The following is a 115,343-nucleotide window of genomic DNA, read 5'->3' on the forward strand; positions in this document are numbered from 1 at the left end:
TTTGACGGCGCTTTTTATCGACTGCGCTCTGATGGAACAGCCACACCAGTAACCGATCAAGATTATTCACCATTCTGCTCTCTAGCATTTTTTGAAACGGACATCGTTCATCGAATTGATGCACCGATGACGTCCAAAGAGCTAGAGGAAGAAATCGACCGAATCTTACCGAGCAAGAATGTCTTTTATGCGATCCGCATCGATGGGTCATTCAAAAAGGTTCAAACCCGTACGGTTGAAAAACAGGAAAAACCTTACGTTCCGATGGTGGAAGCAGTCAAGTCACAGCCTATTTTCGATTTTGAAAATATTCGCGGAACGATTGCAGGCTTCCGTACACCACAGTACGCACATGGCATTGCGGTAAGCGGATATCATCTCCACTTTATTGATGATGATCGAAGCGTAGGCGGGCATGTATTTGATTACACTGTGGATCAAGTGACCATCCGAATTTCCCAAAAACGTCACATGAATTTACACCTTCCAAATACGCAGGAGTTCTTCCAAGCAGACATTGATCGTGCTGACCTTGCACAGCAAATTGCCAGTGCGGAAAGCAGCCCAGAAAAATAAAATGAACACACCCCGGTGATACTGGGGTGTTTTTTTATGCAAAAAGATATATTATCTTCTTTTATTATTTCATTTCGTTACTCAATTAAAAATCAAACATTCTATTCGTAATAAAATATGATAGAATATCAACAGAAGAAAGGTGGTTATACGGTGGCACATGAATATCGCATTCCAAACTTAACATTAGATGAAAGAGATAAACAAATTCTTTCCTTATTACACGAGGACGGGCGTATGTCCTACACGGATCTAGGGAAACAAGTCGGCCTTTCCCGTGTTGCTGTACAAGCCCGTATTCAGCAACTCATTGAAGCAGGTGTCATTGAACGATTCACCGCTGTCATTAATCCAGCAAAGATCGGCATTCATGTCTCTGTCTTTTTTAACGTAGAGGTTGAGCCGAAATGTTTAGAAACAGTCGCCCTTCAGCTTGAGCAGGAAACAGCCGTCACAAGCCTTTATCATATGACAGGACCAAGCAAGCTGCATATGCATGGCATTTTTCAAAATGAACAGGAAATGGAGACGTTCCTGACAAAGAAGCTGTACCCGCTTGAAGGCGTCGTCAGTGTTGACTGTCAAATGCTCATTAAACGATACAAAAGCCGAATGGGCATGAAATTGTAGATAGGAGTTGAACCACTTGCAATCATATCTTGAACTCATGATCGCCATGGTGCGAACCGGTATTCTGGGATTTGGCGGAGGACCTTCTGTCATCCCGCTCATTCGCCATGAAGCGGTTGTCAAATACAAATGGATCAATGATGACGAATTTGGAGAAACACTCGCCATCGCCAACGCATTACCCGGACCGATTGCTACGAAAATGTCGGCATACCTCGGCTATCGATTAAAAGGTGTATCTGGCGCCATTGTTGCAACTGCTGCACATATTTTACCGACATGTCTCGCTATGGTGGCACTTGTTACACTTGTCAGCGTCTTAAGCTCTTCAGTCATCATTCAAAATATGATCGGTGCTGTGACACCAGTGATTGCCGTTCTGTTAGGAATCATGGCATATGAATTTGGACAAAAAGCGTTGAAGGGCTTCGGCATGATCTTCGGAATCGTCCTATTCCTATTGGCATTTGTCGGTCTTCAAGTACTCTCGATTCATCCAGGAATCATTGTCATCATCTTTTTATGTTATGGTGCCTTTCATTTCAAACTGAAAGATCGCTGGACTCGAACAAATAAAGAGAAAGGAGTGTCTTCGTGATGCTGATTCTCTTTTTATTCTGGGCATTCTTCTTATCCAATCTGTTAGGGTATGGCGGAGGACCTGCCTCCATTCCGCTCAATTATGAAGAAATCGTCAATCATTTTCATTGGATGACGAACGAAGGGTTCTCCAATATGCTCGCATTAGCCAACGCACTTCCAGGTCCAATCGCTACGAAAATTGCGGCTTATGTAGGCTATGATGTCATGGGATGGCCAGGCTTTATCGTTGCACTGCTTGCCACGGTCCTGCCGTCTGCTATCGGATTGATCTTACTGCTAAAACTCATTGACCGTTTTCGCCAATCTTCTGTCGTCAAAGGCATGACTTTATCTGTGCAGCCTGTCATTGCGATGATGATGCTTTTATTAACATGGGAAATTGGCGGAGATGCCGTGAAAGCCATTGGCTGGACGCAATCACTCTCCATTGCCGCCATTTCATTTTTCTTTATGACCAAATTCAAATTGCACCCTGCCTTTCTGATTGTGGCTGCATTTTTATATGGCGGATTCATTCTTCCGCATTAATGCAAAAACCGATAACACGTGAAGTTATCGGTTTTTCTCATTACATATAAATAGGAGAGACAGACCTGCGCCCAATAGAATGATACTCGACACCAGCTACTTCTGCCGCTTCAAGCGTATGACAATTCCGACCATCAAAAATGATCGGCTGCCTCATGAAATCTTTATAAGCTGAAAGTGGAAAGGACTGAATATCCGCCCACTCAGTTAATATACAGACAGCATCAGCATCCTTGATCGCCTCTTCAATCGTTTGAGCAAAAAGGACTTGATCAGGCAGTTCTTGAGCTGCATTGCGAGCGGCAGCAGGATCATAGGCTACAATCTCCGCTCCTAATTGATGGAGCTGATGAGCGATCGGGATTGACGGCGCCTCTCTCATATCATCTGTATTCGGCTTAAAGGAAAGGCCAAGAAGAGCCATTCTCTTCCCTTCCAAGTTTTCTCCCATCCGCTCCTTCACACTTCGAATAAAACTTGCTCGCTGCTCATTGTTGACTTTGATGACAGCCTTCAATAGCTCAAAATCATGGGACACACGCCCTGCAATTTGGACAAGGGCATTTGTATCCTTCGGAAAACAGGAACCTCCGTAACCAATGCCTGCCCTAAGAAACGAAGCACCAATCCGCTGATCGAGTCCCATCCCCTCTGCAACTCTCTCAACATCAGCTCCCGTTTTTCCACAAATCGAAGCAATTTCATTCATGAAGCTGATTTTTGTGGCAAGAAATGCATTTGATGCGTATTTGATCATCTCTGCGCTTTTCCGATCTGTTCTCACGAATGGAATGTGGAAATCCGCATACATAGACTCTAGCTGATCTAATCCGTTCTTTGTTTCGGCTCCAATCACCAGCCGATCCGCTCGTAGCGTATCTGAGATGGCAGACCCTTCTCGTAAAAATTCTGGATTCGATGCGATAGATAATGGCTCCTTACGACCTAACACGTGATGAATCAAATGATCAATTTGATCGCCCGTTCCGACAGGCACTGTACTTTTCACGACAAGCACTGCGCCTGGCTTTGCTTGTAAGCCCATCTCCTTTGCCGCTTGAAAGACATACTGCAAATCAGCTTGACCGTCTGCCTGCTGCGGGGTACCGACAGCAATCATTAACACGTCAGCCTGCGAATAGGCTGACGCTCCATTAATATGAAAACGAATGCGTCCTTGCTCCATATTCCGTTTGAGCAGTTCTTTTAATCCCGGCTCGTACATCGGAGGATTCCCTTGCTTCAGCTGCATGACCTTCCGCCGGTCAATATCCATACATGTCACATCATGTCCCGCCTCTGCTAAACACACCCCTGTGACAAGCCCTACATACCCACAGCCTGCAATCGCAACCTTCATGACACATCAGCTCCCCATACTCCTTATGCTTGTAATGTCATCGTATGCCGGGGATTTTCGTTCCATTCATAAAAGCATACAAAAACCCCCTGCTGAGAGAGCAGGGGGCTACTTTTATGAAACAAGGCCATTTCGAATATGAGCAATCAGATTTTCAAGCATTTCTTTTGTTGTGACATCATTGGAATTTTCACCAATATCATGAGCGTACATCAAAATCTTTAAAAACTCTTCTTGATTTAAACCCTTATTATCCATGTCTGTATCCTTTCGATTCCACTAATTTCATTATTATATGCTGTATGGTTGGTTTATGCAATACTCTAATACATCATTCGACAGCTTTTGAAATTTATGACCATTTTCATGAAAAACTTTTTTATAAATCATCATTGAGCTATAATAAAAGAATTGGAATCTTTTACTTGGTTAGGAGCGGGTCAAATGCTTCACAACATCAACGAAGAAGAAATCAAACAAACAGCCGAACAGATCAAAGAACTTCTTCCTTCAACAGATGAAAACAAGCAACTCATCAAAAAAGCATTGATTACTTATAGACAGGACAGCGTATATCGGCTCAAGCAAGAGTCTGATACCGAATGGTCAGCTTATGTACATGATGTCGTGGCAGCAAGAGTCCACCTTCATGTGCTGTTTCCAGTGAGAAGCAGCTGCTCATGTCCAGCTGATGGACTATGTAAACACATCCTCGCTGTCTTCTTTTCGCTATACGCTCAAGTAGAGAGTGTGACCGGCTTTACAGAAAATTGGTCAGAGAAGGATGAATTACAGCGCAGCAAAGAACTCATTCGCCAGCACTTCCAAGTGAAGCGCCCAGATGAACAATCACTTCAGAGCTGGCTGAATTTTTTCCAGGAGGAATTTCACCTCTGGCTGAAACGGACACCGAAGCACCAGCAAACGCCACAGCATTTGTATTACGGCTATTTATCGATCCTAAAAAAACACGCACCCACTTCACCTGAATTCAAGAGTTTGTATGCGATTCATACGTCCATCGATGTGTGGTTAAGGCTCCATGAGCTAATCGATCTCGGCCGTCTTGATGCCGAAAAAGACTTTTATTCGATGAATCCATATGTAGAACAGCTCATGAACACCATTTTTGATTCAGTGGATCATTTGAGGACATACGCCCTTTCCTTTTCCCTCGATCCGTTTCTTGAAAACACACCAACTGCCGTTCGGACACTTCTTCAAATCAGCGGACCTTTCCAGCATGAACGAGTTGCGGTCTTTATGGAGATGTGGGGAACTATATTAAATAGAGGGAAATGGGTCAAAAAAGAAACAGAATTACTCAAGAGCGCCCAACAGCAGGAGCAAACGGTTGAGCGCACCATTGGGCTCATGCATATGGATTATTTGCTAAAAGAAGACGAAAGACTCTTCCAGCAATTAAAATTGCTCAATGCAGATATGCTGCCGAATGTGCTCAATTGGCTTAAGGATCTCACAAACCGCAAGGACTGGAAGCGTCTCAAACTTTGGTATCAAGAGATCACATATGTATTAGAAGAATATTGCCAGCTTGACCTATCTTATAGAGAACTGCGTGGAGCCGTCAGCGATTTCTTCTTTTATTTAGACGCGTACTTTAAACAGACGAAAGATCATTTCTTGTATGAACGCTATCTCCAAATCTGTATGCCTTATGCATTTACTGAATATAGTCAGCTCTTATATTCACAAGAACGCTATGCAGAATGGATTGAAATACACAGCCTCGTCGGTTTCTCCATCAGTGAATTGGAGAAAGAACTGATCAAACAGATTGCAAAGGAAGAGCCTGAAGCACTCATTCCTTCGTACCACCGGGAAATCTCACTGCTTCTCGATCAAAAGAATCGAAGTGCTTACCGGGAATCTGTGAAAATGCTCAAAAAACTGCGTACGCTTTATCATAAAACGAAAAAAAACGCGGTGTGGGAAAGATATGTACAGCAGCTGCAAGATTCAACAAAACGGCTGCGTGCGTTCCAAGAGGAAATGAAGAAAGGAAAATTAATTGATGACACGCCATAAACAAATTGTCATTCATGCAGAACAAACCGAAGATTTCTCTTTCACCATTTCAGCGCAAGCAGAGGACGGACAGCCTGTACCGCTAAATGAAATGAAGAGGCAGCTTTTCCAATGGCACGAATCATCTTTTTACGGAACATTCTTAGAAGATGTGAGCTTTATTGGCACACCTGCCTTCCTGTTAAGTCCTTGGATGACCGTTGAATTGCTAGGGAAAAATTCATTCAATACTTTCAGCCATGTGACGTTAACGGATGAAACAGAGCCGCTTATGAAAACAGCCTCAACCATTTACGAATTCATCGAGGATGAAGATTTTGTCCCAGATTTCGAGGCATGGACAAAAGGCATGCTTCGCTTTAAAGACAAAGAAGGCCTGTTAGATGGCTACACAGCTGATTGGTTCTCCTTTGCCGTACAGGATTACATTCAATATGATGATGCCTTGCAGCACAAATGGAACCGAATGACTGCTCAATCGCCTGCTCTTTCCTCCTTCCAGGGACATTTTTTAGATGAACAGGATTTCTTGGAAACGATCGGCTGGATCGATGATGAGACGCCTTTCACTGTCGGCTTGCGTTTAAATGAGCCTGATTTCGACGGGGATGATTGGAAAATTGAATTGTTTTTGCGTGATAAGAAAAACAGTGATCTGCATTTCTTTGAAGGCATCCGTTCTTTAAAAAAATCATGGCGTCCGTTTCAAGAAAAAATCACCAGAGAGCTGGAGCGGTTCGGTCAGATTGTCCCTTGGCTCTCATTTACATCTGGTACCACCCTCATGTCAGAAGAAGAAGCGTGGCTCTTCCTATCTGAAGCGAGTGAAACACTTGTGAACATGGGGATTGAGATCCTGCTCCCATCGTGGTGGCAGATCGTCAAAGAAAGCACCATGATGCTAAAAGCACGGATTTCCTCCACACCACGAGGCGAATCGCACGTTGGAATGGATGCCCTTATGGACTTTAATTGGCGCTTTGCCACAAACGGGATTGAGCTGACAGAAGATGAGTTCAACGAGCTTGTTCAAAGTAAACGTCGTCTTGTCAACATTCGTGGACAATGGATTAAAATCGATCCGACCTTTATCCAGCAAATGAAGAAATGGATGGAGCGCGCTGAGAACGAAGGACTTCATATGTCGGATATTTTATCACGTGAACTCGCAGACCAAGAGGCCTCCTCTGAGTCGATTCCTGAGCTGCTAGACAGTTCGGCCTTTGCCCATATTCAATTTGAACTTTCGTCTCAACTACGAGGACTTGTTCATCAGTTAAATGATACACAAGAGCTGCCATCCTATGAGATGAGTGAGTCCTTTAAGGGCACACTGCGCCCGTATCAGCAGCACGGTGTCAACTGGCTTCTGTTCTTAAGGTCTCATGGATTCGGGGCTTGTTTAGCAGATGATATGGGACTTGGAAAAACGATTCAAATGATCGCTTATTTCACCTATTTGAAGGAGCATCAACAAGACGCCGCTCCATCTCTCATCATTGCACCGACTTCCGTATTAGGGAACTGGCAAAGAGAGCTTGAAACATTCGCACCACATTTGAATGTCGCTCTGCATTATGGACCGTCACGTCCACAAGGTGAGAACTTTACAAAAGCGTACGAATCAACAGATATCGTCCTCACTTCGTATGGTCTCTCACATTCTGACCGTGATGAATTAACAGCAGCCAAATGGAATACCATTTGCTTAGATGAAGCCCAGAACATTAAAAATGCACATACGAAACAATCGAGAGCCATTAGGCAATTAAAAGGACAGCACCACATTGCCCTCAGCGGGACACCGATGGAGAACCGCTTGACAGAGCTTTGGTCTATTTTCGACTTCGTGAACAAAGGATATCTCGGCAGCCTGACCAGTTTTCATAAAAAGTTCGTCCTTCCGATTGAAAAAGACCGTGAAGAAAAAAGAATCCAACAGCTGCAGCAGCTGATCAAGCCATTCTTATTAAGACGAACAAAACAAGATGAAGAAGTCGCACTCAATCTGCCAGAGAAACTAGAAGAAAAAGAATTCATCCCGTTATCCGCAGAGCAGGCATCTTTATATGAACAGCTGGTCAAAGATACATTCGAACATATGGCCTCATTAACAGGGATGCAGCGGAAAGCCATCATTTTAAGTATGCTTGGCAGACTCAAACAAATTTGCGATCACCCTGCTCTTTATTTAAAAGAGAGCGGAACAGATGTGAAATTGTTGAAGCGTTCATTAAAAATGGATAAATTAGCAGAGCTGTTAAAAGCCATACACGAACAAGGAGAAAGCTGTCTCATTTTTACGCAGTATATTGAAATGGGCAACATGATCAAACAGCTCGCCGAAAAGATGTTTGGAGAACCAGTTCAATTTTTAAATGGGAGCTTATCAAAACATGATCGGGACAAAATGGTGGAACGCTTCCAGAAAAAAGAGTTCAACATCTTAATTCTTTCTTTAAAAGCAGGAGGAACCGGACTAAACTTAACCGCCGCCAATCATGTCATTCACTACGATAGATGGTGGAATCCTGCTGTAGAAAACCAAGCAACAGACCGTGCTTACCGCATCGGGCAAAAGCGGTTTGTTCACGTCCATAAGATGATCACAACCGGCACGATAGAGGAAAAAATTGATCAAATGCTCGAAACAAAACAAACGTTAAATGATCAAATTATCCAAAGTGAAAGCTGGATTACAGAGCTGTCAACGAACGAACTAGAAGATTTATTCACGTTAAGTGCAGCCGCTCAATCTTCGTAATGACAGCAAAAAGAGGACTTTTCTCAAACTTGATGAAAAGTCCTCTTTTTTTAATCTCAGCTAAAGGAATGCTTAAATTTGCAGCTTTTTCAATGCAGATTTCACATTCATATACGTATTCAACTCGCGGAAGTCCTCTCTCATTTCTCCCATTTTCATCGCAAGATTTGGTTTAATACCTGTCACGATCAGTTCAGTGCCAGTCATTAAAATCAAATCATTCAGCTTAAAGATCGCATCCGCCACAAATGAATCCACTTCTAATAGACCAGACAGATCCACAATAAAGTAATCGTCTTTGGATTGAGAGATATAAGTGGAGACTGTTGAGATGATTTTATCAAACCTTGGCGCTGTTAACGTACCAATGATCGGCAGGACAGAAATACCATCCTTCACCGGAACAATCGGGACAGAAATATTCAATACTTCATCAATGGATTGCTCAAGAAGCTCTTGCTGTTCCATCTCTTTCGTAACATCCTTTTGCAGACCAACGAAATAAAGGCGTTTCCCTTCATTTTCATCAATCCATAGAGGCGCCACACTTAACTCGTTCCAAAACATTTGACCAGATTTTTTATAGTTTTTCAACTGTACAGTGACAGCCTCTCTGTTTTCAATGGCTGCCCTAATTTGTTTGAGAGCAATCTGTTCAGTTTCATCTCCTTGAAGGAAACGACAGTTCTTTCCTATTACTTCGGTTTCTTGATAGCCTGTCATATCTAAAAAGCCCTTGTTCACATATATTAAAGGATTATCAGGTAAAGACGGGTCCGTCACCGTCAGGCCAACCTGAGTATAGTCTAAGGCTTCCTTGATTAAATGCAGATTGTCGGACTTATAAGATTCCAGCGCCATTCGTTTACTCTCCTTAACTTCCTTACAAGCGGGTTATATTCATAATTAAATTATATGATGTTCCATAGCGGGTGTAAATAGAAGTAGTTCTGAATTCCTCTTTTGTAGAATGCGCTTCATCCTATGTCATTTATACAAATACATACGATTCAATTATTTCAAAAGATGTTGAATCATATGTGCCACACCATGTTCATCATTTGTTAACGTGACGTGATCAGCTAATTCTTTTATATCCTTTCTCGCATTCCCCATTGCAATTCCAACCCCAGCTGCCCGAATCATTGATTCATCATTTAAACTGTCTCCTACAGCCGCTGTTCGGCTTAATGGAATACCGAGCTTTTCTGCCAGCCTGGTTAACGCCTGCCCTTTCGACGCTTCCTTTGCTCCAATTTCAAAGTTATGATCAGCCGAACTAACCAATGTTAATTCAGAATCATGTCCAAACGCATCCCATCCGGCTTTCAATCTGTCTTGAAAAAATGAGAAACCTAAGATGTTATAAAACGAAAGATTCTGATCCTCACGAAACAATTCTTGATATGTATCAATATAAGCAAAACCAGACTGGCTGTATTGAACTTCAGCCGCTTGCTCAAGAACACGCTGATCCGTTTCTGGATTTGCACTCTTTAAGCGGTCCATTTCTATCGCCAGAAGCTCCCTGCCGCGGTTTGGTGTGTAAATGGCTTCATTCGTAAACACTTCATAGTAATAATCACGCTCCTCAAGCCATGATAAGATGTGTTTTGCTTTTTCTTCTTCTAGAACAGCCGAATGATATACCTGACCTTCTGGATCATGAATCACAGCTCCATTAGCACTGATGACCCACGTATTCATCCCAAGCTGATCAAAAATAGATTTCACATCAAAATACGCTCTTCCTGTTGAAACGACAACCTCAATCCCACTCGCCGCTGCTTCCTTTAACGCCTGCTCGTTTTCCTGACTCACTTTGTGCTCACTGTTCAATAAAGTTCCGTCTAAATCCGTTGCGATTAATTGAATGTTTGTCATCGGTCTCTCCTTTTTTGCCTGCATTTTCAGTTGACCTTCCGTTTATCAAATCCATCATCATTATGAAATGAGTATCCACTATTTGCAAGGGATGATCGGCTTATCAATGAATATAAGAGTACCCGGTCACGCTACATGACCGGATACGCACAAGGGGATTCACAGGGGACACATGACTGATACAAAGAAACCTTGGTTCTACTATTACGCAGTGAATATGTGTACAAGGCAAAGTCTATCAGCTATAGCTAGAGGAGGGCCGCGAGATGCTAGACCTTTGCCTTTTGCCTCCTTTCCTTTCAGCTAACCCTAGTCTACTGAGAAATAGCACAAGAGACAAAAAACGAAAATGACAAAATCGTTCTTCAAATTCTTAATTTCCTCAATCATTTTTACTTTTTATCGCTTGCGTATAAAACATCATCTTATTTTGTTTGACGAAATACTTATTTTTCATAAATTGATAAAAAACATCTGAATGAATCCAATTACTAGAAGGCATGTGAATATAGTCAGACCCGTCCCACGCAAACCAATAAAAACAAAGCCTTCCATCATGAATTGACAATTGAAATTCGAAACAGTCCATTTGATCGTCTGTCACGTATTGAAAAGTGAGGGACTCCCCTTCTTCCATATACACATCACAAAATGAGAGAATGTCTCCCCATGTATAGATCCTCACATTGCTTTCCTTTTCCTCACCAATATGTATGTTTCGAAGTTGATAGGACTCCATAAAACATCTCCTTTCACTTATATGCAGCTAGTTCTGAGTAGGCAGCGGTTTCATTTATACAGATGTTGTATGCTATAATGATACTTACGAATAATGAACGCTTGTGAGGTGATAAATATGAAAACCTTTAGGCTGATTGATTTAAAAATCGAACTTGATCCAAAGCAAGATAAAATGTCCAGCATTCCCCTTCGTGACGGCTTAATCATTAATAAAGAAGATGGCGAAAATCACTGGATGATCGAGGCACTGATTCCAAAGAAGCATAGACAAGTGTTTGAGGTGCTCTTTCAGCAGCATACAGAAGTAAAGATTCTCGTGACGATTACAAAAGAAAACAACCGCCCTGTTCATCTATCGGTCCAAGTCAAAAACATCGTTGCCTTAGAAGAAAACATATCTGTATTACTCGACGGTAAAATGATCACAAATCGTTACAGAACAGAAACCGAAGAAGTATTAAAAGACCTCGTCAAAGAGGGGCTATCAGGAGAAAAACTGCTGGATGCTTTTAAACAGAACACATAAAAAAAGAGCGGGATGAGCCGCTCTTAGATGGTTGACAAAGGGCTAAAATGAACTTTATTTTAGCCCTTTTTCTTCCTTTTCAGCGTGATAGAAAACCTTTGAAGTCTAGGAAGGGCGAGCACCGGAGCAGAGCGAATTTAATATTCGTGAGCACCGGAGCACAGCCCTGACAAAGAATGCGAGGGTTTGTCTACACGCTGAGAGCGGGATGAGCCGCTCTTTTTCTATTGCACATCTTTCGATTGGCTTTGATTTTTCAATAAATCTCTAATTTCGGTTAACAACACTTCCGTTTGATCTGGCGTTTCAACCACTTCTTCTTCTTCTTCCTCTACCTTTTTCCGTTTTAATTTATTTAAATAACGAATAAAGATAAAAATGGAAAAGGAGATAATCAAGAAGTCGACCACTGTTTGAATGAAACTTCCATACAAAATTTGAGCAGAACCGATTTTAATAGACAATCCACTAAAATCATGCCCCCCAACAATAATACCAACAAGCGGCATAATTAAATCATTCACAAGAGAAGTGACAATTTTGCCAAATGCTCCCCCGATGATGACACCGACAGCAAGGTCAATCACATTCCCCTTGACGGCAAACTCTCTAAATTCTTTCAGCATTCTTTATCACCTTCATCTTTTTTTGTCTAATATGACGTTTTTTTGTCAAAAAAGCAAGTCCTCATCCGCTCTTGCTGAATGTTTCCATATAAAAAACGGTTCATACAAGATGAACCGTCAGACACATTACGATACTTTCGGACCGATAGAAAATGTCAGTTCTGCTTCACATGCCACTTCGCCATCTACTGTTGCAACTGCTTTTCCTTTGGCAACTGGACCGCGAAGACGTGTGACTTCAACCTCTAAACGTAGCTGATCGCCTGGCTTGACCTGTCTTTTGAATCGACAGCTGTCAATCCCTGCAAACAAACCAATTTTCCCTTTGTTCTCTTCTTTACCTAACATGATGACCCCAAAAACTTGAGCAAGCGCTTCTACAATAAGCACACCCGGCATGACGGGGTATCCTGGGAAATGGCCATTAAAAAATTCTTCATTTACTGTGACATTTTTGATTCCAACCGCTCTTTTCTCACCATCAACTTCTAAAATACGGTCAACCAATAAAAATGGATAACGGTGTGGAATAATGTCTTGAATTTGCTGAGCATCAAGCATGTCTTGATCTCTCCTTCTTTTCTATATCGCTAATCTTCATTTGATTCCTATTGAAGTATATTATGAATGCAGTCATTTTTCAATGTTCAGCCAACATTTATGGTAAAAAATAGAATCTATCATTACCTATTGTCATGAAATATAATCCACTCTACACTCATCGTTTTTTCACAAATATGGTAATATATATTACATCATTGATTGAATAAGAGGGTAAAAATGAATTTTATAAGCGATAAATCCATTAAAAAACTTCTCCATTCGTGGTATACAATGCTAAAACATCGACATTTTTCGAAGGCTGAAGAGATCAAAACGTCCTTAACCAAATATAAACGTAGATTGTCAAAGAAACAGGAGCTTCATTTACATTATCAGCTTATGCTTTTTCGGCACCAGCTCTGGATGAACCAAACAGAAGACTTAGAAAAACTGAAACATGAACTCATGCTCCACAAAGATCAAATGAATGATCAACTGCAATATTATTTTTATTTTTTTCTCGGTTTATACGAATCTTTAAAGAGCGATCAAAATGATGCCATTCATTATCTTGAAAAAGCAGAAGAAAAACTGCCCCTGCTAGACGATGAGCTAGAGGAAGCGGAGTTTCATTTCCGTACAAGTGGTGTTTATTATAACAACCGCTATTCACTGTTATCCATTCGACATGTTGAAAAAGCCATGGATATCTTTGCAAAGCACGGGGATATCCACAGCATTTATCGGTGCAAAATTGTGCTCGCCCTTAACTTTAGTGATCAAAAAAAATATGAAGAAGCAGAAGCTATTTTGATTGAAATTATCGAATACGTGAAAATGATTGATGACCAAGAACTGCTTGGTATCGTGTATTATGACGCTGGTTTTATCAAGTCGAGACAGAATCGTCATAAGGAAGCACTAGAATACTTTAAAAAAGCGCTTCGGCTCCCAGCATACCGGAAATCTGCCCACTCCTATGTATCGTGTCTCTATGAAACTGTGCGTTCCTGCTTTAAAGAGGATTTAACTGATGAAGGAATGAAGTATATTCAAAAAGGGCTAAAAGAAGCCGTTGATGCCCAATTTGATCTATTAAGAATCAAGTTCCAAATTTTATTCCTTCTCTACAGCCAAACGCCCAAGGCAGATGAACAGATTGCTACACTCGTCACATGTCTTGAACGAAAAGAAGCCTGGATTGATCTTGAAGATCTGCTTGCAGATGTCTCAGATTTTTATAAAAAAAAGGGCGACTTTGAGCGAGCCGCCTTTTTTATCATGAGAGGCTGACATCCGCCTGCTCATTATCGAATAGTATTAATGAGTCCTAGCATTTGATCGCCCATCGTAATGGTTCTTGAGTTCATCTGATACGAACGCTGTGTTGTCATGAGGTCTGTTAATTCTTTAGACATGTCTACATTCGACGTTTCAAGTGCACCTTGCTGAAGTTGAATGGCCTGACGGTTTGCCCCATTCAGTGCCGTTAAAGCGCCTTGATAGTTGCCGTCGACTGAGAACAAATTTTCTCCTTCAGAGATGAGTGCTGAAGAATTATTCACTTGAACAACCCCAAGATTCACCTGCTGATTCGGTTGATTGCCTCGAGAAATAGCTGTAAGCCGGCCATTTTTATCGATAGAAATATCACGGAAATTCGCATTTAAGACAATCTCATTCCCGTTTTCGTCAAGAATCGGATGGCCTTCGCTTGTCACCAGCTGGACTTGATTCCGATTATTTCCTGGCTGTAAATAAAGAGAGCCATCTCTTGTATACCGGATGTTACCGCCAGCATTGACCTGCAAATACTGAGATGGCGCACCAAATGCAACATCAAGGTCACGGCCTGTTTCTTTAATAGACCCTTGCAATGAGTTAATGGATGCATTGACCATCGTTCCAGTTCCAAGCCTTAAACCAGCAGGTGTCAGACGACTGTTTGCCACCTGCTCATTTTTTTCATCTACCTGATTAAACTGTTGTCTGACCAGCTCTGAAAAACGGGTGTTTTTCGCACGATACCCTGTTGTTTCACTGTTTGCGATGTTATTACTAATGATATCAAGCTGCTTTTGCACCTCGTTCATTGACACAGCTGCATTGATCATCGTTCTAAGCATGAGAATCCTCCTCTCTCTTCATTTTTTCATTAATACACTCTTCCGATTTCGTTCACTGCTTTTTCTAAACTCTTATCATATGCCTGAACCACTTTTTGGTTTGTTTCAAATGCGCGGTAGGCTGTTGTCATTTCTGTATATGATTTCGTCACATCAACGTTCGACAGCTCTGATACACCTTGGCTTAATGTATAGGACATTTGACCGTTATTGACCGCACTTGGAAGAGGCTGATTATCAGCTGTACGGTATAAATCATTTCCTTCACGCGCAAGGTTTCTTGTATCCATTGCAACACGTACATCAATTTGTCCAAGATTTTGTCCGTTTTCACTCACGGTTCCATCTGCGTTCACTTTGAAATTCTCACTTTGAACGGTAATCGGCTGACCCGTCACGGAAAGAAGGGCACGTCCATTGATCGTCAACTGATTTTGATCATTCAATGTAATGGAACTGCTTTTCGTATAACGAACGCCTTCTGGTGTATTCACAGCATAAAAAAGCGCTGACTTTTGATTTGTCTCCGGGTTGATGGGTACATTATTTTCTACTAATGCGATATCCGTTGTTTGATCCGTTGTTTTTAATGTTCCTTGTGTAAATTGAGGAATCAATTCCTGCATGTATGTTCCCGTATTAATTCCGCCAATCGCCGTTTGCTGAGGGATACTAAAGCCTTTGCCTGAAGATGTTTGGAAACGTCCTGATTCCATTCGGCTTAGCAGCATTTCTGGAAATGCGCGCATGGCCCCTTCATCTGCTTTATAGCCTGGAGTATTCGCATTTGCGATATTATTTGAAAGCATTTCTGTCCGCCGCTCTTGAGCGATCATGGCAGATGTTGCGGTGTATAGTCCTTTTAACACGTGCTCACCTCATTCAAATTCTTTCACATGACCTAAAATCATCAGTACACAATCTTCTATGAAATATATCGGCATATTGGCAGGCTTCTTTAATAAAAATCCCCCATTCTTTCTAAAAAGAATGAGGGAAATCATTAGCTGAGTTTACGCTTTGGCAGCTTGTCCATATTATCAAGCATCACGCCAGTACCAACTGCTACACAATCCATTGGATTTTCTGCAACGAAAACTGGTACTTTCAGCTCTTCTGCAAGCAATTGATCAAGCCCGTTTAGAAGCGCTCCGCCACCAGTAATGATGACGCCGCGGTCAATGATATCAGCTGATAATTCAGGTGGTGTTCTTTCAAGAACTTGTTTCGCAGCCTGAACAATGGCAGATACAGATTCACGTAATGCTTCTTCTACTTCTTTGCTTGTGACGGTAATCGTTCTTGGTAATCCTGTCACCATGTCTCGTCCACGAATCGAGATCTCTTCGTGACGTGCGTCTGGGAATACCGTTGCAACTTGGATCTTAATGTCCTCTGCAGTTCGCTCACCGATCAACAGCTTGTACTCTTTTTTAATGTAGTTTAGAATTTCCAGGTCAAATTTGTCTCCAGCCATTTTAATAGAAGAGGCGGTTACAATGTCACCCATCGAGATGACAGCGATATCTGTCGTTCCGCCTCCAATATCTACGACCATGTTTCCACTTGGCTGAAAAATATCCATACCAGCACCAATTGCTGCTACTTTTGGCTCTTCTTCAAGAAATACATGCTTACCGCCGCTTTTTTCAGCAGCTTCTTTGATTGCCTTCTGCTCAACAGATGTAATGTTTGTCGGGCAGCAGATGAGCATACGCGGCTTAGAGAACAGCCCTTTCACATTCAATTTGTTAATAAAATGCTTGAGCATCGCTTCAGTTACTTCAAAATCAGCAATTACGCCATCTTTTAATGGACGAATCGCAACAATATTCCCAGGCGTACGTCCAACCATACGTCTCGCTTCTTCTCCAACAGCTAATACTTTCCCGCTGTTTTTATCAAGAGCGACAACAGATGGTTCATTTAACACAATTCCTTTTCCTTTGACATGAATCAGTACATTTGCAGTACCAAGATCAATTCCAATATCCCTAGCAAACATCTATATATATCCTCCTTGAAAATCTGTTTCCATAGCAAATACCACATTCTGCCCTAATTATATATTCTATCATAATTTGCAGAAAAAAAGATATTTCTTTACAAAAGTCTTTACAAAATTTGTGGTTAGAAACTACCGATAAGAGGAAGATATATATATCATGTTTATGAACAAAGAACTAAAGCTTACTGTTTTACAGGCTCACCTTCTAAAATTTCTTCTTTTTTATACTTTAACTTTGTGGCTTCTCCCCCTCGCAGGTGGCGGATTGATTTATGATAATCCAGTATCTCCTTCACTTCGTTAGCCAGATCTGGATTAATTTCTGGCAGTCTTTCTGTTAGATCCTTGTGTACAGTACTTTTAGAGACTCCAAATTCTTTCGCAATTACACGAACGGTTTTCTTTGTCTCCACGATATACTTTCCTATCTTGATTGTTCGCTCTTTGATGTAATCGTGCACACCACTCGACCTCCCTAAAATGGATGTGAGAAGTGTGAAATGAGATCCGTATCAATATTATCCATTTTCAGCGGCGCTTGTTCGTCTTAATTTCTCATCCATTAGGTAGTAAATGCCAAACACGATCCCTCACCTCAAACACTCTCTTTGTCAGGTTTGTAACAGTGTATTAGCATTGCATAGGGAATATGCTAAAAATGAAGATGGGACAAGGGATTTATCAGAAAAGACAAAACAAAAAATCATTTCGAGTAGCGAAAATTTTCACTTTACAAGCATCGGTGTAACACGTAAAATAGGAAAGGTGAATTTATTTACCTAGATAAATAATGAATAAAGGTGAGCCTATGGATACGTTAAACAGAGAGTGTTTACATCAAATACATCAAAGCGCGCGGCTGCTGTCTAAAAAAGCGAACGAAGCGCTTGCTGCTTATGACTTGTACATGTCCCAGTGGACTGTACTTTTTTGTTTGGATACATTCGGTCCTAAAACGCAAAAAGACATTTGGACCTATTTGAACGTCGAAGCACCGACGATTACAAGAACCGTGACGCGTCTAGAAGCAAACGGCTGGGTGAAACGAGTCCAAGGAAAAGACAAACGTGAGAATCTCATCGTCATGACAGACGATGCAAAAGCAAAGTTTCAAAAAATCAAACAGACGATGGAACAATTTGAAGAAGAATGTCTTTCAGATTTTACCTACGAAGAAAAACAACTCCTCCATACACTTTTACACAAATTATCAACTGAATAGGAAGTGACATACACCATGAACGAACGCATTTGGACAAAAGACTTTATCATGATTGTCCTGGTGAATTTATTTACATTCACCTCTTTTTATGCCCTTTTGACACTACTCCCCATTTACACAATGGATGAATTAAATGGAACAGAATCACAGGGCGGCCTCCTTGTGACGGTCTTCTTATTATCAGCAATTGTGACAAGACCATTTTCAGGGGCCATTATTGAGAAATTCGGCAAGAAACGCATGGCGATTTTTTCTTCAACGGCTTTTGCCCTGCTCACTTATTTATACATTCCAATTGATCAATTCCAAACACTTCTCATGCTGCGTTTCGTGCAAGGAATCTTCTTCAGCATTTTGACAACCGTAGCAAGTGCCATTGCAGCTGATATGATTCCGAAACATAAACGAGGAGAAGGTCTTGGATACTTTGTGATGTCAATGAACCTCGCTGTGGTTATCGGTCCGTTTATCGCACTGAATCAAGTCGGAAAAGTAGGGTTCCATTCTTTATTTCTTCTCTTTTCGATCATCGTCTCTATCGGTGCAGCTTTCACGATGCTGATTAGACAGCCAGAGCCTGAAAACGGCGGAAGTGTCATCTTTCGATTCACTTTTTCTCACCTGTTTGAAAAAGGTGCTTTAAAAACGGCAGCAGTTGGAATCATTATCTCCTTCTGTTACTCGCCGATCATTTCATTTATTTCAGTCTATGCCAATTCCCTGAACCTAATGGGTGCAAGCAGTTATTTCTTCATTGTTTTTGCAGCTGCGATGCTTGGATCACGTCCATTTACAGGCAGACTGTTTGACCGAGTCGGGCCTCATATTGTGATCTATCCATCGATTGCTCTCTTTGCGATTGGTTTATGGATGCTGACCGCTACCCAAACAGCCACCATGCTTCTTTTATCCGGCGCTGTCATCGGTCTTGGCTACGGCTCTTTGGTGCCATGTCTACAAACACTTGCGATACAGCACTCACCAGCACACCGTACAGGCTACGCCACAGCAACTTTCTTTACCCTATATGATACGGGGATTGCCGCTGGATCCTTTGTCTTCGGACTGCTTGTCAGCTTCACAGATTTTTCAAATGTATATCTCATTGCTGGCGTTGTCGTGTTACTCAGCATGGGCGTTTTTTATTGGAGCGAACGAAAACCGCAAGAAGCAAAAGCACAAAAGGTTTCCCTATCAGAATAGGATACTGTTTTAAACTTCACTGAAAACATGCTAAAATATAGGATATTTCAAATGAACAGATAGGTCTTTTGAAAAATAGTTGGCGTTAAGCGAAAGTATAGGTGATGTTTTGAATTACGAATTGTTTAAAGTCATACACGGGATGGCTCATCATTCTGAGTTTTTAGATCAGGCCATGATTTTCATTACGAAAAAGGCCATTCTCGTATATGCCCTCGTCTTATTGATTTGCTGGTTTTTAGGTAATCACAAATTTAAGAAGCATGTCTTCTTTTCTGGTGTAACAGGCATCGTGGCACTCATCGTCAATTTTGCCATTACGCTGTTTTATTATGAAGAGCGGCCGTTTGTGGCGCACAAAGTCGACACACTCATCCCGCACTCAGCAGACGCTTCCTTCCCAAGTGACCACACAACAGGTGCACTGGCTCTTTCACTAGCCATTCGATCCCGTAATAAAAAACTCGGCAATATTTTGCTTGTTTTTGGATTACTGACAGGGTTCTCCCGCATCTGGGTCGGTCATCATTATCCATTTGATGTATTAGGCAGCTTGATCGTATCGATTGTGGTTGTCTTTATCATGAATAAATTATGGAAGTTCTTTGACTCTCCAATTGACCGTATCGTGACATTTTACGAGAACATTGTGGGCAAAATTTTCAGAAGGAAGCAAAAGGACCAAGGATCAGACCTGTCCAACTCTTAAGCGGCTTGCGATAAAGTATGGAAGACCTCTCTTCTACTTTATCCCAGCCGTTTTTTCATTGTTTGTTTTCCGCTGACCATACTCGAAAAATAAAGGCTGACGCTAATGCCGACAAGGGAAATCATGATCAATGTCCAGCCTAATTGTTCAAAATGAGAACCTGCAATTTCCTCACCAAACAGCATGCCAAGCACGGCAGATGATAGAATGGAACCAAGGTACCTGCATGTTTGAAAAAGCCCAGAGGTCGTGCCAATCATTTGTTGAGGGCTCGCTTTTAACATCGCAGCTTGAAGCGCAACATTTCCAATCCCGTAACTGAGTCCAAGCAAAGCAAGAACCAGTCCTTTCCCCCAGAATGGCGCAGGAATAAAAAAGAAAGTCATTGCGGAAGCGCCGGCCAGCATCAGCACAGCACTTGCCAAAACAGGATGCCGTTCATCGCCGCGATCTACCCACTTGCCAGTCAGCGGCGATACCAAAATGCTCATGCCAGACATGCAAAGCATAAAGAGACCTGTCATCTCCACACGCCAGCCCAATTCATCCTGAAAATAACTTGGCAAGCCAAAAAAGAGACAATAGAAGAAAATATTCAAAATGATAAATTGCACATACACAAGCGAAAGCCGTTTCTCCTGCCTGAACATCCGAATTTGGATAAATGGCTCATCCACCTGATATTCCCACCATATAAAAACACCCGCACTCACAAGACAGAGAATGCCCTGTACATACTGAATACCATCAGATAGTGATAATAAAAAAGAAAGCAAAAGGACAATACAAACTGTAAATAGCAACATCCCTGGCAAATCAAGCTTTCGGACAGTGTCTCCGATACGCAATTTTTTCTTCTTCTCCTTAGGAAACAAGGAAAGGCCTAGAAAAAAACTGATCAATATGAATGGCAGATTCACTAAAAAGATCGCCGGCCAGCTGCCGATCGTCATCAAAAACCCGCCAAGTGTCGGCCCGAGTGCTGTCATCGCTGAAGCAAAGATGGACAATACCGCTAAAGCAGAAGCTTGTCGTTCCTTCACATGATCCCGAATCAGTCCAACACCTGAAGGATAGATCGCACTGCTTCCAATCGCCTGAAGAAGCCGGATCACAATCAGCACCGCAAAAGTCGGGGCAAACGGCGCACAAATGGCTGAGACTGCCACTAGAACTAGTCCAAATAAAAATAAGGTTCTCCGGCTCATCACATGATCTCCAATTCGTCCACTCACCGGCTGCGTGACCGCGCTGGCCAAATAAAAGGTTGAAATGAGCCAAGATACCGTCGTAAACGACAAACCGAACTCATGCTGAATTTGATGCAAGGCTAAAGAAATCATTGAGGAATTCAGTGGATTTAACATCGTGCCAAAAGCAATCGCCGTTAAAAAGACTTTTCGGTTGTCTTTCCATTTGATCATACACCCGCCCCCTTCTTTTGACATACACGTTCTTTGTCTATCTCCTCGTTATTATGAGATTCATTTCCCTTTTTTACCCTGATCAATTCAAGTTCTCTCTCCGAAAAGCAAGACATACATTTTAAAAAGGGCAAGTGTTGGAAAAGCGCATATAAAATTGAGAATATGAGGAACAAATGGTAAGATGCTACACATGTTGAAAAGCCTACTTTCTCCTTATACGGAGAACGGCTGAAAAGGAGGAGAAGCTTATTATTAAAAAAAGACGGTTTTGGGTCCCAGCCCTTTTCTCGGTTGCAGTATTACTTCTGTCTTCGTGCGGTTCAAATGAAACAAATGGGAACGGAGATAAACGTAATTCTACAGCGAAAGGGTCGCCGATTTTGGAGGATGGGAAATTTATTTTTGCAGCATCAGGTGAATTCCACCCATTCAGTTACATGGATGGAAACCAGATGTCCGGCTTTGATATTGATGTCGGCAATGCGATTAGCGACAAGATGGGCCTAGAGCCTGTACAGAAAAAATATAAATTCGCAGGCATCGTCGAAGGCGTCAAAGCAGGTAAATTTGATGCGGCCGTTGCAAGTCATACCATCAACGAGGAACGAAAAAAACACGTCCTTTTTTCTCAACCGTATTACTACTCCGGTCCGCAAATCTTCTCAAGACCCGGCGCAGACATTCACAGTGCAGATGACTTAAAAAACAAAGAAATCGCTGTCTCTAAAGGTTCGTCTTATGCGGATATTGCCAAAGAACATAGCGGTCAGGAACCGAAATATTACGACAGTGATGTTGTCGCTTTAGAAGCACTAGCCAATGGCAAACACGATGCGGTCGTCACTGATTTTGCCACAGGTGCAGAAGCCATGAAGAAAAAACTAAAAATTGAAGCACAAGAAAGACTCGGGCAAAGTGAGCAAGCAATTGCTGTCTCTAAAGACAATAAAGAGCTCATAAAAGAAATCAACGATGCGATTGATGCACTCAAAAAAGACGGATCATTAAGACAAATTAGCGAAAAGTATTTTGACGAAGATATTACCGTCAAACAGGATTAAAACCACGATTGTGCGCCTTTCTCCAGGCGCACTTTCTTCAAATGGAGATGATTGTTTTGCCTACCTTATCACATTTTTTTCAAACGCTGATTGATTCTAGAGGCGTTTTCTTAGAAGGAATGCTGCTCACCTTACAACTCACTGTCATCAGTATTTTCATCGGCATGTTCATCGGGCTTTTCTTTGCCTTACTAAAAATATCCCGCGTGGCCGTTTTCGGTTATATCGCAAATGCCTATATCTTCCTTGTACGCGGGACACCACTCATTGTGCAGATTTTTATCCTGTATTTTGGGCTTACAGAATTAAATATACCCGACTTTTGGGCAGCCTCTATTGCGCTTGCCTTCCATAACGGTGCCTATATAGCAGAAATATTCAGAGGGGCGATTCAATCAATCGATCAAGGTCAAAAAGAAGCAGGACGTTCTCTTGGCATGGGGCGATTTCTAACCATGAGACGTATCATTCTCCCGCAAGCGATGCGGCGCGCCCTCCCCCCTCTTGGCAATCAGTTTATTATCGGCTTAAAAGATTCATCACTTGCTGCCTTCATCAGCGTCAATGAACTCTTTAACATAGCCACCACTCAAGGCTCCAACAGTTTTGACAACATGACGTACTTACTTGTCGTGGCTGTCTATTACTTAGTTCTTGTCCTGCTGTTAACATTCGCTGTGCAAACCGTTGAGAAGAAACTATCAGTCAGTGATCATTAGGAGGAGAAGCATGACAGAATCAAAAGAGATCATTCGTGTTGAAAAACTGAATAAACACTTTGGAGAGCTGCATGTCTTAAAAGATATCGACCTCACTGTATATGAAAATGATGTCGTCGTCTTAATTGGTGCAAGCGGCTCTGGGAAAAGCACCTTACTCCGTTGTATGAATTTTTTAGAAATAAAAAATGACGGTCAGATCATCATTGATGGCAGTCCCGTTCATCCAAAACGAGATCAATTAAACGAAATGAGGCAGAAAATAGGCATGGTGTTTCAGCATTTTAATCTCTTCCCGCACAAAACCGTGCTTGAAAACATCATCGAAGCACCGGTCATGGTGAAAAAAACAAAGAAAGCACAAGCGATAACTGAAGCCAATGTCTTATTAGAGAAAGTCGGACTAGCGGATAAAGCAAAAGTGTACCCTTCAAAGCTATCAGGCGGTCAGAAACAGCGCGTTGCCATCGCACGAGCTCTCGCCATGAAGCCCGATGTCATGTTATTTGACGAGCCCACTTCTGCGCTGGACCCAGAGCTTGTAGGAGAAGTGCTGCAAACCATGAAAAGTCTTGCCAAAGAAGGCATGACAATGGTCATCGTCACTCATGAAATGGGCTTCGCAAAAGAAGTAGCTGACCGAGTTGTTTATATGCATGAAGGACGAATTGTCGAACAAGGTACCCCATCAGAATTATTTGATTCTCCTCAAGAGGAGCGAACCAAATTGTTTCTCAGTTCGATTTTATAGGTCAAACGCCCTTTATTTTCGTCGTTCATACACGTTTATTCTCATTTTTTACGAACTTTTCATCCATTTATATTGATAATGACCAAAAAACCATGTTAGATAAACTTACACGAATATGTTATATATGACTTTTCTCTCTATAATGAAGAATTAAGAAATCTATTAATTCTGAATGATTCGGGGGAATGCAGCATGCAAATGGGTGATACAGTATTTATGTTCTTCTGCACACTACTCGTGTGGTTAATGACACCGGGTTTAGCCTTATTCTATGGAGGACTTGTGAGAAGTAAAAACGTGTTAAGTACGACAATGCACAGCTTAACCTCACTAGCCATTGTCTCTATCGTCTGGATCGTGTTTGGCTATTCACTGGCCTTTGCGCCAGGCAATGCATGGATCGGAGGCTTTGACTGGGTTGGACTAAAAGGCGTTGGCTTTGAACCTGGTTCATATAGTGACACGATTCCACATTCATTGTTCATGATGTTCCAAATGACCTTTGCTGTCCTCACAACAGCCATTATCTCTGGTGCCTTCGCTGAACGTATTCGTTACTCAGCGGTGGTCGTGTTTACGCTTCTTTGGGTCACATTTGTATACGCTCCAGTCGCACACTGGGTATGGGGTGGCGGCTGGATTGGCGAAATGGGAGCACTTGACTTCGCCGGTGGAAACGTCGTCCACATATCATCCGGTGTGGCTGGTCTAGTCGTAGCCATTGTTCTCGGGAAGCGAAAAGAAGCGGCAAGCTCTTCTCCGCATAACTTGATCTACACACTTCTTGGCGGAGCTGTGATTTGGTTTGGCTGGTTTGGGTTTAACGTAGGAAGTGCCCTCACATTAGATAGTGTCGCCATGTATGCCTTCATTAACACCAATACAGCAGCTGCTGCAGGAATCATCGGCTGGCTGTTAGTCGAATGGATGATCAACAAAAAACCAACGATGCTAGGTGCAATCTCTGGAGCCATTGCTGGCCTAGTAGCGATTACACCTGCCGCAGGTTTTGTCACACCATTTGCTTCAATTATCATCGGAATCATCGGCGGAATCGTTTGTTTCTGGGGCGTCTATTCACTTAAAGCCAAGTTCGGCTATGATGATGCACTGGATGCATTCGGTCTGCACGGAATCGGCGGTACGTGGGGAGGCATTGCTACAGGCCTTTTCGCCACTACATCTGTCAATGATGGCGGAGCCAACGGCTTATTTTACGGCGATCCAAGCTTACTTTGGAAACAAGTTGTCGCCATCGTGGCCACATACGTCTTTGTTGCAGTTGTCACATACGTGATCATCAAAGTCGTCAACATCTTCTTCAAGATTCGCGCAACTGAAGAAGAAGAATCAGTCGGTCTTGATTTAACGATGCACGGCGAAAAAGCATATCAAGATTAAAGAAAAAGGGGTGTCTCTATGAGCAAAATGTATAAAGTGGAGATTGTCACACGTCCAGCTAATTTTGAAACATTAAAGGTGGAGCTTGGAAAGATTGGTGTCACCTCGATTACCTTTTCCAATGTGCACGGCTGCGGATTACAAAAGGGACATACGGAACTATACCGTGGCGTCAAAAAGGAAAGCAATGTGTACGAACGTTTAAAGATTGAAATCGTCTTAAGCAAAGTACCTGTTGAACAGGTCGTGGAAACGGCTCAAAAGGTACTTCGTACAGGAGAACCAGGGGATGGGAAGATTTTTATATATGAGATAGAAAATACAATCAACATTCGGACAGGTGAAGAAGGACCTGCCGCCTTATAATCCATCCTCCGCCGAGTGCGGGGGATTTTTTAAGACAGAAAAAAACCTCTGCATATTCATATACACAGAGGCTGCAAGGTATTAAGATTGTTTTGTTTCTTCTGACTGACTGCGGTCTTTAGAGGAATCAGAAGACTTTTCTTGATCAGAGGATTTCCCCTTCTCATCAGACTTATCTTCAGATTTTTCTTCAGCCGGCTCTTTTGCCTTATCGTCAGCAGCAGGTTCCTTCATTTTTTCATCAACCTTTGGCTGAGCAGGTTCTTTTGCTTCTTCCGTCACTTCTTGCGCTGCTTTTTCAATGGAAGAAACAGGCTTATCAATGAAGCTAAGTGGATTAAGCGCTAAACCTTCCATACGAATTTCAAAGTGAACATGGTTGCCGCTTTCAGCACCATATAGATTCTTACCAGAAGCACCGATGACATCATTCTGCTTTACTTCATCGCCTTCTTTTACACTCACTTGAGACAACGATTGATAAACAGTAGACAATCCATCTTCATGTTCAATTTCAACAACGTGACCGAGAACTGGATCTTTTTTCGCCTGAACGACTGTTCCACTAAGAGCAGCTGTGACATCAAACACTTTGCCATCTTTATCTGCAAGATCAATACCTTTGCTTAAGGTATAGGTGTTATTATAGTTTACAAGTGCTGCTTCTTTTTCTTTTTGATCAGCATCTGCTTCATAGAACTTTTTCACGACAGAAACATTCTCAGAATTCTGGACCGGCATAGCGACATTTTCAATTGGCTTTCCAACTTCAACGGCATCATCACGCTGTTCTTGTCCTGTTTGATTTCCATCAGATAGTTGGTCTTTCACATCTTTCGATACAGCTTGATACCAAAGAACGGCTGTTAACACGACCGCTGCGCTGACCAAGTAAATAGCAGGGAATACCCAGCGCTTACGGAAAAATTGCTGAACTTTTGTGATTTTGGAAGTACGTTTCTTTTCTTCCTCTCTCATTTTTCATCACCTCAGCAACATTCTGAACACTTTTCAAAAAATATATACACACGAAATCATTTTTCTTTTTATTTTGCGCAATCGCATCAATAATATGTATGATGAATGAAAAAAGATGGGGGTACATATAGTGAAAACTTTCAACCGCATGGCAACAGAAGATGACCTCAAAGAGATCGTCGATATCTACAATTCAACGATTGCTTCAAGAGAAGTAACGGCCGATACAGAACCTGTTACAGTAGAAGACCGCCGTCAGTGGTTTTTGAATCATTCGGAGAAACGTCCTCTCTATGTGAAAACAGATGAGGAAGGAAATATCTACGGTTGGCTCAGTTTTGAAACGTTTTACGGCAGACCTGCATACAACGGTACTGTTGAAATGAGTATTTATTTGAACCAAAACTATCGAGGAAAAGGTTTAGGGTCACTGTTCTTACAAGAGGCGCTCGAATTGGCACCCTCATTAGGCATCCGAACGTTACTTGCCTTTATTTTCGGCCACAACGAAGCCAGCATCAAATTATTTAAGAAGCACGGCTTTGAGACTTGGGGACATTTGCCACGCATCGCAGAAATGGACGGCAATCGGTACGACTTAGATATTTTAGGAAAAGAATTATAAACTGAGCGTCTTTGAAGAAAGAGACGCTTTAGATTGTTGACAAAGGGCTAAATTGAACTTTAATTTAGTCCTTTGTCTTCTTTTCAGATTGATAGTTCGAAAATCATTTAATTATCATAAAAAGTAAATAAATGATGAAAAAAAATCAATTGATCAACATTCACTCTTCCTAAAGTACTACATGCTCCAGTATGATAAAGAATGAGTACATAAAGGAGTGAACACAATTGCAACAAACTGAGAAAATCATTCAATCTCTTCATTCAATAACAAAGTGGGGAAAGGTTGGGAGCATCTTTCTCTATATTTCAGGTGGTCTATCCATCCTCAGTGGGTTTTGGCTTGTTCTTCCTGCTGCCATTGGCGTTTTTCTGATTATGATGGGAATTCATGTCCAAAAATCCGTGAAAGCAGCTGAACAATTGATTCAAGCGCCTGATACTTCTTACGAAGAATTATTGGAACAATATGCCAAGATGATGAAAATGCAAACACTGTTTGCGATTTCAAGTATCGCCACAGTTATTCTCTCATTCATCGCGATCGTTTTGATGTTTATACTAGGCGGACTAGCCTTTCTCCAAGAACTCCCTACCGATGTCCAACAGTACGAAGATTATTACGAAGAAGAACTTGGTGACTTTTATTAATAGAAAGGGGTATCAATGAAATACGATACCCCTTTTTTATTTGAGTTGGCATAGACTTGATACTAAACTTGACAATCAGCCTTTATCATTTTAAAATACAAATCGTAATCATTACGAAATAAAGGAGGATTATAGCAATTATGCGCGTGAAAATCACCTTAGCCTGTACTGAAACAGGTGACAGAAACTATATCACTACAAAAAATAAACGAACGAACCCAGACCGATTGGAGTTAAAAAAATATTCTCCACGATTAAAGAAATACACCCTTCATCGGGAAACAAAATAATTTTTAAGATTTAAATCGTAATCATTACTATATAAGTGAGGCGGCATACAAAATGAGCATGTTCAAAAGGACTAAAACAAATGGATAAAAGAATACCTGTCACAGTTCTAAGCGGCTTTTTAGGAGCTGGAAAAACCACGATATTAAATCATGTTCTTCAGAATCGTAAAGGGCTAAAAGTAGCTGTTATTGTCAATGACATGAGTGAAATAAACATTGATGCGGAATTAGTTAAGCAAGGCGGCGAACTCTCTCGATCAGATGAGAAACTGGTTGAACTATCTAATGGTTGTATTTGTTGCACATTGAGAGAAGATTTATTAATTGAAGTAGAACGCCTTTGTAAGGCTGGGAATATCGATTATATTGTCATTGAATCTACAGGTATTAGTGAACCAATTCCTGTCGCTCAAACTTTCTCTTACATTGATGAAGAAATGGGCATAGATTTGACACGTTTTTGCAGATTAGACACGATGGTAACGGTGGTAGATGCAAACCGTTTCTGGACAGATTTCCAGTCAGGAGAAAGTTTATTGGATCGTAAAGAAGCAGTTTCAGATGATGATGAACGAGAGATTTCCGATTTACTTATTGATCAAATCGAATTTTGTGATGTGCTCATTATCAATAAATGTGATCTTGTATCAGCATCAGAACTAGATCGGCTTGAGCACGTATTAACTAAACTTCAACCAGAAGCAACCATTATTAGAACCTCTAAAGGTAACGTACAGCCTAGTGATATTTTGAATACTGGTTTATTCGATTTTGAAAAATCTAGTGCTTCTGCGGGCTGGATCAAAGAAATCAATGCTGGACACTCTCAGCATACGCCTGAAACAGAAGAATACCAAATCTCATCTTTTGTTTATGAAAGAAGGCTTCCTTTTCATACTGGCAGACTGAATGCATGGTTAGATCAAATGCCAGAGCAAATCGTTCGAGCGAAAGGATTTACATGGCTAGCGACACATCATGATTTAACCATTTTAATTTCACAAGCCGGAAAATCTGTGGCAATTGAACCAATCGCATACTGGATTGCTGCCTTGCCTGAGCAAGAACGATCACGGATCTTAAATCAGGAACCAGACATTCTAGATGAGTGGGATGCAGAGTTTGGTGATCGACATACAAAACTTGTCTTTATCGGTGTAGATTTACCTAAAGCAGATATTATTCGTACACTAGATCAATGCTTACTTACACCTGAAGAATTTGATCAAGATTGGACAACGTTTGAAGACCCCTTTCAATGGAACATACACACTTAAACCAGGAGGGTTTTAAATGGCAAAGAAATCAAAAATAGCAAAAGAAAAAAAGCGGCAGCAGCTCGTTTTGAAATATGCACAATTAAGGAAAGAGCTAAAAGAAAAAGGTGACTATGAAGCTTTGCAGAAACTACCTAGAGACTCTTCACCCACTCGCTTAAAAAACCGCTGTGAACTAACTGGTCGTCCTAGAGGTTACTTGAGAAAATTTAAAATGTCTCGAATTGCTTTTCGTGAGCTTGCCTATAAAGGACAGATTCCAGGAGTGAAAAAATCGAGTTGGTAAAGATTGATTTGATCTTAGCATAGTTCCTGTCAATGTAAAGCAGAACAAAATGAATAAAAATCTCTTTTTCATCCTTACTCCGTCAATTTTGAGGTACAAAATAGCATTTTAAAAAACAGCAGAATCTCTGCTGTTTTTTTATGGGACCGAGCTTATAGGAAAGATTGTCCTGATGTTAAAAGAAGATTTTCAACATTGATTATAGCATTTTCTCTTCTTTTCAAAAATCGATGATCATGATACTTTGTTGTCATTACCCGCCGATGTAGGACATCTCAACTTTTTTCTGATCTTTCTTTTGCTCTCTCTCAGCTGAATATTGATCCTGTCTGTTTGACCAAAGTTCCTTCAATATGTTCACTAGGTATTCATCATTTTCTGAATTACGGATGAATCGTCTCAGATCAAAACCCGATGATGCAAAAAGACAGGTGAATAATTCGCCACGTGCAGATAGTCTAGCTCTATTACACGATCCACAAAAAGCATCTGAAACGGAAGAAATAATGCCAATCTCTCCTGACCCATCCTCATAAAAATAACGCTTGGCTACTTCCCCTTGATATCGAGGAGGTTCTGGTTTGATAGGGTATTTTGAATGAATTAGCTCCATAATCTCTTTTTTCGTCAATACATGCTTGAGGTTCCATTTGTTCGTATTGCCAACATCCATGAATTCAATAAATCGTAGAATGTGTCCTTCTTTTTTAAAATAGGCTGCCATTGGTAAGATATCTTGATCATTCACACCTTTTTGGACAACCATATTGATCTTAATAGCAAGTCCAGCTTTTTTTGCAGCCTCTATCCCATCAAATACTTTTTGGATAGAAATGTGTCTTCCATTCATCTGCTTAAAACGATCTGGATTTAAAGAATCTAAACTAATGGTGACTCTATTCAGACCTGCTTTCTTTAGCTTATCTGCGTACAAAGGTAACAGCGTTCCATTGGTTGTCATCGCGATGTCTTCAATACCTGGAATTTTTGCGAGTTTTTCTATCAAAACGGGCAAATCTTTACGCATTAAAGGTTCACCGCCTGTAATACGTAATTTCACCACACCTAATTCCTTTGCAAAAAGCGCAGCAAGTCGTTCAATTTCCTCGAAGCTAAGCAGCTCTTCTTTATCTAAAAAAGGATAATCTGGTCCAAAGATTTCAGCAGGCATACAGTACGTACATCTAAAATTACAGCGATCTGTTACGGATATTCTTAAATCGCGCAATGGTCGATGTCTTTTATCCAAAATACTGACCATACTTAGCCTCCTATTCTGTAATACGCTGATGATGAGTATAGATATTAAAAGATTCTCCTCTTACGAATCCAACTGTTGTTATATTTAATTCTTCTGCCATTTTAAGTGCTAACTCAGTAGGAGCTGATTTTGATATGACGATTGATACTCCTAATTTTGCTGCCTTCAAGAGAACTTCAGATGATATCCGGCCGCTAAATACAAGGATTTTATCTCTCAGTGGGATTTTATGAAGTAAACAATATCCATAGATTTTATCCAACGCATTATGCCGTCCTATATCCGTCCTAGTGATGAATAGCTTTTCTGTATCACACAGTCCAGCATTATGGACACCACCAGTATGTTGAAATAACTGACTTTCCTCCTGTAAACATTTCATTAAATGAATACAAGTTTCAGCAGAAATACTGATTCGGTCAATGGCTGTTTTTGCCGTCTTCACATCTTGGAGAAAATAAAAATGTCTTCCTTTCCCACAGCAAGATCCGATCACTCGTTTTGTAAAATCTGAGGATTGGAACTGAGTTGTGTGATGTAAGTCAACATATGCAAAACCCATACTTTCATCTATTGTAAACCTTTTAATCTCTTTTTCAAATCGAATGACTCCTTCTGAAGCTAAAAAACCGATCACCAATTCTTTCAAATGATCCGGTGAACAAACGAGTGTGACAAACTCTTCACCATTCACCAGCACGGTTAAAGGGAATTCTTCTACAACTTCATCTGTTTTACATGTCATTTGACCTTTGCGATATTGGTGTATGCGCCGTTTCGTTTTAACAGAAGGATTCATGATCTGATCTTCCTTTCAACACAAATTTAGTTATATGAACCAGACGAATTGTGATATTATTTTAAAAAGTCATAAAAATGTAACATATTTCTATCTTATCAAACTTTTTGTTTGCTTTATATGGAGGGAACACAATGAATAAAACAAAAAATCGTTGGCTGATCGCTACAAGTGCTGTGGGGATTCATTTATCTATCGGATCTGTTTATGCATGGAGTGTTTTTACGAATCCTTTACATCAAACCTTTCAATGGTCATTAACAGAAATAAGCCTGACATTTAGCGTCGCTATTTTATTTTTAGGTTTATCAGCTGCCTTTATGGGGCATTTCGTTGAAAAGTATGGGCCGAGGGCATCAGGGCTCTTCTCAGCTATTTTCTTCGGCATTGGGATGACTGGATCAGGGTTTGCTGTCCACATGTCTTCATTACCTCTCCTCTATTTATTTTATGGTGTACTCGCTGGAATCGGATTAGGTGTAGGCTATATTGCTCCAGTATCAACATTAGTCAAATGGTTTCCAGATCGAAGAGGACTCGCAACGGGTTTAGCCATTATGGGTTTTGGATTTGCTTCTCTGATTTGCAGTCCCATTATTCAATTTCTCATTGAAAAAGTTGATATTGCAAATACCTTCTATATTCTCGGAATCTCTTATTTTATCATCATGGTCGTTTCATCTCTTTATTTATCACCACCAACACCTGATGATGTCAAACAATTTAACGTGCTAAAAACAAGCCAAAGGAAAATTCCTCAAGATTTATCACAGCTCACCGCAAATGAAGCCATTAAAACACGGCGTTTTTATTATTTGTGGGTCATGCTCTTTATTAATATCACATGCGGAATTGCTATTATTTCTGTAGCATCACCGCTTGCTCAAGAAAGTGTTGGTTTCACGGCGGGTGCAGCAGCTACTCTTGTTGGAATTCTAGGTGCTTTTAATGGGCTAGGACGGATCGGATGGGCATCCTTCTCTGATTATATCGGAAGGCCAAATACGTATACGATTTTCTTTACTATACAGCTCATTGCTTTTCCCTTACTTCCCTACTTAAAAGAACCGCTCATCTTTTCAATCGTGATGGCGATCATTTATACGTGCTACGGAGGAGGGTTTGCTTCAATTCCAGCCTATATCGGAGATTTATTTGGTACGAAGCAGCTAGGTGCCATACACGGTTATATTCTCACCGCTTGGGCCGCTGCTGGTTTAGCAGGACCTTTATTTTCCTCCTTTATTCGTGACATTACAGGCAATTACACACAAAGTCTCATGGTCTTCTCTGGCCTATTTTTCATTGCGTTTATCATATCTCTTCTCATTCGGAAGGATATTAAACAACTTCGTGAATCAAATCTTACTGCTCCTTCTTCTGTCACGGTCCGCTCTTAATATGAATTTGACAGAATGACAATCTACAGGTAATTTTTAGATATGAAAACGCTTTACAAAATGATAGGAGGGTGACGATATCATGGGAAAAACAAAACACAAGGGGCCTATTAAACTCAACAAAAAACCCTCACCAAAGCTATGGGCCTCTTTTGCTCCTATGGGGCTTGGAAAAGTAAAACCGAAACACATTCGAGACACAATGAAAGTGGCATGGGAGAACAAAGATAATCTCCCCTATGCGTACCGTATATTGACTCAGGGCGTTTGTGACGGCTGTGCTCTTGGTGTATCAGGTTTATACGATCAAACACTAGCAGGACCCCATATATGCACTACAAGACTGAATGTGCTACGGCTTAACACAATGCCAGCTATTGATCCAAAATGGTTCGAAGATATTGAGCGGCTCAAACAAATGGATAGCACGTCTCTTCGAAAACTTGGGCGTATTCCTTATCCCCTGATTCGAAAAAAAGGTGAGAATGCCTTTACACGCATTTCTTGGGATAGTGCATTAGATCAAATCGCCGCTAAAATCAAATCCATTGATAAACGTCAGCTTGCTTTCTATTTAACGGCTAGAGGGATTACAAATGAAGTGTACTATACTGCGGCGAAAGCTGCGCGATTTATTGGAACAAATCATATCGATAATGCTTCTCGTATTTGCCATTCACCAAGCAAAACCGCTCTTAAACGCTCCCTTGGTATAGGTGCATCCAGCTGTAATTACAGTGATTGGATTGGAACAGATGTATTGATATTTTGGGGCTCTGTTGCAGCAAACAACCAGCCGGTTTCGACTAAATATATGTACGCCGCTAAAAAGAAAGGAACCAAAATCATTGTCATCAATCCATATAAAGAGCCTGCAATGGAAAAATATTGGGTCCCTTCTATCCCAGAAAGTGCTTTATTCGGCACAAAAATAGCGGATGATTTTTATCAAGTCAATATAGGCGGCGATATTGCGTTTATGAATGGTGTCATCAAACATTGGTTTGAAATGGAAGAGCAAGCGCCTCATTCCGCTCTTGACCATGAATTTATCCAAGCACATACAACCGGCATAAAAGATGTAAAGCAGCATGTCAATCAGTTAAAATGGTCGGATCTCGAAGCATCGTCAGGCTTATCTAAAGAAAGAATGAAGGAATTCGCTGTACTGCTTGCCAATGCCAATTCAGGGGTGTTTATTTGGAGTATGGGTCTCACTCAGCATCGCTTTGCAACTGATAATATATCTCAAGTCGCAAACCTTGCCATGTTACGCGGATTTATTGGCAGAAAACATTGTGGCGTTATGCCTATTCGTGGCCATAGCGGTGTCCAAGGCTCAGGCGAAATGGGTGCCGATCCATTCGTATTGCCCGGCAGTGATTTTGATGAAGAGAATATTAAAAGAATCGAGAAGATATGGGGATTTGATATTCCAAAATGGCATGGTGACACGATTGGGCAATCATTTGAAAAAATGGCTCTTCCAAAAGAACATCCGCAAAAGCTGAAGATGCTGTTTACTAGCGGTGGAAACTTTTTAGAAACGATGCCAAATCCTGAAGCGATTGAAAAAGCACTATCCGAGCTTGAACTCCGTGTCCATCAAGATATTATTTTGAACACCTCTACACTGGTAGAAGCAGAAGAGACTGTGATTGTTCTGCCTGCAATGACAAGATATGAACAGCCAGGCGGCGGTACATCAACCAGTACGGAACGCATGGTGTATTTCAGTCCGGAAATTGAAGGACCTCGCATTGAAGAAGCCAGAGCTGAATGGGACATTTATATTGACCTAGCAAAAAGAGTTCGCCCAGAAGACGCGAAGCTGATTCATTTTGACCATGCTGAAGACATTCGTCGTGAGATTGCCATCGCAAATCGGAACTATGATGGGATCCAGCATTTGCGTCATAAAGGGGATGTCTTTCAATGGGGTGGCGCATGGCTTTGCGAAGATGGGGTGTGTCCAACACCGGATGGAAAAGGACACCTACTCCCAGCACAGCTGCCTCAATACCGAAAAACTGAGGGGCATTTCAATATCACGACAAGACGAGGCAAGCAATTCAACTCTATGATTTACAGTGAAAAGGATGCCTTTAATGGTGGAAAGCGGCATTCTATCTTGATGAATGAAGAAGATGCGAAAGAGCTTTACGTCCAAGAAGGCGATCCCGTTGTCCTTTTTAATCAATATGGATCCTACCAAGGAGTTGCTCAATTCGGAGAGCTGAAACGTGGAAATATCGCAGTTTATTGGCCTGAAGGAAACGTGTTAATACCAAAAGGGGTTTACGAAAGCTATTCTCAGATTCCAGAATACAATACCACCGCAATATTAGAAAAAGCCGAAACCTTTCATGCAAGAAAAGATCAGCACTACGTGGAGAAACGGATTGATGAATTGGAAACGACTTTAAATTGATCCTTAATGAAAAAACAGCTGGGGGTTTCTCCCCAGCTGTCTATTCACATTCTATTGACCAAAAGAGTTCGCTTCTTTTTGAAGAATATGATTCAATTCTTCTGCATTTGCTGCTGGTTGATATTGTCCACCACCAGATTTGGCAACAGATTTTAGACTTTTTGCTTCTTTTTCATTTACATCGAAGCCAATGATATTGACGATTGTGTCAATACCTTCTTCATGTAATTGCTTTGCTGCTTGTGATGGGCTTCCGCCACATGTTTCCTCACCATCGCTGACAACATATACAATATTTTTTCCTTTAGCTTGGTGATCTTCAAAATCTTGTTTCGTATCAGTTAATGCTTTGGCAAGTGGTGTCCATCCTGTTGGACCATACACATTTAGCGCTTGTTGAAAGGTTGCTTGCTCATATGTTCCAAATCCATAAACTGCTTCGGAACTTGCACAAGAAACGGCTTTTCCTGCATTTTTATTCGTTCCTTCATGACCAAAAACACGAAGCAAGACTTGTGTATCTTCTGATAAAATACTTGCGAAACTTTGGATCGAGCGTTTTGCGATATCGATTTTCTTTTCGCCTTCAACCGATTGTGCCATGCTTCCGCTTAAATCAAGTAAAATCACCACATGAGCAGGCTCCTTTTTCGTTACAGCATGAGCTGGTGAAGAAAGAAGCAGAACAAGACTCGCTAAAATGGTTAATATAATATTTCTTTTCATTAAAAAATCTCCCTTTTTTTCATTTGTACAGAAAAAGAGAAACGAAAGCATCAATCAATCGTTTCCCTTTTCTTCAGCAAGTTATTCGTGTAGTTTTAATGATTCTGCTGTAAGGATAGAACCCATTTCTTTCCCTGTGCTTGCTTGGTAGTAATGACCTTTACCAGCTTTAGCTACTTGCTTCAATTGACCTTCATAACCATCGTTAAAGTCTAATCCAATCACATTGACTACAGTAGATCCTTTTGAGTTATGAAGCTCTTTCGCTACTTTCACTGGATCTCCACCACAAGTTTCTTCACCATCAGTAATTAAGTACACAATGTGTTTTGTTCCCTTATGAAGCTGCTTATCCGCTTGCTTTGCACTTTCAAGAGCACGTGCAATCGGTGTCCAGCCATTTGGTCCAAGACCGTTTAGAGAGTTTTCGAAACTATCCTTTTCATAAGGCTGAACGCCATAAACGCCTCTAATGACTTCACATGATTGGGCTTTACCTGAGTTTTTGTTGTTTCCTTCAGACCCAAACAAGCTCATACGGATTTTAGCATCTTTCGGAAGAGACTGAGCAAATTTAAATACCTCTTGTTTTGCTAAATCGAATTTGCGCTCTCCATCCACTTTTCTTGCCATACTTCCACTTGCATCAAGTAAGATCGTCACTCTTACATCTTTCTTATGTTTTTTGGCTGATGCTGCTTCTGCAAATACTGGTGAAGAGATTGACATTGATAATGTCAATACAGCTAAGGTTACGAGTGTAAATACTTTTTTCAACATGCTTTTCCTTCCTCCTTATGTATTTGATTGAAACATCTTAATCGTAAAATATTCTGTCTTGGAATGGTATAGGACTCGATCCCTTTTTCTCTTTCATCAAAATCACTAAAATTCTGTCAGATGTCTAGATATATTCACCTAACGACTCTTTTGTCACCCACGTTTTCTCATTCTTTCGAGGGGCTTTGTATCGGCCATCGGTTCTTGTCGGGATGTAAATGTTTAAGATTTCCTGAGGTGCGTCTTAAGTCGCAATTTGTCACATTCTGTTCAAACCTCTTCACACATAAAAAAAGATGCCCCCATTTTGAGGCACCTTTGCTTTTATTTCTTAGCCATATATGTGTTCAGAAAGCGATCAGCTGATTCAATTTTTATCCCTTGATAATAATGTTTCACGATCGCCTCTACTTTTTTGCCTGACTGTGCCATATAATGTGCACCATACTGACTCATGCCCACACCATGGCCATACCCTTTTGTCGTAATCACGATTTGCTGACCCTTTCGTTCCCATGTAAAGTCTGCAGAGTGCAATCCTAGTGATTCGCGAATGTCTCTGCCCGACAATGTTTTTCCGTTAATGACGGCTTTGGCTACTTGATTGCCTGGTGTTCGTTCTACAATTTCTCCCACCTGCTGATGGCCAAGGGTCACACCCAGTTTTTGCTGAAATTCACTCACTGTGATGGTTTTCTTGTTTTGAAATTTGGGTGATTTTTCGTCCCATTTGCTTGAGACGCTTTTCAAATAAGGGATTTCATTTTTCCAATAAGCTTCTGCATTTTCGGTTTTCCCATTACTTGTTGAAAAGAAGGAAGCATCAATTGGTTTTTCTTCATACGTCAGTACTTTCCCTTGTGTACTCGCGACAGCTTCTGTGACCTTTTTTAATTTCCAATTGTACGCTTTTCCCCAAATTTTCTTCAGTTCCTGTTTATTTTTGTACACTTGGAACATTTGGGTGTCATCTACAAGAGAACCCTGTGGAGATTTGACGGTTTTATCAATGATCATTTGTCTAACGATATACGTTCTAGCGGCGAGTGCCTGTGCCTTGAGCGCCTCTATTTCAAAATCGGCTGGCATTTCAGAAGCGACGACACCGATCACATACTCTTCTAAGGGGATGTTTTCTACCTGCTGATGCGCTGAACGGTAGACGGGAATGGAGACGGGTGATTGTTTCAATTTGACTGAACCTTTCACTTCTTTTTTAACTGATGGTTCTGCTGCTACGTGTTGGCTCGCTGCTGGTTTTCCTTGGAACGTCGGCAACACGAGTAAGGTTGGAATCATTAAAATGATGATGCAAATTCCTGCGATTGTCCATATCATTGGTTTCATATTGGCTGCCCCCATTTGTCATTGAATCTCTTTTATCCTATGGGCAAGGACAAGCTAATATGACAGCTTCTTTCATTCATTGGACAAGTCTTTTGGTGATATGTTTGTGCTCTTCATCATTTGATTTACTGTTCGTCTTTATGAATAAAATTTAAAATGATTGGATACACTAATGATAAGCTTTTGAAAATGCAACCAGTCTATGATTCTAAAAAAAATCAGCATGCCCAAATGGACACACTGATTTCTTTTATGATTATGCGTTTAGATCTGATACAACTTGTTCTTGTGTCACATCTGCTGATTCATCATTTACTCTTTCAATGTCTGCACCGATTGCTGCTAGTTTTTGGTGGAAGTTCACATATCCACGGTCAATATGCTTCAATTCAGTGACACGTGTATGACCTTCTGCCACTAATCCAGCAAGTACAAGTGCTGCTCCTGCTCTTAAATCAGTCGCTGCCACTTCAGCACCTTGAAGTTGAACAGGTCCATTGATTATCACAGAGCGACCCTCAATTTTAATATCGCCATTCATGCGGCGGAATTCTTCAGCATGCATAAAACGATTTTCAAACACAGTTTCTGTGATCATGCTTGTTCCGTTCGCACGAAGCAATAGCGCCATCATCTGAGATTGCATATCCGTTGGGAAACCAGGATGCGGCATTGTTTTTAGATCGATTGGCTTGAGCTCAGATGGTCCAATGACTCTTAAACCTTCTTCTTCTTCAATGATCTGAATACCCATTTCTTCCATTTTCGCCACAAGTGAAGTCATGTGCTCAGGCACAGCGCCTTTTACAAGAACATTTCCTTCAGTAATGGCTGCTGCCACCATAAACGTACCAGCTTCAATTCGGTCAGGGATGATGTTGTGTTTTGCACCGTGAAGTGTTTCTACACCTTCGATTTTAATTGTACCAGTTCCAGCACCGCGAACCTTACCGCCCATGGCATTGATGTAGTTTGCCAAATCAACAATTTCAGGTTCTTTTGCTACGTTTTCTAAAATCGTCGTTCCTTCAGCCAATGCTGCTGCCATGATGATGTTTTCAGTTGCCCCTACACTTGGGAAATCCAAATAGATTTTTGCACCTTTTAGACGGCCATTTACTTCAGCCTCGATGAAACCATTACCTACTTGAATTTTAGCTCCCATTGCTTCAAAGCCTTTTAAATGCTGATCAATTGGTCTTGAACCAATCGCACAACCACCAGGTAATGCAACTCTTGCATGACCTGTTCTAGCTAAAAGTGGTCCCATGACGAGCACAGATGCTCTCATTTTACGGACGTACTCAAACGGAGCCTCAGTTTCTAGTGCATGAGATGCATCTACTGATACTTCGTTATTTTCAAAATGTACTTCTGCTCCTAAATGACGTAACACTTCATTGATTGTATATACATCGGAGAGCGTAGGTACATCACAAATTACGCTTTTTTCTGTACTTGCTAACAAAGATGCAGCGATAACTGGTAAAACGGCATTTTTTGCGCCTTCTACTTTAACTGTGCCGTTTAACTTTTGACCGCCGCGGACGATGATTTTTTCCAAGGTCTTCCCCTCCGCGTCCCAAATTCTCTATATTAATATTCAGTCGTTACGATTGGTGTGCCAACCGTAATCGTATGATTTTCGTTCATTTCCGAACTTCTGATGGCAATTTGAACATTCATTTTATCATTTGAAGTCATAATGAACTGTTCCCACTTCTCTGTGTAAGCGGAAAGCGACACAAAATTAGACTCAACGAGATACTCAACAGGTTTTGCTTGAAATTCATTTGCTATCATTTCAGCTTTTTTTTGCAAAACAACATCCATCATACCATTTACATGACCATCGAGACAAGTAAAAATCACAAATTTTTCTTGTAATATGCTTTTTGCATGACGTACGAACTGATCATATGTATGCTCCCAGGTATTCAGTGGGCGAGCACCTTTTTGCTCATATAATAAATACGACTTTTGGTTTGATTTTGTGTCGGTCTTCACGAGTAAAATTTTCGATAATGTATCATTTTTTTCATCTTTGTAAATTCCTGTGACTTTGGTGACATGTTTCTCTTTTTTTTCGGTCCACTCATACTGTCGTAGTTCGTCTTTCAAACGTTTCACTTTTTTTGAAAATTGTTCGGATGAAATGTCTATATTTGTTTTGGCATGAAGCGTCCATCCACTTACTTCGATTTGCTGGTTTTTCATACCTTCTGCTATTTGGGCGAGCGTGGATGTTTCTTCCGCCCGAACACCTTGAATCATCAGAACAAAAAAAAGAATAAATGCAAATAATGGCCAACCTTTTAAATACTTTCTCACTTGTCATTCCCCCTTGCTACAAGTGTTGCCGCAAGGAGATCAATGCATACGTGGAAAAGTCATCAAAGGCCATATTTTTGACACTTCTTTTTACGTTCCCGCAGAAGGCAGTGACCAAACCTTTTATGTTAAAACATATAAGGGATTTGTCTGGAGAAATTTAAATAATCAAGGAAGAAATTGCTGACTGCCGATGCAATAGCAATCGTGATCAGCATCATGAGCAATCTAGCTTGAATAATTTTTCCTTTTTTAATCAGTGGATCAATATTCACCGCAAGCAATGCCCACCACGTAATGGCAATAAAAAATAGGTGGATCACAATACTGACAATTGCTTGTTGTCCTACGTCTTCCATACACTTGAATCCTCCTTTTATTGATTTCTGTAAAGGAAAACTCCCTTTCATTATATCCTCCAAAATCGGAAAGATGAATCATTTGGAAAAAAGAGCTACATTTAGAGTGAATCCCCTCTTATTCTGATGCGAAGGAGATGATATACTGCGGTGGAAGGAGCTGATCATATTTGAAAGATTCTTTTCCTGACTTTGTTGATTTGTACGGAGAACTGGTTCCCTCATTTGAACATGAATGGGAAGCCATTGCTTTCTACTTTGATTATAGACAGACACAGCTAGAAGAATTAGCACAATTGTGTCATTTTCATAACATTTCTTTGGATTACTCAGAGGAAAGCCTTTATCAGTTAGAGTCATTATACTTCGATGCCTTCCGTCAGCAGCTTTTTGCTGATTGGAAAATGCCAATAGATGCATTAGAAGCGATGATGAGTGTGTATTTAGGAGAAGTTGTCATCCGTCATCATTCAGATGCTGACTGGGTCGTGCGGCCTTATATGGACTCTTCGCACCAATATACGCTTGGCTTACGCAGAAATAATAAAACATGGCATTGCAGTACGCAATTTTGCGAGCAGTTATATCTAGAAAAGCAAGCATCTCATCCTTATGTGTCGATGTATCAATCTCTCATGTCATCCTAAAAAAAATCCTTCTTATCACTGTGATAAGAAGGATTTTCTGTTTTATTTCCCTGCTACATTTAAACGGTTTAATGCCCGTTTTAATGCGAGTTCCGCCCTGCGTACATCACTTTCATTCGGGTGGTTCAAATGCTCTTCAGCACGCTGTTTCGCTGATTTTGCACGATCGACATCAACTTTGTCTGATGTTTCAGCAGCCTGAGCAAGAATGGTTACTTTTTCGGGGCGAACTTCAACAAATCCACCGCTTACTGCAACCAATTCAGTTGATCCACTATGTTTTAAGCGAACTGCACCGATTTTTAGCGGAGCAACCATTGGAACGTGGCCAGCTAAAATCCCAAGCTCACCGCTTTCTGCTCTTACACTGACCATTTCCACATCCGCTTCATACACTGGGCCGTCGGGAGTAACGATATTGACTTGAACGGTCTTCATGCTTTTACCCTCCTAAGGACCAGATTAGGCCTCTACACCCATCTCTTTGGCTTTTTCAACCACTTCTTCAATGCGGCCGACTAAGCGGAATGCATCTTCTGGAAGGTGATCGTATTTACCAGATAAGATTTCCTTGAAGCCTTTAACAGTTTCTTGCAATGGCACATAAGAACCTTTTTGGCCAGTGAACTGTTCTGCTACGTGGAAGTTTTGAGATAGGAAGAATTGAACACGACGAGCTCTGTGTACCACAAGCTTATCGTCCTCAGATAATTCATCCATACCTAAAATGGCAATGATATCTTGCAATTCTTTATAACGCTGCAATGTTTGCTGAACTTCACGCGCGATCGCATAATGCTCTTCGCCAACAATCTCAGGTGCAAGGGCACGAGATGTTGAAGCAAGTGGATCTACCGCTGGGTAAATCCCCATCTCTGTCAACTTACGCTCAAGGTTTGTCGTTGCATCAAGGTGAGCGAACGTTGTAGCTGGAGCTGGATCTGTATAGTCATCCGCAGGTACATAGATCGCTTGAATCGATGTAACCGATCCTACGTTTGTAGACGTGATACGCTCTTGAAGCTGACCCATTTCTGTTGCAAGAGTTGGCTGATAACCTACCGCTGAAGGCATACGTCCAAGAAGGGCTGATACTTCAGAACCTGCTTGTGTAAAACGATAGATGTTATCGATGAAGAACAATACGTCTTGACCTTGTTCATCACGGAAATGCTCTGCCATTGTCAAACCAGTTAGAGCTACACGCATACGTGCACCTGGTGGCTCGTTCATTTGGCCGAAGACCATCGCTGTTTTTTCGATAACGCCAGAATCTTTCATTTCGTAGTAAAGGTCATTTCCTTCACGTGTACGCTCTCCAACACCAGCGAATACAGAAATACCGCCGTGTTCTTGTGCGATGTTGTTGATCAATTCTTGAATCAGAACGGTTTTACCAACACCGGCTCCACCGAATAGACCGATCTTTCCACCTTTGATGTAAGGAGCAAGAAGGTCAACAACTTTGATACCTGTTTCAAGAATTTCAACTTCTGTAGAAAGTTGATCAAAAGAAGGCGCTTGTCTGTGGATTGGGTCTCTTTGCGCTTCCACACCAAGTGGCTCATCTAAGTCAATGTTATCTCCCAGTACGTTGAATACACGTCCAAGTGTTACGTTACCAACTGGTACTGAAATTGGTTTTCCAAGGTCTACAGCTTCCATACCGCGCTTCACACCGTCTGTTGATGCCATTGCGATGGTTCTCACTGTATCATCACCTAAATGTAGTGCTACTTCTAAAGTTAAGTCGATATCAACTTCACTTTCGCTTTCCGCTTTATGCGAAACTTTGATCGCATTATAAATCTCAGGCAAGTGACCGTCTTCAAAACGAACGTCTACGACTGGTCCCATGATCTGACTGATGCGTCCTGTTTTCATTGCATTCCCTCCTGACAATTATTTCTATTCTAAGGCAGCTGCTCCGCCGACAATTTCTGTAATCTCTTGTGTAATCGCTGCTTGACGAGCACGGTTGTAAGAGAGTGTCAGGCTGTCGATCAATTCTTTTGCGTTGTCTGTTGCACTCTTCATTGCTGTCATCCTTGCAGCATGTTCACTTGCTTTGCTGTCAAGAAGCGCACCGAAAATCAAACTCTCTGCATATTGAGGAAGGAGAACTTCAAGAATTTCTTCTTCAGAAGGCTCAAACTCATAAGATGCGGAACGTTTATTTGGTGTCGCTGCGGCCGAAAGGTCCGTTAGCGGCAATAATTTTTTCTCTGTTACTTCTTGCGAAATGGCACTGACGAAATGGTTATAGAACATGTAAAGCTCATCAAACGCTTCATCAGAGAACATTTGCACTGTACTGCTTGCTAATTCTTTAATATCAGCAAACGCTACTTCGTCTCCAAGCCCTGTGACTTCAGAAATAACTGGAATACCACGCTTTTTGAAGAAGTCGCGTCCGATTTTACCAATCACAATCACCGCATATTCATCAGCAGATTGATGACGAGATTGAATGGCTTGGTAAGCGGCACGTAAAATCGAGCTGTTAAAAGGTCCTGCAAGTCCTCGATCAGATGTAATGACGAGATACCCTGTTTTCTTAACAGGTCTTGAAAGAAGCATTGGGTGCTTAGCACTTGTTCCAGTTGCGATTGCCGCAACGACTTCTTGGATTTTCTCCATGTAAGGAACAAAGGACTTCGCATTATTTTCAGCACGATTCAGTTTCGCAGCTGATACCATTTGCATCGCTTTTGTGATCTGACTCGATTTTTTTGTTGACGTGATCCTTGACTTAATATCGCGTAATGAGGCCAAAGATTTCACCACCTTTTTTCAGGAATCCGTGTTCATTTACGTGAAAAGAGAGAAAAAGAGAATCTTTTTCTCTCGGAAAGATTACTAATTAGTTGCTTGGTGCAAACGTACGTTTAAAGCCTTCGATCGCTGCTTTCCACTCTTCATCAGCAGGCATGTTTCCTGTTTGAGAGATTGTGTCAAACAAGTCTTTATGGTTTTCTTCAATGTACATGAATAACTCAGCTTCAAAGCGTTTGACATCAGCAATCGCTACATCATCTAAGTATCCTCTTGTCAGTGCATAAAGAATCGCTACTTGTTTTTCAACTTTCAACGGTTTGTTCAAGTCTTGTTTTAAGACTTCAACTGTTCTAGCACCACGGTTTAATTTGGCTTGAGTCGCTTGGTCTAGATCAGATCCAAACTGAGCGAATGCTTCAAGCTCACGATAAGAAGCAAGATCCAAACGAAGTGTACCTGCTACCTTTTTCATCGCTTTGATTTGTGCAGAACCACCTACACGAGATACAGACAATCCTGCGTTTACCGCTGGACGTACGCCTGAGAAGAAGAGATCAGATTGTAAGAAGATCTGTCCATCTGTGATTGAGATAACGTTTGTTGGGATATATGCAGAGATATCACCAGCTTGCGTTTCTACGAAAGGCAATGCTGTGATAGAACCGCCACCCTTTTCATCACTAAGCTTCGCTGCACGCTCTAATAAACGAGAGTGAAGGTAGAAAACATCACCAGGGAATGCTTCACGACCTGGAGGACGACGAAGCAATAATGAAAGCTCACGGTAAGCTGCCGCTTGTTTAGAAAGGTCATCATACACAACAAGCACATGCTTGCCGTTATACATGAATTCCTCACCCATCGTTACACCTGCATAAGGAGCAAGGTAAAGAAGTGGAGCTGGCTGTGATGCAGAAGCTGTGACAACGATTGTGTAGTCAAGCGCACCATGCTTACGAAGTGTTTCAACAACACCACGAACAGTTGATTCTTTTTGTCCGATCGCTACATAGATACAGATCATGTCTTGATCTTTTTGGTTCAGGATCGTATCGATTGCAACAGATGTTTTACCTGTTTGACGGTCCCCAATGATCAATTCACGCTGTCCGCGTCCGATTGGAATCAAGGCATCAATTGCTTTAATTCCCGTTTGAAGCGGCTCATGTACCGATTTACGATCCATAACGCCTGGTGCTTCACTTTCAATTGGACGTGTTTTGCTTGTTAAAATTGGACCTAGTCCATCAACAGGCTGACCAAGTGGGTTCACAATACGTCCGATTAACTCTTCTCCTACTGGAACCTCCATGATACGACCTGTACGTTTTACGTCGTCACCTTCACGGATATCTTTGTAAGGTCCTAAGATTACGATACCTACGTTAGACTCCTCAAGGTTTTGAGCCATACCCATTACACCGTTAGAGAACTCAACAAGCTCTCCTGCCATAATGTTGTCAAGGCCATGTACACGCGCGATACCGTCCCCTACTTGAATGACTGTACCGACATCTTTTACTTCAATTTCAGATTGATAGTTTTGGATTTGCTGCTTTATCAGCGCGCTAATCTCTTCAGCTTTGATACTCACTAAGGTTTCACCCCTTCTAACGATTTTCGCCTGCAAGCTGACGTTCAATGCGGGAAAGCTTTCCGCTGACACTGCCGTCATAAATGCGGTTTCCGATACGGATTTTCACTCCGCCTATTAGATCCTTGTCAATCACGTTTTCTACACGCAGTGATGTGACTCCGGCTTTTTTGGCAAATACTTCAGATAAAGATTGAATTTCAGCTCCGCTGAGCGGTTTAACTGAATACACGATCGCATCGTCTATTTGTTTCGTACGGTTTGCAAGTTTCACAAACTCAGACGCCATTTCAGGAAAAATATTCGTGCGTCCACGGTCAATCAGTAAATACATTGTGTGCAAAACATATGTCGAAACACCTTTGAAAGCTTCTGCAATCAGATGTTTCTTTTTGTCTGCCGTAATCTTCGGATGAACAAGAAAGTCATTTAATTCTTGGTCAGCCTTGAGAACTTTTTTGATCTCATTCAGCTCTTTTTCAGTTTCGTCTACTGCCGAAGAAGCAAGAACGATGTCAAAAAGAGCAGAAGCGTAACGCTTAGAGACAATAGTCACGCTCATCGGCTTTCGCCTGCCTCTTTAAGATACTCTTGGATCAATTTCTCTTGTGCTTGCTCATCAAGTTCTTTTTCAATCACTTTAGAAGCAATTAATACAGAAAGTGATGCAACTTGCTCGCGCAGTGCAGCCACAGCTTGTTCTTTTTCTTTCACGATTTCAGTTCTAGCAGACTCTTTCAAGCGCTCTGATTCTTGACGCGCTGCTTGAATGATGTCTTCTTTTTGTTTCTCACCAATCTTTTTCGCATTTTCGATGAGTGTATGTGATTCTTCGCGTGCTTCTTTCAATAAGACACGTTGTTCTTCAAGAAGCTTTTCAGCTTGAACGTGCTTTTCTTCAGCACTTGAAATTTCATTTCCTATATAATCTTCACGCTGTTTCATAATCCCTAATAAAGGCTTAAGCGCAAATTTCTTTAAAAGTGCAAGCAGGATGAGCATAGCGATTAGCTGGAACAACATATCCCCAGCGTTAAAACTTAAGCCCCCTGCTCCTAAAACCACTGGTAACTGAGACATTTAGTACGGCAACTCCCTTCTTTAAATAATATGTTAAGAAACAAAACATAAAGGAATGGCGAAGTTTCGAACTAATCTGATCTTCGCCATTAAAATTCATATTAGAACGCTTCTCACATATTAACCAAAGAATGCCAAGAATGCGATAACGACAGCGATAATTGGAAGTGCCTCAACTAAAGCTACCCCGATGAACATAAGTGTTCTTAGTTCTCTACCAGCTTCTGGCTGACGAGCGATTCCTTCAACTGTTTTAGATACGATTAGACCGTTACCAATACCTGCTCCTAGTGCTCCTAAACCGATTGCAATTGCTGCTGCTATTAAATTCATTAAAAAGCTCCTCCTTTAAAATAACGTCCATTTTGGACTCTCAATTTTTTAGTGTTCGTCGCTGACTTTATGGGAGATATACACCATTGTCAGCATGGTGAAGATAAATGCCTGGATGGTTCCGACAAACAAACTGAATGCCTGCCATACAATCATTGGCACGATGGCACCTAATGTACCAACAATACCTAGTGCAATGTTTTGCGTGTAGAAATTGGTCGCAAGTCCTGCAAGTAAACCAAGAAGAATCTCTCCAGCGAAAATATTTCCATAAAGACGCAAACCAAGTGTTAACGTGTTTGCAAATTCTTCAATGATTTTCAGCGGCACTAAATATGGGATTGGCTTGAAAAAGTCTTTTGTATATTCCTTGACTCCTTTTGCCTTGACACCATAGTAATGTGTCAATCCCATGACCATAATCGCTAGTGTCATTGTGATTGCAGGATCGGCAGTTGGTGATTTCCACCATAAATTGTGATCGACCGTAATCGAGAATGGCAGTCCAAGCATGTTTGAAACAAATATGTACATGAGTAATGTAACGCCAAGCGCTAGAAATGGGGCTCCTGTTTTCATGTCCATCGAACTACCTATGATATTTCGAACAAAATCAACAATCCATTCCATGAAGTTCTGCGCCTTTGTCGGACGAATAGCCAGAACACGAGTAGTCAGCACCGCTATGAGAAGAACGATGATACTAGCAATCGTAATCATGAGAACATTGGATAAGTTGAACGTTAACCCTAAAAATTCTGTAGTTTTTGAACTGTGACCCAAAGAGTATTCACCTCTCTTCCATAGTAGAACGTTTAAGTTGAATGAAGGAATCTATCATAATGACAGGATATATTGTCATTAATCCTATAACAACACCTGCCAGATGAACTTCGTTAGGGTAACGCCAAGCAATCGCTACTGCGAGAATTGCGTTGGCCCACCTGGCTGTACTTCCCATTGAACGAATAGATTTTCCTTTTTTAACTGCTCGATCAAAAGCATGCATTCTCCGAATAAGCAGGAATAAATTAAAGAAAGCAAAAATTGTGCCGATAATGAAACCAAGAAACAGTGGTTTAAAACCAGGCATGGCATAGCCAAACACAAAAATTGCCAATAAATAGAACATATATTTACTCTGTCTGCGGAAAATGACGTTTGGATCGTTCATTCATCTGACTCCCGATGAAAAATATTGTAAAAAAGGTGATAAATGGTGATGAAAACTGCGTAGAAGACGCTTATGATAAGCCGTCCTATTTGAAAAAAATCAATCACCCATCGGTCTAATTGTGCAATCAGACTTGAAATCTTTAGATCTATGGGATTCTGCTTCATTCGCTGATACAAACCCTGATTATTAAAGGGTTCACAATGAGGATTAGTAGAGTGCTATAGGCTATGAAAACCTTACCATAATACCCTCGTTTAGCATACAATAGCGTCTATGATGTGTCAATCCGTTGAAAGTTAAAAAACTTTTCTATAATGAGAGAGCACACAAAATGTTCACAATTTCATCAAACTTTAGGAGAGTTGTGACATTCATGCAAAAAAACTGCTAATGTTCAGTATACATTGATTTTTCTAAGAACGATATCAACCGTTTGTCATATTTTTCAAAAAAGCCCACATGTACGTTTGCATGTGGGCTTTTCATGAATCATTCTTATTTTGTTCCATACATACGGTCACCAGCATCACCAAGACCTGGGATGATGTAACCTTTTTCGTTTAACTTCTCATCTAATGCCGCAATGTAGATATCAACATCTGGATGATGTTTTTGCATTTCTTCTACACCTTCTGGCGCAGCAATCAGACACATGAAGCGGATGTTTTTCGCACCGCGTTTTTTCAAGCTGTTTAATGCTTCTACAGCTGATCCGCCCGTTGCAAGCATTGGGTCTACTACGATAAATTCACGCTCTTCCACATCAGATGGAAGCTTCACATAATATTCAACAGGCTTTAATGTCTTCGGATCACGGTATAAACCGACATGTCCCACTTTGGCAGCTGGAATGAGTTTCAAAATCCCGTCTACCATTCCAAGACCTGCTCTTAAAATCGGCACAACTCCGAGTTTTTTACCTGAGATCACGTTTGATTTAGCGACTTGTACAGGTGTTTCTACATCTACCTCTTCAAGCGGTAAGTCTCTTGTGATTTCAAATGCCATTAATGTTGCGACTTCATCCACTAGCTCTCTAAATTCTTTTGTTCCTGTATGAACGTCACGAATATATGTAAGTTTGTGCTGAATAAGCGGGTGATCAAATACATAAACCTTTGCCATTGCTTGCTACAACTCCTTTTCTGTCATCTTCCGGTGAACTTTGCACACTTCCTACAATTCTACATAAAAAGACATCATCTTTCAATATGATTCGCAAATCCTACAAAAAAAACCCACATGCCAAAAATAGGCAAATGGGTCTGCATCTTAATAATCTAATTCTTGATATAGAGGGAAACGAGCTGTCAGATCAGATACACGCTTTTTCGCCTCTTCTAATTTCGCTTCATCTTCATGATGTTTCAGAGCAAGCGCAATAATGGAACCGACTTCTTTCATCGCTTCTTGATCGAAGCCACGGCTTGTCACTGCTGCTGTACCTACACGTACACCACTTGTAACAAATGGTTTCTCTGGATCATATGGAATTGCATTTTTGTTCACCGTGATACCAATTTCATCAAGAACGTTTTCTGCAATTTTTCCTGTAATGCCAAGAGAGCGCAAGTCGATGAGAACAAGATGGTTATCTGTTCCACCAGATACAAGCTGAATATCCTCAGATAAAAGTGTTTCAGCTAGTTGTTTTGCGTTATCAATCACGTTTTGTGCATATGTTTTGAAATCTCCGTTCAATACTTCACCGAAAGAAACAGCTTTTGCAGAGATCACATGCATGAGTGGTCCACCTTGAATACCAGGGAAGATCGATTTGTCGATCTTTTTACCAAACTCTTCACGGCATAGAATCATTCCGCCGCGAGGTCCGCGCAATGTTTTGTGAGTTGTCGTTGTCACAAAATCAGCGTAAGGAACAGGATTTGGATGAAGACCTGCTGCAACAAGACCCGCGATGTGAGCCATGTCCACCATAAAGTAAGCACCGACTTCATCGGCAATTTCACGGAACTTTTTGAAATCAATTTGACGTGGGTAAGCACTTGCCCCCGCTACGATTAGTTTCGGCTTATGCTCACGTGCTTTTTCAAGTACATCTTGGTAGTCGATATGTTGTGTTTCTTTATCTACACCGTATTCTACAAAGTTGTACTGTACGCCGCTAAAGTTTACAGGGCTTCCATGTGTTAAATGCCCGCCATGTGATAAGTTCATGCCTAGCACTGTATCGCCATGCTCAAGGATTGTAAAGTATACGGCCATATTCGCTTGAGCTCCTGAGTGAGGCTGTACGTTCACATACTCAGCGCCAAAAATTTCTTTTGCGCGGTCACGTGCGATATCTTCTACAACGTCTACATGTTCACAGCCGCCATAGTAGCGTTTACCAGGGTAACCTTCTGCATATTTGTTTGTTAAGACAGAGCCCTGCGCTTCCATGACTGCTTCGCTTACGAAGTTTTCTGATGCAATTAATTCGATTTTGTCCTGCTGGCGTTTCCGCTCTAGTTGAATTGCTTTGAATACTTGTGCGTCTTGCTCAGGTAAATGTTTCATCAGCGAAATCCTCTCCAATCTATTTCCATTCGATGTTTTCACCATCTCATTGTACACGGTTTTTGAGTAAAATGTAAAAGTTTTTTTTGGAAAATCGACTTCTTTTTTATGAAAACCCGAATATTCAAGGGGTGGAGCGTCTTCATCATTCAACATTATATTAGAAATATATCCGAACTATGAACTTGTATAAACGGCTCGTTCTCCGCCAATCAGCTTTGGACGAGTTTTTGCAAACGTCACATGTGCTTGTCCTAATTGATGACGGCTGAGACGGACCGGTACAGCTACCCGCTTTAAGTGCATGCCGATTAATGTATCACCGATATCAATCCCTGCATGTGCTGAAATGGATTCAACCAGCACAGGGTGTTCCATTTGCTGATACGCATGCGCCGCCATAGAACCACCCGCCTGACGGACAGGTACAGCCGCTACAATTTCTAAGTTAAGCCGGTACGCCACCTCTTCTTCCACAACGAGGGCACGATTCAAATGCTCGCAGCATTGGAAAGCCAATTCGATTCCTGTCTCGCGTCTCAGTTGATCGAGCTCTTGATAAATAGCTTCAGCAATTTGCTCACTTCCCGCTGTCCCAATGTGCTCGCCAGCCACTTCTGATGTACTGCAGCCAATCACTAAAATGTGGCCGGCTCGCAGTTCAACTGTTTGATGAAACTCTTTTAACATCTCAAGCCAATCTTGACCAATGTTCATGTTAAGCGCTCCTTACAGGTGCTTTTCTTCGTAATCAGCGATTTTACCAATCCGCACAGCATGACGTCCTGCAGTAAATTCTGTTGTCAGCCAAATGTGAGCAATCTCTCTTGCCAATCCTGGTCCAATGACTCGTTCTCCCATCGCAAGAACATTTGTATCGTTATGTTCTCTCGTCGCCTTTGCACTGAATGTATCATGCGCCAGTGCACAGCGGATGCCTTTCACTTTGTTTGCTGAAATGCTCATACCAATACCTGTCCCGCAAATCAAAATGCCGCGATCGACTTCTCCGTTTGCCACCATATTGGCTACAGGAAAAGCATAGTCAGGGTAGTCTACAGAACCTGATCCACATTCACAACCCATATCAATGTATTCAATCTTTAATTCATCCATTAGTTGTTTGATTTCTTCACGAATATTCGTTCCGCCGTGATCGGATGCAATGGCTACTTTCATCGGGCAATTCCTCCTAAGGGTGAGTTAATCTGTCATGTCTTACATTCATTCTTTATTTACAGTTATATTTTAACCTCTGCCTAGTCATTTGCAAACAAAAGCAGAAAAACCGTTTGCGCAACGGTTTTACAGGTTGTCCATTTATGAGGATTTGTGATCCTGTTTAAGCTTTTTAGCAAGTTGATACAATAGCGTTTCTAGTTCATCTCGTGTCTCCTGATAAATGGAGAGGCTCCCTCCAAATGGATCCGACACGTCACCTTCTGATCCTGTCGCAAATTCTTTTAGAGTGAAGACCTTGTCTTTCACATGAGCATATTGCTCCACAATCAACTGTTTATGCTGAATCGTCATGGTGAAGACATAATCTGCTTCATGAAGAAGTTCTTCTGTTAGTTTAGACGACGAGTGATTCAGTGGAATGCTTTTCTCAAATAATGCTTCGACTGCTTGAGGAGAAGCCTTCCCTGCATCAGAGGCGAAGATGCCCGCTGATTTTACAGTGACCTGTAAGCCTTTTTCATCTGCAATGGAGGAAAAAAGGGCTTGAGCCATCGGACTTCTGCAAGTATTTCCCGTACAAACAAATAAGATATTCATCTTTCGACCTCCTTTTCTTCTATTATATAGCATTTCATTCTACATGTTATGTAAGTAGACTGGCTAGAGCGGAAATAATAATTTGATTCCAAAGGCTAGTAAAATCAATCCGCCAAGCGCACCGCTGTATGAACCTACCCATGACCGAACCTGTTTACCGAGTAATAATCCAAGCCATGTGAGCATCATACTAAAAAAGCCAAACAATAAAATGGTCATCAACACCCGAGAACCGTAAATCCCCAGGCTTAAGCCAACGGAAAAACTATCTAAACTCACACTTGTTGCAAAAAGAACGAGACCGGCCCCAACAGGTGCGATAAATGGCTTATCTTCTTTTCGGATAGAAGCGATGATCATTTGCAGACCCAGCACCAAAAGCAGCGCCCCGCCAATATAGGTTGCTAGGAGCCCAAGCCAGCCAGATAAAAGCTGACCTGTTAACATGCCAAAAAGAGGCATAAACATATGAAATATCCCAATGACAAGTCCAATATAAACGATCTGGCGGAATCTCAGCTGAATCATCCCCATGCCGAGTCCAACCGAAAAGGCATCCATTCCAAGTGCAAAAGCCATGATACTGAGTGTCAGCAATTCGCCAGCTAGTTCATTCATGTAAATCCCCCTTGGACACGCATTCTCCTTTAACCTATGTTTGTCCAAGAGAGGTTAGAACTATTTGAATGAAGAGAGAGTGCGCCCTCCTGCCGCTTTTTGCAGACGGTTCATGATCGCAGAACCAACTCCCTGCTCTGAGAAGGCTTCTGAAATGATCAAGTCTACATCCGTTTCATCAAATTGTCTCAGCACACGATATAAGTTTGCCGCAACCGTTTCAGGCTTTTCTCTCCATCCACAGCTAAAGATAACATCTGCCGCAAACCATTCCTTCTTTTCTTCTGTTGTCAGCACACCTACTTTTAGCCCTTCAGCTCGGTACTTCTGAATGTGCAGCTGCATGTCTTCATCACTTCCATGAAATATATACATTTGTGCTTCAGGTGCATAATGTGTGTATTTCATTCCCGGCGATACTGGCGCCTCATCCTTTTTCGTCAACCCTGGATCCGTGTTGACCGTTCCTACGACCTCTTCTAACGCTTCTTTTGTAATACCGCCCGGCCTTAAGATCACTGGAATCTCGTCTACACAGGATACAACCGTTGACTCCACGCCAATACCTGTTGAACCACCATCGACAATGCCAGCAATTTTCCCATCAAGATCACTTGCGACATGATCCGCAAGTGTCGGCGACGGTTTTCCCGAACGGTTGGCACTAGGCGCGGCAATTGGTAGACCAGCTGCTCGGATGAGTTCAAGCGCAACAGGATGATCAGGCATTCTTACGCCTACTGTCGTTAAACCTGCCGTCACCTGCTTTGATAATGTGCCCGGCTTACAAGGTAGAACAATGGTGAGAGCGCCTGGCCAAAAGGCATCCATCAGCGCCGTTACTTTTTCATTTTCTATTTGCGCAAATTCATGAAGCTGTTGAACATCCGCAATGTGAACAATCAACGGATTATCACTTGGGCGTCCTTTCGCTTCATAAATTTTCTTCACAGCCTCTGTCTCTTTTGCATTTGCCCCTAGTCCATAAACCGTTTCTGTCGGAAAAGCGACCACTTCATTCTGCCGCAACAACAGAGCTGCTTGTTCAATTTGTGGATAGTATGTGGATAAATCCTTTTTTAAATCCACAGACCACCTTTTTGTATTTAACATCATACAAACTCCTTTTAAAAAAGATAAAACTGTTGATATATCTCAATTATCCTTTTGAAAGTATAAAAGATGATGCTAAATAAAACAAGCGTTGTCCACAATTTGTGGATAACGCTTGTTTTACAGTGGATAAGTATGTGAATAAGTCCGGTGTTTTGTGATTAACTCGCTGTTTTTTGCAGCACAACCGCCTGCTCTTTTCCCAACGACTCTTTTGCATGCGCAGATACCCACACACTTTCTGGGATTTCCTCTATAGGCGTAAAGCCCATCAGCGCTAAAAAATCATGCGAAGAGGAGTGATTGGCTACAACATAAAAGGTGTCCACACCTTGCTTTTCCCCTAGCGTTTGAACACTTTGGAACAGAGAAACGATATGCCCCTGACCAAGTTTATCTGATATCACAAGTGATCTTAGCAATCCTTCTTGTTCATTTAGTCGTTCAAGACCTAAACAGCCTGCAAGCTCACCGTCTGCATCTTCCATGACCACAAATGACGTACGCTCTGCAATCGTCACCCCGCCTTTTGCTTGGCCTTTTTCAAGAAAAGCATTAATGGCCGGGGCATCTTCTTCTGTCGCTATTCTTAATTGATAATACATGCTTTCACCTCTTTTTGTTCTCTTACTTCAACTCTATGAGGCAAAAACAGATTTAGACCTTTTTTAAGAGAAAAGACTAGAGACCCATTCGAACAGAAAGAATTTCACTTCACCCGTCTCTTCTTCTTTTACCACTTCATTGACAGATTCATTTGATGGCTCTGCAGCTACCTGCTCTTTATCATCTCCTTCTGGTGAGGCGATCGCTTCTCCGTTTGAAAAATCGATAAAGCAGAGAGGTGGGAATAACACACACCACCAATTGGCTCCGTCTCCTTCCCCTAACGTAATCAAAATGGCTTCATATTTCCCAGCAGGATAAACAAAGTTGCCATATAGCTTTGTTGGAAATGAGGCTTTTTGAAAGCTGACCGATACGGATTGATCAATGTGTTGTTCCTTTAATTTTGCTTTGGCAATACGATTGATGTCTGGAAGCTTTGAACGAATCACACGTCTGGCTTCTTCAATGGATGTGAGGTCTTTCACCCACTCCGTTATATTGGCATTGACCTCATCTCGAATACTTCGTTTCACATCTTGATCTGCCGACCGGTCACTGTTGGCTAAAATGCGTAAACGAATGGCTTCATCTGGAATCACAACAGGCTGATTGGCAGAAGCAGCCGCCGTCTCCTCTTTTCCAAGGTTTGCAAAAGCACCACATAATAATAGAAACATATAAAGACAAATCATCATTTTACTTTTGAACATAATGTGTTCCCCCCACTTTTTCTCTTCGCTACAAACATTGTGTCCAGGAAACGCATCTTGTAAACAGCAAAAATGATTTTTTTAATAGATTATGAGTAAAAAACAACTACATGAGGTGAGCGAATCAATGTTTTTTCTGCATGCAAAAAAGCCATTCAACAACTTATGAACGGCTTTTTAGTGAGGATTGGTAATCGGAAGGGTACAGTCTTCCATCCCAATCTCGGCTGATTTTTAATCCCGAATCTGTTTTGATAACTGTCATTGCACCTTTTTTCTCAATTTCCTTTTTGACCTTTCCTTTATGGTCAATAAATTGAATGATCATTTCATAGTCAAATTCAATCCTGTCATCGCTTTCATCTGAAGGTGTAAACGTAATTTTTTTCAGTTTAATTTGACAATCTTGATCTTTTGCTGCTTCTAATACACTTGGAAACATGCTGTCTTCTGTATATTCTTGATATTCATGCTCGGTTAAATAATCCTTCAACTTCTCCTTCATGTCAGATAGGTCATCCGTCCGATTCACTGTGTATTGTGCTTTTTTATAGTTTTCCCCAAATGCTGCTGCTTCTTTTTTAAAGCTCGGTTTACCGCAAGCACTCACAATCAATAGTACACTGACGATGACCAACACCATCGCATACCTTCTGTTCACACCATTCGCTCCTTCAAAACAAATTTATGTAAAAAATCATGATCAGAATGTTCATTCTTCTATATATACGTTTCCCTTTTACCATAAGTTTCATCTTTACATAATAAAATAGTCCGACTTTATTCAGCCGGACTTCCGTTTTGAATGTGTGCGCAAACCGCTCGATCCTTTCCGTTGATGTCCTTGATGATATGAACATCAGCTGAAGGGAACGCCTGCAAAAGAAGCGCTTTTACATCTTGTGCTTGTGTATGTCCTATTTCAAAGACAACCACCGCTTGCTGATGAAGTACCTTGTGGAGATCACAGGCGATACGCTCATAAAACCACAGGCCATCACGCCCATCTGTCAGCGCATTGACAGGTTCATGCTTTGTGACAACCTCTGATAAACCATCCATTTCTTCTGCCGCAATATAAGGCGGATTTGAAATAAACACATCAACTTTGATGCCTTGAGCCATAATCGGTTCAAGTAAATCCCCTTGGACAAAATGAACGTCTGCACCAAGCGCTTCTTGATTTCGCTTTGCTACTTCAAGTGCTTCATGTGAAATATCCGTCGCTGTCACAGTGAGAGATTCTTTTTCAAGAGCTAACGTAATCGCAATTGCACCGCTACCTGTTCCTACATCAACAGCTTTGAGCGGCTGATCATGAGGAAAAACACGATTCATCATATTCAATGCCGCCAGCACCACTTCCTCCGTTTCAGGACGAGGAATCAGAACGTGTTTGTTTACCTCAAAAGGACGCCCATAAAAAAATTCAACACCCGTTAAATGCTGCACAGGCACTCCACGCTTGTGCTGTGCGACGAACTCGCTGAATTGTGAATCTTGCTCCTCTGGCAGTGGATCATGAAAACGGGCAAGAAGTTCACTTCTGCTCCATCCAAGCACATGCATCAACATTAACTCTGCTGCGTTTTGGTCTCTGCCCGCTTCCGTTAACAAAGAAGAAGCCCATTTAAGGGCTTCAAAGATCGTTCGCTCTTTATTTTGCATTTTGAAGTTTTCTTGCTTGGTCTTCCATAATTAATGCATCAATGACCTCGTCAAGTTTTCCTTCTAAAATTTGATCAAGCTTTTGAATCGTCAATCCGATACGGTGGTCCGTCACGCGGTTTTGTGGGAAATTGTACGTACGGATACGCTCTGAACGATCCCCTGTTCCAACAGCAGATTTACGGGTTTGGTCATATTCAGCTTGTGCTTCACGCTGGAATTTATCATAAATTCTCGCACGCAAAACTTTCATCGCTTTTTCTTTGTTTTTGATTTGTGATTTCTCATCCTGACAGGAAACCACTACACCTGTTGGAAGGTGAGTCAAACGAACAGCAGACATTGTGGTATTAACACTTTGTCCCCCTGGTCCGCTTGATGCGAATGTATCCACACGAATATCTTTTTCGTGGATATCAATTTCAACTTCCTCAGCCTCTGGTAATACAGCAACTGTCGCTGTTGATGTATGAATACGGCCGCCTGACTCAGTTTCAGGAACACGCTGCACGCGGTGTGCACCGTTTTCAAACTTTAGTTTAGAATATGCACCTTTACCGCTAATCATAAAGATGATCTCCTTATAACCGCCAGTTCCAGTGACACTCGCTTCCATGACTTCCGTTTTCCAGCCTTGCATTTCAGCATAACGGCTGTACATCCGGTACAGGTTTCCTGCAAACAGCGCAGCCTCTTCTCCGCCCGCTGCACCACGAACCTCCACAATAACGTTCTTATCGTCATTCGGATCTTTCGGGATGAGCAAGATTTTCAGCTCGTCTTCTAAACGTTCTGTTTCCTCTGTGAGCTCTGAAATTTCTTCTTTGACCATGTCGCGCATATCGGCATCGAGCTTATCTTCCAGCATGGCTTTCGCATCACTTAGCTGATCATATGCCGCACGATATTGTCTATATACCTCAACAGTTTCTTGAATATCAGATTGTTCCTTCGAATATTCACGAAGCTTCTTAGGGTCGTTCACCACTTCAGGGTCACTTAAATATTCATTTAGCTTTTCATAGCGTTCTTCAATTGATTTTAAACGGTCTAACATGGTCTTCACCTCTGTTTTGTGCGTAACAGTCTAATTATAGTATAGCGGGGTATGACAGTCAAAAAAATTTCCAAAACAATTGATTTTCTGCAATTTTTCACTAGAAAACACGATCTTTGGCGATTGGTTACTTGTTTTGTCTAACGTGAAGGAACGGATGCTCACGAAAGAGAATGGTACTTGTAATTGAAAAAAGGGAGGGCATTTGGTTTGAATACAAATGAGGTTGCAAAGGAAATTGGTGTATCTTCAAAAACCATTCAGCGCTGGGTCAAACAGCTCAACATCCCTGTCGCCCGGAATGAACTTGGACATTACGAATTTCATGATGACATTGTCCAGCTGCTCAAAGAGGTCCAACACCAAATGAACGAAGGTGTGATTCTCCATGACATTAGACTGCCGATCCATGAAGAAACCGCCCAGCAATTATCACCTACTGTAGAAACTTCTGACTCATCAAAACGGATAGAAGCCTTAGAAGAACAAGTGAAACAGCTCCTTCAAGAGCAATCACATGTCAGTCATATTGAAGCCCGTTTTCAAGAAATAGAACGGAAACTCGCTAAGAAAGCAGATGAAGGCGTTTCCTACCAGCTCCTCCAGCACAGAAGAGAAATTGAAGAATTAACTGCAAAATTAGAACGCCTCACAGCCACATTGACAAAACCAAAACCATCAAAAGAAGAAGAAAAGGAAAAGGCACACCCCGAAATGAAAAAAAAGCGTGTGCTCTTCCCTCTGTTTCATTCATTTCGCTAAGAAAGGCTGCCTATAAGGCAGCCTTTCTACTATATTATACGGTAAGTGCAATAATGATCGGTAATGTAATGAGTGACATGATCGCACTGATCACAAATGCCGATGCTGTTTCTGCTTCCTGTTTCTCAAATCGAGTGGCGATCATGGCCGCAACAGCTGAACCTGGGAAGGCAACAAGCAATACAGCTTTTGTAATTTCATCCGCCGAAAGACCCATAAGAATGGCGATAAAATACATCAGTAACGGTTGTACAGCTACTTTGAGCAATGCGATACTGAAAGCTGGTAAGCTCAGTTTAATTTTGCGGATACCGACTGTGACACCGACTGCAAAGAGCGCAACCCCTGATGTCACACTTCCAATTTCCTCTAGCATTTCATGTCCGATTTCAGGAAGTTTAAATCCTAAAAGAACAAGAATGATACTTGCTAACGGTGCAAGCGCAAGCGGCTCAGATAAACCGTGCAAAATCGCTTTCGTCGTCATTTTTAGGAAACTTTCGCCGTCTTTGGCTTTTCCTTTTGTTTTTTCACCGACAGTTGACACAATAATAGCAATTGGATCAAGCAATGCATTTACAACTATTCCGGTAATAGCAATCGGAATTGCAACTTCTTGAGCCCCAAATAAACTGCCCAAGACCGGAATCCCCATAAATGCAAAGGTCGGTTGTGCTGAGTTTAATGAGAAAACAGATGAATCTGTTAAATCATATTTAAAAGCAAATTTCGTAACTAAAAGGATAATGATATAAAAGCCTACGATTCCGAGAATCAATGCAACGAAAAATGGAATTTGACTATAGAATTTATCTTTTGGTGTTGACAGAATGCTGGCGATAAAGTGCGCTGGCAAAGCATACTTTGTAACAAGTGTACTTACACCTTTTGCAGATTTAGCGTCATAGCTGCCGAAGTTCCCTGCGAACCAACCCAGCGCGATAACGAAAAAAATCGGTGCTAGGAGGATCAAAATATTTAAAAAGTCCATCTTACTATTCCTCCTTGAATCCTTTACATGTTTCTTATTTTATAGCGGCATTGCTTACATTACCCGAAACAATGCCGCGTTACACATTTTATTATGCTCTTACAATTTTTTTATATTCAGGAATCCACATAGCATCTTTCACAGCTTGTTCGATGTTGTCAGGTGTTCTTCTTGCGACACCATCTTTAATTGCTGCTTTTGCTACTTCAACAGCTACCTTGATAGATACTTCTTGCAATTTATCAATGCTTGGAAGCAGTCCAGCGCCTGGTTTATCATGATCAACCATTTCAGCGATCGCATTTGCAGAAGCAACGAACATGCCTTTTGTGATAATTTTTGATTCCGTTACGATTGAACCAAGACCAAGTCCAGGGAAAACGAACGCATTGTTTGATTGTCCGATTTCATGTTCAATTCCGTTATACTCGACATTTTCGAATGGGCTTCCAGTTGCAACAAGTGCACGACCGTCTGTCCATTTGAATAGATCTTCCGGTACTGCTTCAGCAAGTGGAGTTGGGTTAGACATCGGCATGATTACTGGACGCTCTGTATGAGCTGCGATTTCTTTAATAATTTCTTCAGTGAATGCGCCGCCTTGACCTGATGTACCAATAAGAATGGTTGGCTTCACCTTGCGAACAGCTTCAGCAAATGAGATTTGTCCTTTTTCATCACGAGCCCAGCCTTCTACTTCATCAGAAGAACGAAGGTATGGTTTTTGGAAATCAAGCACTTCATCTTCAAACTGATCTGTTAGCAATCCTCTGTAGTCTAACGTCCAGAATGCATTGTTTGCTTCTTCTTCACTTAGACCTTCAAGAACCATTGTGTCACGCATTTGATCGGCGATTCCGATTCCAGCTGATCCAGCTCCGAAAATCATCACACGGTGATCTTTCAATTGAGTACCAGTTTTCTTGACAGCTGCAAGAACACCCGCTAAAGTAATGGCACCAGTACCTTGGATATCATCATTAAATGTTAAGATGTTGTCGTTGTATTTTTTCATGATGTTACGCGCATTTTTGTTTCCAAGGTCTTCCCAGTGAAGCAATGCTTTAGGGAAGAATTTAAGTGCTGCTTTTACATACGCATCAATGAACTCTTCGTATTTTTCACCTTGTACACGTTTGTGGTGGTTTCCGATGTACAATGGATCATTTAATAGTTTTTCATTGTTAGTTCCAACATCTAATACAACTGGAATCACGCGGCTTGGATCAATCCCTGCTGCAGCCGTGTAAACAGCTAATTTACCAATTGCGATGTTGATACCACCAACACCCCAGTCACCAATTCCAAGAATACTCTCAGAGTCAGTTGCTACGATGAGGTCGATGTCGCCTGCTGTTGCATGTAAGTTTTCAAATGCTTTCTCAATGCCGTCAATGTTGTCGATTGAAAGGTAGACACCATGAGGTCTTCTGTATTCATGGCTGTATTCTTGAATCGCTTCACCAACAGTTGGTGTGTAAACAACAGGAAGCATTTCACGAAGCTTGTCCGTTAGAAGCTTATAGAATAATACTTCGTTACGGTTTTGCAAATCACTTAAGTATACGTTTTGACGAAGACGATCTGGCTGAGCTAGAAATTGCTTGTATGCTCTCTCTGCTTGTTGTTCTAAAGTCAGAACAGTTGGAGGAAGTAAGCCTTCTAGTCCAAGCTCTTGTCTTTCTTCTTCAGAGAAAGCAACGCCTTTGTTCAACGTTGGAATCGATAATACATCTTTACCTGTCAAAGTGGTTTCGAGGTACCCTTCTTTTGTTTTCTTCACGTTGTTCATCAAAAACTACCCTCTTTCTAAAATATAAATAAAGTGAACTATTAATACAAAGAACGATCAAGGAGAAAAATCCTTAATCAAAAAAATTATGACAAGAAATCGAACTTTTCGTTTAAATGCTTTACACTACAGTTAGTCATTTTATGCCTGCTTATACCAAAACGCAAGCGTTGAAAATTAGATAATTTTTTCGTAGCGTTATTTAATTTATTTAAGTACAAATGATGGGTGTTCAGCCAAAAACTCGAAAAACGAAACACAGCGGCATTTGCTATTTTTTTAATTGTCAAGTGTTGTACCAACATCTAGTTTTGGTACTTCATGGTGATGTCTGCATCGTGCTTCGTATGATTCCTGCGCACCTACTAAAATAATGGGATCATCATAAGATGCGGGTTTACCGTCGATCAAGCGTTGTGTTCTACTCGCTGGGGAGCCGCATACCGAACAAACTGCTTGAAGTTTTGTTACAAGCTCTGCACATGCCATTAAATGCGGAACAACACCAAATGGCTCTCCTCTGAAGTCTTGATCAAGGCCTGCAACAATGACTCGGTAGCCTTTGTCAGCCAATTGAGTGACAATATCAATGATTGTCTCATCAAAAAATTGCACCTCATCAATGCCAATGACATCGGTTCGTTCTGATATGTGCGTTATTATGTCTTTTGGTGAGGTTACTGCAATCCCATCGACGGATGAACCGTTATGTGACACAACTGAGCTTGTGCTATACCGGTTATCAATCGCTGGTTTGAATATTTTTACTTCTTGTTTGGCAAAGGTGGCTCTTTTGGCTCTCCGAATCAATTCTTCCGACTTTCCAGAAAACATACTTCCGCAGATGACTTCAAGCCAACCGCTTTGTTTCATCACATACATAAGGTCTTCTCCCCCGTTTTAAAGTTCCATCAATCCACGTAAAAAAACAGGCAAGAACGGATTCCTGCCTGTTTATTGTATCTATTATTACTTAAGACCGTATTTTTTGTTAAAGCGGTCAACACGTCCATCAGCAGAAGCGAATTTTTGACGGCCTGTATAGAAAGGATGGCACTCAGAGCAAATCTCGATGCGTACCTCTTCTTTTACTGATCCAGTTTCAAACTCATTTCCACAAGCGCATTTGACTGTAGCTTTTTTGTAGTTAGGATGAATTCCTGTTTTCATCTACTGTCATCTCCTTCCGCCCTGAATCCAATTCGGAAACAGAGTTAATATCTCAGAATAAATTCTGAAACGCACATGATAAAATTATAACAGTGTGAGTCTATGATTGCAAATGTATTTTTTCAGGAAGCTATCTTCTTGATGCAGACATATTTGCTTGTTTCCACTCTTGCGTTAAAATATCGAAAAATTCTTGGTTTGTCTTTGTTTTTCTCATTTTGCGCATGAATTTCTCAGCGAAATCAGGTGTATCTGACATTGATTTTCTCATCGCCCATAGACGATCAAGATGTTCTTTAGGCACAAGCAGTTCTTCTTTTCTTGTACCGGAACGACGAATGTCGATGGCTGGGAAAATTCTTCTTTCTGCAAGAGAACGATCTAAATGGAGCTCCATGTTTCCTGTTCCTTTAAACTCTTCATAAATCACATCATCCATACGTGATCCCGTATCAACAAGTGCAGTAGCTAAAATGGTCAAGCTCCCACCTTCTTCGATGTTACGCGCAGCACCAAAGAAGCGTTTTGGACGGTGGAAAGCCGCTGGATCAATACCACCGGAAAGCGTTCGGCCGCTTGGCGGGATGACAAGGTTGTATGCACGAGCAAGCCTTGTGATGCTATCCATTAAGATGATGACATCTTTTTTATGTTCAACTAGACGCATCGCACGCTCTAATACAAGCTCTGCTACTTTAATGTGGTTTTCCGGTACTTCGTCAAAGGTTGAGCTAACGACATCCCCTGCAACAGAACGTTCGATATCTGTTACTTCCTCTGGACGTTCGTCAATAAGAAGAACAATCAGTTCTGCCTCTGGATGATTTTCAGAGATGCTGTTGGCAATTTCTTTGAGCAAAATGGTTTTCCCAGCCTTAGGCGGTGCAACAATTAAACCACGTTGCCCAAACCCAACTGGCGCCATCATATCCATAATTCTAGTAGACAGGTGATTAGGCTGTGTTTCAAGAATCATTTGACGATCAGGGAATAGCGGCGTGAGTGCAGGAAAGTGAACACGTTCCTTAGCTGATTCTGGGTCGTCCCCATTTACCGCTTCGACATGAAGGAGGCCATAGTAGCGTTCATTCTCTTTTGGAGGTCGTACCTTTCCAGACACCTTATCACCATTTCTTAAATCAAAGCGTCTGATTTGTGAAGCTGAAATATAAATGTCTTCAGAACTTGGGGAGTAGTTAATTGGTCTTAAGAAACCAAATCCCTCTGACTGAATAATTTCTAGAACCCCTTCCATAAATAAGAGATCCTCTTGCTCAGCATTCGCCTTTAAGATGGCAAAAATTAATTCTTTTTTTGTTAGTTTGCTGTAATAAGAGATTTTGTACTTTTTTGCTAACTCATACAGCTCTTTTAATTTCATATTTTCCAAAGATGAAATCGAAACATCTTTCAATATGGACACCACACTTTTCTAGTCAATGTATTTCATTACAAATGCATGACCATTGTATTTGATTAGCTTTTAATTCCGTTTTTGTTGGAATGACCTCGCCCTCATGGTAACGCTCCCACTCGTTTTATCGTAAAGATAGGAACAATGTGAAATTGAGCTTTGTCAACATAGAGAAGGATAATGAGTATATCGTCATGATGCGGCAGTATTTAAACTTGTTGAAGCTTAAAAGAAGTAAATTCGCAGAAAATTTCGCAGCACTCTTTAGTTTTACCTCATTTGCAGGGAATATTCAACTTTAAAAAGAAAATGATATATATTTGACACCTATATGAAAAGCGGGTAAAGAATACCCGCTTTCAGATTACGGACGAATGACAAGATTCGGTTTTTTCTTTAAACTGTGTCTGCCATCGACGAATCGAACAGTACCTGATTTCGCACGCATGACAACACTATGTGTTGTTCCAACAGAGCCTTTAAATTGAACACCTTTTAATAACTCGCCATCTGTTACACCTGTCGCTGCAAAAATGGCGTCATCGCCTTTCACGAGGTCTTCCATTCTGAGGACTTTTCCAACATCCAGTCCCATTTTCTCACAGCGTCTCAGCTCTTCTTCACTTTGTGGAAGAAGCTTACCGTGGATTTCTCCACCAAGTGCTTTTAACGCAACAGCAGAAAGGACACCTTCAGGCGCTCCACCTGAACCAAATAGAATATCAACACCTGTGTGATCAAATGCAGTATTAATGGCTCCTGCAACGTCACCATCATCGATCAGCTTGATTCTTGCTCCAGCTTCTCTCAGCTCAGCAATGATCTTTTCATGTCGCTCTCTGTTTAAAATTGTCGCAACAACATCTTCAATATCTTTGTTTTTCGCTTTTGCAACAGCACGAAGATTGTCAATGACAGGCGCTTCAATGTCGATGCAGCCTACCGCTTCTGGACCTACTGCGATCTTATCCATGTACATATCAGGTGCATTCAGCAAGTTGCCATGATCTGCAACAGCGATAACAGCTAAAGCATTCCAGCCGCCGCTTGCCACAATATTTGTTCCTTCCAATGGATCAACAGCGACATCCACGCGAGGTCCATATCCGTTTCCAAGCTTTTCCCCAATATAAAGCATTGGCGCTTCGTCCATTTCTCCCTCGCCGATGACCACAGTTCCCTTCATCGGAATCGTATCAAATACATCACGCATGGCACTTGTTGCAGCATCATCCGCTTCGTCTTTTAAACCTCTACCCATCCAACGAGCAGATTTTAATGCAGCTGCTTCTGTCACCCGTACTAGTTCCATCGATAAACTTCTTTCCATTTTTGTCCAAATCTCCTCTCACAGTCAAAGCCTTATGAATTTTGAAGTTCTTCTATTTCTTGGTCATTCAGCTTTTCACGCCAGATGGTTGCACCCAAGCCTTCAAGCTTCTCCTCAAGCATACTATATCCTCTGTCTATATGTTCAAGCCCTGTGATTTCGGTCACACCGTCTGCCATTAACCCTGCAACAACGAGACAAGCACCTGCTCGCAGATCACTTGCTTTGACCTTTGCACCTTGAAGCTGCGTTTGACCTGTAATAATGGCAGATCTTCCTTCCACCTTCATATTAGCACCCATTCGACGCAATTCGTCAATGTGTTTAAAGCGGGCAGAGTAAATGGTATCTGTCACGACACTCGTGCCTTTCGCCTTTGTTAACAAAGCCGTCATCGGCTGTTGAAGATCGGTCGGAAAGCCCGGATACACAAGGGTTTTGATATCGACAGGCTTGAGTCCTTCATTTCTGCCAACGATCAGCATTTGATCGTTGCTTGTTTCAATTGTGAATCCCATCTCTCTAAGTTTCGCCGTAATTGATTCTAAATGAGTTGGGATCACATTATCAAGCACAACTTCATCCCCCATCGCTGCACCTGCAATTAAAAATGTACCTGCTTCTATGCGGTCAGGGATGATGGAATGCCTGCAGCCATGAAGAGATTCCACACCTTCGATCCGAATCACATCCGTCCCCGCACCTTTGATTTTAGCTCCCATGCTTGCAAGCAGTGTTGCTACATCAATAATTTCGGGTTCTTTTGCGGCATTTTCAATCACTGTTTTCCCTTCAGCCAGCACGGCTGCCAGCATGATGTTGATGGTCGCACCTACACTGACAACATCAAGATAAATACGGGCTCCGACTAATTTTTCAGCGCGCAAATAAATCGCACCCTGTTCGTTTGTCACCTCGGCTCCAAGTGCTTCAAAGCCTTTGATATGCTGATCGATCGGTCTAGGTCCTAAGTGACATCCCCCTGGCAATCCAATGACAGCCTGCTTGAATCTACCGAGCATAGCGCCCATTAAATAATAGGATGCTCGTAGTTTCTTCACTTTCCCATTAGGAAGCGGCATACTGATCATGGAGGCAGGATTGACAACCATCTCACCTTTTTCAAACGTGACCTTTCCGCCAATCTCTTCTAACAGATCTCGTAATGTGTCAATATCTGAAATATGCGGAAGGCCTTCAATGGTTACTGGAGAATCAGCGAGAATCGTGGCAGGAATCAGTGCCACAGCACTATTTTTCGCACCACTAATATGTACGGTCCCGCGCAAGGGGTCACCGCCGGCAATGTTTAACTTTTCCATATTTGTCTCCCTTCTTAAAGAAGATCACTGTTGGAGTTATACTGTTTGTGGATGTCGCGCTTTAAAAGGTCTTGTCCAAAATTTAGCCAATATCAAGAGAAAGAATACAGGTTAAACGAAATTTGTCGGAAGAAAAATAATCGAAGCTTTGCGAGGCTGTGATGTTCTCTTCTTTGCACAAAACATTTCTTAGCGTATTTAAGGAAAACTGCGGCAAACGGATGCGTATCCGTCTGCCACAATCACTTATTTATTCCAGTCTGCTAAAAATTGCTCAATGCCTGCATCCGTTAATGGGTGTTTTGTCAGCTGCTTGATGACTTTCAGCGGCATTGTGCCGATATGAGCACCTCTAAGCGCAGCTTCTGTCACATGCTGCGGGTGACGAATGGATGCAGCAATGATTTGTGTATCTAATCCATGAACATCAAAAATGGTTTTCACTTCACTAATGAGATCAAGACCATTTTGGCCAATGTCATCTAAGCGGCCGAGGAATGGAGAGACATACGTCGCACCAGCTCTAGCTGCAAGAAGTGCCTGGTTTGCACTAAAAATCAACGTGACGTTTGTTTTAATCCCAAGGTCTGTTAACGCTTTGACCGCTTTAAGACCGTCTGTTGTCATTGGGATTTTCACTGTGATATTTGGTGCAATAGCAGCAAGCTCTTTTCCTTCTTCGATCATTTCTTCTGCTTTGAGGGAAATGACTTCCGCACTAACTGAACCTGATACCACGTCAGTGATTTCACGAAGGCGGTCGTGGAACGATACGTCCTTTTCTTTCGCTACTAAACTAGGGTTTGTTGTCACGCCTGCTAAAATGCCAAGCTCGTGTGCCTCTTTGATGTCTGCGATATTCGCTGTGTCTACGAAAAATAACATAACTGTGCCACTCTCCTATCAATAAATTGTCTGAAATGTAAATTTGATTGCGCTTTCTCAAGATATGGAGAAAACCGCCTGTGACTCAGGCGGCTTTCGGTTCTCATCAAATTATGCTTGGTTAGAAGAACCAAATTCACGCATTTTGCCGATAACAGTCGCTTTAATTGCGTCACGAGCTGGTCCAAGATATTTACGTGGATCATACTCTTCTGTTTTTGCAGCAAGTGTTTCGCGAACTGCTTTCGCAGAAGCAATTTGGTTTTCAGTGTTTACATTGATTTTTGCTGTACCAAGTGAAATCGCACGCTTGATGTCAGCAGTTGGGATACCTGTTCCGCCGTGAAGAACAAGTGGAAGTCCAGTTGTTTTACCGATTTCTTCCATTTCAGCGAAACCAAGGTTTGGTTCACCTTTGTATGGACCATGAACTGAACCTAGTGCAGGCGCAAGGCAGTCAATACCAGTACGTTCTACAAGCTCTTGGCACTCTTTTGGATCAGCATAAATAACGCCCTCAGCGATGACGTCGTCTTCTTGTCCACCAACAGTTCCAAGCTCAGCTTCTACAGATACACCGTGGAAATGTGCAAGCTCAACTACTTTTGCAGTTGTCGCTACGTTCTCATCAAATGGATGGTGAGAAGCATCAATCATCACAGAAGTAAATCCTGCATGAATGGCTTTTGCACAAGATTCAAAGCTTGAACCGTGATCTAAATGAATCGCAACAGGAACTGTTACATTATATTCTTCGATTAACGCTTTTACCATTGCGACAACTGTTTTGAAGCCGCCCATGTAGCGTCCTGCTCCTTCAGATACTCCTAAGATAACTGGAGATTTCTCTTCTTCAGCAGCTTGTAAAATCGCTTGCGTGAATTCTAAGTTATTTAAGTTAAACTGTCCAACAGCGTAACCTTTTTCCTTTGCGTCTTTCAACATTTCTGTCATTGAAACTAAAGGCATGATGAAAAATCCTCCCTATGTAGCTAATTTGCTTACTAAAAAAAGCTCTCCACCCTAGCATGACCAGAATTTCTCGCCATATGTAAACTTTCAAAGTCAGATCGCTTTCTTCTTCTTATCTAGAATACCAATTATTCGACAAATCGGCAACAGAATGACTTGATTCAATCATTTCCATCTAGCCATTTGTTTCGAGCGGCAAGTATTCTTTGACTGCATCACGGATTTCATCAATATCAAATGGTTTAGCAAAATGCGTTAATGCACCGAGCTCTTTAGACTCTTGAATCATATCTAGTTCGCCATAAGCTGTCATAATGATCACGCGGATGTCTTCATCAATTAATTTCATGCGTTTTAAAATCTCAATGCCATCCATTCCGGGAATCTTCATATCAAGCAGGACGAGGTTTGGTCTATGGTTTTTCACAATATCTAATGCCTGTAGTCCGTTAGCGGCTTGAAAGGTTTGATAGCCTTCTTTATGAAACACTTCATTCAGCAATATTCTAATACCGTACTGATCATCGACAATTAAAATTTTCTCATTCATCTGTTACACCCCATTGCTTTCATTTTTCGCCATAAAAAGAGCTGTTGTTAAATAATTCTGTTTGATTTTCACATTTCCTTTAATTATAATAGTTTACTTTACGACATTTTCTGAGCATTTTTCCTAATATTCTCTTTATATTCTATTATAAAATGATCTGACAGAAGGAGGAAATGAGTCTTGTTAAAAATTTTCACTACCCAATTATCAGGTATTTTTTCACGTATTGGAGATAAGCAGGCCGAAGCGATCGAAGACGGTGCACGCCTTCTTGCTCAGGCCGTTGTCAGTGGACATGCCGTGTATTTTCATGGCAAGAATGAACTGGCGGCTGTAGCCTTAGAGGCATCTGAGAGCAAGGAGCCGTTTCCGGGTGCGAAGGTTCTGCCGCTGGATCAAAAGGAGCGCAGCTTACTTCATCCAAGTGACAGGGTGCTTTTATTTTATTCAGATCCAGAAGATCAAGAGATTCAATCCCTTGTCAAAGAGCTTCACGAACAAGGTACACCTATTGTCGGGGTCGGTCCTGCACAAAAGGAGACATCATTCATTGAAGAGCATTGTGATGTCCACATTGATTTTCAGCTCAAAAAACCACTTGTGCCTGCTGAAGATGGAACAAGGTTCGGCTATCCTGCATTGATGACCTGCTTATATGTCTACCATGCTCTATCGTTTACTGTGAAAGAAATCGTTGAGGAATATGAATAAAAAAACTGCCGAGAAGATGATATTCTCGGCAGTTTTTTGTTTTATTTTGATTCAGATGCCTGTAGTGAAGCACCAACGAAATCTCTAAATAACGGCTGTGGTCTTGTCGGTCTTGAAATGAATTCTGGATGGAACTGAGAAGCAAGGAACCATGGGTGATCCTTCAGTTCAATGATTTCAACAAGGCGTCCGTCTGGGCTTGTACCAGAGAAGACAAAACCTGCTGCTTCCATTTGCTGTCTGAATTCGTTATTAAACTCATAGCGATGACGGTGGCGTTCGTACACGACTTCGTCATTGTATGCAGCAAATGCTTTTGAGTCTTCGTTTAGTTTACAAGGGTATAGGCCGAGACGAAGTGTTCCACCTAAGTCATCAACATCCTTCTGTTCTGGAAGAAGGTCGATGATTGGGAATGCTGTTTCCGGATCAATTTCAGCGGAATGTGCTCCCTCTAAACCTAGTACGTTTCTCGCATATTCGATAGATGCGACTTGCATACCTAAACAAATTCCGAAGAATGGCACTTTGTTTTCGCGCGCATATTGTGTTGCAATGATTTTCCCTTCTACTCCGCGGTCTCCGAAGCCTCCAGGAACAATAATGCCGTCTACATCTTGAGCGAAATCAGCCATATTTTCTGCTGTGACTTCTTCTGCGTTGATCCATTTGATTTGAACATCCGCATCAAATGCATAGCCCGCATGACGAAGTGATTCAACGACAGAAATGTATGCATCTTGCAGCTCAACATATTTCCCTACAAGACCAATTGTGACTTGTTTTGAAAGGTTTTGCACTTTATCAACAAGCGCCGTCCACTCCGTCATGTCCGCATCTTGACAGTCAAGCTTCATGTGCTCACATACAAGCTTGTCTAATCCTTGTTTTTGTAAATCAAGCGGAATCGAATAAAGGGTATCCGCATCCTGACATTCGATGACTGCTTTCGTATCAATATCACAGAATAGCGCAATTTTGTCCTTCATGTCTTGTGCCAATGGCATTTCAGTTCTGACCACAATGACGTTTGGCTGAATACCTAGACTGCGAAGTTCTTTTACACTATGCTGTGTTGGTTTTGTTTTCAGTTCGCCTGCAGCACGGATGTAAGGAACAAGGGTACAATGAATGTACATCACGTTTTCACGGCCGATGTCACTCTTCATTTGACGAATCGCTTCTAGGAATGGAAGGGATTCAATATCTCCAACTGTTCCACCGATTTCTGTAATGACAACATCTGCACCCGTTTCTTTCCCTGCACGGTACACACGGTCTTTGATTTCATTTGTAATATGGGGAATAACCTGTACGGTTCCACCTAAATAGTCGCCGCGGCGCTCTTTTTTCAGGACTGTAGAATAGATTTTACCAGTTGTGACGTTGCTGTATTTATTCAAGTTAATATCAATGAAGCGCTCGTAGTGACCTAAGTCAAGATCTGTTTCAGCACCGTCGTCTGTGACAAATACCTCACCGTGCTGATATGGACTCATTGTCCCTGGGTCTACGTTGATATATGGATCAAATTTTTGAATGGTGACATCCATCCCTCTATTTTTCAGAAGGCGGCCTAACGATGCAGCCGTGATCCCTTTTCCAAGTGAGGAAACAACTCCTCCTGTTACAAAAATATACTTTGTCATTTCGTATGCTCCTCTCTTTTTTACCCTTGCATGACTAGACATGCACAGCTTCATCCTTTTAGAGTGTATCCCTAAATCTCTTGAAAAATAAGAAAGCTCCCTTTCAAATAAATGAAAGGGAGCGTAAATGAACGTATCTTTACGTACTCTTTTTTAGAGAGCCCAAAATACATACTACATAGTTCGCTCTGGAAAGTCAAGACGGTTTTGTCCTGTTTTCAGGACCGGTTTGTGAGGGTTATTTGTCTTCCTCATCATCGTCTAAATCGTCTTCATCAATTTCCGTTAAGCCGTCATCATCTTCATCATCATCTTCGTCGAACTCTTCTATCTCTTCATCGTCTAGGTCAAGGTCCTCGTCGTCTTCAACAAGATCAAGATCTTCTTCAAGCTCGTCGATTTCTTCTTCCTCTTCAATATCATCGAAGTCTTCTTCAACGACAGCAGCTTTTGTTTTTTTCTTTTTCGCTTTTGTTTTCACAGCTGGCTGAACTTCTTCTTCGATTTGATCAACTGGATACCAGCTGCGAAGTCCCCATCTCTGATCACCTAACGAAATAAAGCGGCCATCTATATTTAAGTCTGTATAAAATTGAGCAAGTCGATCATCAAGATCAGATTTTTGTATCCCTTGCAAACGGACCATTTCATCTATTAACTCGGAAAACGTAATCGGCGTTTTGCTGTCTCTGAAAATTTCATAAGCAAGTTCAACTAAAGACATTTGTTTGAGCTGTTCCTGTGAGTATTCTTTCAAACTCAAGGTCAGACACTCCCTTTCTATTACATGTATGTATCCATTTATCAGTGAAATAATAAGTATTTATACCTTATTCTTACGACAAACCATACCTCTCATTATAAACAAATTAGGGGAGTTTATGCCACCTTTATTGATGTTAATTTTTGATTTTTTCACAAGAGGAGCCTCTAGCGGTCAATCATTTGTGCCGAATTGGCACAATTCATGTGTGAAGCACATATTTTGCATGCTTTTTTGTCTTCTCTTTTGATGAATACAAAGCCATTTACTCTTCTTAAAAAAGGGAAATTATTCCTTCACAAAATGTTCACTTACGACGAATTGAAACAGAAATCTATAATAAATAGACTAATTTTGAGAGGTTGATCGAATTGCCAATGACAAAAAAAGAAGATATACAATTTGGTGTCTTGATGTGTTTTTGTATGTTTTCAGTGATGTTCTTTTATAACCTATTTCTAAATGGACGGCTTGGACATATGACATGGTTAGAAGGTGTACTCACCTATGTGATCGGTTTTGCTATCACGTTGTTGATTGAGATGTGTATTGTTGGGCCTTCAGCAAAAAAAGCAGCCAACCGTTTTGCCCCAAAAGGCAAGAAAATCTATTTTATTCTCACTCTTTCTATCTTTATCGTGTTTGGGATGGTGTGTCTCATGTCTTTATGCGGATATGTCGTTCAAAGCATCAGCACAGGATTTCAAACACAATCGATTCTATCTGATTACTTAACGATTTTCGGTCATAATGTCATGTTGGCGTTCCCTTTGCAAATGTTGATTATGGGACCGCTTGTCCGTTTTGTTTTTTTCAAATGGGTGAAATTAAAACAGACAGCAGCGGTTTAGTCGAATGGATATGTTACAGCTGGATATTCTGAATGAGTGAAAAAACCAAAGGTACGGTGAATAAAGTGCCCGCAGACACGAGTACAATGAGTTTTCTGCGGCTGTTTTCTTTTTCTTCCTTCCTTTTTGGAGACTTTGAAAGCTCTGTGGAGACCATAATCCATATGATCATCGTGACGATTCCTAAAATGCCAATAAATGTTGTGTTCATCATGATAACCTCCATTTTGGTTCTTTTCCCAATTTTACCATAGTGATCAGGTGATATGAGATCATATTGAAGAGATTTCACATTTCACACAAAAACAGACCACCTCATATCAGGTGGTCTTTCTTGGTTTCTACATATCTAGCAGTTTCCGTGAGATGACCAGCCGCTGGATTTCTTGTGTACCTTCATAGATTTGAGTGATTTTCGCATCACGCATGTATCGTTCGACTGGGTAATCCTTTGTATAGCCATATCCGCCGAAGATTTGTACGGCTTCTGTCGTCACCTTCATGGCTGTATCACCGGCAAAGAGCTTGGACATAGCTGATTCTTTCCCATACGGAAGCCCTTTCGTTTCAAGCCATGCTGCCTGATAGGTGAGCAGTCTTGAGGCCTCAATTGCCGTTGCCATATCCGCTAACTTAAAAGCAATGCCTTGCTGCTGAATAATTGGTTTACCAAATTGTTTACGCTCCTTTGCATAATTGACTGCTGCATCCAGAGCACCTTGAGCAATACCAACAGCTTGTGCGGCAATACCGTTTCTGCCGCCGTCAAGAGTCATCATCGCTATCTTAAAACCTTCGCCTTCTTGACCAAGCCGGTTCCTTTCGGGTATACGACAGTCTTCAAAGATGATTTCTGTCGTTGGCGATGAGCGGATGCCCAGTTTGCTTTCTTTTTTGCCGATTGAGAAGCCTTGCGTCTCTTTTTCTACAATAAAAGCGGTTGTATTGCGCGATGAAGCATCCTGGTCAGTAACAGCAAACACAATATAATAATCCGCAATGCCTCCATTGGTAATAAAAATCTTTGCCCCGTTCAAGACGTATTCATCCCCTGCTTTTACTGCTGTTGTTTTCATTCCGCCGGCATCTGAACCCGAGCCGCTCTCGGTCAGTGCGTATGCGCCGATCTTCTGTCCTTCTGCAAGCGGCTTTAAATACGTCTCCTTTTGCTCATCTGTTCCGAATGTATAGATTGGCCATGAGGCGAGTGATGTGTGAGCAGATAGGGTGACGCCTGTTGAGGCGCACACTCGTGAGAGCTCTTCAACCGCTATGACATAGGCCAAATAATCACTACCAATCCCCCCATTTTCTTCTGGCCAAGGGATTCCCGTTAAACCAAGCTCCGCCATTTGACGAAAAATAGCGGGATCATACGATTCTGTTTCATCTCGCTCTGCTGCTGTTGGCTCCACTTCATTTTTCGCAAAGTCTCTCACCATTTTTTGTATCATTTCGTGTTCGTCACTTAATTGGAACTGCATCATGAGCCACCTCACTTCATATTAGCTGTTTACAAATAACCAGCCTTTGTATTTCACTTGTTCCTTCATAAATCTCACAAATTTTCGCATCACGAAAGTACCGCTCTGCTCGGTATTGCTTCGTGTAACCGGCTAGACCAAGCAAATGGATGACTTCAGTACTAATATCAACCGCTGTTTTAGATGCAAATAACTTCGCCATCGACGCTTCCTTCGTGACAGGGCGATTGGCCTCTTTATAAGAAGCCGCTTGATAGACAAGAAGTTTTGCCGCTTCCAGCTTGGTGCCCAGATCGCCCAACCGAATGGTCGTTTCAAGGCCAGCTGGATGCTGCTTTAAATACGTGACTGCCTCAGCTAATGCGGCTTCTGCAATACCAAGGCTTTGAGCCGCAATGCCAATTCTCCCCGCATTTAAGCTAGACATGGCAATCCGAAAGCCTTCTCCTTCTGCGCCGAGCAGCTGTTTTTTTGGAATTCGAACACCGTCAAAATGAAGTGTGACTGTTTTTGATCCATGCAGGCCCATTTTCTTCTCATCTTTTCCGATCGTAAATCCTGGTGTCCCCTTCTCCACAATGAACGCTGATATATTTTTCTTAGCAGAAGCAGGGTCTGTCACCGCAAATACAAGATAGACTTCCGCTTCACCGCCGCTTGTGATAAAAATTTTCGTTCCATTTAACACATAGTGATCGTCTGCCCGCTCTGCTTTCAACTGAATACTAGAGGCATCTGATCCTGCCTTCGGTTCAGTTAGACAAAAGGCGCCCAGCTTCTGCCCGGACGCAAGCTTGGGAACGTAGGATTCTTTTTGTTCAGTCGTTCCAAACGCCAAAATCGGCATTGTCACAACGGATGTATGAACGGATACAATGACACCGATGGTTGCACTTACTTTGGAAAATTCATGAATCGCCATGATATAGGTTGTGAAATCTGCCCCTAATCCGTGATACTTATCTGGGATCGGAATGCCTAAAAAGCCTTGCCGACCCATTTCAGCTAAAAGCGTTTTCGGGAACACGCCCTGTTCCATCGCTTCTATTTCAGGGAATACATGCTGGCGTGCAAATTCTGCTACTCGTTTTCTCCAAAGACGTTGTTTTTCTGTCAGCAACACATCCATCTTGACTCCCCCTATGAGTGGTCGTGGTAAGTGTAAAAACCTCTCTTTGTCTTTTTGCCCAGCCAGCCTGCGTTCACGTATTTTTTCAAAAGAGGACAAGGTCGATATTTGCTATCTCCAAGACCCTCGTGAAGGGTATTCATAATAAATAAACAAGTATCGAGCCCGATGAGGTCGGCGAGACGAAGCGGGCCCATTGGATGGTTCATTCCAAGCGTCATGATGCCGTCAATACTTTCTACATCTGCCACGCCTTCATAAAGGGTATAAATGGCTTCATTGATCATCGGCATCAAAATGCGATTTGACACAAACCCAGGGAAGTCTTCCACTTCAATTGGCGTTTTGTCTAATGTCTTCGCGGTGTCAAAAACAAATTGGTACGTGGCATCATCCGTTTGTAGCGCACGGATTACTTCCACAAGTTTCATCACGGGAACTGGATTCATAAAATGCATGCCAATCACTTTCTCAGGCCGTTTCGTCACGGCTGCTAATTCTGTGATCGACAAGGAAGACGTATTTGTCGCAAATATCGTGTCATCAGGTGCAAATTGATCGAGGGTTTCAAAGATTTGTTTTTTGATCTTCATTTGTTCAGATGCGGCTTCAATCACTAAATGCGTCTGCTGTACATCCTTTAAATCTGTTGAAACAGCCAATCGCTGTGTAATATCACGGACTGCCTGATGTGCCAGCTTTCCTTTTTCTGCTCGTTTCGTCAGTTGTTTGGTCATAGAGGAAATGGCTCGATGAATCTGCTCCTCTTCCGTATCATGGAGCAGGACGGTATAACCTGACTGTGCAAATACTTGGGCAATACCCGAGCCCATTTGCCCAGCCCCAACGACCATGACGGTCTCTTCTATACTCATGACAATGAACGCCTCCCTTTTAATCCACCTTGATCATGATCGCATCACCTTGACCCCCGCCGCTGCAAATTGCCGCAATGCCGATCCCGCCGCCTCTTTGTTTGAGTGCATGGATCAAGGTCAATATAATACGTGTTCCGCTTGCTCCAATCGGGTGACCAATCGCGACTGCCCCTCCGTTCACATTCATTTTCCGCCGATCCAGTCCAAGAATTTTTTCGCATGCCAATGCAACCGCTGAAAAAGCCTCATTGATTTCAAACAAATCGATATCCTCTACTCGCTTCCCTGTTTTCTTTAACACTTTTTCGATGGCATAGGCTGGTGTTTTCGGAAAATCCTTTGCCTCTACTGCTACTTGCGCATGCCCAAGCACAACTGCCAGAGGTTTTTCACCTTGCTGCATGGCATATGTGTCTTTCATTAATAGAAGCGCACTTGCACCATCATTGACACCAGGTGCATTGCCAGCAGTGATCGTACCTGCCTGATCGAAAACGGGCATCAGTTTTGACAAACGTTCATATGACGTATCACGCCGCGGGGCTTCATCTTCTGAAATCAGCTGATCTCCTTTTTTATTCTTGACGGTAACGGGGATGATCTCATTTTTAAAAAAGCCGCTTTTTTGCGCCTCAATGGCTCGTTCATGACTTCTTAACGCCCAAAGGTCTTGTTCTTCTCGTGTAATGCCAAGCTCTTTCGCCGCCATGCTTCCATACTCACCCATATGAACACCTGTAAACGAACAGGTTAATCCATCTAAAATCATGGCATCTTGTACTGCACCATCTCCCATTTTGTAACCCCATCGTGCTTTTTTCAGAAGATAAGGAGCATGAGACATGGATTCCATGCCGCCTGCCACGATCACATTGGCATCTCCCGCTCGAATGATTTGATCGGCTGTCGTGACACTGCGCATTCCTGAAGCACAGACTTTGTTGATGGTTTGCGTCGGAACCGACCAAGGGAGATCTGCATGTCTAGCTGCCTGCCTTGAAGGAATTTGACCTTGTCCTCCTTGAAGGACACTGCCCATGATGACTTCATCCACTTCATGAACATTTGAGGCTCTTTCCAGCGCAGCTTTTATCGTCATCCCGCCTAATTCTGCAGCAGTCAAACGACTTAAAGTTCCACCTAGTTTTCCAAATGGTGTTCTCGCCCCAGATACAATGACCGTCGTGCTCATTTCTTTCCCCTCCTATTTGTTACCGCTTACATAAATGCTAGACAGTTCATAAAATATCGGTGTCCACTGGCCGATGAACAGTCGATCCATCGGCCTGACACCTTTATGAAGCCTGCGTTCTCGTTTCGCCAAACACTGATTTTTCAAGAAGTTCTGCGACATCAAATGTGCCGACCTGCTCTTCTACTTCCTTCGCTTTCGTCCCATCCCCAAGCATGGTTAAACAATATGGGCACCCTGAGCTGATGATGGACGGCTGTACCTGTAAGGCCTGCTCCGTCCTCGCTGTGTTAATTCGAGTACCTGTCTCTTCTTCCATCCACATTAAGCCACCGCCGGCACCACAGCACATCCCCGATTCACGATTCCGTTCCATTTCTTTCAGTGTCACACCAGGAATGGCTTTTAAAATATCTCTTGGCGGATCATAGACCTCGTTATATCTGCCTAGGTAGCAAGAATCGTGGAAAGTAATGACTTCGTTCACTTCATGAATAGGCGTTAATTTCCCCTCTTTTACTAGCTCTGCCAGTAATTCTGTATGATGATACACCTCTGCCTCAAGTCCAAAGTCTGGGTATTCGTTTTTAAATAAATTGTAAGCATGCGGATCGATCGTGACGATTTTGGTTACGTCATTTTTTTGAAATTCTTCGATGTTTTTTGCAGCAAGCTCTTGGAACAAAAATTCATTCCCAAGTCTTCTCGGTGTATCACCTGAGTTTTTCTCTTTATTGCCTAGGATGGCAAAAGAAACCCCTGCTTCATTGAGCAGTTTTGCAAAGGCAAGAGCAATCTTTTGGCTTCTATTGTCATATGCACCCATCGATCCAACCCAGAATAAATAGTCGAAGGTCTGATCTGCTTTTTTCAGTTCTTTCACTGTCGGTACGTGCACATCTTCTCTTAGATCACGCCAGTTTTCTCTTTCTTTTCGATTCAATCCCCATGGGTTCCCTTGTCGCTCGATGCTTGTCATCGCACGCTGTGCATCTGCATCCATTTTTCCTTCTGTCAGCACTAAATATCTGCGCATATCAATGATTTTGTCGACGTGTTCGTTCATGACAGGACACTGATCTTCACAGTTTCGGCATGTCGTGCATGCCCAGATTTCTTCTTCTGTAATGACCTCACCAATGAGAGAAGGATGGTACATCGCGCTCGCCGCAGATTCTTCCGCTCCAGCTCCCCTTGCCTGTAATGCCAGCTGATTTCCTGTCGTCTGTTTGAAAGCAAGCTGCGGAACCCACGGTGTCTTTGAAGTAATGGCAGCCCCTTTATTTGTTAAATGATCTCTTAATCGTAAAATCAAATCCATTGGAGACAGCATTTTCCCCGTCCCTGTCGCCGGACACATATTCGTACAGCGCCCACATTCCACACAAGCGTAAAGATCAATCAGCTGAGATTGACGAAAATCTTCAATTTTCCCAACGCCGAACGTTTCTTGTGTCTCATCTTCAAAATCAATTTTTTGCAGTTTGCCTGGCGGGTCCAATCTGCTGACAAATACGTTGACCGGGCCAGCGATGAGATGGGCGTGCTTAGACTGCGGGACGTACACTAAGAACGTCAGTAAAATGAGAAGATGCACCCACCATGCGACATAGAACACAATTGTTGCCGCAAGTGGTGACAGCCAGCCCAGCAAGAAAGCAATGCCGGAAGCAATTGGCTCAGTTGCTGATAGTGAGTGCCCATGCCAAATGATGTTCATTCCGTTTCCCAGTAATACGGTCAGCATCAATCCGCCAATAAACAAAAGGACAAGCCCTGACTTAAAGCCCCTTTTTAAACGGACTAACTTCTCGACATATCTTCTATGGAACGCCCAAACCACCGCCACTAAAATGAGAAGTGTGACTACCTCTTGGAAGAACGTAAAGACACCGTAAAGCGGACCTAATGGTAGCCCGCTGTCTGGAACAAGTCCCTTCATAATAAAATCAAGGGCTCCGAACTGCACTAAAATAAATCCATAGAAAAACAGCACATGAATGATGCCGCTCTTCTTGTCCTTCAGCAGTTTCTTTTGCCCAAACACATTCACCCAAACACGTTCTAAGCGTTTTTTCATGTCTTTCTGAAATTCTTCTTTTTTGCCAAGACGAATATACGCGGCTCGTGTTCGAATAAGATAAATAAACAAATACACAGCGTAAGCGGTCACTGCCGCAAATGCAATCAAGTTAACAATTAAAAGGCTATTCATCTTGCTCCCCCTTTCATTCCCCAAGACCCACTTTGTTCCGTTTCCATGTTGTACCTCTATCATAAATAATGAATGAGTATTCAGTCAATATTTTTTGCCCATTTGGGTACACTATCGTCATATGTAAAAAAGGAGGAACCTTCATGATCGCATGGATCATTCTACTCGTCGTCTTCGTCATTGTTCTACTCGTCAGGCTAGATCTTTATATAGGGAGAAAATATTTTTCTACCCATGCTTTTGAACGGTCTTTTGACCAAACAAGCGGCGATGCAGTTTTTTATCATGATGGCGAACCACTGTTTGATCAGCTGCTTACGGATATACAGCAAGCCTCTTCTTCTATTCATATGATGTTCTTTATTGTAAAGAACGACAAGATTGGGCAAAGGATTCTGCAAGCACTTAAAACGAAAGCAGAGCAAGGTGTTTCGGTTTTTTTGCTCACTGATCGGTTAGGCTCCTATCCATTTGATCAAACATCCATTCAGATGCTCGAAAAAAGCGGCATTCAATTTTACTTTTTAAACAAACCACGTTTTCCTTTTTTCATTTATCGCTTGAACATGAGAAATCACCGGAAGATCACGGTGATCGATGGGAAGATCGGCTACATTGGCGGGTTTAATATCGGCGATGAATATGTAGGGAAAAACGGCAGGTTTGGCATTTGGAAAGACTATCACCTGCGCATGACAGGACAGGTTGTCGCAGACCTCCAGCACGTGTTTCTGAATGATTTGTACCGGTCATCTGGTATTCACCAGCTGCAATACGAGGTTTTTCCTACACTGGAACCGGGAACATTACAGTGCACTACACGTGCGACGGCAGGTTTTTCTTTAGAAGCCTTATTTCTTCACGATATTCAACAGGCGAAAAAGCAAATCACCATCTGCACGCCCTATTTTATTCCATCTACTCCTCTTCTAAGCGCCCTTCTTGACGCACGGAAGCGAGGCGTGACTGTCGACATCATCATCCCAATGAAGGCAGATCACCCGCTTGTGAAAGAAGCTGGATTTCATTATTTGAAAGATCTGATCGCTGCTGGATGTCTTGTGTATCGTTTTTATAAAGGGTTTTATCATGCGAAAGCCATTCTCATCGATCATAGCCGTTGTATGATCAGTACAGCGAACTTTGATAAACGAAGTTTGTTTTTCAACGAAGAAGTGGATGTGGCTATTGATGATCCCGCCTTCACCGCACATGTAGAGGAAAAGATTCGTGAACACATGGAAGTGTCAGAACTGATGACTGAAGAAAAATACAAACAACGCCCACTTCTCACGCGTCCAATTGAGTGGATAGGCGCCCTGTTCTCGTATTTTTTATAAAGGAGTTGACCTATGCGTTATCGATTTGGTTATGTATCCAACGCCGTCACTTTATGGGAAGCTTCACCTGCCAAGTCGCTGACCTTTGCAAGATACAGTAAGCTCTCAAAGGAAGAGAGGACAGAGGCTCTATTGCGAACGACGAAAGCCAACCTCGTCAATACATTAAGAACGCTTTATTTTGCGATTGCCCATGATATTCCGCTTTACCGTTTTTCAAGCTCGATTGTCCCGCTCGCCACCCATCCTGAGGTGCGGTGGGACTTTGTGACACCCTTTCACAAAGAATTTCTAGAGATTGGTCAACTCGTAAAGCGGCACGGATTACGAGTGAGCTTTCACCCCAATCAATTTACTTTGTTCACAAGTCCAAAACCATCCATTACAGAAAACGCCGTCATTGATATGACCTATCATTATGAAATGCTTGAGGCCATGAAGCTTGAAAAGGAAGGCTATATGAACATTCATGTCGGAGGTGCATATGGCGACAAGGCATCTGCTTTACAGCGTTTTGATGAAAATATAAAGCAGCTTCCTGCACATATCAAGGCGAGAATGACGCTTGAAAATGATGACAAAACTTATACGTCATTAGAAACGCTTGATGTTTGTGAAAAGCATGGCATCCCGTTTGTATTTGATTACCACCATCACATGGCAAACAAAGATGATGATGCGGCACTTGATGACATTTTGCCAAGAGTGTTTGACACGTGGGCAAATACTGGCATACCGCCTAAAATCCACTTATCCTCACCAAAATCAGAAAAGGCGATACGAAGCCATGCGGATGGAGTGGAGATGTCCTTTGTATTGCCACTTTTTCAAGCTTTAAAGCCGTATGGTCGTGATGTAGATTTTATGATTGAGGCAAAGAAAAAGGATCAGGCCTTGCTCCGTCTTGTTGAGGAGCTGTCAGCGATCAGAGGCAATCGGCGGACGGGCGGGGGCACCATTGAGTGGAAATCGTAGAGAAAGGTTTACCTCTATCACAACGGGGGTAACAAAGCTATTGTGAGAAAGTATTTAACAGGAGGATATGAAGATGTCACAAATCTATTCAATCCGAATTGCTGCGAAAGCATTGAATTTACATAAGCTTATTTCTCTATACGAAAAGTGCCAACACGCTCAGCATCGTTTATATGTATATTCTAAAAAAACAATGTGCAACATTAAGAACATCGTAGAGCTAGAAACCTTTAGGCTTACTCATTTAGAATCAGACTATTTAATCGTGGTAGAAGGAAAAGAGGCACAAGACCTTCTTCAGCCGTTTGAAAAAGAGAATGCTTCATAAAGAAAGGCAGCCTTAGGGCTGCTCTCTTTTTCTATATCCATGCTTCTGTCAGCCAAACCTCGCGTGACGTTGCATTCATTTTTACTTGTGTACCGATTGGCATCGTGAGCATCGGATGCGTATGGGCACTGTCAAATTCCGCGATGAGCGGCCTCTTTGTATCTCCCAGTACTTCAAGTAAAAGATCGTGCGGCCTTTTGCCCGTTCCTTCATCATCAAACAGCTCATGTTTCCCTAAGAGGATACCAGATACCCGTTCAAACACACCATTTATCTTTAACAGAGAGAAGTTCTTTTCGACGGTGGAGGCGGTTTTCGTACAATCTTCAATGAGAAGGATATCGCCGTTTTGGATTTGAGGCATGAATTCACTTCCCCATATGCCATACATGGCATTTAGGTTCCCGCCGATCAGTCTGCCTTCTGCCTGCCCTTCAATAACGCATATCCAATCGTTTGGACGTTTTTCTTTTTCTCGTATTTTCTCTTCCCAATTGATCCGTTCGTCCGTCCAAAAGGGCGGTTTTTTCACCTGATATGGGATGGGCTGCGGATGAATGAGAATGTCCTCGAAAGATTGATATGTATCATTGACAAATGGTTCAAACTCTCCAAAAGACGGCACAAGTGCAGGCCCGTAAAAAACAGGCAGACCCGTTTTTTCATAAGCCGCTAAAAGAATCGCCGTCGCATCTGAATAACCAATCATGATTTTCGGATGCTTCTTCAGCAGCTCAAAATCAAGATAAGGCAGCAAACTATTTGAGTTCGTCCCCCCAATCATCGACATGATACAGGACAAATCTTCTCTCGCCATCAGCTCATTCAGCTCAGCTGCTCGTTCTTGAATCGTTCCCGAACGATAGTGATCCTCTTTCCCTGTTAATGATCCTGGTACCACAATGAATCCTTTTTGTTCAAGCCATTCCTTCGCCCGCTCATACCTAAGAGGCGAGGTGGCAGATGCTGGACTTGAGGGAGAATAAATACCTATTTTATCGCCCTTCTGTAAATGCCGAAGCCCCTTCATTCCATCAGATCCTTCCTACACGAGTTTTTACTATCCTAGCAAAAAAAGCCCTTTTTCAAAAGGGCTCAGATTTAATATAAGAGCTTAAACAGCCCAAACAATATGACAGCAAAACTGATGGCCAGCATCGCAAATATCTTATTTCTGCTCAGAGAACTACCTATGATGTTCACTCCAGTATTGATGCCAAACAAAATCATTCCCACATAAAAAAAGACTGGATTGAGTCCAGCGGGAATGATTAAGATAAATAAGCCAACGAGCGTCACATAGTGAATGCTTTTGATCATGACTGTTTTTGAAGTTTCACTCAAGCCATCCTCTCCTTTTGAATCCAATTGCCTTATAGTATATCAACATTCCATTTAAATGGAAAAGAAGATTTTATCCTATCAAAAAGAGCCCAGCTTAATAACTGGACTCATTCAATCACTTCTCTTCAATGACCAAACTGCGCTTCGTGCAGTCTGCTGTATACACCGCCCATTTGAATTAAATCTTGGTGACGGCCTTGTTCTTCAATGCCTTCCTCTGTCACGACGATGATTCGGTCTGCATGTTTAATTGTCGCAAGGCGGTGATGAGCAATATTGACCTTGGAGGACAAACAGGTCACAAGGCGTGTCAAAATATAGCTGATAGATCCATCGACTGACATAATTTTACAGGAAATAAGCTTCGCTTTGCAAAATATGCAGCATGTCTTATGTGATAAGAATCGCTCATTTTCCTCTTAAAGTAGGCTTGATTTTGCGGTATACCGAAAATTTACATATAGAGCGCATCTGTTCGATTTTAGAATAGTTAGACATGTTAAAATATTGTATAAAATGGTTTTATAGGAATTTGAAGGGGGAGTATATATGGGTGCTTCTATCACTTATGACGAAGTGGCGATCAAACTGAATGAATGGTATTCAGCCATCAAAAAAGATCAAATAACTGATGCAGAATTTTTAAAAGCAGATGTTAAACGACTCTTTGACAGTATGGAAAAAAATCAAACCGTATTATTATATTTTACTCTGCTGGAGTTTCGACATGACTTAATGCTAAGTTACCTCAAACCTAAGTTGTCTAGCCGTGAGTTAGATGAATATATGGTTCAGATCAATGAGCAGAAACATAAGGTTGATCAATCACTTCATGAAGACAAAGATCAAATTGAAAAGATGTTAGATTTTTATTTTTGGTTTTTTAAAGGAATGCACGAATTTAGAAAAAAACAATTTGACGAGGCGATCAGTTCTTATAAATCTGCTGAAAAAGTTCTCCTGGATATTGAAGACCCTACTGAAAAGGCTGAATTTTACTACAAGTTATCAGAAGTGTACTACCACATAGATCAGTATCAAATTTCTGTCATGTATGCACATCAAGCATTGAGTCTATTTACAGAGCAACCATTAATGCAAGAAAAAATGGCCTGGTGCTATTCAGTCATCGCCGGAAATTATCTATCCAAACTACAATACGCTGATGCACTTACTTACTTTAAAAAATCCCATTCTTATGCACAGCAGACGAAAAACGAATACCTTATATCCTCTACGATCTTTAACTTAGGCAAGTGTTATTTCCACTTAGAAAAATATCCAGAAGCCTTGTTCCATTTTGATACTTCTTGTGAACTTTTTGAAAAGAATGAAACATCACATGTTCCAAAATCCTATTTTAACAAGCTGTATACTCTATTGAAATTAGGACAGGTTGTTCCAGCAGCCGAAACATTTGAGAAAGGGGTATCCGCAGCCCAACAACTGAATGACATAATTTATGAAACACAAATGAAATTTTTATATTGCCTTTATGTTCAATCTAACACATCAAATACAGTCACAGAGTTAAAACATTGGCTCGATACACTACAAAGCAAAAATCTTTACGAAGATGTGTATCAACTAGCTTTTGAAGCAGCACGATATTATAATAGAAGTGGGCAGTTGGAAATTGCTGTCGTTTTTTATGAAAGAGCACTTGAAGCAAAGTCATTAATTCAAGGAGGGGAATTGTTATATGTTGAAGAGTAAAATTTTTGTTCCCATCATGCTTGTAACTGTAGCATTAGCATTACCAATTTTTCATTCTGCTGCTGTCTCACATGAAATGGCTGACAAAGTGATTACATCAAGTGTAGGTGGTAAAGAAGCTGGAAATCAAATATAAGATCAATGAAAAGACTATGTGAAAATGGGTATCACATAGTCTTTAGATTCGATTTAGCAACTTGTTCTTCTCCTTAAAATCCCCTTAAAATTACCTAATTATATACAAAAATACCAAAAATTTGTTTATGATATAAAGGTAAGACTCTTACAAGCTGCTTTGAAAAAACTATAAAGGGGAATGAACAGTTGAAAAAAATTCTGATTTTATCTTTGATGTGTTTTTTGTTAATTCCAAGTTTTGCTTCAGCAAAATCAACGTCATCTGTAGACCAAGAAAAGGGATATCCTACTGCTAAAGAAATTGCAGATATAAATGAAGCCCTTGATGAATTGGTCGTTGAAGCAAATAAAAAACTCGAAACTGACCAAACTGAAATTTCTCTTAAAAGAGAAATTGGTAAAACTAATGAAACAGTATCATTGTTTTTCAAAAGTGAAAATGTTTATGATGTATCTTCAAGTAAAAGTAAGTATCCTTCAGGTAAAAAAATTTATAAAGCGTATGTAAAAAATACTGCTGGATTTCATTTTCAACACAGACTAGCTGGTGAATTTCAATTTAAAGGCGGAAAAGTCACTGGAGCAACAAAAGATGTTAATTTGACAGGAGCTATGTATAGTGAATCTCACAATACTTGGATAGATAAACTTGATCCTAGTGTTTGGGTTGTACAAAGTCATGGTACATTTAGAGCTTTTAAATTTCTTTTTGAATACAATACTTATCTAACTGTTAAATTATTAGGCAGCGGGGATTACAGAATAGAAAGAGCAACTATAGGTTTCTAAAGAAGAAAGTTGAGGTTGAGCATTTTATGCTCAACCTTCTTGTTTAAAAATCTAAAATCTTTAATTGGAGGGAGAATATATGGTAGTAGTAACATCACCCTTTATTTTTACTTTTTTTATAGTATTAATAATAGTATTAATTATTAATCTTATATCTTGGAAATATCTATCAAAAAGAAACGTCAATAAAAAGGAATGGAAATTGTTAGCGCTGTTAGTAGTAATTCAAAGTGTTGTAATAACAACAGTGTTGAAGTGGTTTTAAATCAAGGACATCAACAACATATTGAAAAGGTGATGATCTTATGTTGACTGTTTCTTATTTTGCTGTTTATATGCAAAAACGTAAGAATAATAAGGAAAAAGAGATGGGATATAAAATTGTTTTTCTCGTCGTTTTCTTTTTACTGTGTGTGCCAATTGTCAATATGGTCATCACTGGACAATAAAGAACAGGCTGAAGAGCCTGTTCAGATTGTAGAGAAACTCATGTTTTTCTACAATCTTTTTTATTTTCAACGTAATGATGATGGATGAAAGCGTCTATGTATGATGACACCAAAAATACGACAATCGGATAAACCTTTACAGATTGCCGTTGTCAAATAACTTGAATCAAGGGCAACCGCTTCTTCTAATTCATTGATATAGCTCTGGGTATCTTGTTCAATCGTTTTTCTCGTATATTTATGTTTATTGGCATTGGCTTTAAGATGAGTTGAATCATTAAAAAGGACGCGGCCTCCTACCATGTCATGATTGATGGCTTGGAGCACAATTTCATCGAAAATATCATGAAAAATCGTTGTATCTTTAAACCGAGTACTACGATTCCAACTAATGGTGGAGTGATGAGGAACGGGGTCATTGAGTTCAAACCTAAAAACCATCTATACGTCATGTTATAGTAAATTTCTTTTTCTAGTTGTCTTTCAGAACCGATACTGTACAGGTATCCAATAAACATCATTTTAAACAAAATAAGTGGATCAAGAGAAGGACGACCTTTATTCAAACTATAATATGGTTTGACTTTGTCTATGATAAATGAAAAATCAATGTATTGATCAATTTCACGAAGCAGGTGATCCTCTTCGACCAGTTGAACTAGTAATACAAATTCGGCTTCGTGCTAAGAAGAATTTCTAGTATGGAACATGAGAAAAAACACCTTCCTTTGGTCTTGCCCCTGTCAAGTAGACAAATATAAAAAAGTCTAAGCTGCCAGTGTGTGACGGTATTCTACCGGAGCACACTGGTTTATCGTGATTATAGAATTGGATGTAATCTTCTATGCTTTTATGAAGCTCTTTTTCCGTTTGACAGGAAGAAAAGTACGCGTTCTCTGTTTTGAGATGAGAGAAAAATGACTCGATATAGGCATTATCTAGGCAGATTCCTCTTCTTGAATAACTACCCTTCACGGTATTTTCTGACTCAACTTTTTAGCTGAGTGGAACCTCGGAGACCTAATTCTTCAAAAAATGAGTGATAGCTTCTATTTCCTTCTTCATAAATTTCGATAGCTTTCATCTTAAATTCTTTCGAATAGTGTTGAAAATGTTGTCCTTTTTTCTTCATAAAAAATCCCCTCCAAGTATAGTGTAGCAGCCAAGCTAATTTCTTGGGCTTTTTACACTGTCTACTTAGAGGGGATAACACCACCTTTAGTGGGCTTTTCTCTATTATAAAATGAAGAGATGGAAACTTTAAGGGAAAAATAAAGCTGTCGAGATTTTCTCGACAGCCTGAGCCCTTTATCAAAAGGGCTTTTTCTTTAATGACCAAACTGCGCTTCATGCAGTCTGCTATAAACACCGCCCATTTGGATTAAGTCTTGATGGCGGCCTTGTTCTTCAATGCCTTCCTCTGTCACGACGATGATTCGGTCTGCATGTTTAATTGTCGCAAGGCGGTGAGCAATGACGAGTGTCGTCCGACCGACTGCCAGTTCGCTTAGTGCGTCTTGGATCGCTTTTTCTGTTTCTGTATCAAGCGCTGACGTCGCTTCATCCAAAATAAGAATAGACGGGTTTTTCAAAAACATCCGTGCAATTGACAGGCGTTGTTTTTGACCGCCGGATAGCTTAACGCCGCGTTCACCAATGACCGTATTCAACCCTTCTGGAAAACGCTGAACGAGCTCCTCTAAATGAGCACGTCGCACCGCCTCCCAAATGTCTGCATCACTCGCTTCTAGGTTGCCGTACGCAATGTTTTCACGAATGGTGCCTGAGAATAAAAAGACATCCTGCTGCACAATGCCAATCTGCTGTCTTAAAGAGGACAAGGTCATCGATTTTGTGCTCACACCATCAATGGTGATGTCTCCTTCGTCCACATCATAAAAACGAGGCAGCAGACTGCAAATGGTCGATTTCCCCGCTCCTGATGGCCCGACAAACGCAACAGTTTCCCCTTGTTTGATCTTTAAGTTGATATCCTTCAATACATGACTGTGCTCATCGTAGCCAAATGTCACGTTTCGATACTCAATTTCACCTTTCAAGCCGTAAATATCACGTGCTCCTTCTGTATCCTTCACATCTGGCTCTGTTTCAAGCAAATCGACATAGCTTTTAAAACCGGCAATGCCTTTTGGATACATTTCAATCACCGTGTTGATCTTATCAATGGGTCTGAATAACACATTTGTGATCAAGACAAAGGCGATAAATCCGCCTGCCGTTAATTGACCTTGAAGAACAAACCATGTACCTGCCAGAAGGACAAACAGCGTCACAAGCCTTGTGAGAATATAGCTGATTGATCCGTTAACCGACATAATTTTATAGGAAAGAAGTTTCGCTTTTCGAAAGCGGTTGTTATTTTCAGCAAAACGCTTTTTCTCAAAATGTTCATTTGCAAAGGCTTGAACAAGACGAATACCACCAATGTTGTTTTCAACCCTTGCATGAAAATCTCCAATGTCATTGTTGAGTTGTGTAATCGCCTGTGTCATTTTTTTATTAAAATGAAGGGCTAACCAGATGATGACTGGCATAATCAAGAAGGTTAAAATGGCAAGCTGCCAATTAATCATGAGCATGACGGCAAAGGCGCCAAGAATGGTCATAATCGCAATAAACAAATCCTCAGGTCCGTGATGAGCCACCTCACCAATGTACATGAGGTCATTTGTCATTCGAGACATAAGCTTACCCGTTTTGTTGTTATCAAAGAACTTAAATGAGAGACGCTGAAAATGATCAAATAGCTTTTTTCTCATATCGGTCTCAATGTTAATACCAAGCATGTGCCCCCAATACGACACGATAAATTGCATCACTGAGCTGAGTGCGTAAATGACAAACAGCGCAAGTGCGGTCCAGGCAATGACCGTCCAGTTCCCTGTTGGTAATAATGTATCAATGAAGTAGTTCACGATCAGCGGGAAACCTAGTTCCATGAGTCCGACGGCCACAGCACAAAAGAAATCTAAAAAGAACAGACCACGATAGGGCCTGTAATAGGCAAAAAAGCGTTTTAGCATATGTAAAAGAACCTCACTTCCTCTATAATTGATAATCATTTTCAATTATAGAGGAATCATTATCGAAATACTAGATCAGGAAATGATTTCTTTCCCTGGAAACCCTCACAATACACCTGAAAACAATCGCGCAAACGATTCCTTTAAACGTTCCTTTAAGCCCCTTTTATAAAAATGAACCGGCCCCATTTGCTCACATTCTTTCATATCTTCCTCATAATGAGCCATCAATTGCTCGATCGGTTTCTTTGCCGCTGTAAAGACATTGACCTCAAAATTGAGTTGGAAGCTTCTCATATCAACATTGGCCGTTCCGACAGAGGCAAGTTCTCCATCTGCAATCATGACCTTTTGATGCATGAATCCTTTTTGATAGTGATACACCTTGATGCCCTCTTTCAAAAGCTCAGAAAAATAAGATCGTGTGGCGTATTGCGTGAGAAATCCATCATTAATCTCAGGCACCATCACACGAACATCCACCCCTCTTGTCGCCGCAATTTTTAACGCTGTGCGAATGGATTCATTTGGGACAAAATAAGGCGTCGCAATCCAAACAAATTGCTGTGCATTCGAAATGAGTGCGTCATATAAATCACTCATACTTTCCTTCATATCAGGTCCAGTCGGCACGACCTGAATGACATCTTCTCCTGTCACAGGATGCGGGGTGTGATACTTCGGATCATCAATTAACACTTCATCTGATACATACTCCCAGTCCAGCATAAATATGGAGTGAAGTGTCTGAACGGCTTCACCCTTTAACATCGTATGCGTATCACGCCAAAAGCCGATGTTTTCATCGCGTCCTACATATTCCTTCCCGACATTGAGCCCGCCAACAAATCCTGTTTCTCCATCAATAATCACGATTTTTCGGTGATTTCGGAAATTGAATTTTTGATTAAAGAATCCGTATTTTAATGGCAGAAAAGGAGCGACCTTTATCCCCGCCTGCTTCAATCGTTTAATATCTTTTCGTGAGAAGCGAATGCTGCCAGCCGCATCATAGATGAAGCGAACCTCTACTCCTTCTTTCACTTTTTCAATCAGGATCTCCATCATCCGGTGACCGAGGAAATCAGATTTGAACATGTAATATTCTATATGGATGAACGTTTTTGCCTTTTTTAATTCTTCAAAAATACGAGGAAAGGTTTCCTCTCCATTCTTTAAAATCTCCATATCACTATTTGTATTTACATGCATCCCTGTCGCTTTTTCTGTGTAATGAAAAAAAGCACGCTGATTATCGGTTAAACGCGTCTCATCCGGCTTACTCTCAAGCTCTGATATTCTGCGTAATTTTTCTCGGTTATACATTCTCTTTGATTTAAACAAATGTCCTTTGACATAAAGCTGCCCCGAGAACAAATAAAACATATAGCCGATGATCGGGAAAAAGATCAGTACATACATCCATAACAGCGTGTGCTGTGATGTCCGGTTCTCTAGCATAAGCGAAATAATACTAAATAAAATGATGGCGATATAACTAGCTGCGTAAAGCTGAAAACCCCACGCTGGAACCGGCCACCAAAACACCACATATGCCCCAAATATCATGAAATATAAAAATAGAAATTCCAGTCTCCTCTTTTTCACATTCTCCGCCCTCATTCTGTCTTTTTCTTTTCCATACCCTTTGCACAGCTCGTCTGAAACGCACGGTTTGCTGCTTTCTTTTAGCTTTTACAGACTGGAGCGTTTTGATCCGATATAATGGAAAATATGTGAAGGAAAGGACGAATGACTTATGCGTACACCATCTGCTTTAAAAAAGGGAAGCCACATTCGGGTAATTGCTCCAAGCCGAAGTGCCAGCATTTTATCAGAAGAAGGAATAGCTCAGGCGAAAAAACGTTTAGAGGCATTAGGGTTCACTGTTTCTTTTGGACAACACGTGTTTGAATGTGATCTGCATTCCTCTTCTTCTATTGAACACCGTTTATCTGATCTACATGAGGCATTCTCAAATGATGAAGTCGACGGCATTTTGACAGCAATCGGCGGCTTTAACTGCAATGAGCTCTTGCCTTATATAGATTATGATTTGATTCGTCAACACCCAAAAGTTCTTTGCGGCTACAGTGATATTACCGCACTTGCAAACGCCATTACCGCCAAATGTGACATGGTGACGTACTCAGGCCCTCATTTCTCCAGTTTCCAAATGGAACAAGGACAAGAGGAGCAGACAGCCATGTTTCAAGCGTGCGTGATGAGCAGCGAGCCATTTGATGTCACCCCTTCTACAAAGTGGAGTGATGATGCGTGGTATCTTGATCAAGTAAATAGGCAGTTTCATCCGACAACATGGGGGATTTATCAGGAAGGAACTGCTGAAGGCACCTTATATGGCGGAAATCTTTGTACACTGAACTTACTGCAAGGGACACCCTTTATGCCTCGCATCAAGGATGCCATCTTATTTGTAGAAGATGATGACTTGGTCTTTCCTGAAACATTCGCCAGAGACCTTGCCTCGCTTTTGCAGCATGCCGAATCCATTAAAGGGTTAATCATCGGACGTTTTCAAAAGAAATCCAAGATGACAGAGGAACATTTGAGGTTCATTCTAGATAAGCACCCAATGCTTCAACACATTCCAGTGATTTACGATGTCGATATCGGACATACACAGCCGGTCTTCACCTTGCCGATTGGCGGGAGTGCCGAGCTCTCCTGCGACGGCGGACAAATACAATGGCGTGTTCATGCATAAATAAAACCTAAAAAGCACCAACATATGGGGGTGCTTTTTCTATGCCAACGATTCTTTTTTAAAAATTTTTTTAGAAAAAGTGATCCAATCCTTCATCCCCTTCGTTAAGTAGATGTAAAAAGAAAAGAGAGGAGGCAAAAACATGTTCTCTGATGTACTTAGCCAATTATTCGATTCTATCTCTAACATTATCAATACACTTGGATAATCCCATTAACGCACACATACTACATGCTTGCCGAAGGGAGGATACAAACTATGTTTTCTGATGTACTTAGCCAATTATTCGATTCTATTTCTAACATCATTAACACACTTGGGTAATTCCTATGACACGCACATACTACATGCTTTCTGAAAGGAGGATACGCTCTATGTTCTCTGATGTACTTAGTCAATTATTCGATTCTATTTCTAACATTATTAATACGCTTGGTTAATGTTCAAAACCCGCTATCTCTCGAGAATAGCGGGTTTTTTATATAAAGAAGCCCCGCTCATAAAATAGAGCGGGGCTTTCCTTCATTCCACTACATCTTCTCTGGCGCAGATACGCCGATAAGTTTTAATGCATTCGCAAGCGTGATTTGTGTTGCTTTCATGAGCGATAGACGTGCTGTTGTTTTTGTTTCATTTTCAACATCAATGACCTTTTCGGCATTGTAGAAGCTGTGAAGGGCTGATGCTAGATCATAGATATAGTTTGTAACGCGGTGCGGAATACGTTTTTCTGCTGCTTCTGCTACAACTTCTGGGAAGCTGCCGATGATTTTCAGAAGATCGTATTCTTTATCCGACTGAATGTGAGAGAAATCTGCTTTTTCAAGGTTTGGCTCGTAGCCTTTTTCTTCCCCTTGACGGAGCATGCTGCAAATTCTCGCATGTGCATATTGTGCATAGTACACAGGGTTTTCGTTAGACGTAGAAATCGCTAAGTCTAGGTCAAAGTCCATATGTGTCGCCGCACTTCTCATCGCAAAGAAATAGCGAGTAGCATCTAAGCCCACTTCTTCAATCAAGTCACGCATTGTGACGGCTTTACCTGTACGTTTACTCATCTTCATCTTTTCACCGTTTTTGTAAAGGTGAACGAGTTGAATGATTTCGACTTCCAGTTTGTCCGCTGGATATCCAAGTGCTTGGATTGCCGCTTTCATTCGAGGAATGTAGCCGTGATGATCCGCTCCCCAAATGTTGATGAGCTGGTCAAAACCTCTATCCAATTTGTCCTTGTGATATGCGATATCTGGAAGCAAGTACGTGAAGCTGCCGTCTTTTTTAATCAGGACACGGTCCTTGTCATCACCAAAATCAGTTGAACGTAACCATGTTGCGCCGTCTTCTTCAAAGACATAGCCTTTAGCGCGAAGTGTTTCTAGCGCTGGTTCGATTTTTCCGTTTTCATATAAAGACGTTTCAGAATACCACACATCAAATGGGACACGGAAATTCTCTAGGTCGACACGTAGTTTTTCTAGTTCATATTTTAAACCGTACTCACGGAAAAATTTCATACGCTCTTCTTCTGATTCATGCACGAAACGGTCACCAAATTCATCCGCAAGTTTCTGCCCGATGCCTTTGATGTCTTCTCCTCTGTACCCGTCCTCTGGCATTTCTTTTTCAAGACCGAGCGCCTCAAAGTAGCGTACTTCTACAGATAGAGCAAGGTTATTGATCTGATTGCCTGCATCGTTGATATAGTATTCACGGCTCACGTCGAAGCCTGCTTTATCAAGGATGTTGCAAAGAGAATCTCCTACAGCTGCGCCGCGGGCATGTCCAAGGTGAAGGTCACCTGTTGGGTTGGCTGAGACGAATTCGACTTGCACTTTTTGACCGCCGCCTGTATTCGTTTCGCCATAAGCCTCTTTTGCCTCAAGAACAGCTGGAATAAGCTTTGTTAAATATTGATTGTTCATATAAAAGTTGATGAATCCTGGACCTGCGATGTCCAGTTTTTCAATTGACGCTTTGCCTTTGTCAAATGCATTCACAATGTCCTCGGCGATTTGACGAGGTGCTTTTTTCGCAATGCGGGCAAGCTGCATCGCCATATTGGTGGAATAATCACCGTGAGTTTTGTCTTTTGGCACTTCCAAAAGAACATCCGGCACCTGGCTTTCATCAGCAAGTCCTGCTTTGACGACTGCCGCAATGATTTCTTCTTTTAACGCATCTTTGACCTGTTCTGCGATATTCATGAACGTAAATCCTCCTTATATGAAATCGATAATGTATGTAAATGCTTTTGATCTTCACCTGTCAGCATATCGTACGTAATGTGTAGAAGCCCATTGTCTACATCAAGATCAATACCATGTGTGTGCACATCGAGCTGAAGTGTGCCAAATGGCATCGTGTAATGTGTCACGGTCGTTTCTCCAGTGAGAAAGCGCTGCTTCATTTGAATCGCACCTGATCTCATGACAAAAATTTCTTTTTCACTTATTTTGACAACAGTTTTTACTTGACCCATTTCATGTTCTTCATGGTAAGTGAGATACGTTTTGTCATTCTTCTCTTGATACGTTCCAGTTGTTCGGAATTCGATCGTTTCAGCCGGTTCCGTCTCTGGTTTCATCACTGACTTTACATGAATTGAAATTTGGTTTTGTGTCATTTTGCACTTCCTTTGCTAAGACCCGTTTAACTAAAATAGTATACCATAATCCCGATTGCCTATCATCCCATCATTTCTCATCTTCGTGTGGATGATACCCCCTTTTTGATCTTCACATGTCTCTTTAGAAAAAAAGAAAAATGAAGCTCACGCCTATCACGAGTCCAGTCTTGAGCCCTGCGCTTTTTCGATTAATGAGATAAAACAGTGCTTGGATACCTGAACTTGCCAAAAATGCCTGAAAGAAATCAAATGGGAGAAGATGCCCTTGCTTATAAACAAATAGCATCAACAGCGCTATGCCAGTGAGATAGAAAAAGCCTCGATCCTGAAACAGATGAACCATCTCATCCTTTGCCTCTTTTTTCGAGGTGAACGTGGGCGGACTCGCTGCAAGCTCTCTTTTCAGCGTAAGAAAGCCTGCCGCTAACACACATAAAGCGAGTAATACCATCAATACAGAAGAAAACACGACCTGCCTCCTTTATCATGTCACCAATGTAAAAAAAGAGCTTGTCCATATGAGATGACAAGCTCCTCTATCAATGTTATTTCACAAAACCAAGCAGCATTTCACGTAAAAGTTTGCTTGCTGTATTCGCCGTTTGATCGGAATGATCATATACAGGCGCTACCTCTACAAGATCTGCACCGACGACATGCACATCAGAACCAGCAATGGCATGAATGGATGCCAGCAGTTCTTTTGACGTAATACCGCCAGCATCTACCGTTCCTGTACCAGGTGCATGAGCTGGGTCAAGTACATCAATGTCAATCGTCACATACACTGGACGTCCTTTTAGCTTTGGCAATACTTGTTTCAATGGCTCAAGTACTTCAAATTTAGAAATGTGCATGCCTGCTTCTTTTGCCCATTCAAATTCTTCTTTCATCCCTGAACGGATGCCGAAAGAGTATACATTTTCAGGTCCAATAAGTCCTGCAACTTTACGAATCGGTGTCGAATGTGAAAGCGGCTCACCCTCATATTCCTCACGAAGATCTGTATGTGCGTCCATATGGATGATGGCCAAATCAGGGTATTTCTTATACATCGCACGGAAAACTGGCCAAGACACAAGATGCTCGCCGCCCATTCCTAATGGAAACTTCCCTTTTTCTAAAATGCTGTCGACATACTCTTCAATTAAATCTAAGCTTTTCTGTGCATTGCCAAATGGAAGCGGGATGTCGCCAGCATCAAAGAATGGCACCTCGTGCAGTTCACGATCTAAATAAGGGCTGTATTCCTCTAATCCAATGGATACTTCACGAATACGGTTCGGGCCAAAACGTGAGCCGGGACGGTAACTGACGGTCCAATCCATCGGCATCCCGTATAAAATGACTTTCGCATCTTCCCATGTCGGATGACTTCCAATAAACACTTTTCCTGAGTAAGCCTCGTCGAATCTCATACAAGATTCCTCCTTTTACGCTTCAAAAAATGCGCAAACGGTCATTTGCGCATTTCCACTTCGCTTGATTTATTTGATTAAGTCGCTCACAAATTTCGGCAGAACGAATGCCGCTTTGTGCAATTCTTTTGTGTAATATTTCGTATCGATATCAAAGAAGCGGCTGTCTTCTACAGCAAGTGGATCATACTTCTTAGAACCGATAGTAAATGTCCAAAGACCGCTTGGATATGTTGGGATATTCGCTGTATATAACTTGGTAATCGGGAAAATTTCTTTTACATCACGCTGTACATTTGTAATTAACTCAGGTGTGAACCAAGGGTTGTCCGTCTGTGCAACGAAAATACCGTCTTCTTTGAGTGCTTTTGAGATTCCTGCATAGAAACCTTTAGAGAACAGGTTCACAGCTGGTCCAACTGGCTCAGTTGAGTCAACCATGATCACGTCATATTCGTTTTCGGCTTCCGCAATGTGCATAAAGCCGTCTCCGACTTTCACCTCTACACGAGGATCGTCTAGTTTCCCAGCAATTGAAGGAAGGAACTTTTTCGAGTATTCAATGACCTTGCCATCAATATCAACAAGTGTCGCTTTTTTCACACTTGGATGCTTCAGGATTTCACGAATGACACCACCGTCTCCTCCGCCTACGACAAGAACATTTTCCGGGTTTGGATGAGTGAAAAGAGGAACATGTGCCACCATTTCGTGGTATACAAACTCATCTTTCTCTGATGTCATCACCATACCGTCTAAAAACAGCATATTACCAAACTCTTCTGTTTCCACCATTTCTAAATGCTGAAAATCTGTTTGTTCTGTGTGAAGGGTTTTGTTCACCTTCAATGTAATGCCAAAATTCTTCGTTTGCTTCTCTGTATACCAAAGTTCGCTCATTGTTCATCTTCCTCTCATCCAATAATAAACAAACATCTATTGTTAGCGCCTTTTATCGGCTATGACTATATCGATTGTCCAAGAAAAAAGTATAGTGGATTCATATCAAATTGTAAAGAACCGCATGAGATAACTTCATTTTTAAAGCACACCCTTGCAGTCGCCTGTTTAAAACGGTTTTCTTTGTCCCATACTGATAAAAAACCGTCAAAATGGGGGCTTTGCATGGACACAATCATGAGTAATAAAAAAATCCGCATGACCGTGAAAACGATTCGGGCCTGTTTTTTTATCGGCTTGCTCGCTTTTCTATTTGCTGGCACAGTCTTTTTGACGATTCTTTTACTAGCTAAGTGGCAAGGCGCTCCCTCTGTTCAAGTTCCCCAATCCACGACCATTTATGCAGCCGATGGGTCTAAACTTGGCGAATCGAGCTTTGGAGAAAAGAGATACTGGGTTCCGTTAAAGGACATGTCCCCTCATATACAGCAGGCAGTGGTCGCGGTTGAGGATAAAACCTTTTATCAGCATCACGGCTTTGATGTGAAACGAATGGCAGGTGCTGCGGTGGCAGATATTCGTGCAATGGCAAAAGTACAAGGCGCCAGCACGATCACCCAGCAATACGCACGAAATTTATATTTAGATCATGATAAAACATGGAAGCGGAAGTGGAATGAAGCCTTTTACACCATCCGCTTAGAACAAAACTATACAAAAGATGAGATATTGGAAGGATACTTGAACACCATTTATTATGGCCACGGCGCATACGGTGTGGAAGCGGCATCCCGCCTTTACTTTGGAAAAAAAGCGAAGAATTTAACTTTAGCTGAGTCTGCCTTGCTTGCCGGTATTCCAAAGGGGCCTTCTCTCTACTCCCCTTATGTGAATGAGGAGAAAGCCAGCGCAAGAAAGAATATGATTCTGAGGCAAATGCAAGAGGATGGCATGATCACGAAAAAAGCAGCTGCTGATGCCAGCAAGGAAAAGCTGTCCTATCGCCCGCTCAAACAAAAGCAGCTGCAAGCAAAGCAGGCCCCGTATTTTTATGATGATGTGATTCGCGAACTGAAACAAACACTGGGCTTAACCGAGGAACAAATTGAAACGTATGGTCTTCATATCGAAACGACCTTACAACCTGAATTACAAAAAATCGCTGAAAAGACTTTAACCAACATCATGGATTCTGAATCAGGTATCCAAATTGGTTTTACCGCCATTCATCCCCAGACAGGTCATGTCCTTGCCCTCATCGGGGGAAGAGATTACGAGAAAAGCCCATTCAATCGGGTCACACAAGCGAAAAGACAGCCGGGTTCAACAATGAAACCGCTTCTCTATTACATGGCTTTGCAAAATGGGTTTACACCAGCAACCGTGATGCGCAGTGAAGAAACCGTTTTTGAACTCGATGAGCAAGGAAGCGGCGCCGCTTATTCACCAAGCAACTATCACGGCTATTATGCCAATGACGGCATTACGATGCTTCAGGCTTTGGCTCTATCTGATAACATTTATGCGGTCAAAACCCATCTATTTTTAGGAATGGAACAGCTTGTACGTGCAGGCAAAACGTTTGGGATTCACGAAAAACTAGATCAAGTGCCTTCACTTGCGCTAGGTACTTCACCTGTCAAACCAATTGAAATGACCAATGCTTATGCGATGCTGGTCAATGGAGGAAAACGCGTCAAGCCAACCTTTATTACGAAAGTAACGGACGCAAAGGGCAACGTACTATTTGAGGAGAAACAAAAACGAGAGCAAGTACTAGATGAAAAAGCAGCATTTGTCACCACTGACATGATGTCAGGGATGTTCAATCATCAATTAAATGGCTATACAAGTGTCACAGGTCGTACCATTTCAAAAGATCTTACCAGAACGTATGGAGGGAAATCGGGGACGACAGGTGCTGACAGCTGGATGATCGGCTTCTCTCCCCAGCTCGTCACAGGTGTGTGGACCGGCTATGATAAAGGACGCACCATTGACTCGGTCAAAGAAACCGCCTATGCGAAAAAGATATGGGCTTCCTTTATGGAATCAGCCCTCTCAAACCAGCCAGCCTCCTCCTTCATGCCGCCAGACGGTGTAAAAGGCGTATATATCAATCCAAAAACCGGTGATCTCGCAGGCCCAGGATGCGAATCAAAGGTATTCACGTATTTTATAGAAGGAACGGAGCCGACCAGTGTCTGCTATGGTGCCGAGAACAAAGCTTCTGAGCAAGACAAAGCTCAAGATCAACAGCCTAAGAAATGGTGGGAAAAGTGGCTGAAACGTTAAAAATGGACATGAAAAACCCCGAGATCTGCATCTCGGGATTCTCCATGTCCTAGCTTTAACACCAGTTTACTGAAAAAACGACTGGAATTGGTATCCATTCATCATTCTTCACAAAAATTTCACAATTACTCAGGAACAGCCAATCCTTCTTTTAATTCATCTGTAGATGCTTCCCATAACGCTTCATTGTGACTCTTCAAGAAATCAGCGAGCACCTTTTTCGAACCATCATCCATATGACTGACAACGATTTTACGCTTCATGGATTTATCCATTAAATTCACATGCTCAGGAAGCGACTTATATCCTCTGCGGATCGAGCGGTCAACTGTCATTTCACAAGCTGTGACTCCTGCATAATATGGCCCTTCTTCTCTGCGGTCAATCGTCACCCATACGAGCCAATACGGTTTTCCGTTAGGTACCTCTTCTTTGGTTTTTAAAAATTTAATTCCTTTTTCGACGGCACTTCTTGCATGCATCGCACCAATATCAATGACGGCTTCCTTTTCCTCCACATCAATGATCACCGGCGAGATATTATCAAGGCTGAGGGCACCTGCACCAAAGCCTCCATGTCCATCCGTTGCATCTGTTTTTTTAATGATATTAAAACCAATTGGTTTCTTCTTTTTACCTTCCATTCATTAAACCTCCTAAAGCAGCGGCTTCAAAATAAGTCCAAACCATTGAATGATTTGATCCCGCATTTCGATCAACGGACCAAAAATAAATTGTCCTAGCGGCGTAATCACAAATATCAGAAAAATGATAATCCCATATTGTTCAAATTGCGTCATTTTTGCCCGGATACGGGGGCTGACGACGTCCTCAATAATACGATACCCATCCAGCGGTGGAATTGGCAATAAGTTAAACAAGAACAAAATGACGTTCAAGTTAATAAAGATTCGGAAGAAATAATCGACCCCCGGCTCAAAGCGCATGAGCGACTCCCCGCCAAATTTCTGAAGAAGCACATACACAAAGAAGCCTAGAAACGCCAACACCAAGTTACTTAATGGGCCTGCAATCGAGACGCAGATTCCTGCTAAGCGCGGGTTTTTGAAATGGTACCGATTCACAGGTACAGGCCTCGCCCAGCCAAACCCAGCCACAAAGATCAAGATCGTCCCGAAAATATCAAGGTGCTTCAATGGATTGAGCGTCAGTCTCCCTTGATTTTTAGCTGTCGGATCTCCAAAACGATACGCAACATATGCATGCGCCAGCTCGTGCATCGTAAAAGCCACAACAAGCGTAATGGCGACATATGGAATCAGTTCTAATGGATAAACAAGAAATTGGTCCAAAGGCATGAATCCCTCTTTCTTTCTATACAATGATTTACTTCATTCAGTATACTATAAGAAGTCCCTTAAACTAAAGGGAAGCGTAGCACTACAGGAAAAAGGAGGTTGCCATCATGCCGATTATCACCGTTCAAATGCTTGCAGGAAGAACAGATGAGCAGAAAAGAGCTCTTGTGGAGAAAGTCACAGATGCCGTTGTTGAAACAACAGGCGCAGGTGCAGAGAAAGTCTCTGTCATTATTGAAGAAATGAAAAAAGAACATTATGCTGTAGCAGGAAAGCGAATGAGCGACCTGTAAGCATATAAAAAGGACAAACACTTTTTCGGTGTTTGTCCTTTTTTCTCTTACCTTATCTGTACCAAGCTTTATTACGGTTCACCTGATTTTTATGAGCCGCATCGAAGAAATCGACAGTGTAGGAATAATCATAATTCATTAAGCAGACAATGCCGCTTCCTTGAGGGTCGTGCGGTAAGCCAAAGTTATGGCCGTATTCATGCGTAGCCGCTTTTGCTGTATTCGCTGTTCCTTGGTCAAGGTTAACGGCGAATGCACTTCCGCTTGGTGCACTATTGTAGACATAAGCGATTCCGCCAGCATCAAAGTTTGGATTTGCTGTAAATCCTGTGACAAAATCGTATCCTCTGCCATCAAAGCTGCGCTGAAGGTTAGACAAAATTTGTGATGCATTTGATCCTGAAGACGTCCAAGATCCTACGGCTTGTACGACAAAGTCCACATCATGATCACGGTTAAATGTCACATCCGCTTGCTCAATGATGCTGACAATGCGCGTCTGCCAATCACTATATTTCGCACGATACTGCGCATCAGCTACTGCATAGACGGTCACTTTCTGACTGCCTGTACTAGCTTTTGTTGAAATCGAATCTCCTGTATTTGCTTTAAAGGTTCTAGACCCTACCTGTTTACCAGACTCGTCTAAAATTTTTGTTGTCACATCTCTTTCAATAGGAGGTGCCTTCGTCAAATCTTTAAAATCGTTTGCCTTTGGCAACCCTTCACTAATATGTGTTTCGAACGGTGCATGACCATGATCATGCCCATGACCTGCACTCGTAACTGGTGCAGAAGCTGAACTTACCCCCGGTAACAAACTACCTACCAATAAAAATGACAAAAAGACTGAACGCTTTTTCATTCCTATCCCTCCTTTGTTTTTCACAAGGTTATATATTCACTGAAAATTCACCATTTTCCTTCTATTCAGCCAAAAACAGGGAATTGGATATACAGGAAGGAAGTCGAAACATGTCATTTTCACTAATTTTTCGGATATTTTGACACACATTTTATCAAAAAGCAGAACTTTTGATCTGGGACATTCGCTTAGTAAACATCCATCTTTTTCTAAAGTGCTATTATAGACCCAGCCACACCATATAAAGAAGCAAAAATTGATATTAGAAAAGATAAATTCAGACTTTACTGATACGAATTATACTTCTTTGCGATTCTCCCTTATGATGAAGAACATAAAAACAATGCTATTTCAAAACAGAAGGGACGATCCACATGTCTGAAAAAAAGCACATACAATTTGGATTGATGTTACATGGTCCAGGAGGTCATATGAATGCATGGAAGGATGAATCCGTTCCAGCAGATGCAAGTGTGAACATTGATTATTATCAAGCAATGACAAAAAAGGCAGAAGCAGCGGGTTTCCGTTTTGTCTTTGTCGCAGATGGCTTATATATTCATGAACATTCAATTCCTCATTTCTTGAACCGATTTGAACCATTAACCATCTTATCCGCTCTTGCTGCGGTCACCAAACAGATTGGACTTGTGGGCACTGTATCCACTTCCTACAGTGAGCCCTTTACCATTGCTCGGCAATTTGCATCCCTAGATAAATTAAGTAAAGGGCGGGCCGGATGGAATGTTGTGACTTCTCCACTTGAAGGCTCTGCTGAAAACCACATCATTCGTCCGCATCCTAGCCATTCACTTCGGTATGAAATTGCAGAAGAATACCTAAAAGTAGTGAACGGCCTTTGGAGCTCATGGGAAGAAGATGCTTTTTTAAGGGATCGATCAACAGGGGTTTTCTTCGATCGGGATAAACTGCACACATTAAACCATCATGGCAAACACTTTTCTGTCAAAGGTCCTTTGAATATCGAACGATCTGAACAAGGGCAACCGGTGATTTTCCAGGCAGGTGCGTCAGAGGCAGGAAAGGATCTAGCCGCAAAAGAAGCGGACGCAGTATTTACGAATGCAGACTCACTTGAGAAAGCGAAAGCATATTACCGCGATGTGAAAAATAGAGCCGCAGCGCTGGGCAGAAATCCATCTGACATCAAAATTTTCCCCGGTATCCACCCGATTACAGGGCGAACAGTCGAAGAAGCAGAAGAAAAATATGAAGCCATTCAACATCTGGTCTCTATTGAAGAAGCCCTTCATTACCTGGGCAGGTTCTTTGATCACTTGGACTTCAGTCAATTTCCACTTGATGAGCCATTTCCTGATATCGGTGATGCCGGTTCAAACAGCTTTCAATCCACAACTGAATCGATTAAAAAAATGGCGAAAGAACAAAGCTTGACCTTAAGAGAAGTCGCTCTACGAGTAACCACTCCCAAAAGTGCTTTTTTCGGTACTTATGAACAAGTGGCAGACCAGCTGATCCAATGGATCGAAGAAGATGCCGCAGATGGATTTATTTTTGGCTCGCCTATTCTAGCAAGCGGTTTATCTGAATGGACGGAGCATGTCATCCCGATATTAGTAGAAAGAGGATATTACGACCCGAATTATCCAGCTCATACCCTTCGTGAAAATTTGGGTCTGCCTATCAAGAAGAATCAGTTTCTCAAACAAACAGTGAAATAAACATGAAAAGAGGGGTTAGCTCAAAGGCTACCCCTCTTTTCATGTTGGTTGATGCAGTCGATTTTCGATGAGATCAATGAATTGAAGTACGGCTCTTCCTGGCGAATCATTTGTTTTCCTCAATAGACCAACTGGCGGGGAAACATGAATGCCCTTTATTTCTAATACCTTAGTGCCTGGAAGAGTAAAGGAATGAGCAGTTCGTGTAAAAAGAGAGACACCTAATCCAGCTTGAACATAATGTTTATGGGACATGCTGCTCGTAATCTCTAACTTATTGTAATTGGTCCCAATGACATCGACGATTTGTTGTTCGATTTGAATACGGATGGGGCAATTGTGTGGCGTGAATAAAATGGTCTCATCCTTTAAATCTGTCACCTCCACTACCCCTTTTTCCGCTAATCGATGGGAAGACGGGACGAGCAGCACGATATCATCTTGAAAAAGAGGCTTATAGCTATTCTCCATCGAAGCTTCTGGTGCTCCGCAAATCGCAAAATCAATCTCATCATGCGAAAGTAAGGAACTCAACGTATTCGCATCCGCTACTTGCACAGAAAATTCTACATTCGGAAACCTTTCCTTGAATTCTGCAATAAGGGCAGGAAATTCTAAGCTGGCAGTGGGCTCAGAAACACCGATGCGAATGAACCCCGCAATGCCCACTTCTAAATCTTGGAGTGTTTTCGTCAATTTCTCATATTCATTGAGTAAAGAATTGGCTCTTTCATAAAAAAGCTGTCCTGATGCTGTTAACTTTAAGGTCTTCCCTCTTTCTAGAAGCTTCTCTCCAATTTCCTCTTCTAAATGTTTGATGTGCAAAGTGATGGTTGGCTGAGAATAATTCAGCGCTTCTGCTGCTTTTAAAAAATTTCCGTATTTCACGATCGTGGCAAAGGTGCGTATCGCTCGAATCTCCATGAAAACCCCTCTTCTCCCTGTATTTTAAATATCTGAATCGTGTATTTATGATTACTAATTATACTTTTCTATTGGTTTGCCTTATTATAATTTATATTATCAACTATTCCAAGTTGTTTAGAAGGAATTATCAGAAATGGAGGAGACGAATTGGCAAAAGTAACGATTATAGCAGGCGGGCATTCTGTCCAATCTCGGTTAACCGGTGTCCTGCAGCAGATCCATCATCGTTTGGCGTTCCATGGGATTGATGTTCATGTCATTCAAGTCCACCAGCTTCCTAGCAGCGCCTTAATAGGAGCAGATTTTTCAAACGAGGACATTGTGAAAGCCATTGAGCTTGTGAATGAGAGCGACGGTGTCATTGTGTTAACACCTGTCTACAAAGCGTCTTTTTCCGGTATTTTAAAAACTTTTTTAGATCTACTTCCCCAGAAAGCATTACAAGATAAACCCGTCCTTCCTTGTGTTTTAGGAGGAACATACGGGCATTTGCTCGTCATTGAATATGCACTTAAACCGATCATTCATCAACTCGGTGCAACCGTCGTTCAATCTGGCGTGTATGTTGTGGATCAACAGGTCACAAAGCAGGATTCAAATAGCTATGTGCTTGATCCAGATGCCACAGACAGATTAAACCTCGCACTATCTCAATATCAAAGTCTAATAGGAGGAACAGCCAATGTCGCTCACCCTTAGTATTCTTGATCAAAGCCTCGTCAGTGAAAACGAGAAAGCAGAGACGGGTATTCAGCATACTGTCAGATTGGCTGAAGCAGCAGATCAGCTTGGTTATCACAGGTTTTGGGTGTCTGAACATCACAATAATTCTCAAGTGGCAGGTTCATCCCCTGAAGCCCTCGCTGGTTATCTTTTAGCAAAAACGAACCATTTGCGAATTGGGTCTGGCGGTGTCATGCTTCAGCATTACAGCCCGTTTAAGGTGGCTGAAACATTTCATGTACTGGCATCTCTAGCGCCTGGCAGAGTCGATTTAGGCGTTGGGAAAGCACCGGGAGGGTTGAACCTCTCAACACAAGCGCTTCAGGAAGATTATCAAGCGTCACGGAAAGACTTTTCTCAAAAATTAGTGGATCTCAAAACGTATCTAACTGAACAAGCAAATGAATTAAATGCTCAGCCAATTCCTAGCGTATCACCCGACATGTTCCTTCTAGGCGGCAGTATTGAGAGCGCGGAATTTGCAGCAAAACTTGGGATATCCTTTGTGTTTGCCTATTTTATTAACGGGGATGACGCATTATTAAAAGAAGCAAGAGAGACTTTTCAAAAATTCAAGACACAGAACACGCACCAGCAATTTCTTCTCGCCATCACCGTATCTGTAGCGGAAGACCACAAACAAGCCCTCTCGTACATCAAGCAAAAGGAAACAGTAAAGGTCTCCTTTTCCGATGGAAGAAAGCTTAATGTGACGTCACTAGAAGATGCAGAAAAGCTGGTGAAAGGAACAAAAAAAGAACACTACAACATTCACGTTCAAAAAACCGGTTATACCGCTGGCACAAAAGAAACCGTTCATCGCCGGCTGACTGAACTAGCCGAGACATATGATATCAACGAGTTCATTGTGCTATCTCCGATTGTAGACATTGAGGCAAGAATAGCGTCTATCACATTATTAAAAGAAGCATTTGATCATGAACTAACAGCCAAAAACCAAATAAACCAAGAGGTGAGCGTCTAATGTCAAATAAACAAAAAATCATTTTATGGAGCAAAAATGGATGCAGCTATTGTCAGGACATTCAGTCCTATTTCAACGAACAGCACATTACTTATTCAACCATTGATGTAACAGAGCATGATCATTACAGAAATATTTTAGAAGAAAAATACGGCGTCCGTTATGTGCCAGTAGTAGAAATCAGCCGTGATACCCACGTGTATCAAGCATTGCTGAATCCAGATATCGATACTTTACGAAAAGCGTTGAGCTGACATTACACACTACCCTTTTGATTGGAGGTTTGTCATGAGTCGAGATATTTTTCGCATCGCTACCGAAGAAGATGCACCGGCTTTTCTAGAATTGCTGTCCAGTGCATTTAAACCGCTTGGAGAAATGGGCATTGATTGGCCATCCACGAACGCCACACTTGAAATGGTCACAGAAAACATCAAACAATCCGTTGCTGTTGTGTTAGAACGAGACGGGCGGCTCATATCAACCATCACCATACGTTTTCCGTGGGAGAGTACTCAACCGGTCTCAGGCTATCCATTTGTTTGGTGGTTTGCCACAGCTCCTGATTTAGCCGGTCAAGGGATCGGAAATAAGCTGCTCGATTATGTAGAAAACACCTTGCTCCGGCAGACATTTAAAGCACCAGCATACACACTGGGCACTTCTGGCCGAAAGCACCCCTGGCTTCTAGAGATGTACGAACGAAAAGGCTATACAGCATATATTGAACGTGAAGCCGATAATGGCGACTTAGGTGTATTAATGTATAAAGTCCTCATCCCTGAACGGTTTGATGCCGCCATATTAGGCGCACCGCCCTCAGAAGAAAAAGTCCAAACGACTTCAACATAGGAGGTGATTCAACATGGGGGAGTTTTTCAAATGGGAGTATGTCGTCACACTCTTCCCTAAAGTATTGTCAGCCCTTCCAACAACCTTACTGATCGTTTTATTTGCCACTTTGATTGGCAGTTTTCTTGGATTCATTCTTGCTTATTTCCGAATTGAGCGTATTCCCATCCTGCATCAGCTCAGTGCAATTTATGTCTCATTTATTCGTGGAACACCTATCCTTGTGCAAATGTTTATTGTGTTTTATGGCCTGCCTGGTGTGCTTGCAACAATTGGGCTTGATATCTCCATGTGGAACAAATTGATCTTTCTGTATATTACATATGGACTCAATACAGCTGGGTATTTTTCAGAAATATTCCGATCTGCCCTATCGAGTGTCCCAGCATCTCAATATGAAGCGGCCGCCTCGATTGGACTGACGAAATGGCAGATTTATAGAAGAACGCTTATTCCTCAAGCAGGGAGAATCGCCCTTCCTAATATCGGCGTGGCCATTGTCAACTTATTACAAAATACCTCCCTCGCCTTTACATTAGGTGTGATGGACATGATCGGAAAGGTTCAAACATTAGGGGCTTTATACTATCGCGTATTAGAAGGATACTTTATTGCTGCCGTTATATTTATCATTTTAAGTATGGTGTTAGAAAAATCATTTGACCTATTGGAAAAACGGATCAATACACCGAAAACAAAAAAACAGCGACAGACGGCATTGCTTCCCTTAAAAAGAGCCGAAGCGGCCTTCACTGTAGAAAAACGTGCAAAATAAACTGGGGAGGAATTTACATGAAAAACAACAGAATATTCAGAAATCATTACATCATCGGTCTGCTTCTACTTGGTTCATTGCTGCTTGCCGCCTGCGGAAATAATGAGCAATCGGATGAAGTCAAAGCAGAAGCAAACAATAATGACCCAGATGCAAAAGAAATCGTCATTGGGACAGGGAACGCCTATCAGCCTTTCGTTTACTTAGATGAAAACGGCAAATTAACAGGCTACGAGAAGGCTGTATTAGATGAAGTGGATCAGCTGCTTCCACAATATAAGTTTAAATATGAATCCTTTGAGTTTAAAAATATTCTGCCTGCTTTAGATGCCGGTAAAGTTGATCTCGCTGCCCACCAATATGAAATCAATGACGAGCGTCAGAAGAAATATCTATTTGGAAAAGTTGGCTACACAGATTATACAAGCTATGTGGTGGTGAATAAAGCATCCGGTCATGACTTTCAAAGCCTGGACGATTTAGCTGGACACAAAGTGCACACCTCTACAGGAAGTAATTTCGCTTATCTTTTAGAGCAATATAACGCAAAGCATGATCGGAAAATTGACATTGTCTACGGAGATGGCGGGAACGAAATTTTAGTCAAAAACCTGCAGAATGGCACGGTCGATGCTGCCTTACTCACAAAGTATGACGTCAATAAGCTAAACAAACAGTTCAATGCCAATCTTGTGACATCCGGAAAGCCTGTAAACGTATCTAAAACGTATTATCTATATCAAAAAAACAATACAAAACTTCAAAAAGACATTGATCAAGCCCTGCAAAAACTGATCGATAACGGCAAGCTCGCTGAATTGTCTAAAAAAATATTGGGCGGAGACTTTACTACATCATAAGAAAGGAGCGATCTGAGTGGATTTTGACGTTGCTTTTATGTTTCAGGCCTTTCTAGCCGCACTTCATTATTTGCCAACGACGCTGCTATTAGGTTTTCTCCCGCTATTATTCGGCTCCGTGTTTGGCTTTGGCATTGCCCTTATTCGTTTTTATCAAGTGCCTATATTGTCTCCATTGTTCAAATGGTTTGTGGCGATTTTTAAAGCCATTCCTGTTGTATTAATCTTGCTCGTATCTTATCTTATTTTTTCCGATTCGCTCGATCAATTGGCTGCATCTCTTTCGCTGCCAATCCGTTTTAGCGATTTAGATAGACGATGGATTGCCATTTTCGCCCTTTCTTTATATGCCGTCAGCGGGTTATCAGAGATATTTCGAAGCTCTCTTGCGTCCATCCCAAAGGGCCAATTTGATGCCGCTCTATCCGTTGGTTTCACAGGCAGACAGGTGTTGCGAAGAGTGATCATTCCACAAGTCTTTCCCATCTCTCTTCCTTTACTGAACAACATGCTTATCAGTTTAATCAAAGCCTCTTCTCTCGTCTCTATGGTATCTGTGGTCGATATTTTAAACGGCGCTTTAATCAAAGCCAATGTGAACTATCGTTATCTTGAAGCATACATTGCTGTTGCCCTTATTTACTGGGCGCTGTGTGCCTCTATTGAAGCCATTACAGCCGGATATGAGAAATATGGACACAAAAACAAAAGGAGACGATTGGCATGATTCACATCAAACAAGTGCATAAAGCATTCGGTCAAAACCAGATTCTAAAGGGAATTGATTTAACGGTAGAAAAAGGCGAAGTCGTTGTCATTTTAGGTCCGAGCGGCTCTGGGAAATCAACATTTCTCAGATGCTTAAATTTTCTTGAGCGTGCGGATCAAGGCGAGATCAGCATTGATCACACCAGTGTCACATTCAATCAAGCAAAACCGAAAGACATTCTAGCAATTCGCCGAAAAACAGCCATGGTCTTTCAGCAATACGACCTGTTTATTCATAAGACAGCACTTGAGAATGTCATGGAAGGCTTAGTCATTGCCCGTAAACAACCGAAAGACCAAGCCTATGACACAGCACTCCAATTGCTCAAAAAAGTAGGGTTACTAGAGAAAAAAGATACCTATCCCCATCAATTATCTGGCGGACAGCAGCAGCGAGTAGGCATTGCAAGAGCACTTGCATTGAATCCGGAAGTCATTTTGTTTGATGAGCCGACCTCCGCTTTAGATCCCGAGCTTGTAGGTGAAACACTTGACGTCATTAAACAAGTGGCACAAACCGGGGTCACCATGATCATCGTCACCCACGAGATGAGCTTTGCCTATGATATTGCCGACAGGGTGATTTTCATGGAGGATGGGGTCATTGTTGAATCAGGCACCCCAGTAGAAGTCTTTGAACAGACGAAGGAAGAACGGACAAAACAATTTTTAGCAAGATTTTCTTATCATCATTCCTAAAAAACAAGTCGATCCATGAGGTCGACTTGTTTCTGTTTCTATATGCGTGCAAAATAAAAACCAGTCTGTTCTAGCCATTGGCTATTACATACTGGTTCTTATCGTTAGTTCAATTCCTTCAACTGATCAATATACGCAAGGGCTGCCTCAAATTCTTCGTCCGTATAGCGCTGCTTGCTTTTAATGGTGAAGACCTTTTCCTTTACCTCATCTTTTGGCAGATCATCAAAGTATAAAATCGTTGAGACAAGCTCTAGAAAACGAGACGATTGCTCATTCATCTGCTGCGTCAGCACTTTGAGGTCAGGCATGTCCACTTCACACTGATCGAGAAACTCTTTCCCATTGTCCGTCAGCGAATAGCGATATTGATAGTATCCGCCCTTTTTTTCCTTCATTTCGTCCAAGAATCCAAGGTTGCACAGCTCTTCAATTCTGAGCGTCAACTCCTCTGAATAAGGGCCATAAAAATGAAAATCGTATTTCTCGTAAAAAGGCAAATCTAGCTTTTTTGCTATGTAAATCATTTTTTGCAGTTTCTTCCGTCCAACGATTTCCCCAGATTCAGAGAACACCTTCATCAACTTTGCATGCTCTTTCAACAAATTCCCGACATCTCCTTTTTCAGTAATTCCTTATCCCAATCCAAGCAGCTTCATGATCGCCTTCTTTTCTTCAGCTTTTTCCGACATATCTACAATTAAGTCCATCGGGAAATAAAGTTTATGATCGGTTCTTCGTTTACCGGAAATGGCGTCAACAATATCTGACTGTCTCGACAGTTCTTTAATATGACCACTTTGCGTCAAGAGATGGATCGGCAGCCGTTCTTCTTCTTCGCCCGGTCTATAGAAGTCATAAGGCAAATCAGAGGAAGAGTCGACCACTAAATAATAGTCAGGATCAATTCCTGCTTCTTTGAACAAAGCCGTCAGCTTGAAATATTTCGTCATTTCTTCATTTGGATTAAACTCTGTATATTGGAATAAACGGCGGTTCATAAAACGGCGGCACAAATCAGCCAGCACGTGATCTTCTTCATCTTCCCACGCCTGAAAATAAAATAAAACAATGGATTCATCTAGCTTAATATAGTCCTCTGTGGTGACATTTCCTTCAAAAATTGAATAAAAATGAACAGGGGCATGTGTAAAAATGTAGCCCGTTTCATGCAGCTCTTTTGCACGATGGAGAATTTTCGTTAAAATGACTTCCGCACTGCGGGTCACTGGATGGAAATAGACTTGCCAGTACATTTGATAGCGGCTCATAATATAATCCTCTACGGCATGCATCCCGCTCTGTTTCATCACAATCTGATCTTCTCTTGGACGCATCACGCGTAAAATACGTTCCATATCAAAGTGACCATAGCTGACGCCTGTATAGTAAGCATCACGCTGCAAGTAATCCATACGGTCGGCATCAATTTGACTTGAAATCAAACTGACCACCTGTTTGTTTTGATACGTTTTGGCAATGACTTCTGCTACATGCTTTGGAAAATCGTCACTAACCCGTCGCAGCACTTCATTTACTTCCGTCTGCCCTAAAATGATATCTCTTGTAAACGATTCATGATCTAAATGAAAGACCTTTTCAAAGGAATGAGAAAACGGACCATGTCCAAGGTCATGAAGCAGGGCGGCACTCAGTACAAGCTCACGCTCCCCTTCATCCCATTCGGGTCTTCCTTTAAACACATCATCCACAATTCGTCTGACAATCTCGTATACACCGAGTGAATGATTAAATCGGCTGTGTTCTGCCCCATGAAACGTTAAATAAGTGGTGCCTAGCTGTTTAATTCGTCTAAGGCGCTGGAACTCTCTCGTTCCGATTAAATCCCATATCAATGCATCCCGTACGTGAACATAGCGGTGCACAGGATCTTTAAATACCTTTTCTTCGGATAATTTCCCTTTTGGATACGCCATCGTTTCGTCCCTCTTTTTTTAAGACGTGTTTCTATTATATCGGGTAACTTTTCCCGAAAACATCCTTGAATTTGCTGGCGAATGTGTTCTCATAGATTGAACGGACGTAAAAAGCCCGACCTGACAGGGACGGACCTCTTTTTAGGTCGACTGAACACATTCAGTGACATTTATTTGACTTTTTTTTGAACCTTTTCGAGTAACTCATCTTCTGTTGGTGCGGATAATGGGCGATTGTTCACAAACGCAAAAGCCTTTTTTCGTCCTGGACCGCAATACGATTGACAGCCAATCTCAATTTTTGCATCAGGGTCAACCGATTTAAGTCGAGGCAATAACGTTTTTAGGTTCGTCGCATCACAATCGTCACATACGCGAAACTCATTAGCCATGTTCTTACGCTTCCTTTCAATGATGAAACTTCATTCTATATGAAACAGTTGGACAACTAAGAGTGAATAATATACCACCCAACATTGTACATCGAAGCGACTGGAGTTGCAAGAAGCTTTGTCAGCACAGAGACGTATTCACATAAAAGCTAGTATTTTCCACTATCCTTTTAGCAAACTTGTATAAACCTTCTTCAACTTGGCTAATCTAATACCATCAAATCTTATGGGGGTTTAAACACATGTCAAAACAAAGACAAGATGCTTGGTCAGAGGAAAATGATCTCCTTCTGGCAGAAACCGTCTTACGTCACGTCAGAGAGGGCAGTACACAGCTGAACGCATTTGAAGAAGTGGGAGACAAGCTAAACCGTACCTCAGCGGCATGCGGATTTAGATGGAATGCTGTCGTGAGGCATCAATATGAAAAAGCATTGGCACTTGCCAAAAAACAGCGTAAACAACGCATGCGTGCACTCGGCAATGGGCAGCCTGCGAAAAAACGTTTGCTCTATCAGCCGCAAGTTGAAGAAACGATCACACAGGAAGAGTTCTCTCAAGAACTGGAACCTGCGCAAGAAGAAACGTTTGCACCTGCAGCCGAAACAGCCGAACAGCTTCAATTTGTGGATCAAAGCTACAATGAAGAGTTAGCTAGTTTATCACATTTATTGTCACAGGCTTCTCAAGTGACAGAGAAAAAGCCAGAAGCCAATCCATTTGGGCAGCGCCAAGAGCTAACCATTGAAGATATCATTGATTTCTTACGCCGCTATGAAGGCAATGGACAGCAATCATCTGCCTTACGCATGGAAAACAGCCGGTTAAAACAAGAAAACAATGAACTTTCACATAAAGTGTCGCAGCTAGAAGCTGAAGTGAAAAAGCTTGAAAAGGATCAGCTCACGATTCAAGAAGATTATGAAACACTCGTCAAAATCATGAACCGTGCAAGAAAACTAGTTTTGTTTGAAGAGGACGACAGTGCCGCACCAACCTTTAAAATGGATCGTAACGGCAACCTTGAAAAAATGGCTGAATAACCAAAA

125 protein-coding genes and 2 pseudogenes (1 of these 127 running past the window's edge) are annotated in these 115,343 nt (G+C 41.6%); 47 read left to right on the forward strand and 80 right to left on the reverse strand.

What is annotated here, in order from left to right:
- The 4 genes from budA to NST24_RS17220 all read left to right on the forward strand — a co-directional run.
- Positions 1-576, forward strand: the 3' portion of a protein-coding gene (gene budA, locus NST24_RS17205) for an acetolactate decarboxylase (protein WP_024718720.1). The gene continues 177 nt to the left of window position 1, outside the view; 576 of the gene's 753 nt are visible here — the last part of the coding sequence; its start codon lies beyond the left edge, outside the window; its stop codon occupies positions 574-576.
- Between the two features lie 153 nt (positions 577-729).
- Positions 730-1,206: an Lrp/AsnC family transcriptional regulator gene (locus NST24_RS17210; protein ID WP_017360010.1), complete on the forward strand. Its 477-nt coding sequence runs from the start codon at positions 730-732 to the stop codon at positions 1,204-1,206.
- A gap of 37 nt (positions 1,207-1,243) precedes the next feature.
- Positions 1,244-1,804: a chromate transporter gene (locus NST24_RS17215; protein ID WP_135009809.1), complete on the forward strand. Its 561-nt coding sequence runs from the start codon at positions 1,244-1,246 to the stop codon at positions 1,802-1,804.
- The gene (locus NST24_RS17220; protein WP_342462047.1) at positions 1,804-2,337 is read left to right on the forward strand and encodes a chromate transporter; all 534 of its coding nucleotides are present in this window, start codon (positions 1,804-1,806) and stop codon (positions 2,335-2,337) included. The genes NST24_RS17215 and NST24_RS17220 overlap by 1 nt, the downstream gene beginning before the upstream one ends.
- 40 nt (positions 2,338-2,377) lie before the next feature.
- Here the strand turns inward: NST24_RS17220 and NST24_RS17225 are convergent, their stop codons facing one another.
- A complete protein-coding gene (locus NST24_RS17225) occupies positions 2,378-3,697 on the reverse strand; it encodes a UDP-glucose/GDP-mannose dehydrogenase family protein (RefSeq protein WP_342462048.1) in 1,320 nt (439 codons plus the stop codon).
- A gap of 114 nt (positions 3,698-3,811) precedes the next feature.
- On the reverse strand, positions 3,812-3,955 hold the full coding sequence (locus NST24_RS17230; protein ID WP_003214884.1) for a hypothetical protein: 144 nt from the start codon (positions 3,953-3,955) through the stop codon (positions 3,812-3,814).
- 186 nt (positions 3,956-4,141) lie between these two features.
- On the opposite strand from NST24_RS17230, the gene NST24_RS17235 reads away from it, so the two are divergent.
- Positions 4,142-5,746: an SWIM zinc finger family protein gene (locus NST24_RS17235; RefSeq protein ID WP_342462049.1), complete on the forward strand. Its 1,605-nt coding sequence runs from the start codon at positions 4,142-4,144 to the stop codon at positions 5,744-5,746.
- On the forward strand, positions 5,733-8,510 hold the full coding sequence (locus tag NST24_RS17240) for a DEAD/DEAH box helicase (RefSeq protein WP_017360014.1): 2,778 nt from the start codon (positions 5,733-5,735) through the stop codon (positions 8,508-8,510). The genes NST24_RS17235 and NST24_RS17240 overlap by 14 nt, the downstream gene beginning before the upstream one ends.
- 72 nt (positions 8,511-8,582) lie before the next feature.
- Here the strand turns inward: NST24_RS17240 and NST24_RS17245 are convergent, their stop codons facing one another.
- The 3 genes from NST24_RS17245 to NST24_RS17255 form a co-directional block, all read right to left on the reverse strand.
- Complete coding sequence (locus NST24_RS17245) at positions 8,583-9,371, reverse strand: STAS domain-containing protein (protein ID WP_072367362.1); 789 nt, start codon at positions 9,369-9,371, stop codon at positions 8,583-8,585.
- A gap of 153 nt (positions 9,372-9,524) precedes the next feature.
- Entirely contained in the window at positions 9,525-10,385 is an 861-nt protein-coding gene (locus NST24_RS17250) for a Cof-type HAD-IIB family hydrolase (protein ID WP_211256834.1), read from the reverse strand.
- A 391-nt stretch (positions 10,386-10,776) separates the two neighbouring features.
- The gene (locus NST24_RS17255) at positions 10,777-11,133 is read right to left on the reverse strand and encodes a hypothetical protein (RefSeq protein ID WP_342462050.1); all 357 of its coding nucleotides are present in this window, start codon (positions 11,131-11,133) and stop codon (positions 10,777-10,779) included.
- Between the two features lie 117 nt (positions 11,134-11,250).
- Between NST24_RS17255 and NST24_RS17260 the strand changes: the two genes are divergently transcribed.
- Complete coding sequence (locus NST24_RS17260) at positions 11,251-11,661, forward strand: YwpF-like family protein (protein WP_003215215.1); 411 nt, start codon at positions 11,251-11,253, stop codon at positions 11,659-11,661.
- Between the two features lie 224 nt (positions 11,662-11,885).
- Here the strand turns inward: NST24_RS17260 and mscL are convergent, their stop codons facing one another.
- Both mscL and fabZ read right to left on the reverse strand, forming a co-directional pair.
- A complete protein-coding gene (mscL, locus tag NST24_RS17265; RefSeq protein ID WP_342462051.1) occupies positions 11,886-12,287 on the reverse strand; it encodes a large conductance mechanosensitive channel protein MscL in 402 nt (133 codons plus the stop codon).
- A gap of 126 nt (positions 12,288-12,413) precedes the next feature.
- Positions 12,414-12,848, reverse strand: coding sequence for a 3-hydroxyacyl-ACP dehydratase FabZ (gene fabZ / locus NST24_RS17270; RefSeq protein ID WP_007497564.1), 435 nt, complete (start codon positions 12,846-12,848; stop codon positions 12,414-12,416).
- A gap of 219 nt (positions 12,849-13,067) precedes the next feature.
- Here fabZ and NST24_RS17275 point away from each other — a divergent pair, with 219 nt between their 5' ends.
- A complete protein-coding gene (locus NST24_RS17275; protein ID WP_058337021.1) occupies positions 13,068-14,123 on the forward strand; it encodes a tetratricopeptide repeat protein in 1,056 nt (351 codons plus the stop codon).
- Positions 14,124-14,137: 14 nt separating this feature from the next.
- On the opposite strand, the gene NST24_RS17280 is transcribed toward NST24_RS17275, so the two are convergent.
- The 4 genes from NST24_RS17280 to spoIIID all read right to left on the reverse strand — a co-directional run bounded on the left by NST24_RS17280 (position 14,138) and on the right by spoIIID (position 17,425).
- Complete coding sequence (locus NST24_RS17280) at positions 14,138-14,956, reverse strand: flagellar hook-basal body protein (protein WP_007497568.1); 819 nt, start codon at positions 14,954-14,956, stop codon at positions 14,138-14,140.
- Between the two features lie 29 nt (positions 14,957-14,985).
- Positions 14,986-15,825: a flagellar hook-basal body protein gene (locus NST24_RS17285; protein WP_017360018.1), complete on the reverse strand. Its 840-nt coding sequence runs from the start codon at positions 15,823-15,825 to the stop codon at positions 14,986-14,988.
- A gap of 134 nt (positions 15,826-15,959) precedes the next feature.
- Positions 15,960-16,961, reverse strand: a complete 1,002-nt coding sequence (gene mbl / locus NST24_RS17290) for a cell shape-determining protein Mbl (protein ID WP_007497573.1) — start codon at positions 16,959-16,961, stop codon at positions 15,960-15,962.
- Positions 16,962-17,146: 185 nt separating this feature from the next.
- Entirely contained in the window at positions 17,147-17,425 is a 279-nt protein-coding gene (gene spoIIID / locus NST24_RS17295; protein ID WP_008343327.1) for a sporulation transcriptional regulator SpoIIID, read from the reverse strand.
- A gap of 347 nt (positions 17,426-17,772) precedes the next feature.
- Between spoIIID and NST24_RS17300 the strand changes: the two genes are divergently transcribed.
- The 3 genes from NST24_RS17300 (at position 17,773) to NST24_RS17310 (ending at position 20,098) form a co-directional block, all read left to right on the forward strand.
- The gene (locus tag NST24_RS17300) at positions 17,773-18,186 is read left to right on the forward strand and encodes a MarR family transcriptional regulator (protein ID WP_008343328.1); all 414 of its coding nucleotides are present in this window, start codon (positions 17,773-17,775) and stop codon (positions 18,184-18,186) included.
- Positions 18,187-18,201: 15 nt separating this feature from the next.
- Positions 18,202-19,389, forward strand: a complete 1,188-nt coding sequence (locus NST24_RS17305) for an MFS transporter (RefSeq protein ID WP_007497577.1) — start codon at positions 18,202-18,204, stop codon at positions 19,387-19,389.
- Positions 19,390-19,498: 109 nt separating this feature from the next.
- Positions 19,499-20,098: an undecaprenyl-diphosphatase gene (locus NST24_RS17310; RefSeq protein WP_008343330.1), complete on the forward strand. Its 600-nt coding sequence runs from the start codon at positions 19,499-19,501 to the stop codon at positions 20,096-20,098.
- A 38-nt stretch (positions 20,099-20,136) separates the two neighbouring features.
- Here NST24_RS17310 and NST24_RS17315 read toward each other — a convergent pair whose 3' ends face one another.
- A complete protein-coding gene (locus tag NST24_RS17315; RefSeq protein ID WP_342462053.1) occupies positions 20,137-21,522 on the reverse strand; it encodes an MFS transporter in 1,386 nt (461 codons plus the stop codon).
- Positions 21,523-21,740: 218 nt separating this feature from the next.
- Between NST24_RS17315 and NST24_RS17320 the strand changes: the two genes are divergently transcribed.
- From NST24_RS17320 to NST24_RS17340, 5 genes are all read left to right on the forward strand, one after another.
- Positions 21,741-22,586 (forward strand): transporter substrate-binding domain-containing protein, encoded by an 846-nt coding sequence (locus tag NST24_RS17320; RefSeq protein ID WP_342462638.1) that lies wholly within the window; start codon positions 21,741-21,743, stop codon positions 22,584-22,586.
- Positions 22,587-22,627: 41 nt separating this feature from the next.
- Complete coding sequence (locus NST24_RS17325) at positions 22,628-23,305, forward strand: amino acid ABC transporter permease (protein ID WP_007497584.1); 678 nt, start codon at positions 22,628-22,630, stop codon at positions 23,303-23,305.
- 10 nt (positions 23,306-23,315) lie between these two features.
- The gene (locus NST24_RS17330) at positions 23,316-24,056 is read left to right on the forward strand and encodes an amino acid ABC transporter ATP-binding protein (RefSeq protein WP_045033939.1); all 741 of its coding nucleotides are present in this window, start codon (positions 23,316-23,318) and stop codon (positions 24,054-24,056) included.
- A 192-nt stretch (positions 24,057-24,248) separates the two neighbouring features.
- Positions 24,249-25,457, forward strand: a complete 1,209-nt coding sequence (locus tag NST24_RS17335; RefSeq protein ID WP_041091425.1) for an ammonium transporter — start codon at positions 24,249-24,251, stop codon at positions 25,455-25,457.
- Between the two features lie 18 nt (positions 25,458-25,475).
- Entirely contained in the window at positions 25,476-25,823 is a 348-nt protein-coding gene (locus tag NST24_RS17340) for a P-II family nitrogen regulator (protein WP_007497589.1), read from the forward strand.
- An 81-nt stretch (positions 25,824-25,904) separates the two neighbouring features.
- Here the strand turns inward: NST24_RS17340 and NST24_RS17345 are convergent, their stop codons facing one another.
- Positions 25,905-26,801, reverse strand: a complete 897-nt coding sequence (locus NST24_RS17345) for a M23 family metallopeptidase (RefSeq protein ID WP_041507894.1) — start codon at positions 26,799-26,801, stop codon at positions 25,905-25,907.
- 115 nt (positions 26,802-26,916) lie between these two features.
- On the opposite strand from NST24_RS17345, the gene NST24_RS17350 reads away from it, so the two are divergent.
- From NST24_RS17350 to rpsN, 5 genes are all read left to right on the forward strand, one after another.
- A complete protein-coding gene (locus NST24_RS17350; RefSeq protein WP_041091423.1) occupies positions 26,917-27,426 on the forward strand; it encodes a GNAT family N-acetyltransferase in 510 nt (169 codons plus the stop codon).
- A gap of 227 nt (positions 27,427-27,653) precedes the next feature.
- Positions 27,654-28,076, forward strand: a complete 423-nt coding sequence (locus NST24_RS17355) for a DUF5362 family protein (RefSeq protein ID WP_138279095.1) — start codon at positions 27,654-27,656, stop codon at positions 28,074-28,076.
- Between the two features lie 140 nt (positions 28,077-28,216).
- Entirely contained in the window at positions 28,217-28,366 is a 150-nt protein-coding gene (rpmG, locus tag NST24_RS17360) for a 50S ribosomal protein L33 (protein ID WP_003214771.1), read from the forward strand.
- Positions 28,367-28,446: 80 nt separating this feature from the next.
- Positions 28,447-29,643 carry a GTP-binding protein gene (locus NST24_RS17365; RefSeq protein WP_041507895.1) on the forward strand — a complete coding sequence of 399 codons (1,197 nt, stop codon included), beginning with the start codon at positions 28,447-28,449 and terminating at the stop codon, positions 29,641-29,643.
- A gap of 16 nt (positions 29,644-29,659) precedes the next feature.
- Positions 29,660-29,929, forward strand: a complete 270-nt coding sequence (gene rpsN, locus NST24_RS17370; RefSeq protein ID WP_008343369.1) for a 30S ribosomal protein S14 — start codon at positions 29,660-29,662, stop codon at positions 29,927-29,929.
- A 253-nt stretch (positions 29,930-30,182) separates the two neighbouring features.
- On the opposite strand, the gene moaA is transcribed toward rpsN, so the two are convergent.
- A complete protein-coding gene (moaA, locus tag NST24_RS17375; RefSeq protein WP_017360030.1) occupies positions 30,183-31,190 on the reverse strand; it encodes a GTP 3',8-cyclase MoaA in 1,008 nt (335 codons plus the stop codon).
- A 10-nt stretch (positions 31,191-31,200) separates the two neighbouring features.
- A complete protein-coding gene (fdhD, locus tag NST24_RS17380) occupies positions 31,201-31,989 on the reverse strand; it encodes a formate dehydrogenase accessory sulfurtransferase FdhD (protein WP_024718748.1) in 789 nt (262 codons plus the stop codon).
- A gap of 134 nt (positions 31,990-32,123) precedes the next feature.
- On the opposite strand from fdhD, the gene NST24_RS17385 reads away from it, so the two are divergent.
- Positions 32,124-33,389, forward strand: coding sequence for an OFA family MFS transporter (locus NST24_RS17385; RefSeq protein ID WP_342462054.1), 1,266 nt, complete (start codon positions 32,124-32,126; stop codon positions 33,387-33,389).
- An 82-nt stretch (positions 33,390-33,471) separates the two neighbouring features.
- Positions 33,472-35,820: an FdhF/YdeP family oxidoreductase gene (locus NST24_RS17390; protein ID WP_342462055.1), complete on the forward strand. Its 2,349-nt coding sequence runs from the start codon at positions 33,472-33,474 to the stop codon at positions 35,818-35,820.
- A gap of 51 nt (positions 35,821-35,871) precedes the next feature.
- Here the strand turns inward: NST24_RS17390 and NST24_RS17395 are convergent, their stop codons facing one another.
- From NST24_RS17395 to NST24_RS17420, 6 genes are all read right to left on the reverse strand, one after another.
- Positions 35,872-36,546: a VWA domain-containing protein gene (locus NST24_RS17395; RefSeq protein ID WP_342462056.1), complete on the reverse strand. Its 675-nt coding sequence runs from the start codon at positions 36,544-36,546 to the stop codon at positions 35,872-35,874.
- Between the two features lie 81 nt (positions 36,547-36,627).
- Positions 36,628-37,326, reverse strand: a complete 699-nt coding sequence (locus tag NST24_RS17400) for a VWA domain-containing protein (protein WP_008343379.1) — start codon at positions 37,324-37,326, stop codon at positions 36,628-36,630.
- Between the two features lie 324 nt (positions 37,327-37,650).
- Positions 37,651-38,673: a stage II sporulation protein D gene (gene spoIID, locus NST24_RS17405; protein WP_342462057.1), complete on the reverse strand. Its 1,023-nt coding sequence runs from the start codon at positions 38,671-38,673 to the stop codon at positions 37,651-37,653.
- A gap of 256 nt (positions 38,674-38,929) precedes the next feature.
- Positions 38,930-40,237, reverse strand: coding sequence for a UDP-N-acetylglucosamine 1-carboxyvinyltransferase (murA, locus tag NST24_RS17410; RefSeq protein WP_007497616.1), 1,308 nt, complete (start codon positions 40,235-40,237; stop codon positions 38,930-38,932).
- Between the two features lie 32 nt (positions 40,238-40,269).
- The gene (locus NST24_RS17415; protein WP_008343385.1) at positions 40,270-41,004 is read right to left on the reverse strand and encodes a YwmB family TATA-box binding protein; all 735 of its coding nucleotides are present in this window, start codon (positions 41,002-41,004) and stop codon (positions 40,270-40,272) included.
- 128 nt (positions 41,005-41,132) lie between these two features.
- Positions 41,133-41,363, reverse strand: coding sequence for a DUF1146 family protein (locus NST24_RS17420; RefSeq protein ID WP_025208130.1), 231 nt, complete (start codon positions 41,361-41,363; stop codon positions 41,133-41,135).
- A gap of 170 nt (positions 41,364-41,533) precedes the next feature.
- Here NST24_RS17420 and NST24_RS17425 point away from each other — a divergent pair, with 170 nt between their 5' ends.
- Positions 41,534-42,010, forward strand: coding sequence for a hypothetical protein (locus NST24_RS17425; protein ID WP_073412973.1), 477 nt, complete (start codon positions 41,534-41,536; stop codon positions 42,008-42,010).
- Positions 42,011-42,052: 42 nt separating this feature from the next.
- Here the strand turns inward: NST24_RS17425 and NST24_RS17430 are convergent, their stop codons facing one another.
- From NST24_RS17430 to prfA, 21 genes are all read right to left on the reverse strand, one after another.
- A complete protein-coding gene (locus NST24_RS17430) occupies positions 42,053-42,448 on the reverse strand; it encodes a F0F1 ATP synthase subunit epsilon (protein ID WP_008343393.1) in 396 nt (131 codons plus the stop codon).
- A gap of 24 nt (positions 42,449-42,472) precedes the next feature.
- Positions 42,473-43,894, reverse strand: coding sequence for a F0F1 ATP synthase subunit beta (gene atpD / locus NST24_RS17435; protein ID WP_008343395.1), 1,422 nt, complete (start codon positions 43,892-43,894; stop codon positions 42,473-42,475).
- A 24-nt stretch (positions 43,895-43,918) separates the two neighbouring features.
- Positions 43,919-44,785, reverse strand: a complete 867-nt coding sequence (locus tag NST24_RS17440) for a F0F1 ATP synthase subunit gamma (RefSeq protein ID WP_007497628.1) — start codon at positions 44,783-44,785, stop codon at positions 43,919-43,921.
- Positions 44,786-44,873: 88 nt separating this feature from the next.
- Entirely contained in the window at positions 44,874-46,382 is a 1,509-nt protein-coding gene (atpA, locus tag NST24_RS17445) for a F0F1 ATP synthase subunit alpha (RefSeq protein ID WP_008343398.1), read from the reverse strand.
- Positions 46,383-46,398: 16 nt separating this feature from the next.
- Complete coding sequence (locus NST24_RS17450) at positions 46,399-46,944, reverse strand: F0F1 ATP synthase subunit delta (RefSeq protein ID WP_007497632.1); 546 nt, start codon at positions 46,942-46,944, stop codon at positions 46,399-46,401.
- Positions 46,941-47,462 (reverse strand): F0F1 ATP synthase subunit B, encoded by a 522-nt coding sequence (gene atpF, locus NST24_RS17455; RefSeq protein WP_017360037.1) that lies wholly within the window; start codon positions 47,460-47,462, stop codon positions 46,941-46,943. The genes NST24_RS17450 and atpF overlap by 4 nt, the downstream gene beginning before the upstream one ends.
- Positions 47,463-47,582: 120 nt before the next feature.
- Entirely contained in the window at positions 47,583-47,795 is a 213-nt protein-coding gene (atpE, locus tag NST24_RS17460) for a F0F1 ATP synthase subunit C (protein ID WP_003214968.1), read from the reverse strand.
- A gap of 48 nt (positions 47,796-47,843) precedes the next feature.
- Positions 47,844-48,578, reverse strand: a complete 735-nt coding sequence (atpB, locus tag NST24_RS17465; RefSeq protein WP_017360038.1) for a F0F1 ATP synthase subunit A — start codon at positions 48,576-48,578, stop codon at positions 47,844-47,846.
- 7 nt (positions 48,579-48,585) lie between these two features.
- Positions 48,586-48,969, reverse strand: a complete 384-nt coding sequence (locus NST24_RS17470) for an ATP synthase subunit I (RefSeq protein WP_007497639.1) — start codon at positions 48,967-48,969, stop codon at positions 48,586-48,588.
- A gap of 498 nt (positions 48,970-49,467) precedes the next feature.
- Positions 49,468-50,097 carry a uracil phosphoribosyltransferase gene (gene upp / locus NST24_RS17475; protein ID WP_003214553.1) on the reverse strand — a complete coding sequence of 210 codons (630 nt, stop codon included), beginning with the start codon at positions 50,095-50,097 and terminating at the stop codon, positions 49,468-49,470.
- 147 nt (positions 50,098-50,244) lie between these two features.
- Positions 50,245-51,492 carry a serine hydroxymethyltransferase gene (gene glyA / locus NST24_RS17480; protein WP_024718755.1) on the reverse strand — a complete coding sequence of 416 codons (1,248 nt, stop codon included), beginning with the start codon at positions 51,490-51,492 and terminating at the stop codon, positions 50,245-50,247.
- A 177-nt stretch (positions 51,493-51,669) separates the two neighbouring features.
- The gene (locus tag NST24_RS17485) at positions 51,670-52,209 is read right to left on the reverse strand and encodes a TIGR01440 family protein (protein WP_342462058.1); all 540 of its coding nucleotides are present in this window, start codon (positions 52,207-52,209) and stop codon (positions 51,670-51,672) included.
- Between the two features lie 12 nt (positions 52,210-52,221).
- Positions 52,222-52,671, reverse strand: coding sequence for a ribose 5-phosphate isomerase B (gene rpiB, locus NST24_RS17490; protein ID WP_003214714.1), 450 nt, complete (start codon positions 52,669-52,671; stop codon positions 52,222-52,224).
- A 141-nt stretch (positions 52,672-52,812) separates the two neighbouring features.
- A complete protein-coding gene (locus NST24_RS17495) occupies positions 52,813-53,271 on the reverse strand; it encodes a low molecular weight protein arginine phosphatase (RefSeq protein WP_017360042.1) in 459 nt (152 codons plus the stop codon).
- A 63-nt stretch (positions 53,272-53,334) separates the two neighbouring features.
- Positions 53,335-53,889, reverse strand: a complete 555-nt coding sequence (locus tag NST24_RS17500) for a manganese efflux pump MntP family protein (RefSeq protein ID WP_017360043.1) — start codon at positions 53,887-53,889, stop codon at positions 53,335-53,337.
- 60 nt (positions 53,890-53,949) lie between these two features.
- The gene (locus NST24_RS17505; protein WP_024718758.1) at positions 53,950-55,002 is read right to left on the reverse strand and encodes an L-threonylcarbamoyladenylate synthase; all 1,053 of its coding nucleotides are present in this window, start codon (positions 55,000-55,002) and stop codon (positions 53,950-53,952) included.
- Positions 55,003-55,163: 161 nt separating this feature from the next.
- A complete protein-coding gene (locus tag NST24_RS17510; RefSeq protein WP_007497650.1) occupies positions 55,164-55,607 on the reverse strand; it encodes a general stress acyl- n-acyltransferase in 444 nt (147 codons plus the stop codon).
- Positions 55,608-55,670: 63 nt separating this feature from the next.
- On the reverse strand, positions 55,671-56,321 hold the full coding sequence (gene spoIIR / locus NST24_RS17515) for a stage II sporulation protein R (protein WP_007497652.1): 651 nt from the start codon (positions 56,319-56,321) through the stop codon (positions 55,671-55,673).
- Between the two features lie 163 nt (positions 56,322-56,484).
- Entirely contained in the window at positions 56,485-56,982 is a 498-nt protein-coding gene (locus NST24_RS17520; RefSeq protein WP_008343418.1) for a hypothetical protein, read from the reverse strand.
- A gap of 119 nt (positions 56,983-57,101) precedes the next feature.
- Positions 57,102-57,989, reverse strand: coding sequence for a peptide chain release factor N(5)-glutamine methyltransferase (gene prmC / locus NST24_RS17525; RefSeq protein ID WP_342462059.1), 888 nt, complete (start codon positions 57,987-57,989; stop codon positions 57,102-57,104).
- Entirely contained in the window at positions 57,979-59,046 is a 1,068-nt protein-coding gene (prfA, locus tag NST24_RS17530; RefSeq protein ID WP_008343422.1) for a peptide chain release factor 1, read from the reverse strand. Before prfA ends, prmC begins: the two co-directional genes overlap by 11 nt.
- A 210-nt stretch (positions 59,047-59,256) precedes the next feature.
- Between prfA and racA the strand changes: the two genes are divergently transcribed.
- Complete coding sequence (gene racA, locus NST24_RS17535) at positions 59,257-59,808, forward strand: chromosome-anchoring protein RacA (RefSeq protein WP_025208136.1); 552 nt, start codon at positions 59,257-59,259, stop codon at positions 59,806-59,808.
- A gap of 34 nt (positions 59,809-59,842) precedes the next feature.
- Here the strand turns inward: racA and NST24_RS17540 are convergent, their stop codons facing one another.
- The 10 genes from NST24_RS17540 to NST24_RS17585 form a co-directional block, all read right to left on the reverse strand.
- Entirely contained in the window at positions 59,843-60,799 is a 957-nt protein-coding gene (locus NST24_RS17540) for an AEC family transporter (RefSeq protein WP_007497662.1), read from the reverse strand.
- 91 nt (positions 60,800-60,890) lie between these two features.
- Entirely contained in the window at positions 60,891-62,591 is a 1,701-nt protein-coding gene (gene malS / locus NST24_RS17545) for an oxaloacetate-decarboxylating malate dehydrogenase (RefSeq protein ID WP_008343425.1), read from the reverse strand.
- A 279-nt stretch (positions 62,592-62,870) separates the two neighbouring features.
- A complete protein-coding gene (locus NST24_RS17550) occupies positions 62,871-63,473 on the reverse strand; it encodes a thymidine kinase (protein WP_007497666.1) in 603 nt (200 codons plus the stop codon).
- Positions 63,474-63,560: 87 nt separating this feature from the next.
- Positions 63,561-63,761 carry a 50S ribosomal protein L31 gene (gene rpmE, locus NST24_RS17555; protein ID WP_003215407.1) on the reverse strand — a complete coding sequence of 67 codons (201 nt, stop codon included), beginning with the start codon at positions 63,759-63,761 and terminating at the stop codon, positions 63,561-63,563.
- 130 nt (positions 63,762-63,891) lie between these two features.
- A complete protein-coding gene (rho, locus tag NST24_RS17560) occupies positions 63,892-65,175 on the reverse strand; it encodes a transcription termination factor Rho (RefSeq protein ID WP_007497667.1) in 1,284 nt (427 codons plus the stop codon).
- A 364-nt stretch (positions 65,176-65,539) separates the two neighbouring features.
- Positions 65,540-66,505 carry a class II fructose-bisphosphatase gene (gene glpX / locus NST24_RS17565; protein ID WP_007497670.1) on the reverse strand — a complete coding sequence of 322 codons (966 nt, stop codon included), beginning with the start codon at positions 66,503-66,505 and terminating at the stop codon, positions 65,540-65,542.
- Positions 66,506-66,537: 32 nt separating this feature from the next.
- Positions 66,538-67,827 (reverse strand): UDP-N-acetylglucosamine 1-carboxyvinyltransferase, encoded by a 1,290-nt coding sequence (locus NST24_RS17570; protein WP_007497673.1) that lies wholly within the window; start codon positions 67,825-67,827, stop codon positions 66,538-66,540.
- Positions 67,828-68,073: 246 nt separating this feature from the next.
- A complete protein-coding gene (fsa, locus tag NST24_RS17575; RefSeq protein WP_003215343.1) occupies positions 68,074-68,712 on the reverse strand; it encodes a fructose-6-phosphate aldolase in 639 nt (212 codons plus the stop codon).
- Between the two features lie 111 nt (positions 68,713-68,823).
- On the reverse strand, positions 68,824-69,681 hold the full coding sequence (locus NST24_RS17580; RefSeq protein WP_007497678.1) for a class II fructose-bisphosphate aldolase: 858 nt from the start codon (positions 69,679-69,681) through the stop codon (positions 68,824-68,826).
- A 178-nt stretch (positions 69,682-69,859) separates the two neighbouring features.
- Entirely contained in the window at positions 69,860-70,234 is a 375-nt protein-coding gene (locus NST24_RS17585; protein WP_003214681.1) for a response regulator, read from the reverse strand.
- Between the two features lie 180 nt (positions 70,235-70,414).
- Here NST24_RS17585 and NST24_RS17590 point away from each other — a divergent pair, with 180 nt between their 5' ends.
- Positions 70,415-70,945, forward strand: a complete 531-nt coding sequence (locus tag NST24_RS17590) for a DUF2529 domain-containing protein (protein ID WP_008343445.1) — start codon at positions 70,415-70,417, stop codon at positions 70,943-70,945.
- A 41-nt stretch (positions 70,946-70,986) separates the two neighbouring features.
- Here NST24_RS17590 and pyrG read toward each other — a convergent pair whose 3' ends face one another.
- On the reverse strand, positions 70,987-72,594 hold the full coding sequence (gene pyrG, locus NST24_RS17595; protein WP_017360053.1) for a CTP synthase (glutamine hydrolyzing): 1,608 nt from the start codon (positions 72,592-72,594) through the stop codon (positions 70,987-70,989).
- Between the two features lie 238 nt (positions 72,595-72,832).
- Complete coding sequence (gene rpoE, locus NST24_RS17600) at positions 72,833-73,357, reverse strand: DNA-directed RNA polymerase subunit delta (protein ID WP_327878152.1); 525 nt, start codon at positions 73,355-73,357, stop codon at positions 72,833-72,835.
- Positions 73,358-73,728: 371 nt separating this feature from the next.
- Between rpoE and NST24_RS17605 the strand changes: the two genes are divergently transcribed.
- Positions 73,729-74,208, forward strand: coding sequence for a hypothetical protein (locus tag NST24_RS17605; RefSeq protein WP_024718764.1), 480 nt, complete (start codon positions 73,729-73,731; stop codon positions 74,206-74,208).
- A 13-nt stretch (positions 74,209-74,221) separates the two neighbouring features.
- On the opposite strand, the gene NST24_RS17610 is transcribed toward NST24_RS17605, so the two are convergent.
- The 6 genes from NST24_RS17610 to NST24_RS17635 all read right to left on the reverse strand — a co-directional run bounded on the left by NST24_RS17610 (position 74,222) and on the right by NST24_RS17635 (position 81,106).
- Positions 74,222-74,419, reverse strand: a complete 198-nt coding sequence (locus NST24_RS17610; protein WP_034647437.1) for a hypothetical protein — start codon at positions 74,417-74,419, stop codon at positions 74,222-74,224.
- Positions 74,420-74,549: 130 nt separating this feature from the next.
- Positions 74,550-75,692 carry an acyl-CoA dehydrogenase gene (locus NST24_RS17615; protein WP_045033918.1) on the reverse strand — a complete coding sequence of 381 codons (1,143 nt, stop codon included), beginning with the start codon at positions 75,690-75,692 and terminating at the stop codon, positions 74,550-74,552.
- A 16-nt stretch (positions 75,693-75,708) separates the two neighbouring features.
- Positions 75,709-76,821, reverse strand: a complete 1,113-nt coding sequence (locus tag NST24_RS17620; protein WP_041091401.1) for an acyl-CoA dehydrogenase family protein — start codon at positions 76,819-76,821, stop codon at positions 75,709-75,711.
- Positions 76,822-76,832: 11 nt separating this feature from the next.
- Entirely contained in the window at positions 76,833-77,696 is an 864-nt protein-coding gene (locus tag NST24_RS17625; protein WP_007497692.1) for a 3-hydroxybutyryl-CoA dehydrogenase, read from the reverse strand.
- Between the two features lie 19 nt (positions 77,697-77,715).
- The gene (locus NST24_RS17630; RefSeq protein WP_342462060.1) at positions 77,716-78,891 is read right to left on the reverse strand and encodes an acetyl-CoA C-acetyltransferase; all 1,176 of its coding nucleotides are present in this window, start codon (positions 78,889-78,891) and stop codon (positions 77,716-77,718) included.
- 103 nt (positions 78,892-78,994) lie between these two features.
- Positions 78,995-81,106: a heterodisulfide reductase-related iron-sulfur binding cluster gene (locus NST24_RS17635; RefSeq protein WP_024718768.1), complete on the reverse strand. Its 2,112-nt coding sequence runs from the start codon at positions 81,104-81,106 to the stop codon at positions 78,995-78,997.
- A 143-nt stretch (positions 81,107-81,249) separates the two neighbouring features.
- Between NST24_RS17635 and cls (NST24_RS17640) the strand changes: the two genes are divergently transcribed.
- The 3 genes from cls (NST24_RS17640) to NST24_RS17650 all read left to right on the forward strand — a co-directional run bounded on the left by cls (NST24_RS17640) (position 81,250) and on the right by NST24_RS17650 (position 83,749).
- A complete protein-coding gene (gene cls / locus NST24_RS17640) occupies positions 81,250-82,446 on the forward strand; it encodes a cardiolipin synthase (protein ID WP_342462061.1) in 1,197 nt (398 codons plus the stop codon).
- Between the two features lie 12 nt (positions 82,447-82,458).
- Positions 82,459-83,421, forward strand: a complete 963-nt coding sequence (gene uvsE / locus NST24_RS17645) for a UV DNA damage repair endonuclease UvsE (protein WP_113746895.1) — start codon at positions 82,459-82,461, stop codon at positions 83,419-83,421.
- Between the two features lie 73 nt (positions 83,422-83,494).
- Positions 83,495-83,749 (forward strand): hypothetical protein, encoded by a 255-nt coding sequence (locus NST24_RS17650; RefSeq protein ID WP_008343494.1) that lies wholly within the window; start codon positions 83,495-83,497, stop codon positions 83,747-83,749.
- Between the two features lie 31 nt (positions 83,750-83,780).
- Here NST24_RS17650 and NST24_RS17655 read toward each other — a convergent pair whose 3' ends face one another.
- The 3 genes from NST24_RS17655 to NST24_RS17665 all read right to left on the reverse strand — a co-directional run bounded on the left by NST24_RS17655 (position 83,781) and on the right by NST24_RS17665 (position 85,437).
- The gene (locus NST24_RS17655) at positions 83,781-84,779 is read right to left on the reverse strand and encodes a S66 peptidase family protein (protein WP_342462062.1); all 999 of its coding nucleotides are present in this window, start codon (positions 84,777-84,779) and stop codon (positions 83,781-83,783) included.
- 71 nt (positions 84,780-84,850) lie between these two features.
- Positions 84,851-85,093 (reverse strand): hypothetical protein, encoded by a 243-nt coding sequence (locus tag NST24_RS17660; RefSeq protein ID WP_113766896.1) that lies wholly within the window; start codon positions 85,091-85,093, stop codon positions 84,851-84,853.
- Between the two features lie 125 nt (positions 85,094-85,218).
- Complete coding sequence (locus NST24_RS17665) at positions 85,219-85,437, reverse strand: hypothetical protein (protein ID WP_342462642.1); 219 nt, start codon at positions 85,435-85,437, stop codon at positions 85,219-85,221.
- Positions 85,438-85,642: 205 nt separating this feature from the next.
- Here NST24_RS17665 and NST24_RS17670 point away from each other — a divergent pair, with 205 nt between their 5' ends.
- The 4 genes from NST24_RS17670 (at position 85,643) to NST24_RS17685 (ending at position 88,185) form a co-directional block, all read left to right on the forward strand.
- A complete protein-coding gene (locus NST24_RS17670; protein ID WP_113766894.1) occupies positions 85,643-86,809 on the forward strand; it encodes a Rap family tetratricopeptide repeat protein in 1,167 nt (388 codons plus the stop codon).
- Positions 86,796-86,945, forward strand: a complete 150-nt coding sequence (locus NST24_RS17675) for a hypothetical protein (RefSeq protein WP_157957371.1) — start codon at positions 86,796-86,798, stop codon at positions 86,943-86,945. The genes NST24_RS17670 and NST24_RS17675 overlap by 14 nt, the downstream gene beginning before the upstream one ends.
- 188 nt (positions 86,946-87,133) lie before the next feature.
- Positions 87,134-87,736: a hypothetical protein gene (locus NST24_RS17680; protein ID WP_113766893.1), complete on the forward strand. Its 603-nt coding sequence runs from the start codon at positions 87,134-87,136 to the stop codon at positions 87,734-87,736.
- 305 nt (positions 87,737-88,041) lie between these two features.
- Complete coding sequence (locus NST24_RS17685) at positions 88,042-88,185, forward strand: hypothetical protein (protein ID WP_157957370.1); 144 nt, start codon at positions 88,042-88,044, stop codon at positions 88,183-88,185.
- Positions 88,186-88,263: 78 nt separating this feature from the next.
- Here the strand turns inward: NST24_RS17685 and NST24_RS17690 are convergent.
- The 5 genes and pseudogenes from NST24_RS17690 to cls (NST24_RS17710) all read right to left on the reverse strand — a co-directional run.
- A pseudogene (locus NST24_RS17690) lies at positions 88,264-88,838 on the reverse strand (transposase); the annotation flags it as partial.
- 166 nt (positions 88,839-89,004) lie between these two features.
- Positions 89,005-89,154 (reverse strand): annotated as a pseudogene (locus tag NST24_RS17695) (IS3 family transposase); the annotation flags it as partial.
- A 19-nt stretch (positions 89,155-89,173) separates the two neighbouring features.
- Complete coding sequence (locus tag NST24_RS17700; protein WP_157957369.1) at positions 89,174-89,317, reverse strand: hypothetical protein; 144 nt, start codon at positions 89,315-89,317, stop codon at positions 89,174-89,176.
- Between the two features lie 196 nt (positions 89,318-89,513).
- Positions 89,514-91,229, reverse strand: coding sequence for an ABC transporter ATP-binding protein (locus tag NST24_RS17705; RefSeq protein WP_041091393.1), 1,716 nt, complete (start codon positions 91,227-91,229; stop codon positions 89,514-89,516).
- Between the two features lie 105 nt (positions 91,230-91,334).
- Positions 91,335-92,837 carry a cardiolipin synthase gene (cls, locus tag NST24_RS17710; protein ID WP_025208143.1) on the reverse strand — a complete coding sequence of 501 codons (1,503 nt, stop codon included), beginning with the start codon at positions 92,835-92,837 and terminating at the stop codon, positions 91,335-91,337.
- Positions 92,838-92,988: 151 nt separating this feature from the next.
- Here cls (NST24_RS17710) and NST24_RS17715 point away from each other — a divergent pair, with 151 nt between their 5' ends.
- On the forward strand, positions 92,989-93,957 hold the full coding sequence (locus tag NST24_RS17715) for a S66 peptidase family protein (protein ID WP_163116002.1): 969 nt from the start codon (positions 92,989-92,991) through the stop codon (positions 93,955-93,957).
- A gap of 530 nt (positions 93,958-94,487) precedes the next feature.
- Here the strand turns inward: NST24_RS17715 and argS are convergent.
- From argS to speE, 5 genes are all read right to left on the reverse strand, one after another.
- A complete protein-coding gene (argS, locus tag NST24_RS17720) occupies positions 94,488-96,161 on the reverse strand; it encodes an arginine--tRNA ligase (RefSeq protein WP_008343507.1) in 1,674 nt (557 codons plus the stop codon).
- Positions 96,158-96,580 (reverse strand): DUF1934 family protein, encoded by a 423-nt coding sequence (locus NST24_RS17725; protein WP_008343509.1) that lies wholly within the window; start codon positions 96,578-96,580, stop codon positions 96,158-96,160. Before NST24_RS17725 ends, argS begins: the two co-directional genes overlap by 4 nt.
- A 124-nt stretch (positions 96,581-96,704) precedes the next feature.
- Positions 96,705-97,052: a hypothetical protein gene (locus NST24_RS17730; RefSeq protein WP_144667673.1), complete on the reverse strand. Its 348-nt coding sequence runs from the start codon at positions 97,050-97,052 to the stop codon at positions 96,705-96,707.
- A gap of 76 nt (positions 97,053-97,128) precedes the next feature.
- Positions 97,129-98,001, reverse strand: coding sequence for an agmatinase (speB, locus tag NST24_RS17735; protein WP_017360073.1), 873 nt, complete (start codon positions 97,999-98,001; stop codon positions 97,129-97,131).
- Between the two features lie 69 nt (positions 98,002-98,070).
- Complete coding sequence (gene speE, locus NST24_RS17740) at positions 98,071-98,901, reverse strand: spermidine synthase (RefSeq protein WP_058337041.1); 831 nt, start codon at positions 98,899-98,901, stop codon at positions 98,071-98,073.
- Positions 98,902-99,126: 225 nt separating this feature from the next.
- Between speE and NST24_RS17745 the strand changes: the two genes are divergently transcribed.
- Entirely contained in the window at positions 99,127-101,196 is a 2,070-nt protein-coding gene (locus NST24_RS17745) for a transglycosylase domain-containing protein (RefSeq protein WP_342462063.1), read from the forward strand.
- 125 nt (positions 101,197-101,321) lie between these two features.
- On the opposite strand, the gene NST24_RS17750 is transcribed toward NST24_RS17745, so the two are convergent.
- A complete protein-coding gene (locus NST24_RS17750; protein ID WP_007497712.1) occupies positions 101,322-101,840 on the reverse strand; it encodes a YwhD family protein in 519 nt (172 codons plus the stop codon).
- A gap of 12 nt (positions 101,841-101,852) precedes the next feature.
- Positions 101,853-102,509, reverse strand: a complete 657-nt coding sequence (locus tag NST24_RS17755; RefSeq protein ID WP_342462639.1) for a site-2 protease family protein — start codon at positions 102,507-102,509, stop codon at positions 101,853-101,855.
- A 113-nt stretch (positions 102,510-102,622) separates the two neighbouring features.
- On the opposite strand from NST24_RS17755, the gene NST24_RS17760 reads away from it, so the two are divergent.
- Positions 102,623-102,808 (forward strand): 2-hydroxymuconate tautomerase, encoded by a 186-nt coding sequence (locus NST24_RS17760; RefSeq protein ID WP_342462064.1) that lies wholly within the window; start codon positions 102,623-102,625, stop codon positions 102,806-102,808.
- Between the two features lie 52 nt (positions 102,809-102,860).
- Here NST24_RS17760 and NST24_RS17765 read toward each other — a convergent pair whose 3' ends face one another.
- Positions 102,861-103,673: a zinc-dependent metalloprotease gene (locus NST24_RS17765; protein ID WP_342462065.1), complete on the reverse strand. Its 813-nt coding sequence runs from the start codon at positions 103,671-103,673 to the stop codon at positions 102,861-102,863.
- Between the two features lie 374 nt (positions 103,674-104,047).
- Between NST24_RS17765 and NST24_RS17770 the strand changes: the two genes are divergently transcribed.
- On the forward strand, positions 104,048-105,376 hold the full coding sequence (locus NST24_RS17770; RefSeq protein ID WP_342462066.1) for an LLM class flavin-dependent oxidoreductase: 1,329 nt from the start codon (positions 104,048-104,050) through the stop codon (positions 105,374-105,376).
- A gap of 39 nt (positions 105,377-105,415) precedes the next feature.
- Here the strand turns inward: NST24_RS17770 and NST24_RS17775 are convergent, their stop codons facing one another.
- Positions 105,416-106,300 (reverse strand): LysR family transcriptional regulator, encoded by an 885-nt coding sequence (locus NST24_RS17775; protein ID WP_008343536.1) that lies wholly within the window; start codon positions 106,298-106,300, stop codon positions 105,416-105,418.
- 150 nt (positions 106,301-106,450) lie between these two features.
- Between NST24_RS17775 and ssuE the strand changes: the two genes are divergently transcribed.
- From ssuE to NST24_RS17815, 8 genes are read left to right on the forward strand one after another with little or no spacing between them, the layout of a single operon-like run.
- Complete coding sequence (gene ssuE, locus NST24_RS17780; RefSeq protein ID WP_342462067.1) at positions 106,451-107,002, forward strand: NADPH-dependent FMN reductase; 552 nt, start codon at positions 106,451-106,453, stop codon at positions 107,000-107,002.
- Complete coding sequence (locus NST24_RS17785; protein ID WP_039165233.1) at positions 106,986-108,011, forward strand: LLM class flavin-dependent oxidoreductase; 1,026 nt, start codon at positions 106,986-106,988, stop codon at positions 108,009-108,011. Before ssuE ends, NST24_RS17785 begins: the two co-directional genes overlap by 17 nt.
- Positions 108,011-108,265, forward strand: coding sequence for a glutaredoxin family protein (locus tag NST24_RS17790; RefSeq protein ID WP_024719443.1), 255 nt, complete (start codon positions 108,011-108,013; stop codon positions 108,263-108,265). The genes NST24_RS17785 and NST24_RS17790 overlap by 1 nt, the downstream gene beginning before the upstream one ends.
- A gap of 34 nt (positions 108,266-108,299) precedes the next feature.
- A complete protein-coding gene (locus NST24_RS17795; protein WP_008343543.1) occupies positions 108,300-108,863 on the forward strand; it encodes a GNAT family N-acetyltransferase in 564 nt (187 codons plus the stop codon).
- 13 nt (positions 108,864-108,876) lie between these two features.
- A complete protein-coding gene (locus NST24_RS17800; protein ID WP_008343545.1) occupies positions 108,877-109,638 on the forward strand; it encodes an amino acid ABC transporter permease in 762 nt (253 codons plus the stop codon).
- Positions 109,639-109,655: 17 nt separating this feature from the next.
- Positions 109,656-110,498, forward strand: a complete 843-nt coding sequence (locus tag NST24_RS17805) for a transporter substrate-binding domain-containing protein (protein ID WP_041091389.1) — start codon at positions 109,656-109,658, stop codon at positions 110,496-110,498.
- A 16-nt stretch (positions 110,499-110,514) separates the two neighbouring features.
- Positions 110,515-111,225: an ABC transporter permease subunit gene (locus tag NST24_RS17810; RefSeq protein WP_024719446.1), complete on the forward strand. Its 711-nt coding sequence runs from the start codon at positions 110,515-110,517 to the stop codon at positions 111,223-111,225.
- The gene (locus NST24_RS17815; protein ID WP_135009576.1) at positions 111,222-111,965 is read left to right on the forward strand and encodes an amino acid ABC transporter ATP-binding protein; all 744 of its coding nucleotides are present in this window, start codon (positions 111,222-111,224) and stop codon (positions 111,963-111,965) included. The genes NST24_RS17810 and NST24_RS17815 overlap by 4 nt, the downstream gene beginning before the upstream one ends.
- A 104-nt stretch (positions 111,966-112,069) precedes the next feature.
- Here NST24_RS17815 and NST24_RS17820 read toward each other — a convergent pair whose 3' ends face one another.
- The 3 genes from NST24_RS17820 to NST24_RS17830 all read right to left on the reverse strand — a co-directional run bounded on the left by NST24_RS17820 (position 112,070) and on the right by NST24_RS17830 (position 114,294).
- Complete coding sequence (locus NST24_RS17820; RefSeq protein ID WP_007497715.1) at positions 112,070-112,570, reverse strand: YwgA family protein; 501 nt, start codon at positions 112,568-112,570, stop codon at positions 112,070-112,072.
- Between the two features lie 30 nt (positions 112,571-112,600).
- Positions 112,601-113,902: an HD domain-containing protein gene (locus NST24_RS17825; RefSeq protein WP_007497716.1), complete on the reverse strand. Its 1,302-nt coding sequence runs from the start codon at positions 113,900-113,902 to the stop codon at positions 112,601-112,603.
- Positions 113,903-114,072: 170 nt separating this feature from the next.
- Positions 114,073-114,294 carry a DUF1450 domain-containing protein gene (locus NST24_RS17830; protein ID WP_003215259.1) on the reverse strand — a complete coding sequence of 74 codons (222 nt, stop codon included), beginning with the start codon at positions 114,292-114,294 and terminating at the stop codon, positions 114,073-114,075.
- 242 nt (positions 114,295-114,536) lie between these two features.
- On the opposite strand from NST24_RS17830, the gene NST24_RS17835 reads away from it, so the two are divergent.
- Positions 114,537-115,337, forward strand: coding sequence for an RsfA family transcriptional regulator (locus tag NST24_RS17835; protein WP_024719449.1), 801 nt, complete (start codon positions 114,537-114,539; stop codon positions 115,335-115,337).
- The last annotated feature ends 6 nt before the right edge of the window (positions 115,338-115,343 follow it).

Origin of the sequence: Bacillus sp. FSL R5-0286 (assembly GCF_038593245.1) — a bacterium.
Lineage (GTDB): Bacteria > Bacillota > Bacilli > Bacillales > Bacillaceae > Bacillus > Bacillus altitudinis.

What these genes read in the sequence shown, in the direction of transcription:
- NST24_RS17215 (WP_135009809.1), top strand. Translation starts at nt 1,244, where the DNA reads ATGATCGCCATGGTGCGAACCGGTATTCTGGGATTTGGCGGAGGACCT.
- NST24_RS17220 (WP_342462047.1), top strand. Translation starts at nt 1,804, where the DNA reads ATGCTGATTCTCTTTTTATTCTGGGCATTCTTCTTATCCAATCTGTTA.
- NST24_RS17225 (WP_342462048.1), bottom strand. Translation starts at nt 3,697, where the DNA reads ATGAAGGTTGCGATTGCAGGCTGTGGGTATGTAGGGCTTGTCACAGGG.
- NST24_RS17230 (WP_003214884.1), bottom strand. Translation starts at nt 3,955, where the DNA reads ATGGATAATAAGGGTTTAAATCAAGAAGAGTTTTTAAAGATTTTGATG.
- NST24_RS17235 (WP_342462049.1), top strand. Translation starts at nt 4,142, where the DNA reads ATGCTTCACAACATCAACGAAGAAGAAATCAAACAAACAGCCGAACAG.
- NST24_RS17240 (WP_017360014.1), top strand. Translation starts at nt 5,733, where the DNA reads ATGACACGCCATAAACAAATTGTCATTCATGCAGAACAAACCGAAGAT.
- NST24_RS17245 (WP_072367362.1), bottom strand. Translation starts at nt 9,371, where the DNA reads ATGGCGCTGGAATCTTATAAGTCCGACAATCTGCATTTAATCAAGGAA.
- NST24_RS17255 (WP_342462050.1), bottom strand. Translation starts at nt 11,133, where the DNA reads ATGGAGTCCTATCAACTTCGAAACATACATATTGGTGAGGAAAAGGAA.
- NST24_RS17260 (WP_003215215.1), top strand. Translation starts at nt 11,251, where the DNA reads ATGAAAACCTTTAGGCTGATTGATTTAAAAATCGAACTTGATCCAAAG.
- mscL (WP_342462051.1), bottom strand. Translation starts at nt 12,287, where the DNA reads ATGCTGAAAGAATTTAGAGAGTTTGCCGTCAAGGGGAATGTGATTGAC.
- fabZ (WP_007497564.1), bottom strand. Translation starts at nt 12,848, where the DNA reads ATGCTTGATGCTCAGCAAATTCAAGACATTATTCCACACCGTTATCCA.
- NST24_RS17275 (WP_058337021.1), top strand. Translation starts at nt 13,068, where the DNA reads ATGAATTTTATAAGCGATAAATCCATTAAAAAACTTCTCCATTCGTGG.
- NST24_RS17280 (WP_007497568.1), bottom strand. Translation starts at nt 14,956, where the DNA reads ATGCTTAGAACGATGATCAATGCAGCTGTGTCAATGAACGAGGTGCAA.
- mbl (WP_007497573.1), bottom strand. Translation starts at nt 16,961, where the DNA reads ATGTTTGCTAGGGATATTGGAATTGATCTTGGTACTGCAAATGTACTG.
- NST24_RS17300 (WP_008343328.1), top strand. Translation starts at nt 17,773, where the DNA reads ATGGATACGTTAAACAGAGAGTGTTTACATCAAATACATCAAAGCGCG.
- NST24_RS17305 (WP_007497577.1), top strand. Translation starts at nt 18,202, where the DNA reads ATGAACGAACGCATTTGGACAAAAGACTTTATCATGATTGTCCTGGTG.
- NST24_RS17315 (WP_342462053.1), bottom strand. Translation starts at nt 21,522, where the DNA reads ATGATCAAATGGAAAGACAACCGAAAAGTCTTTTTAACGGCGATTGCT.
- NST24_RS17325 (WP_007497584.1), top strand. Translation starts at nt 22,628, where the DNA reads ATGGAGATGATTGTTTTGCCTACCTTATCACATTTTTTTCAAACGCTG.
- NST24_RS17330 (WP_045033939.1), top strand. Translation starts at nt 23,316, where the DNA reads ATGACAGAATCAAAAGAGATCATTCGTGTTGAAAAACTGAATAAACAC.
- NST24_RS17335 (WP_041091425.1), top strand. Translation starts at nt 24,249, where the DNA reads ATGCAAATGGGTGATACAGTATTTATGTTCTTCTGCACACTACTCGTG.
- NST24_RS17340 (WP_007497589.1), top strand. Translation starts at nt 25,476, where the DNA reads ATGAGCAAAATGTATAAAGTGGAGATTGTCACACGTCCAGCTAATTTT.
- NST24_RS17345 (WP_041507894.1), bottom strand. Translation starts at nt 26,801, where the DNA reads ATGAGAGAGGAAGAAAAGAAACGTACTTCCAAAATCACAAAAGTTCAG.
- NST24_RS17350 (WP_041091423.1), top strand. Translation starts at nt 26,917, where the DNA reads ATGGGGGTACATATAGTGAAAACTTTCAACCGCATGGCAACAGAAGAT.
- rpmG (WP_003214771.1), top strand. Translation starts at nt 28,217, where the DNA reads ATGCGCGTGAAAATCACCTTAGCCTGTACTGAAACAGGTGACAGAAAC.
- NST24_RS17365 (WP_041507895.1), top strand. Translation starts at nt 28,447, where the DNA reads ATGGATAAAAGAATACCTGTCACAGTTCTAAGCGGCTTTTTAGGAGCT.
- rpsN (WP_008343369.1), top strand. Translation starts at nt 29,660, where the DNA reads ATGGCAAAGAAATCAAAAATAGCAAAAGAAAAAAAGCGGCAGCAGCTC.
- moaA (WP_017360030.1), bottom strand. Translation starts at nt 31,190, where the DNA reads ATGGTCAGTATTTTGGATAAAAGACATCGACCATTGCGCGATTTAAGA.
- fdhD (WP_024718748.1), bottom strand. Translation starts at nt 31,989, where the DNA reads ATGAATCCTTCTGTTAAAACGAAACGGCGCATACACCAATATCGCAAA.
- NST24_RS17385 (WP_342462054.1), top strand. Translation starts at nt 32,124, where the DNA reads ATGAATAAAACAAAAAATCGTTGGCTGATCGCTACAAGTGCTGTGGGG.
- NST24_RS17390 (WP_342462055.1), top strand. Translation starts at nt 33,472, where the DNA reads ATGGGAAAAACAAAACACAAGGGGCCTATTAAACTCAACAAAAAACCC.
- NST24_RS17395 (WP_342462056.1), bottom strand. Translation starts at nt 36,546, where the DNA reads ATGAAAAGAAATATTATATTAACCATTTTAGCGAGTCTTGTTCTGCTT.
- NST24_RS17400 (WP_008343379.1), bottom strand. Translation starts at nt 37,326, where the DNA reads ATGTTGAAAAAAGTATTTACACTCGTAACCTTAGCTGTATTGACATTA.
- spoIID (WP_342462057.1), bottom strand. Translation starts at nt 38,673, where the DNA reads ATGAAACCAATGATATGGACAATCGCAGGAATTTGCATCATCATTTTA.
- NST24_RS17420 (WP_025208130.1), bottom strand. Translation starts at nt 41,363, where the DNA reads ATGGAAGACGTAGGACAACAAGCAATTGTCAGTATTGTGATCCACCTA.
- NST24_RS17430 (WP_008343393.1), bottom strand. Translation starts at nt 42,448, where the DNA reads ATGAAGACCGTTCAAGTCAATATCGTTACTCCCGACGGCCCAGTGTAT.
- atpD (WP_008343395.1), bottom strand. Translation starts at nt 43,894, where the DNA reads ATGAAAACAGGACGCATCAGTCAGATCATGGGACCAGTCGTAGACGTT.
- NST24_RS17450 (WP_007497632.1), bottom strand. Translation starts at nt 46,944, where the DNA reads ATGAGCGTGACTATTGTCTCTAAGCGTTACGCTTCTGCTCTTTTTGAC.
- atpF (WP_017360037.1), bottom strand. Translation starts at nt 47,462, where the DNA reads ATGTCTCAGTTACCAGTGGTTTTAGGAGCAGGGGGCTTAAGTTTTAAC.
- atpE (WP_003214968.1), bottom strand. Translation starts at nt 47,795, where the DNA reads ATGAATTTAATAGCAGCAGCAATTGCAATCGGTTTAGGAGCACTAGGA.
- NST24_RS17470 (WP_007497639.1), bottom strand. Translation starts at nt 48,969, where the DNA reads ATGAACGATCCAAACGTCATTTTCCGCAGACAGAGTAAATATATGTTC.
- upp (WP_003214553.1), bottom strand. Translation starts at nt 50,097, where the DNA reads ATGGCAAAGGTTTATGTATTTGATCACCCGCTTATTCAGCACAAACTT.
- glyA (WP_024718755.1), bottom strand. Translation starts at nt 51,492, where the DNA reads ATGAAACATTTACCTGAGCAAGACGCACAAGTATTCAAAGCAATTCAA.
- NST24_RS17485 (WP_342462058.1), bottom strand. Translation starts at nt 52,209, where the DNA reads ATGAACATTGGTCAAGATTGGCTTGAGATGTTAAAAGAGTTTCATCAA.
- rpiB (WP_003214714.1), bottom strand. Translation starts at nt 52,671, where the DNA reads ATGAAAGTAGCCATTGCATCCGATCACGGCGGAACGAATATTCGTGAA.
- NST24_RS17495 (WP_017360042.1), bottom strand. Translation starts at nt 53,271, where the DNA reads ATGAATATCTTATTTGTTTGTACGGGAAATACTTGCAGAAGTCCGATG.
- NST24_RS17500 (WP_017360043.1), bottom strand. Translation starts at nt 53,889, where the DNA reads ATGAATGAACTAGCTGGCGAATTGCTGACACTCAGTATCATGGCTTTT.
- NST24_RS17505 (WP_024718758.1), bottom strand. Translation starts at nt 55,002, where the DNA reads ATGTTAAATACAAAAAGGTGGTCTGTGGATTTAAAAAAGGATTTATCC.
- NST24_RS17510 (WP_007497650.1), bottom strand. Translation starts at nt 55,607, where the DNA reads ATGTATTATCAATTAAGAATAGCGACAGAAGAAGATGCCCCGGCCATT.
- spoIIR (WP_007497652.1), bottom strand. Translation starts at nt 56,321, where the DNA reads ATGTTCAAAAGTAAAATGATGATTTGTCTTTATATGTTTCTATTATTA.
- prmC (WP_342462059.1), bottom strand. Translation starts at nt 57,989, where the DNA reads ATGCAAAATAAAGAGCGAACGATCTTTGAAGCCCTTAAATGGGCTTCT.
- prfA (WP_008343422.1), bottom strand. Translation starts at nt 59,046, where the DNA reads ATGTTAGACCGTTTAAAATCAATTGAAGAACGCTATGAAAAGCTAAAT.
- NST24_RS17540 (WP_007497662.1), bottom strand. Translation starts at nt 60,799, where the DNA reads ATGGACTTTTTAAATATTTTGATCCTCCTAGCACCGATTTTTTTCGTT.
- malS (WP_008343425.1), bottom strand. Translation starts at nt 62,591, where the DNA reads ATGAACAACGTGAAGAAAACAAAAGAAGGGTACCTCGAAACCACTTTG.
- NST24_RS17550 (WP_007497666.1), bottom strand. Translation starts at nt 63,473, where the DNA reads ATGTATGTGATGAAACAAAGCGGTTGGCTTGAAGTCATCTGCGGAAGT.
- rpmE (WP_003215407.1), bottom strand. Translation starts at nt 63,761, where the DNA reads ATGAAAACAGGAATTCATCCTAACTACAAAAAAGCTACAGTCAAATGC.
- glpX (WP_007497670.1), bottom strand. Translation starts at nt 66,505, where the DNA reads ATGGAAAGAAGTTTATCGATGGAACTAGTACGGGTGACAGAAGCAGCT.
- NST24_RS17570 (WP_007497673.1), bottom strand. Translation starts at nt 67,827, where the DNA reads ATGGAAAAGTTAAACATTGCCGGCGGTGACCCCTTGCGCGGGACCGTA.
- fsa (WP_003215343.1), bottom strand. Translation starts at nt 68,712, where the DNA reads ATGTTATTTTTCGTAGACACAGCGAATATCGCAGACATCAAAGAGGCA.
- NST24_RS17580 (WP_007497678.1), bottom strand. Translation starts at nt 69,681, where the DNA reads ATGCCTTTAGTTTCAATGACAGAAATGTTGAAAGACGCAAAGGAAAAA.
- NST24_RS17585 (WP_003214681.1), bottom strand. Translation starts at nt 70,234, where the DNA reads ATGAATGAGAAAATTTTAATTGTCGATGATCAGTACGGTATTAGAATA.
- pyrG (WP_017360053.1), bottom strand. Translation starts at nt 72,594, where the DNA reads ATGACAAAGTATATTTTTGTAACAGGAGGAGTTGTTTCCTCACTTGGA.
- NST24_RS17610 (WP_034647437.1), bottom strand. Translation starts at nt 74,419, where the DNA reads ATGAACACAACATTTATTGGCATTTTAGGAATCGTCACGATGATCATA.
- NST24_RS17615 (WP_045033918.1), bottom strand. Translation starts at nt 75,692, where the DNA reads ATGCAGTTCCAATTAAGTGACGAACACGAAATGATACAAAAAATGGTG.
- NST24_RS17620 (WP_041091401.1), bottom strand. Translation starts at nt 76,821, where the DNA reads ATGGATGTGTTGCTGACAGAAAAACAACGTCTTTGGAGAAAACGAGTA.
- NST24_RS17625 (WP_007497692.1), bottom strand. Translation starts at nt 77,696, where the DNA reads ATGAGTATAGAAGAGACCGTCATGGTCGTTGGGGCTGGGCAAATGGGC.
- NST24_RS17630 (WP_342462060.1), bottom strand. Translation starts at nt 78,891, where the DNA reads ATGAGCACGACGGTCATTGTATCTGGGGCGAGAACACCATTTGGAAAA.
- NST24_RS17635 (WP_024718768.1), bottom strand. Translation starts at nt 81,106, where the DNA reads ATGAATAGCCTTTTAATTGTTAACTTGATTGCATTTGCGGCAGTGACC.
- cls (WP_342462061.1), top strand. Translation starts at nt 81,250, where the DNA reads ATGATCGCATGGATCATTCTACTCGTCGTCTTCGTCATTGTTCTACTC.
- uvsE (WP_113746895.1), top strand. Translation starts at nt 82,459, where the DNA reads ATGCGTTATCGATTTGGTTATGTATCCAACGCCGTCACTTTATGGGAA.
- NST24_RS17650 (WP_008343494.1), top strand. Translation starts at nt 83,495, where the DNA reads ATGTCACAAATCTATTCAATCCGAATTGCTGCGAAAGCATTGAATTTA.
- NST24_RS17655 (WP_342462062.1), bottom strand. Translation starts at nt 84,779, where the DNA reads ATGAAGGGGCTTCGGCATTTACAGAAGGGCGATAAAATAGGTATTTAT.
- NST24_RS17665 (WP_342462642.1), bottom strand. Translation starts at nt 85,437, where the DNA reads ATGTCAGTCGATGGATCTATCAGCTATATTTTGACACGCCTTGTGACC.
- NST24_RS17670 (WP_113766894.1), top strand. Translation starts at nt 85,643, where the DNA reads ATGGGTGCTTCTATCACTTATGACGAAGTGGCGATCAAACTGAATGAA.
- NST24_RS17675 (WP_157957371.1), top strand. Translation starts at nt 86,796, where the DNA reads ATGTTGAAGAGTAAAATTTTTGTTCCCATCATGCTTGTAACTGTAGCA.
- NST24_RS17685 (WP_157957370.1), top strand. Translation starts at nt 88,042, where the DNA reads ATGTTGACTGTTTCTTATTTTGCTGTTTATATGCAAAAACGTAAGAAT.
- NST24_RS17700 (WP_157957369.1), bottom strand. Translation starts at nt 89,317, where the DNA reads ATGAAGAAAAAAGGACAACATTTTCAACACTATTCGAAAGAATTTAAG.
- NST24_RS17705 (WP_041091393.1), bottom strand. Translation starts at nt 91,229, where the DNA reads ATGCTAAAACGCTTTTTTGCCTATTACAGGCCCTATCGTGGTCTGTTC.
- NST24_RS17715 (WP_163116002.1), top strand. Translation starts at nt 92,989, where the DNA reads ATGCGTACACCATCTGCTTTAAAAAAGGGAAGCCACATTCGGGTAATT.
- argS (WP_008343507.1), bottom strand. Translation starts at nt 96,161, where the DNA reads ATGAATATCGCAGAACAGGTCAAAGATGCGTTAAAAGAAGAAATCATT.
- NST24_RS17725 (WP_008343509.1), bottom strand. Translation starts at nt 96,580, where the DNA reads ATGACACAAAACCAAATTTCAATTCATGTAAAGTCAGTGATGAAACCA.
- speB (WP_017360073.1), bottom strand. Translation starts at nt 98,001, where the DNA reads ATGAGATTCGACGAGGCTTACTCAGGAAAAGTGTTTATTGGAAGTCAT.
- speE (WP_058337041.1), bottom strand. Translation starts at nt 98,901, where the DNA reads ATGAGCGAACTTTGGTATACAGAGAAGCAAACGAAGAATTTTGGCATT.
- NST24_RS17745 (WP_342462063.1), top strand. Translation starts at nt 99,127, where the DNA reads ATGGACACAATCATGAGTAATAAAAAAATCCGCATGACCGTGAAAACG.
- NST24_RS17750 (WP_007497712.1), bottom strand. Translation starts at nt 101,840, where the DNA reads ATGGAAGGTAAAAAGAAGAAACCAATTGGTTTTAATATCATTAAAAAA.
- NST24_RS17760 (WP_342462064.1), top strand. Translation starts at nt 102,623, where the DNA reads ATGCCGATTATCACCGTTCAAATGCTTGCAGGAAGAACAGATGAGCAG.
- NST24_RS17765 (WP_342462065.1), bottom strand. Translation starts at nt 103,673, where the DNA reads ATGAAAAAGCGTTCAGTCTTTTTGTCATTTTTATTGGTAGGTAGTTTG.
- NST24_RS17770 (WP_342462066.1), top strand. Translation starts at nt 104,048, where the DNA reads ATGTCTGAAAAAAAGCACATACAATTTGGATTGATGTTACATGGTCCA.
- NST24_RS17775 (WP_008343536.1), bottom strand. Translation starts at nt 106,300, where the DNA reads ATGGAGATTCGAGCGATACGCACCTTTGCCACGATCGTGAAATACGGA.
- NST24_RS17785 (WP_039165233.1), top strand. Translation starts at nt 106,986, where the DNA reads ATGTCGCTCACCCTTAGTATTCTTGATCAAAGCCTCGTCAGTGAAAAC.
- NST24_RS17790 (WP_024719443.1), top strand. Translation starts at nt 108,011, where the DNA reads ATGTCAAATAAACAAAAAATCATTTTATGGAGCAAAAATGGATGCAGC.
- NST24_RS17795 (WP_008343543.1), top strand. Translation starts at nt 108,300, where the DNA reads ATGAGTCGAGATATTTTTCGCATCGCTACCGAAGAAGATGCACCGGCT.
- NST24_RS17800 (WP_008343545.1), top strand. Translation starts at nt 108,877, where the DNA reads ATGGGGGAGTTTTTCAAATGGGAGTATGTCGTCACACTCTTCCCTAAA.
- NST24_RS17805 (WP_041091389.1), top strand. Translation starts at nt 109,656, where the DNA reads ATGAAAAACAACAGAATATTCAGAAATCATTACATCATCGGTCTGCTT.
- NST24_RS17815 (WP_135009576.1), top strand. Translation starts at nt 111,222, where the DNA reads ATGATTCACATCAAACAAGTGCATAAAGCATTCGGTCAAAACCAGATT.
- NST24_RS17825 (WP_007497716.1), bottom strand. Translation starts at nt 113,902, where the DNA reads ATGGCGTATCCAAAAGGGAAATTATCCGAAGAAAAGGTATTTAAAGAT.
- NST24_RS17830 (WP_003215259.1), bottom strand. Translation starts at nt 114,294, where the DNA reads ATGGCTAATGAGTTTCGCGTATGTGACGATTGTGATGCGACGAACCTA.
- NST24_RS17835 (WP_024719449.1), top strand. Translation starts at nt 114,537, where the DNA reads ATGTCAAAACAAAGACAAGATGCTTGGTCAGAGGAAAATGATCTCCTT.